This is a genomic window from Botrimarina mediterranea (genome assembly GCF_007753265.1).
GTDB classification, from domain to species: Bacteria; Planctomycetota; Planctomycetia; order Pirellulales; family Lacipirellulaceae; genus Botrimarina; species Botrimarina mediterranea.
The window spans coordinates 5,516,416-5,630,761 of the sequence record NZ_CP036349.1 but is presented as its reverse complement, the minus strand read 5'-3'; the positions used below and the strand labels follow the sequence as shown (position 1 = coordinate 5,630,761).

General features: G+C 65.5%; 100 protein-coding genes and 1 pseudogene (1 of these 101 cut by a window edge). 68 read left to right on the top strand and 33 right to left on the bottom strand.

Annotation, left to right across the window (positions count from 1 at the left end):
• The 16 genes from rpsE to Spa11_RS21595 form a co-directional block, all read left to right on the top strand.
• Positions 1-194 carry the end of a 30S ribosomal protein S5 gene (rpsE, locus tag Spa11_RS21670; RefSeq protein WP_145116684.1) on the top strand. It extends 310 nt beyond the left edge of the window, so 194 of the gene's 504 nt are visible here — the last part of the coding sequence; the start codon falls outside the window, past its left edge; its stop codon occupies positions 192-194.
• On the top strand, positions 191-712 hold the full coding sequence (rplO, locus tag Spa11_RS21665) for a 50S ribosomal protein L15 (RefSeq protein WP_145116683.1): 522 nt from the start codon (positions 191-193) through the stop codon (positions 710-712). The genes rpsE and rplO overlap by 4 nt, the downstream gene beginning before the upstream one ends.
• A gap of 370 nt (positions 713-1,082) precedes the next feature.
• Positions 1,083-2,444 (top strand): preprotein translocase subunit SecY, encoded by a 1,362-nt coding sequence (gene secY, locus Spa11_RS21660; RefSeq protein ID WP_145116682.1) that lies wholly within the window; start codon positions 1,083-1,085, stop codon positions 2,442-2,444.
• 123 nt (positions 2,445-2,567) lie between these two features.
• Entirely contained in the window at positions 2,568-3,143 is a 576-nt protein-coding gene (locus tag Spa11_RS21655) for an adenylate kinase (protein WP_145116681.1), read from the top strand.
• Between the two features lie 10 nt (positions 3,144-3,153).
• Positions 3,154-4,056 carry a type I methionyl aminopeptidase gene (map, locus tag Spa11_RS21650; RefSeq protein WP_231933073.1) on the top strand — a complete coding sequence of 301 codons (903 nt, stop codon included), beginning with the start codon at positions 3,154-3,156 and terminating at the stop codon, positions 4,054-4,056.
• 368 nt (positions 4,057-4,424) lie between these two features.
• Positions 4,425-4,538 carry a 50S ribosomal protein L36 gene (gene rpmJ, locus Spa11_RS21645; protein ID WP_145116680.1) on the top strand — a complete coding sequence of 38 codons (114 nt, stop codon included), beginning with the start codon at positions 4,425-4,427 and terminating at the stop codon, positions 4,536-4,538.
• Between the two features lie 143 nt (positions 4,539-4,681).
• On the top strand, positions 4,682-5,065 hold the full coding sequence (gene rpsM / locus Spa11_RS21640) for a 30S ribosomal protein S13 (protein ID WP_145116679.1): 384 nt from the start codon (positions 4,682-4,684) through the stop codon (positions 5,063-5,065).
• An 89-nt stretch (positions 5,066-5,154) separates the two neighbouring features.
• Positions 5,155-5,553 carry a 30S ribosomal protein S11 gene (rpsK, locus tag Spa11_RS21635; RefSeq protein WP_145116678.1) on the top strand — a complete coding sequence of 133 codons (399 nt, stop codon included), beginning with the start codon at positions 5,155-5,157 and terminating at the stop codon, positions 5,551-5,553.
• A 77-nt stretch (positions 5,554-5,630) separates the two neighbouring features.
• Positions 5,631-6,257, top strand: a complete 627-nt coding sequence (gene rpsD, locus Spa11_RS21630; RefSeq protein WP_145116677.1) for a 30S ribosomal protein S4 — start codon at positions 5,631-5,633, stop codon at positions 6,255-6,257.
• Between the two features lie 167 nt (positions 6,258-6,424).
• Positions 6,425-7,417 (top strand): DNA-directed RNA polymerase subunit alpha, encoded by a 993-nt coding sequence (locus Spa11_RS21625; RefSeq protein WP_145116676.1) that lies wholly within the window; start codon positions 6,425-6,427, stop codon positions 7,415-7,417.
• Between the two features lie 120 nt (positions 7,418-7,537).
• On the top strand, positions 7,538-8,149 hold the full coding sequence (locus tag Spa11_RS21620) for a bL17 family ribosomal protein (RefSeq protein WP_145116675.1): 612 nt from the start codon (positions 7,538-7,540) through the stop codon (positions 8,147-8,149).
• 298 nt (positions 8,150-8,447) lie between these two features.
• Entirely contained in the window at positions 8,448-9,038 is a 591-nt protein-coding gene (locus tag Spa11_RS21615) for a hypothetical protein (protein ID WP_145116674.1), read from the top strand.
• A gap of 454 nt (positions 9,039-9,492) precedes the next feature.
• Positions 9,493-10,386, top strand: a complete 894-nt coding sequence (locus Spa11_RS21610; protein ID WP_145116673.1) for a hypothetical protein — start codon at positions 9,493-9,495, stop codon at positions 10,384-10,386.
• 526 nt (positions 10,387-10,912) lie between these two features.
• Positions 10,913-11,950, top strand: a complete 1,038-nt coding sequence (gene fba / locus Spa11_RS21605) for a class II fructose-bisphosphate aldolase (RefSeq protein ID WP_145116672.1) — start codon at positions 10,913-10,915, stop codon at positions 11,948-11,950.
• Positions 11,951-12,051: 101 nt separating this feature from the next.
• Positions 12,052-12,633 (top strand): Uma2 family endonuclease, encoded by a 582-nt coding sequence (locus Spa11_RS21600; RefSeq protein WP_145116671.1) that lies wholly within the window; start codon positions 12,052-12,054, stop codon positions 12,631-12,633.
• Positions 12,630-13,454: a DUF3891 family protein gene (locus Spa11_RS21595; protein WP_145116670.1), complete on the top strand. Its 825-nt coding sequence runs from the start codon at positions 12,630-12,632 to the stop codon at positions 13,452-13,454. Before Spa11_RS21600 ends, Spa11_RS21595 begins: the two co-directional genes overlap by 4 nt.
• Here the strand turns inward: Spa11_RS21595 and Spa11_RS21590 are convergent.
• Positions 13,423-15,285, bottom strand: a complete 1,863-nt coding sequence (locus Spa11_RS21590; RefSeq protein ID WP_197529583.1) for a cation:proton antiporter — start codon at positions 15,283-15,285, stop codon at positions 13,423-13,425. The genes Spa11_RS21595 and Spa11_RS21590 overlap by 32 nt on opposite strands.
• Before the next feature lie 275 nt (positions 15,286-15,560).
• On the opposite strand from Spa11_RS21590, the gene Spa11_RS21585 reads away from it, so the two are divergent.
• From Spa11_RS21585 to Spa11_RS21565, 5 genes are all read left to right on the top strand, one after another.
• Entirely contained in the window at positions 15,561-16,535 is a 975-nt protein-coding gene (locus Spa11_RS21585) for a hypothetical protein (protein WP_145116668.1), read from the top strand.
• Between the two features lie 134 nt (positions 16,536-16,669).
• On the top strand, positions 16,670-16,972 hold the full coding sequence (gene rpmA, locus Spa11_RS21580; RefSeq protein WP_145116667.1) for a 50S ribosomal protein L27: 303 nt from the start codon (positions 16,670-16,672) through the stop codon (positions 16,970-16,972).
• A gap of 135 nt (positions 16,973-17,107) precedes the next feature.
• Entirely contained in the window at positions 17,108-17,476 is a 369-nt protein-coding gene (locus Spa11_RS21575) for a four helix bundle protein (RefSeq protein WP_145116666.1), read from the top strand.
• A gap of 33 nt (positions 17,477-17,509) precedes the next feature.
• Positions 17,510-18,514, top strand: coding sequence for a GTPase ObgE (gene obgE, locus Spa11_RS21570; protein WP_145116665.1), 1,005 nt, complete (start codon positions 17,510-17,512; stop codon positions 18,512-18,514).
• 227 nt (positions 18,515-18,741) lie between these two features.
• Positions 18,742-19,695, top strand: a complete 954-nt coding sequence (locus tag Spa11_RS21565) for a PEP-CTERM sorting domain-containing protein (RefSeq protein ID WP_145116664.1) — start codon at positions 18,742-18,744, stop codon at positions 19,693-19,695.
• 123 nt (positions 19,696-19,818) lie between these two features.
• Here the strand turns inward: Spa11_RS21565 and Spa11_RS21560 are convergent, their stop codons facing one another.
• Positions 19,819-21,102 (bottom strand): GAF domain-containing protein, encoded by a 1,284-nt coding sequence (locus Spa11_RS21560; RefSeq protein WP_145116663.1) that lies wholly within the window; start codon positions 21,100-21,102, stop codon positions 19,819-19,821.
• A 302-nt stretch (positions 21,103-21,404) separates the two neighbouring features.
• Between Spa11_RS21560 and Spa11_RS21555 the strand changes: the two genes are divergently transcribed.
• A complete protein-coding gene (locus Spa11_RS21555; protein ID WP_145116662.1) occupies positions 21,405-22,706 on the top strand; it encodes a dicarboxylate/amino acid:cation symporter in 1,302 nt (433 codons plus the stop codon).
• 12 nt (positions 22,707-22,718) lie between these two features.
• Here Spa11_RS21555 and Spa11_RS23140 read toward each other — a convergent pair whose 3' ends face one another.
• The 4 genes and pseudogenes from Spa11_RS23140 to Spa11_RS21540 form a co-directional block, all read right to left on the bottom strand.
• Positions 22,719-23,474 carry an FG-GAP repeat protein gene (locus tag Spa11_RS23140; RefSeq protein WP_231933071.1) on the bottom strand — a complete coding sequence of 252 codons (756 nt, stop codon included), beginning with the start codon at positions 23,472-23,474 and terminating at the stop codon, positions 22,719-22,721.
• 288 nt (positions 23,475-23,762) lie between these two features.
• Positions 23,763-23,921 (bottom strand): annotated as a pseudogene (locus Spa11_RS23685) (hypothetical protein); the annotation flags it as partial.
• Between the two features lie 154 nt (positions 23,922-24,075).
• Entirely contained in the window at positions 24,076-25,869 is a 1,794-nt protein-coding gene (gene ilvB, locus Spa11_RS21545) for a biosynthetic-type acetolactate synthase large subunit (RefSeq protein ID WP_145116660.1), read from the bottom strand.
• 305 nt (positions 25,870-26,174) lie between these two features.
• Positions 26,175-26,396 (bottom strand): hypothetical protein, encoded by a 222-nt coding sequence (locus Spa11_RS21540; RefSeq protein ID WP_145116659.1) that lies wholly within the window; start codon positions 26,394-26,396, stop codon positions 26,175-26,177.
• A gap of 312 nt (positions 26,397-26,708) precedes the next feature.
• On the opposite strand from Spa11_RS21540, the gene Spa11_RS21535 reads away from it, so the two are divergent.
• Positions 26,709-26,957, top strand: coding sequence for a hypothetical protein (locus Spa11_RS21535; RefSeq protein WP_145116658.1), 249 nt, complete (start codon positions 26,709-26,711; stop codon positions 26,955-26,957).
• Positions 26,958-27,173: 216 nt separating this feature from the next.
• Here the strand turns inward: Spa11_RS21535 and hemE are convergent, their stop codons facing one another.
• Positions 27,174-29,219 (bottom strand): uroporphyrinogen decarboxylase, encoded by a 2,046-nt coding sequence (gene hemE, locus Spa11_RS21530; protein WP_197529581.1) that lies wholly within the window; start codon positions 29,217-29,219, stop codon positions 27,174-27,176.
• 476 nt (positions 29,220-29,695) lie between these two features.
• On the opposite strand from hemE, the gene folK reads away from it, so the two are divergent.
• The 4 genes from folK to Spa11_RS21510 all read left to right on the top strand — a co-directional run bounded on the left by folK (position 29,696) and on the right by Spa11_RS21510 (position 34,121).
• The gene (gene folK, locus Spa11_RS21525; RefSeq protein WP_145116657.1) at positions 29,696-30,460 is read left to right on the top strand and encodes a 2-amino-4-hydroxy-6-hydroxymethyldihydropteridine diphosphokinase; all 765 of its coding nucleotides are present in this window, start codon (positions 29,696-29,698) and stop codon (positions 30,458-30,460) included.
• A gap of 122 nt (positions 30,461-30,582) precedes the next feature.
• On the top strand, positions 30,583-31,434 hold the full coding sequence (panC, locus tag Spa11_RS21520) for a pantoate--beta-alanine ligase (RefSeq protein ID WP_145116656.1): 852 nt from the start codon (positions 30,583-30,585) through the stop codon (positions 31,432-31,434).
• A gap of 93 nt (positions 31,435-31,527) precedes the next feature.
• On the top strand, positions 31,528-32,784 hold the full coding sequence (locus Spa11_RS21515) for a prolipoprotein diacylglyceryl transferase (protein WP_145116655.1): 1,257 nt from the start codon (positions 31,528-31,530) through the stop codon (positions 32,782-32,784).
• Positions 32,785-32,969: 185 nt separating this feature from the next.
• On the top strand, positions 32,970-34,121 hold the full coding sequence (locus Spa11_RS21510; RefSeq protein ID WP_145116654.1) for a PDZ domain-containing protein: 1,152 nt from the start codon (positions 32,970-32,972) through the stop codon (positions 34,119-34,121).
• A gap of 246 nt (positions 34,122-34,367) precedes the next feature.
• On the opposite strand, the gene rlmN is transcribed toward Spa11_RS21510, so the two are convergent.
• Together rlmN and sppA are read right to left on the bottom strand one after the other, a co-directional pair.
• The gene (gene rlmN, locus Spa11_RS21505; RefSeq protein WP_145116653.1) at positions 34,368-35,489 is read right to left on the bottom strand and encodes a 23S rRNA (adenine(2503)-C(2))-methyltransferase RlmN; all 1,122 of its coding nucleotides are present in this window, start codon (positions 35,487-35,489) and stop codon (positions 34,368-34,370) included.
• 203 nt (positions 35,490-35,692) lie between these two features.
• Positions 35,693-36,766, bottom strand: coding sequence for a signal peptide peptidase SppA (gene sppA, locus Spa11_RS21500; RefSeq protein WP_145116652.1), 1,074 nt, complete (start codon positions 36,764-36,766; stop codon positions 35,693-35,695).
• Positions 36,767-37,070: 304 nt separating this feature from the next.
• Between sppA and Spa11_RS21495 the strand changes: the two genes are divergently transcribed.
• The 3 genes from Spa11_RS21495 to Spa11_RS21485 all read left to right on the top strand — a co-directional run bounded on the left by Spa11_RS21495 (position 37,071) and on the right by Spa11_RS21485 (position 40,362).
• Positions 37,071-37,826, top strand: coding sequence for a sugar phosphate isomerase/epimerase family protein (locus tag Spa11_RS21495; RefSeq protein ID WP_145116651.1), 756 nt, complete (start codon positions 37,071-37,073; stop codon positions 37,824-37,826).
• A gap of 179 nt (positions 37,827-38,005) precedes the next feature.
• Positions 38,006-38,695, top strand: a complete 690-nt coding sequence (locus tag Spa11_RS21490; protein ID WP_197529580.1) for an RNA polymerase sigma factor — start codon at positions 38,006-38,008, stop codon at positions 38,693-38,695.
• Positions 38,692-40,362: a hypothetical protein gene (locus tag Spa11_RS21485; RefSeq protein WP_145116650.1), complete on the top strand. Its 1,671-nt coding sequence runs from the start codon at positions 38,692-38,694 to the stop codon at positions 40,360-40,362. The genes Spa11_RS21490 and Spa11_RS21485 overlap by 4 nt, the downstream gene beginning before the upstream one ends.
• A gap of 40 nt (positions 40,363-40,402) precedes the next feature.
• Here the strand turns inward: Spa11_RS21485 and Spa11_RS21480 are convergent, their stop codons facing one another.
• The 3 genes from Spa11_RS21480 to Spa11_RS21470 form a co-directional block, all read right to left on the bottom strand.
• Complete coding sequence (locus tag Spa11_RS21480; RefSeq protein WP_145116649.1) at positions 40,403-41,116, bottom strand: hypothetical protein; 714 nt, start codon at positions 41,114-41,116, stop codon at positions 40,403-40,405.
• A 180-nt stretch (positions 41,117-41,296) separates the two neighbouring features.
• Positions 41,297-41,914 carry a hypothetical protein gene (locus Spa11_RS21475; protein WP_145116648.1) on the bottom strand — a complete coding sequence of 206 codons (618 nt, stop codon included), beginning with the start codon at positions 41,912-41,914 and terminating at the stop codon, positions 41,297-41,299.
• A gap of 186 nt (positions 41,915-42,100) precedes the next feature.
• Positions 42,101-42,547 (bottom strand): flagellar basal body-associated FliL family protein, encoded by a 447-nt coding sequence (locus tag Spa11_RS21470; RefSeq protein WP_145116647.1) that lies wholly within the window; start codon positions 42,545-42,547, stop codon positions 42,101-42,103.
• A 143-nt stretch (positions 42,548-42,690) separates the two neighbouring features.
• Here Spa11_RS21470 and Spa11_RS21465 point away from each other — a divergent pair, with 143 nt between their 5' ends.
• The 7 genes from Spa11_RS21465 (at position 42,691) to Spa11_RS21435 (ending at position 50,685) form a co-directional block, all read left to right on the top strand.
• Positions 42,691-43,173, top strand: coding sequence for a hypothetical protein (locus Spa11_RS21465; protein ID WP_145116646.1), 483 nt, complete (start codon positions 42,691-42,693; stop codon positions 43,171-43,173).
• A gap of 8 nt (positions 43,174-43,181) precedes the next feature.
• Positions 43,182-43,607 carry a hypothetical protein gene (locus Spa11_RS21460; RefSeq protein ID WP_145116645.1) on the top strand — a complete coding sequence of 142 codons (426 nt, stop codon included), beginning with the start codon at positions 43,182-43,184 and terminating at the stop codon, positions 43,605-43,607.
• Positions 43,608-43,817: 210 nt separating this feature from the next.
• Entirely contained in the window at positions 43,818-45,767 is a 1,950-nt protein-coding gene (locus Spa11_RS21455) for an ABC transporter substrate-binding protein (RefSeq protein WP_231933069.1), read from the top strand.
• Between the two features lie 57 nt (positions 45,768-45,824).
• The gene (locus Spa11_RS21450) at positions 45,825-46,808 is read left to right on the top strand and encodes an ABC transporter permease (protein ID WP_145116644.1); all 984 of its coding nucleotides are present in this window, start codon (positions 45,825-45,827) and stop codon (positions 46,806-46,808) included.
• Between the two features lie 184 nt (positions 46,809-46,992).
• A complete protein-coding gene (locus tag Spa11_RS21445; protein ID WP_145116643.1) occupies positions 46,993-48,147 on the top strand; it encodes an ABC transporter permease in 1,155 nt (384 codons plus the stop codon).
• A gap of 244 nt (positions 48,148-48,391) precedes the next feature.
• On the top strand, positions 48,392-50,266 hold the full coding sequence (locus tag Spa11_RS21440; RefSeq protein ID WP_145116642.1) for an ABC transporter ATP-binding protein: 1,875 nt from the start codon (positions 48,392-48,394) through the stop codon (positions 50,264-50,266).
• Positions 50,267-50,484: 218 nt separating this feature from the next.
• Positions 50,485-50,685 (top strand): hypothetical protein, encoded by a 201-nt coding sequence (locus Spa11_RS21435; RefSeq protein ID WP_145116641.1) that lies wholly within the window; start codon positions 50,485-50,487, stop codon positions 50,683-50,685.
• Positions 50,686-50,716: 31 nt separating this feature from the next.
• Here Spa11_RS21435 and Spa11_RS21430 read toward each other — a convergent pair whose 3' ends face one another.
• The 4 genes from Spa11_RS21430 to Spa11_RS21415 all read right to left on the bottom strand — a co-directional run bounded on the left by Spa11_RS21430 (position 50,717) and on the right by Spa11_RS21415 (position 55,357).
• Positions 50,717-51,550, bottom strand: coding sequence for a hypothetical protein (locus Spa11_RS21430; RefSeq protein ID WP_145116640.1), 834 nt, complete (start codon positions 51,548-51,550; stop codon positions 50,717-50,719).
• 531 nt (positions 51,551-52,081) lie between these two features.
• Complete coding sequence (locus Spa11_RS21425; protein WP_145116639.1) at positions 52,082-53,083, bottom strand: acetate and sugar kinases/Hsc70/actin family protein; 1,002 nt, start codon at positions 53,081-53,083, stop codon at positions 52,082-52,084.
• A 193-nt stretch (positions 53,084-53,276) separates the two neighbouring features.
• Complete coding sequence (locus tag Spa11_RS21420) at positions 53,277-53,933, bottom strand: RNA polymerase sigma factor (RefSeq protein WP_145116638.1); 657 nt, start codon at positions 53,931-53,933, stop codon at positions 53,277-53,279.
• A 608-nt stretch (positions 53,934-54,541) separates the two neighbouring features.
• The gene (locus Spa11_RS21415; RefSeq protein WP_145116637.1) at positions 54,542-55,357 is read right to left on the bottom strand and encodes a ParA family protein; all 816 of its coding nucleotides are present in this window, start codon (positions 55,355-55,357) and stop codon (positions 54,542-54,544) included.
• Between the two features lie 527 nt (positions 55,358-55,884).
• Here Spa11_RS21415 and Spa11_RS21410 point away from each other — a divergent pair.
• The 5 genes from Spa11_RS21410 to Spa11_RS21390 all read left to right on the top strand — a co-directional run bounded on the left by Spa11_RS21410 (position 55,885) and on the right by Spa11_RS21390 (position 62,032).
• Entirely contained in the window at positions 55,885-56,139 is a 255-nt protein-coding gene (locus tag Spa11_RS21410) for a hypothetical protein (RefSeq protein ID WP_145116636.1), read from the top strand.
• Between the two features lie 13 nt (positions 56,140-56,152).
• Positions 56,153-57,250, top strand: coding sequence for a 3-dehydroquinate synthase (aroB, locus tag Spa11_RS21405; RefSeq protein WP_145116635.1), 1,098 nt, complete (start codon positions 56,153-56,155; stop codon positions 57,248-57,250).
• Positions 57,251-57,634: 384 nt separating this feature from the next.
• Positions 57,635-58,333 (top strand): LuxR C-terminal-related transcriptional regulator, encoded by a 699-nt coding sequence (locus Spa11_RS21400; protein WP_145116634.1) that lies wholly within the window; start codon positions 57,635-57,637, stop codon positions 58,331-58,333.
• 230 nt (positions 58,334-58,563) lie between these two features.
• The gene (gene dprA, locus Spa11_RS21395; protein ID WP_145116633.1) at positions 58,564-59,709 is read left to right on the top strand and encodes a DNA-processing protein DprA; all 1,146 of its coding nucleotides are present in this window, start codon (positions 58,564-58,566) and stop codon (positions 59,707-59,709) included.
• 292 nt (positions 59,710-60,001) lie between these two features.
• The gene (locus Spa11_RS21390; protein ID WP_145116632.1) at positions 60,002-62,032 is read left to right on the top strand and encodes a hypothetical protein; all 2,031 of its coding nucleotides are present in this window, start codon (positions 60,002-60,004) and stop codon (positions 62,030-62,032) included.
• 271 nt (positions 62,033-62,303) lie between these two features.
• Here Spa11_RS21390 and Spa11_RS21385 read toward each other — a convergent pair whose 3' ends face one another.
• Positions 62,304-62,834 (bottom strand): TPR end-of-group domain-containing protein, encoded by a 531-nt coding sequence (locus Spa11_RS21385; RefSeq protein WP_145116631.1) that lies wholly within the window; start codon positions 62,832-62,834, stop codon positions 62,304-62,306.
• Positions 62,835-63,188: 354 nt separating this feature from the next.
• On the opposite strand from Spa11_RS21385, the gene Spa11_RS21380 reads away from it, so the two are divergent.
• The 8 genes from Spa11_RS21380 (at position 63,189) to Spa11_RS21345 (ending at position 73,550) form a co-directional block, all read left to right on the top strand.
• Positions 63,189-65,522, top strand: a complete 2,334-nt coding sequence (locus Spa11_RS21380; protein WP_145116630.1) for a hypothetical protein — start codon at positions 63,189-63,191, stop codon at positions 65,520-65,522.
• A 212-nt stretch (positions 65,523-65,734) separates the two neighbouring features.
• Positions 65,735-66,100, top strand: coding sequence for a ribosome hibernation-promoting factor, HPF/YfiA family (gene hpf, locus Spa11_RS21375; protein WP_145116629.1), 366 nt, complete (start codon positions 65,735-65,737; stop codon positions 66,098-66,100).
• Between the two features lie 104 nt (positions 66,101-66,204).
• A complete protein-coding gene (locus Spa11_RS21370) occupies positions 66,205-66,681 on the top strand; it encodes a PTS sugar transporter subunit IIA (protein ID WP_145116628.1) in 477 nt (158 codons plus the stop codon).
• 63 nt (positions 66,682-66,744) lie between these two features.
• Positions 66,745-67,062: an HPr family phosphocarrier protein gene (locus Spa11_RS21365; protein WP_145116627.1), complete on the top strand. Its 318-nt coding sequence runs from the start codon at positions 66,745-66,747 to the stop codon at positions 67,060-67,062.
• 297 nt (positions 67,063-67,359) lie between these two features.
• On the top strand, positions 67,360-69,102 hold the full coding sequence (ptsP, locus tag Spa11_RS21360; protein WP_145116626.1) for a phosphoenolpyruvate--protein phosphotransferase: 1,743 nt from the start codon (positions 67,360-67,362) through the stop codon (positions 69,100-69,102).
• Positions 69,103-69,289: 187 nt separating this feature from the next.
• Entirely contained in the window at positions 69,290-70,990 is a 1,701-nt protein-coding gene (locus Spa11_RS21355; protein ID WP_145116625.1) for an Rne/Rng family ribonuclease, read from the top strand.
• Positions 70,991-71,166: 176 nt separating this feature from the next.
• Entirely contained in the window at positions 71,167-72,837 is a 1,671-nt protein-coding gene (locus tag Spa11_RS21350) for an alpha-L-fucosidase (RefSeq protein WP_145116624.1), read from the top strand.
• 8 nt (positions 72,838-72,845) lie between these two features.
• On the top strand, positions 72,846-73,550 hold the full coding sequence (locus Spa11_RS21345; RefSeq protein ID WP_145116623.1) for a class I SAM-dependent methyltransferase: 705 nt from the start codon (positions 72,846-72,848) through the stop codon (positions 73,548-73,550).
• Positions 73,551-73,902: 352 nt separating this feature from the next.
• Here the strand turns inward: Spa11_RS21345 and Spa11_RS21340 are convergent, their stop codons facing one another.
• Positions 73,903-75,051, bottom strand: a complete 1,149-nt coding sequence (locus Spa11_RS21340; protein WP_145116622.1) for an endonuclease/exonuclease/phosphatase family protein — start codon at positions 75,049-75,051, stop codon at positions 73,903-73,905.
• A 270-nt stretch (positions 75,052-75,321) separates the two neighbouring features.
• On the opposite strand from Spa11_RS21340, the gene Spa11_RS21335 reads away from it, so the two are divergent.
• Positions 75,322-75,834 carry an ArsR/SmtB family transcription factor gene (locus tag Spa11_RS21335; protein ID WP_145116621.1) on the top strand — a complete coding sequence of 171 codons (513 nt, stop codon included), beginning with the start codon at positions 75,322-75,324 and terminating at the stop codon, positions 75,832-75,834.
• On the top strand, positions 75,818-76,780 hold the full coding sequence (locus Spa11_RS21330) for an SRPBCC family protein (protein WP_145116620.1): 963 nt from the start codon (positions 75,818-75,820) through the stop codon (positions 76,778-76,780). Before Spa11_RS21335 ends, Spa11_RS21330 begins: the two co-directional genes overlap by 17 nt.
• A 202-nt stretch (positions 76,781-76,982) precedes the next feature.
• Here the strand turns inward: Spa11_RS21330 and Spa11_RS21325 are convergent, their stop codons facing one another.
• Positions 76,983-78,023, bottom strand: coding sequence for a DUF1559 family PulG-like putative transporter (locus tag Spa11_RS21325; RefSeq protein ID WP_145116619.1), 1,041 nt, complete (start codon positions 78,021-78,023; stop codon positions 76,983-76,985).
• A 389-nt stretch (positions 78,024-78,412) separates the two neighbouring features.
• Between Spa11_RS21325 and rplU the strand changes: the two genes are divergently transcribed.
• Positions 78,413-78,727, top strand: coding sequence for a 50S ribosomal protein L21 (rplU, locus tag Spa11_RS21320; protein WP_145116618.1), 315 nt, complete (start codon positions 78,413-78,415; stop codon positions 78,725-78,727).
• A 120-nt stretch (positions 78,728-78,847) separates the two neighbouring features.
• Here rplU and Spa11_RS21315 read toward each other — a convergent pair whose 3' ends face one another.
• The 4 genes from Spa11_RS21315 to Spa11_RS21300 all read right to left on the bottom strand — a co-directional run bounded on the left by Spa11_RS21315 (position 78,848) and on the right by Spa11_RS21300 (position 83,578).
• Positions 78,848-79,954 carry a GNAT family N-acetyltransferase gene (locus Spa11_RS21315; RefSeq protein WP_197529579.1) on the bottom strand — a complete coding sequence of 369 codons (1,107 nt, stop codon included), beginning with the start codon at positions 79,952-79,954 and terminating at the stop codon, positions 78,848-78,850.
• 463 nt (positions 79,955-80,417) lie between these two features.
• Positions 80,418-81,806, bottom strand: a complete 1,389-nt coding sequence (locus Spa11_RS21310; RefSeq protein ID WP_145116616.1) for a PQQ-binding-like beta-propeller repeat protein — start codon at positions 81,804-81,806, stop codon at positions 80,418-80,420.
• Between the two features lie 197 nt (positions 81,807-82,003).
• Positions 82,004-82,750 carry a class I SAM-dependent methyltransferase gene (locus tag Spa11_RS21305; protein ID WP_145116615.1) on the bottom strand — a complete coding sequence of 249 codons (747 nt, stop codon included), beginning with the start codon at positions 82,748-82,750 and terminating at the stop codon, positions 82,004-82,006.
• Positions 82,751-82,774: 24 nt separating this feature from the next.
• Positions 82,775-83,578 (bottom strand): hypothetical protein, encoded by an 804-nt coding sequence (locus Spa11_RS21300; RefSeq protein WP_145116614.1) that lies wholly within the window; start codon positions 83,576-83,578, stop codon positions 82,775-82,777.
• Between the two features lie 691 nt (positions 83,579-84,269).
• Here Spa11_RS21300 and Spa11_RS21295 point away from each other — a divergent pair.
• The 3 genes from Spa11_RS21295 (at position 84,270) to Spa11_RS21285 (ending at position 90,408) form a co-directional block, all read left to right on the top strand.
• Positions 84,270-87,350, top strand: coding sequence for a vitamin B12-dependent ribonucleotide reductase (locus Spa11_RS21295; RefSeq protein ID WP_231933067.1), 3,081 nt, complete (start codon positions 84,270-84,272; stop codon positions 87,348-87,350).
• A 402-nt stretch (positions 87,351-87,752) separates the two neighbouring features.
• Entirely contained in the window at positions 87,753-88,451 is a 699-nt protein-coding gene (locus Spa11_RS21290) for a lamin tail domain-containing protein (protein WP_231933065.1), read from the top strand.
• A 766-nt stretch (positions 88,452-89,217) separates the two neighbouring features.
• Positions 89,218-90,408, top strand: coding sequence for a DegT/DnrJ/EryC1/StrS family aminotransferase (locus Spa11_RS21285; protein WP_145116611.1), 1,191 nt, complete (start codon positions 89,218-89,220; stop codon positions 90,406-90,408).
• Positions 90,409-90,878: 470 nt separating this feature from the next.
• Here Spa11_RS21285 and Spa11_RS21280 read toward each other — a convergent pair whose 3' ends face one another.
• The 3 genes from Spa11_RS21280 to Spa11_RS21270 form a co-directional block, all read right to left on the bottom strand.
• Positions 90,879-91,448 (bottom strand): HYExAFE family protein, encoded by a 570-nt coding sequence (locus Spa11_RS21280; protein WP_145116610.1) that lies wholly within the window; start codon positions 91,446-91,448, stop codon positions 90,879-90,881.
• A gap of 224 nt (positions 91,449-91,672) precedes the next feature.
• Positions 91,673-92,998 carry a histidine--tRNA ligase gene (hisS, locus tag Spa11_RS21275; protein ID WP_261342277.1) on the bottom strand — a complete coding sequence of 442 codons (1,326 nt, stop codon included), beginning with the start codon at positions 92,996-92,998 and terminating at the stop codon, positions 91,673-91,675.
• A gap of 319 nt (positions 92,999-93,317) precedes the next feature.
• Positions 93,318-93,767 (bottom strand): YkgJ family cysteine cluster protein, encoded by a 450-nt coding sequence (locus Spa11_RS21270; protein ID WP_145116609.1) that lies wholly within the window; start codon positions 93,765-93,767, stop codon positions 93,318-93,320.
• Between the two features lie 218 nt (positions 93,768-93,985).
• Between Spa11_RS21270 and Spa11_RS21265 the strand changes: the two genes are divergently transcribed.
• Complete coding sequence (locus tag Spa11_RS21265; RefSeq protein WP_145116608.1) at positions 93,986-94,507, top strand: DNA-deoxyinosine glycosylase; 522 nt, start codon at positions 93,986-93,988, stop codon at positions 94,505-94,507.
• Complete coding sequence (locus tag Spa11_RS21260) at positions 94,504-95,307, top strand: SIR2 family NAD-dependent protein deacylase (RefSeq protein WP_145116607.1); 804 nt, start codon at positions 94,504-94,506, stop codon at positions 95,305-95,307. The genes Spa11_RS21265 and Spa11_RS21260 overlap by 4 nt, the downstream gene beginning before the upstream one ends.
• Before the next feature lie 31 nt (positions 95,308-95,338).
• Here Spa11_RS21260 and can read toward each other — a convergent pair whose 3' ends face one another.
• The 4 genes from can to Spa11_RS21240 all read right to left on the bottom strand — a co-directional run bounded on the left by can (position 95,339) and on the right by Spa11_RS21240 (position 99,154).
• A complete protein-coding gene (gene can / locus Spa11_RS21255) occupies positions 95,339-95,977 on the bottom strand; it encodes a carbonate dehydratase (RefSeq protein ID WP_145116606.1) in 639 nt (212 codons plus the stop codon).
• 128 nt (positions 95,978-96,105) lie between these two features.
• The gene (locus tag Spa11_RS21250; protein ID WP_145116605.1) at positions 96,106-97,689 is read right to left on the bottom strand and encodes a SulP family inorganic anion transporter; all 1,584 of its coding nucleotides are present in this window, start codon (positions 97,687-97,689) and stop codon (positions 96,106-96,108) included.
• Positions 97,690-97,731: 42 nt separating this feature from the next.
• Positions 97,732-98,310, bottom strand: coding sequence for an NUDIX hydrolase (locus Spa11_RS21245; protein WP_145116604.1), 579 nt, complete (start codon positions 98,308-98,310; stop codon positions 97,732-97,734).
• 118 nt (positions 98,311-98,428) lie between these two features.
• Positions 98,429-99,154: a lipoate--protein ligase family protein gene (locus tag Spa11_RS21240; protein WP_145116603.1), complete on the bottom strand. Its 726-nt coding sequence runs from the start codon at positions 99,152-99,154 to the stop codon at positions 98,429-98,431.
• A gap of 415 nt (positions 99,155-99,569) precedes the next feature.
• Between Spa11_RS21240 and Spa11_RS21235 the strand changes: the two genes are divergently transcribed.
• The 3 genes from Spa11_RS21235 (at position 99,570) to Spa11_RS21225 (ending at position 103,643) form a co-directional block, all read left to right on the top strand.
• Entirely contained in the window at positions 99,570-100,736 is a 1,167-nt protein-coding gene (locus Spa11_RS21235; RefSeq protein WP_197529577.1) for a hypothetical protein, read from the top strand.
• A gap of 276 nt (positions 100,737-101,012) precedes the next feature.
• Positions 101,013-102,185 carry a tetratricopeptide repeat protein gene (locus Spa11_RS21230; RefSeq protein WP_145116601.1) on the top strand — a complete coding sequence of 391 codons (1,173 nt, stop codon included), beginning with the start codon at positions 101,013-101,015 and terminating at the stop codon, positions 102,183-102,185.
• A gap of 105 nt (positions 102,186-102,290) precedes the next feature.
• Complete coding sequence (locus tag Spa11_RS21225; RefSeq protein ID WP_145116600.1) at positions 102,291-103,643, top strand: hypothetical protein; 1,353 nt, start codon at positions 102,291-102,293, stop codon at positions 103,641-103,643.
• 223 nt (positions 103,644-103,866) lie between these two features.
• Here the strand turns inward: Spa11_RS21225 and Spa11_RS21220 are convergent, their stop codons facing one another.
• The 3 genes from Spa11_RS21220 to Spa11_RS21210 all read right to left on the bottom strand — a co-directional run bounded on the left by Spa11_RS21220 (position 103,867) and on the right by Spa11_RS21210 (position 107,146).
• Positions 103,867-105,111 (bottom strand): ankyrin repeat domain-containing protein, encoded by a 1,245-nt coding sequence (locus Spa11_RS21220; RefSeq protein ID WP_145116599.1) that lies wholly within the window; start codon positions 105,109-105,111, stop codon positions 103,867-103,869.
• Between the two features lie 180 nt (positions 105,112-105,291).
• A complete protein-coding gene (locus Spa11_RS21215) occupies positions 105,292-105,672 on the bottom strand; it encodes a CoA-binding protein (protein WP_145116598.1) in 381 nt (126 codons plus the stop codon).
• A gap of 262 nt (positions 105,673-105,934) precedes the next feature.
• On the bottom strand, positions 105,935-107,146 hold the full coding sequence (locus Spa11_RS21210; protein WP_145116597.1) for a HEAT repeat domain-containing protein: 1,212 nt from the start codon (positions 107,144-107,146) through the stop codon (positions 105,935-105,937).
• Between the two features lie 381 nt (positions 107,147-107,527).
• Between Spa11_RS21210 and Spa11_RS21205 the strand changes: the two genes are divergently transcribed.
• From Spa11_RS21205 to Spa11_RS21175, 7 genes are all read left to right on the top strand, one after another.
• Positions 107,528-108,658, top strand: a complete 1,131-nt coding sequence (locus tag Spa11_RS21205) for an endonuclease/exonuclease/phosphatase family protein (protein ID WP_197529576.1) — start codon at positions 107,528-107,530, stop codon at positions 108,656-108,658.
• Positions 108,659-109,092: 434 nt separating this feature from the next.
• A complete protein-coding gene (locus Spa11_RS21200; protein ID WP_145116595.1) occupies positions 109,093-109,668 on the top strand; it encodes a hypothetical protein in 576 nt (191 codons plus the stop codon).
• A 5-nt stretch (positions 109,669-109,673) separates the two neighbouring features.
• Positions 109,674-110,882, top strand: coding sequence for a trypsin-like peptidase domain-containing protein (locus Spa11_RS21195; protein ID WP_145116594.1), 1,209 nt, complete (start codon positions 109,674-109,676; stop codon positions 110,880-110,882).
• 300 nt (positions 110,883-111,182) lie between these two features.
• Positions 111,183-112,028 carry a hypothetical protein gene (locus Spa11_RS21190; RefSeq protein ID WP_145116593.1) on the top strand — a complete coding sequence of 282 codons (846 nt, stop codon included), beginning with the start codon at positions 111,183-111,185 and terminating at the stop codon, positions 112,026-112,028.
• A gap of 166 nt (positions 112,029-112,194) precedes the next feature.
• Positions 112,195-112,437: a hypothetical protein gene (locus Spa11_RS21185; RefSeq protein ID WP_145116592.1), complete on the top strand. Its 243-nt coding sequence runs from the start codon at positions 112,195-112,197 to the stop codon at positions 112,435-112,437.
• Positions 112,434-112,985: a ParB N-terminal domain-containing protein gene (locus Spa11_RS21180; protein WP_145116590.1), complete on the top strand. Its 552-nt coding sequence runs from the start codon at positions 112,434-112,436 to the stop codon at positions 112,983-112,985. The genes Spa11_RS21185 and Spa11_RS21180 overlap by 4 nt, the downstream gene beginning before the upstream one ends.
• Before the next feature lie 170 nt (positions 112,986-113,155).
• Positions 113,156-114,304: a GNAT family N-acetyltransferase gene (locus Spa11_RS21175; protein WP_145116578.1), complete on the top strand. Its 1,149-nt coding sequence runs from the start codon at positions 113,156-113,158 to the stop codon at positions 114,302-114,304.
• Positions 114,305-114,346: the final 42 nt, after the last annotated feature.

Genomic DNA, 114,346 nt, shown 5'->3' with positions numbered 1-114,346 from the left:
CCTCCGAAGGTACGGGTGTGATCGCCGGCGCCGCGGTGAAGGCCGTCTGCGAGTCGGCCGGCATCCACGACATTCTTACCAAGAGCTTCGGCTCGAATAATCCGGTCCCGCTCGTTAAGGCGACGATCGAAGCCCTTAAGAAGCTCCGTACGAAGGCCGACATCGAGCGGCTCCGGGGAGTTACGTTGTCATGATTCTGAACGAAGTCCACCGCGGTATTACCAAGAATCGCGCCCGCAAGCGTATCGGTCGTGGCCCGGGTTCCGGCCACGGCAAGCTCGCCGGTCGCGGCCGCAATGGCGCCGGTCAGCGCGCGGGCTCGAAGCCGCACGCGATGTTCGCCGGCGGTCAGACCCGCATCTGGCAGCGCATCCCGAAGCGCGGCTTTAACAACAAGTGGGCCAAGACGGTCGTCGTGGTCAATTTGGGCGAGATCGACGCGGCGTTCGACGCTGGCGCCGAGGTGACGATCGAGGCCCTGGTGGCCAAGAACGTCGCCAAGGGGCGTTTCGACGAGCTGAAGGTCCTGGGCGACGGCGAGCTGACCAAGAAGGTCAAGATCAGCGCGCACCGCTTCAGCAAATCGGCCGTTGAGAAGATCGAGAAGGCGGGCGCCGAGATGGTAGTGGTCCCCGGCCCCAAGCCGGTGATCGAGAAGCAACGGGCGATCCGCGCTGAGAAGAAGGCGGCTGCCGCCGCGAAGAAGTCGTGAGTCCTGCGGTGCTCGCTTCGATGAAGTGGGCCGGAGGGGCTCTGTTGCAGTTAAGTTGGGCTGGAGTTGAGTTGGCTCTGCTGAAGTTGTAGCCGCCGGATTCGTGAGGGCGGCCTGCGCACCGGCGGGCTTGCATCGAAACGGCCCCGCGGCCTAATGTCTTAGGTTCGGTGGAGGCTCCCGGTTCGCCGCGAGTCTCTCTCAGCGGGGCGGGCCTCCTGAAAAGGGAGTCGGCTCTGCCGGGGGACACGGTCTTCGTGGCTGCCAACCGCCCCATAATTTCCAACGGCCCGACGCTTGTAGGCGGCTCCACGTTTCGAGGCCCAACGCGTCACGGTCCGCACAGGCACAACGGATTGCGTTCTTACCCATGTTCGAGAAGCTCCGCGTCGTCTGGCAGATCCCCGAGCTTCGTAAGAAGATTCTGCTGACGCTTTTTCTGCTCGGCGTCTATCGGGTGGGCTTTCAGATCAGCCTGCCGATTGTTGATACCGAGAAGATCCAGCAGTTCCAGCAGTCTCAGGGCGGCCTTAATGGCATGCTCCAACAAGTGGCGATCCTCAGCGCCAGCAAGCTGAACGACATCACGATCTTCGGCCTGGGCATCATGCCCTACATCTCCGCCTCGATCATCTTCCAGCTGCTCGGGAGCGTGATTCCGTCATTGGAAGCCCTCCAGAAGGAGGGCGAAGCGGGTCGTAAGAAGATCAATGAATACACGCGGTACGCGACGGTCTTTCTCTGTTTGATCCAGAGTTGGTTCTTCGTGACGTCGTTCGCGAACTCGCAGGGGCTGGTGTCGGCGGAGTTCGTGAACTCCGCGACCGGTAATATGTATTTAGGGTGGACGGTCGTCTCGGTCCTTACCATGACGGCGGGCACCATCTTTTTGATGTGGCTCGGCGAACAGATCGACGAGTACGGCATCGGCAACGGCATCAGCCTCCTGATCATGGCGGGCATCCTCGCCCAGATGCCTTACGCCGGCTTGGAGCTCTACCAGATTTCGTCGCTGACGCTGGGCGATGCGGCGAAGCTCGACCCCCCGCGACTGATGCTGCTGGCGGCGATGTTCATCGGCGTCGTGGTGGGCACGGTCTTCATCACGCTCGGCCAACGACGCATCACGATGCAGAGCGCCAAGCACCAGCGCGGGCGCCGCGTCGTCGGCGGCGGCAAGAGCTACCTGCCGCTCAAGGTCAACCAGGCGGGCGTCATGCCGATCATCTTCGCGAGCAGCCTGCTGATGTTCCCGGGCCTGTTCCTCCAGCAACTCGACCCGATGGTGCAGGGCTGGGACGACGGTTTCTGGAAGTCGCTCTTCTCGGGTCTCGCCGGGGCGTTCAACCAGCAGTCGTTCTTCTACAACCTGCTGTTCCTCGTGCTGATTTACTTCTTCTGTTACTTCTGGACCGCCATCACCTTCAACCCGAAGGACATGTCGGAGAACCTGAAGAATTTCGGTTCCTTCATCCCGGGCTACCGTCCGGGTAAGCGGACGGCGGACTACCTCGAGAAGGTGATGTTCCGGATCACCTACGTCGGCGCCGGCTTCCTGGCGTTGATCGCGATCATCCCGTCGCTGATCGTCACGGGGCTCAACGTGCCTTGGGGCATCGCGATGTTCTACGGCGGCACGAGCCTGCTGATCGCGGTGAGCGTCGCGTTCGACTTGGTGCAGAAGATCGATAGCCACTTGGTGATGCGGAACTACAAAGGCCTGCTGGAGTAGGCGGCTGCTGGGGAGCACGAGGACGCTCATCGCGCGCTCGCTGGGGAATCACCGGCGTGAAATGAAGGCGACTGTTATCAGGCGCCAGAGATCGCCGGCCCGCCGGCGGAGGGACGCGGAACTATGCGAGTTGTCTTCATCGGACCCCCAGGAGCAGGCAAGGGCACCCAAGCGGTCCGCGTCGCCGAGCACCTGGGCGTCAAGCAACTCTCGACCGGCGACGTGCTTCGCCAAGCCCGTGATCGCCACGAGCCGATCGGCTTGGAGGCCGGTAAGTATCTCGACAAGGGCCACCTTGTGCCCGACGCGATGGTTGTCGCCATCGTCAGCGACCGGCTCGCCAAGGACGACTGCGCCAAAGGCTACCTGTTCGACGGGTTCCCCCGGACGCTTGGCCAGGCCGAGGCGCTCGACGACCTGCTCGTCGATTGCGGGGCGCCCCTCGACGCGGCGATCGAGTTCGTCGTCCCGGAGGACGAGCTGTTCAACCGGCTCCACGACCGCGGCCGCTCGGACGACAGCGAGGCGACCATCCGTGAGCGACTGCGGCACTACGCGGTCCTGACGGCGCCGCTGGCGGAGTATTACGATAACCGAGGCGTGCTGCGGTGCGTCGATGCGGTCGGCACGCCCGACGAGGTCTTCAAGCGGGTCTGCGACGCGCTCGATGACATCCGGGCCAAAGCGGCGAAGCGTTAGGCTCGCCTTTTTGAACGCTTGCCGTGAGTCGCGTCGTGCCGACGCCGAGCAACGCCAACCAGTCAATCCACCTTCAAAGCAGCAAGCAGCGGCCAGCGCGGTGATCCAGCTCAAGTCCGAACGCGAAATCCGGTTGATGCGCCGGTCGGGCTTGGCCGTGTGGAAAGCCCACCAGATCGCCACGGAGATGGTCCGGCCCGGCGCCACGACGCGCGAGATCGACGCCGCCATCGCCGCGTATTTCAAGAGCCGGGGCGGCACGCCGCTGTTCCTCAACTACCCCAACCACGACGAAGGGAAGCCCGCCTTCCCGGCTGTCACCTGCATGTCGAAGAACGACGCGGTCGTCCACGGCATCCCGGACGACGTTCCGCTCAAAGAGGGGGACATCCTCAGCCTCGACACGGGCGTGCGGATCGGCGGCTGGTGCGGCGACGCGGCCTACACCTACAAGGTGGGCGAGGTCGCTCCCGACGTGCAGCGGTTGCTCGACTGCACGCAGGCGGTCCTCGACCTGGCGTTCGACCTGCTTTGCGTGAAGACGCGCTGGAGCCAGGTCGCCTCGACGATGGAGCGGTACGTCAAAGACCACGGCTTCTCGTCGGTCGAGAACTTCGTGGGTCACGGCATCGGCCGCAAGATGCACGAGGACCCGCAGGTGCCGAACTTCGTGAGCCGCTCGCTCCGCGGGCGGGGCGATTTCCGGATCGAGCCGGGGCTGGTGATCGCCGTGGAGCCGATGGTGAACATGGGGAGCAAGCAGGTGAAGATGCTCCGCGACCACTGGACCCAGGTCACGATCGACGGGAAGCCGAGCGCCCATTTCGAGCACACGATCGCGATCACCAGGGACGGGCCTAAGCGGCTCACCGAAGCGCCGGCGGACGACGAGTTGGAGTTGTTGGAGGATTGAGGCGGGGACCGTCCTGGTGGTTCGGCCGGGGGCTTCCGCCCGCGGCTGAGGCGTCTCGGTTGCGTGATCCAACTTTTGGGTCTTAGCCGGGTGGCGGCAGCCCCCGGTCCGCAGCGCAACCCCGCCCGTCGCCCCGCTTTACCCAACCGACCCGCTTGCCGAGACAGAAACCTTGACAAGAGGGGTTGAACAACCCTAGCGCCATCCCCTATTATCCTCGATTCTCTACGTTTCCCGGGCCCCGATAGGGCGCCGCGGGGGAACAACTCCAGAAAACAAGCGACGCGCCTACGGTCCCGGCTGCTTCAGCGGGGCCGCCACGTGTCGCCCACCGGCGGTCGCCCTACGCGGCCACAAGCGAGATACCGATGAAAGTCCGAGCCAGCGTTAAACGGATCTGCGCCAAGTGCAAGGTCGTGAAGCGTCGCGGCGTGATCCGTGTCGTTTGCGAAAACCCGCGTCACAAGCAGCGGCAAGGCTGACGTGTTTCTGCCCGGCGGTTGCGACCCGCCTGGGCGGGATGGCTGGCCGGGCGGTTGCAACCCACCCAGGCCGGCAAAGTCTGTCGAGCAGCAGTTCCCATTCAACGATTCCTCCAAGCAGTCTTCTTCGAAGAGCGTTCTCAATGCCACGTCTCCAAGGTGTCGACATCCCCGGCGACCGTCCGACGGTGATCTCGTTGCAGTACCTCTATGGCGTCGGCCCTCGGGTCGCCCGCGAGTTGTGCGAGAAGGCCGGCGTCAATCCGACGGCCCGCGCCCGTGAGATGACCGAGGACGAGGCGGCTCGCATCGCCGCTCTGTTGGACAAGGACTACACGGTCGAGGGTCAGCTCCGTCGGCAGGTGTCGCAAAACATCGCCCGCCTGCGGGACATCGCCTGCTATCGCGGCGTGCGTCACCGCCGCGGCCTGCCGGTCCGCGGCCAGCGCACCAAGACCAACGCCCGCACCCGCAAGGGTCCGAAGAAGACCGTCGCCGGCAAGAAGGGCGTCAAGGACCTCCGCTGATCGTCGGGCGTCACAGCCTGGGCTCCATCGAGGGTCCGGGCGCGTAACCAACACTCAATCAATCGCTTTCAACCAACCGAGACCCCGCCGTGGCGAAATCCACTGCCAAGCCGGCCGATAAGGCCCGCCGCACCAAGCGCAACATCGCGGTCGGCGTCGCCTATATCAACGCGACGTTCAACAACACGACCGTCACGATCACCGACCCTAAGGGCGACACGCTCTGCTGGGCGACCTCCGGCACCAGCGGGTTCAAGGGAAGCCGCAAGGCGACCCCGTTCGCCGGCCAATGCGCCGCGCAGCAGGCCGCCGAGAAGGCCAAGAAGTACGGCATGCGGGACATCGACGTGAAGGTGAAGGGGCCCGGCTCCGGCCGCGAGAGCGCCATCACCGCCCTGGAGGCCGCCGGCCTCAAGGTCAAGTCGATCGAGGACATCACACCGCTGCCGCACAACGGCTGCCGTCCGCGTAAGAAGCGCCGCGTTTAGTCCATTTCGTTTCGATCAATTATTTGCCGCGGTCGGGGACGACGCGGCTCACTGACTCCTGAAGCCTGATACCGTCAATGGCTCGCTACACCGGTCCTGTCTGTCGTCTCTGCCGCCGCGACGGCGCGAAGCTCTTCCTCAAGGGCACGCGCTGTGACACCACGAAGTGCGCCTTCGAGCGTCGCGAAGGGCCCCCGGGCCAGCAGCCCCCACGCCGCGGCAAGATGACCGCCTACGGCACGCAGCTGCGTGAGAAGCAGAAGGTCAAACACTATTACGGCGTGCTCGAGAAGCAGTTCCGTTTGTATTTCGAGAAGGCCGAACGCACCAAGGGCAACACCGGCGCCGCCTTGCTGGGTCTGCTCGAGCGTCGCCTCGACAACGTGGTGCACCGCCTCGGTTTCGGCCTCAGCCGCCCGCAGGCCCGCCAGTTGATCTCGCACGGGCACATCACGGTCAACGGCCGCAAGTGCACGATCCCCAGCGCCCTGGTCCGCGCCGGCGACGTGATCCGCGTCAAGAACCGCGCCGAGAGCCTCGACATCGTCCGCGCCGCCCAGGCCGACAACAACAAGCAGGTCCCCGACTACCTGTCGATCACCGAGAGCCAAGTCCCCGAAGGAATCGTCGGTCGCCTGCCGAGCATCGAGGACGTGTCGATCCCCGTCGATATGCAGCTCATCATCGAGTTGTGCTCGCGCTAACGCCGAGCGGCTGTCGGCTGTCAGTCACTTGCCCAGTGCGGCGGCTGTCGGCTTGATCAGCGAGATAGCGAGTTAAGACCCGAACAAAGAAAGACACCGAGCTGGCCCGACACAGGGCCGGCCGATAGCCGACGGCTGACAGCCGACAGCCTCCGAAGGAGACCCCGATGCACATTCGTTGGCGTGGACTCGAACTGCCGAGCATGGTGACGTGCGAGCAGGAGACGCTGTCCAGCACCTACGGCAAGTTTGTCGCCGAGCCGTTCCACCGCGGCTTTGGCGCTACGGTCGGCAACAGCCTGCGGCGCGTGCTGCTCTCGAGCCTCGAGGGGAGCGCCGTCACGCAGATCAAACTGCACAACGCGCAGCACGAGTTCACCACGATCCCGGGCGTTCTTCAGGACGTCACCGACATCGTGTTGAACGTCAAGTCGTTGGTGGTGAAGAACCACATCGACTCGACCAAGGTGCTCCGCGTCGAGCGAAACACGGCCGGCGACATCGTCGCGGGCGACATCGAGACCGACGAGTCGGTCGAGATCATCAACAGGCACCACGTCCTGGCGACGCTGACGGACAACGTGCCGTTCGTCATGGAGATGGTGATCGAGAACGGCCGCGGCTACGTCCCGGCCAGCGAGCACAGCGCCGGCGTGCAAGAGATCGGGATCATCCCGGTCGACGCGATCTTCAGCCCGGTGACGCGCGTCCGCTACGAGGTCGAAGAGACCCGCGTCGGTCAAAAGACCAACTACGACAAGCTCACGATGGAGATCTGGACCGACGGATCGGTCGGCCCCGAGATGGCGATGGTCGAGTCGGCGAAGATTCTTCGCAAGCACCTCAACCCGTTCGTGCAGTACTCGGAGCTGGGCCCGCAGGTGCGTTCGCCGGCCCGCGTCGTGTCGTCGGGCGGCGTCGATCCGACGACCGAGGCCAAGCTCAACATGCCGATCGCCGAGCTCAACCTCAGCGTCCGCGCTAGCAACTGCCTGGAGTCGGAGAACATCCTCACCGTCCGTGAGCTGGTCACCCGCACCGAGGACCAGTTGCTTGAGGTCCGCAATTTCGGTGAGACGACTCTCACGGAAGTGCAAGAGCGTCTCCGCGCCCTGGGGATGCACCTCGGCATGCGTGTCGGCTCGCCGGTAGGTATCTGAGCATTTAGCGGTTAGCTGTTAGCTGTTAGCTAGCCGTTGGCCGCCGTCGCTTAATGCCAACCGCAAACGACCAACAGCTACTAATAGCTAACCGCTCACGTCTAACAGCTTTAAGCTACCATGCGTCACCGCAAGCGAGGCCGTAAGCTCGGCCGTAACCCGAACCATCAGCGGGCGTTGCTCCGCAACCTCGCCAGCGCGCTGATCCTCACGGAGCGCGACCCGGACGACCTGCGCTTCCTCGACCTCGAGTCGGCGCCGAAGGTGAAGGGCCGCATCATCACGACGATCCACAAGGCGAAGGAAGTCCGCCCGCTCGTGGAGAAGTGCGTGACGATCGCCAAGAAGTCGCTGGCCGCCACCAGCGCCGCCGAGGAGTTTGGCCCGTCGGCCGAGCGTGGCACCGACGCCTGGAAGAAATGGCGTGAGAGCGACCAGTGGGTCAAGTGGAACGCGGCCATCTCGCCGGCCGTGGCCGCCCGTCGCCGTTGCCTGCAGCTGCTGGGCGACAAGAACGCCGTCAGCATCCTCTTCGAAGAGGTCGCGCCGCGTTACGTCGATCGCCCTGGCGGTTACACCCGCGTGCTGCGTCTGGCGACGCCGCGCTTGGGCGACGCCGGTGTGCGAGCGATGATCGAGTTCGTCGGCAAGAACGACCGCACAGTCGAGAAGGCCGCCAAGCCGTCGTTCGACTCATCGGAAGAGCCCGCCGAGGCCGCCGCCGCGGAGTGATCCCCGCGCGACCCAATCTTCGGCGACGAAGTAAACAACTCGAACGGGCGGCGCTTCGAAGCGCCGCCCGTTTTTGTTTACCACAGAGGCACGGAGAGCTCGGAGGACGCACAGAGTCAGAAAAGAGCCATTGACCAAGCCCCAATGACCAATGAAGTGATCCGTAGGCAGGTATCAGGTATCAGTAAGGGTCGGAGCGGTAGCTCGTCATTGGTCATTGGTCATTGGTCATTCCAATCGTCTCAGTGCGTCCTCAGTGCTCTCGGTGCCTCCGTGGTTAATCCGTTAGAAAGTGCGCATGGCTTTCGACTTTACCGCCGCGATGGAGGGGCTCTGCCGCGATTTGTGCGGGCGGGTCAATGAGTTGCGGCACATCGATATGGCGCGCGTTGCGGTTGGTTATCGGCAGACGCGCCGGCGCGTCACGCATGGGTTGCAGGCGTCGCTGACGCCGCTGCGGTTTGAGAACGGCGCCGAGGTCGGGCGGGTGCGCGGACGGCGTTACCAGTGTCCGCGGGTCGTCGATCGTCGCGGGCGTGAGTGCCTGTATCTGCTCAACTTCTACCTGCCGCGGTTCTTCGATCATCCGTTCGAGGAGCGGCTGACGACGGTCGTCCACGAGCTGTGGCATATCGGCCCGGCGATGGACGGCGACCTGCGGCGCCACGAGGGCCGCTGCTACGCCCACGGCCCGAGCCAGAAGGGCTTCGACGAGCACGCCGCGGGACTCGCGCGGAAGTGGCTGGGGGCCAACCCACCGGAGACGCTCCTGACGCTGCTCGAAGCGGGCTTCGACGAGCTGCTAGCAGAGCATGGCGCCGTGGTGGGGTCGAAATTCGCGACGCCAAAGATGACGCCCGTCAGCTGGGTGGGCGGCTTGCGCCGCTGAGGCTTGAGGCGTGAGGTTTGGTGCGCTAGAGCACGCTTCGCCATACCATAGCGCCTGAGCCGTGGGTGCGACACGATTATGAAACCGCTAGCAAATCAACGTTGAGCAGATAGAAGAAGCGTTAGCGCGTTGTATCTCCCTGCTTCTTCACTGAGAGGCCGCTTTCTCTGGTAAACGGGGGGAGGGTGCTGAAGCGGGTACCAGGGTTCCACCCCCTCCCCCCGTTTCCCGGAATAAGCGGCCTCCCCCGAAAGCGGTGGACGGGGACGAAGGGCGCTTACGCTTCTTCTATCAGCCCGAAATTGAACTGCTAGCTTTTGCATAATCCTGCTCGAGCTTCAAGCCTTACCGCCACCAGCCGATCTTGCCGCGGGCGATAGCGTTCGCTACGGTCCGCGCCTTAGGCGGTCGCTCAGTTGGCGCCCGCGGTTTGCTCTGCGCCGTGTGCTGAATCTTGTCGAACTACGGTCGCCGCCGCCTGCTCGCCTTCGTCGCCGGGGTGGCGATGTCGGCGGGCTGCACGACGCTGTTGTCGGTGAGCGACAAGCCCTTGCCGGTCGGGTCGCCCCTGCGGTCGGCGGACCGCTCGGCGGACGGCGTGCGCTTCGAGGTCTACTGGGCGACGCTGCCCCCGGACGCCGAAGAAGACCAGCAAGAGAGCCTGTGGCGGTTCGTCCAAGAAGAGCGGCTCGATGATGGTTTGCGAGCCCGGCTGCAACGCAACGGCCTCCGCGCCGGCGTGGTGGGTGGGGTGCCCCCGACAGAGATCATGCGGCTGCTCAACCCGCGGCCGAGCGAGGCGGACGACGACGCCGCCGACGGCACGGTGACGCGGCTCTCGGCCCCGACGGGCGTCAAGAAGCAGGAGATGACGGTCCGACCCGGCGAGCCTGCGCAAGTGAACGCCAGCGACGTGACGCCGTCGGCGACGCTGCTGCTCGCCGATGAACACGGCCCGTGGGGCGAGACCTTCACCCAGGTGCAGGGCGTCTACCGCGTCGGCGTCGAGCCGCAGCCCGGCGGCGGGCATCACGTCTCGATCGCCCCCGAGCTGCACCATGGCGAATCACGGATGCGCTGGATCGCCGACGGCGCCGGCGCGATCACCCGGCCGAAGGCGACGCGCGAAGAACGGGCGTTCCCCGACCTGCGGATCGAGGCGCCGCTGGTCGTCGGCGAGATGATGATCGTCACGAGCCTGCCCGGCTCGGACAGCCGCCTGGGCGGTTTCTTCCACAAGGCCGACGGCGAGGTCTCTGGCTCGCGCAAGGCGATCGTCGTGCGGCTGGTGCAAACGCCGCCCGAAGCGGACTTCGCCGGCAAGACAGCCGATCGGCCCGATTTCTAATCATCGGCGCCCTTCCTGCGAGCGGTACCCGTCTGAGCCGTGGGCGCGAGCCCTCGGGGGGGAAGCGGGCGCCAGGCGTCCCCCGAGGGCTCGCGCCCCCGGCTCAGACGGTGCGGGGTGGCGGGTCTGCTCAATGGCTTGAATTTGCGTCCGACGGCCGCGACGAAACATGGTCCCACTTGAGTCGAGAACGACCATCAGAACGCATCCTGGGCGATCTGGCGCGGGTCTGGCGCGGTCGGCGCAGGCGAGCCGTCAGCGTCAGCGCCCGGAGCGAAGCGGGTGCCCGCCTGCCACCGAGGGCTCGTCCCCCCGGCTCCGACGTGTCCCACGGCGACCGCGGGATTGCGCAGCGGATGCGACGTTCTGACCCTCCCGCGGGCGGGCCGGCGGCGGTACCTTGGGGGGCGGTTGACCGCTCGGGCGAAACGATCGCCGCGGTCCCCCACCACAAAACAGTGCAAGCGCAGTCAACGCACCCCTGTAATCAACGCCTGTAATCAACGTAAGAGTAGAGGAGTCCCCGATGCCCCTGGTCCCGATGCGTCTGTTGCTCGACCACGCCGCCGAGAACGATTACGGCCTGGCCGCGTTCAACGTGAACAACATGGAGCAAATCCAGGCGATCATGGAGGCCGCCGAGGAGACCGAGTCGCCCGTCATCATCCAGGCGTCGCGCGGCGCCCGGAAGTACTCGCAGGACGCCTACCTGCGGCACCTGATGCTGGCCGCTGCGGAGCTGTACCCGAAGATCCCGATCGTCATGCACCAGGACCACGGCAACGGTCCCGACACGTGCCAGAGCGCGATCGACAACGGCTTCACGAGCGTCATGATGGACGGCTCGCTGAAGGAAGACGGCGCCACGCCGGCCGACTACGACTACAACGTCAAGGTCACCAAGCAAGTCGTCGAGTCGGCGCACAAGCAGGGCGTCAGCGTCGAGGGTGAGCTCGGCTGCCTGGGGTCGCTCGAGACGGGCGGCGGCGAGCAAGAGGACGGCCACGGCGCCACCGAGGAGCTGTCGCACGACCAGTTGCTGACCGACCCGGACGAGGCCGAGCAGTTCGTCAAGGACACCGGCGTCGACGCCCTGGCGGTCGCCATCGGCACCAGCCACGGCGCCTACAAGTTCACGAAGAAGCCCACCGGCGACGTGTTGGCGATGGACCGCATCATCGAGATCAACAAGCGGCTCCCCAATTGCCACCTCGTGATGCACGGCTCGTCGAGCGTCCCGCAAGAGCTGCAGGACATCATCAACCAGTACGGCGGCGAGATGAAGCAAACCTTCGGCGTGCCGGTCGAGGAGATCCAGAAGGGGATCAAGTACGGCGTGCGGAAGATCAACGTCGATACCGACAACCGCATGGCGATGACCGGCGCGGTTCGCAAGCTGCTGTTCACCGCCCCAGAAAAGTTCGACGTCCGCGACTGGATGAAGCCGGCCCGCGAAGCGATGAAGCAGGTCTGCGTCGCGCGGATGACGGCGTTCGGCCAGGCGGGCAACGCCGGCAAGATCCAGTGCAAGTCGATTGCGGACTTTGTAGGCTACTACAAGTAAGCGGTTAGCGATTAGCCGTTAGCAGTTAGTGAGAAGGCCGGTGGGGCTTTGCCCCGCCGGCTTTTTTGCTTGTGCGGGGTGGGAGAGGGTAGACTTTGGGTATGAGCACGGCTGTATTTATCGCCGATCCATCGGAAGAGCTCGTCACCGCAGACGCTTTGGCGGGCATTCGAGACGAGTGCCGGCTTGAGCTGATCGAGGGGCGGTTGTTGCGGAAGCCCTACCGCGGCTTCCAGGATGGCGCTCTGTGCGCCACGTTGTGCTTCGTTGTTGGGACGTGGGTTAAGGAACGACAACTCGGAAAGGTCGTCGCATCGAGTGGCTTCGTCGTTGGTAGCGATCCCGATACGGTTCTATCGCCGGCAGTCGGCTTCGTTTCTTGTGAGTGGTTAAACCGCTCGGTGTGTGGTGAGGACTACTTCGACGGTCCACCCGATCTAGCGATAGAAGTCGTTTCCTACGGGGAGCGTGCCGCGGAATATGTCGGCAAGTCGCGACGTTGGTTGCGCGCGGGCGCGAAATTGGTTTGGGTCTTCGACATCGATGATCGTTCACTGACGGTTCATCACTCGCTCGACGACGCGCGGATTCTTACGGGCGACGCCGCGCTCGATGGCGGCGAGCTGCTGCCGGGGTTTCGCTATCCCCTCGCCGAGTTGTTTGCCGGGCTGGAGCCGAAGTGATCCGTCGCGCTTGGCCGTTGGGCGCCCCGTCTCCCGAGCGTTGGGTGCTCGTTTTGCAGCCCGATCATGCGCGGCTTAGCTACGAGCTGGCGAAGGCTTGGGGCGGAACGGCGGTGGCGCCATTGGTATGCGCGGATGAGGACATGGGTGACCCGCTCGCTGGCGTGCGCGCGGAAGTGCTGGAGGCGATCCGGCGGCACGACGATGGGTGGATCGGGTACCAGCCGTTGCTCGACGCCGAGACGGGTTTGCCGTTGAGCTTCACCGAAATGCCCGCGGACGCGTCGCAAGCGATTTGGAACGGGTCGATCGACGCTTGCCGCGCGGTAGGGCTGCTCGCCGGTTGGATGGCGGCGTCGCACTTTTATGCGTTACAGACCAAGCACGACGCGGACGACGCCGTGTGGGCGGCGTGGCGTCGCGACGTTGAGCGGCGTCGTGAGACATGGCTCGCCGAATGGCTGGCGTCATCGTCGCTGCACACTACGGCGCTCGCCGAGCGCTGTCTGGCGTGGTTGCAGTCGTTCGATTGGATGAGCCTGTGGCTGTGCTGTGTCTGCCCCGCCAAGCCAGACGACGCCCTGCCCGAACCGCTCGTCGTCGGCGACGAGGCGACGGCGTGGCCGCCGATTCAGTTCGCGCCCGGCGCATCGTCCGCCGACTTTGTCCGAGTCACGCCGTGGCCCTTTGCGCCAGAACAGCTCGACCTACGCGTTGAGGCGCGGGTGTTTGATCCGCAAGGCACAGGCGATGCCGTAACGTCACTCGCTTGGCGGTTGGCGCCGGGCGTCAGCCGAGCACGTTGCTCTCCGACGGGTTGAATCCGCCGGCAGGCGGGTCGACCAGCGCGAGGATCTTGCCCCCGGACTTGAAGTCGAGCGGCTGGTCTTCGGCGGCGAAGCGAACCTTCCCGCCTTCAAGCAGTTTGCACAGCACCAGCGCCGACGCGCCGTGCTGCTCGACGAATTTCTCGTAGGTAAAGTCGGCGCTGAGGGTGGTCTTCTTGAGCTGCGCGCCCGCTTCGATGCGGCGGCGGATCTCTTCGTAGGTCGCTCCCTGCCCGAAGAGCTGTCGGCCTCGGAGGTGCTGGGGGATGCGGCGGTGGCGTTCGCTCGACTTCTTCGGGAGCGGCAGTTGATAGACGTTCTCGCGGCCGAAATAGTCGCGGAACTCGACCGTGGCGATCGAGTTCACCTCGTCGTTGGGGGTCATGGCCAAGAGGCGCCCGATGCCGCCCAAGTCGAGCCCCTGGATGACGAACTCGCTGCCGATGCTCGCATAGTGGGCGCGGAGTCCAGCCATCCGCGCGGCTTGGACGCTCTGCGGGTTGGTGTCGACCATGAGCGAGTCGATGCCCTCTTTGTCGAGCGCCTCGGCCAGCATCCGCGCGAACGGCGACGCGCCGGCGATCAGCACGCCCTGCGGGTCCTCGCGCGAGAGGCCGAGCTTCCTGGCCAGCGGGCCGAGCGTTAGGCCGTAGGTCAGCACCGTGCCGACGATCACCATGAAGGTGGCGAGCACGAGGCGGTCGCCCTCGGGCTCGAGGGGCGTATCGGCGAGCCGCAGCGCGAACAGCGAGGCGACCGCCGCCGCGACGATCCCGCGGGGATGGATCCAGGCGAGCAGCAGGCGTTCGTTGCGGCTCAGGTCGCTGCCGACCGTGGCCAGCAGGGTCGCGATCGGGCGGATCACGAGGATCATCGTGGCGACAAACGCCAGCCCGCCCCAACCGACTTGCTTGATCTCCTCCCAGCCGATTTGGATACGGGAGGAAAGGATGATGAACAGCACCGCCAGCAAGAGCACACGCAGGTTCTCTTTGAACTCGACGACGTGCTTGACCGAGGTGCGATTTTGGTTGGCCATGATCAGGCCGAGCACCGTGACGGATACCAGCCCTGATTCGCTGGCGAACGCGTTCGACACGGCGTAAACCAGCACGACGACCGCCAGCACAACCGGGTTCTGGAGGTAGTCGGGGATCAGGTAGTGCTGGAGCAGGTAGGTCATGAGCCAGGCGGCGGACCCGCCCAGCAACAGACCGACGAAAGTAGTCTTGGCCAGGATCCAAGTCGACTCCGATGCGAGCCCCGCGCCCGCGCCGTGCGCCACGAGTTCGAACACCAGGGCGGCGAGCATCGCGCCGATCGGGTCGTTGACGATGCCTTCCCACTTGATGACCGCGCCGATCCGTCCGGTGGGGCGTACCTGACGCAACAGCGGCAGAATAACCGTCGGGCCGCTTACGGTGAGCAACGCTCCGAGGAGCGTCGCCATCGGCCAAGAGAAGTCCATGAAGTAGTGGGCGGCGACCGTCGTGGCGCCCCACGTCACCAACAGTCCGACCGTTACGAGGCGGACAATGACGGACCCGGTCTCCTGGATCTCGCGGAATTGGAGGCTCAGGCCCCCCTCGAAGAGGATGACGCCGACCGCCAGCGAGACCACGGGGAGCAGCACGTTGTCGTCGATGTACTCACCCGGCGGCCCAATCGCGATACCCAGGGCGAACCCCAGCGTCAGCAGGAGAACGATCGCTGGCAGCCGGGTACGCCACGCCAGCCACTGGGCGCCGACGCCCAGCGCCATGACCAGCGCCAGGTAGATCGCGGTGGGGATGGCGTGCGAATCGGACGCGAAACTCAGGAGCACAGGGGGACTCGCGGCTGGGGGGTGGGCGGCGCCGGGCGCCGTAAGCCTCCGTAGTGTATGTCGGAGCCCCCCCCAGAACGCCAGACACGGTCGGCGCATTCGGAATAACTGGCGCGACGGAGCCGCAGCGGGGTAGGTTAGGTCCCCGTAAGTTGCCCCAGTTGCCGGACGGAATTAGACTCGGAGTGTTGGAGCGGGCGATGGAGCGGCCCTCCGCGTTTCCCCATGCCGCCTTCCGCCCGCCTCAGAGCCGCCCCGATCGGGGGCGACCCGCGATGCCCCGCTTGTCGATCCTACTGCTCCTCTTCGGCTTGGCGCCGGCCCTCACGACGGGATCGGCCTACGGCCAGTTCGCGTCCGCCGAGCCGGCTGCGGCCGCCGCTCCGGCCACGGGCCCCTCGGGCGAGTTCGCCCCGGGCGTCGAGACGGTGATTCCGCCCTCGCTCGATCCGGCCGAGACGATTACGCGGCACGATATGGTCGAGATCGCCACGGATAAGTCCTTGGAGTGGGACCCTAAGCTCACCGCCGGCGCCAAACTGCTCGAACAGGCCACGGACGCCCGATTCCCCCGCGACCTTTGGGCCCTGGAGTTCGGGTTCAAGCCGCTGCGGATGATGCGATTCGAGGACCCCTCGACCGAGTCGGGGCAGCGGCTGGTCTGGTACCTCGTCTACCGAGTGAAGAACACGGGCGCCGCCCTGCGGCCGACGATGGACGAGGCCGACGGCGAATTCACGGCGACGAAGGTCGATTCGGGCCCGATCCGCTTCGTGCCGCACTTCGTGCTCCAGGGGCACGACGTGGGCCCCGACGGGGGCAAGATCTACCGGGCCTATCTCGACCAAGCCCTTCCCGAGGCGGTCGCCGCGATCGCCCAGCGTGAGGCGCCACAGGGCCAGGAGCTGTTCACCACCACGACGATGCCGCTGAAGCCACTGGCGGTGGGTGAGTCGCGGTGGGGCGTCGCGATGTGGAGCGACCTCGACCCGGAGATCGACTTTTTCAGCATTTACGTCCGCGGCCTGACGAACGCCTACGACTGGACCGACCCGGAAGGGGCGTATCAAGTGGGTGACCCCCCTGGAAAGGGGCGAGAATTCGTCCGCAAGTCGCTCCAGCTGAACTTCTGGCGTCCCGGCGACCGATTCCTGCAACACGAGAGCGAGGTCCGTTACGGCGTCGCCCCCGGGAAAGCCGGCCTCTATGGCGTCGAGGAAGGGGTTGATTATCGGTGGGTCTACCGGTAACCTGCGGGGCTCGGTGAACGGTCCCAGCGGCGCGATGGTGGCTTGGGACCGCTAAGCCGCCAGCGGGGCGCCGCTCGCGGCTTAGCGGCCTCGCTCAACGACGCCCCCCAACGACAAACCCCCTTCGATCAGCGATGGCACACAAGAAAGGCCAAGGCTCCAGCCGCAACGGCCGTGATTCGAACGCCCAGCGGCGTGGCGTGAAGAAGTTCGGCGGCGAGCACGTGATCGCCGGCAACATCCTGGTCCGCCAAGTGGGCAACAAGTTCCACCCCGGCAAGAACGTCGGCCAGGGCCGCGACTACACGCTGTTCGCCCTCACCGAGGGCCACGTGATGTTCGACCGCGAAGGACGCCGGATCAACGTCGTCTCCGCCGAGCAGCTGGCCGAGAACGTCAACGCCAAGCAACTCGCCGCGGCCGCCGCGTCGAACTGAGCCCCGCACAACGGGCCTCAGCGCACAACACACGAAGGGACGCGCGCTGTTAAGCGCCGTCCCTTTTTTGTTCGCTATCGCGAGGCGCTAGTTGCGAGGCGCTAGGCGCGGAGGAATTATCTGGAGAAAAGAGTCTTGGCCGGCTATCAAGATCTCCAAGTTTGGAAGATGTCGATGCGATTGGCCTTGGATATCTACAAAACAACAACGACGTTTCCTGAGACCGAACGCTATGGTTTAACGAGCCAATTGCGTCGGGCTGCGGTCTCCGTTCCGTCAAATATCGCCGAGGGGCATGCCAGAGATAGTGCGGGCGATTTGGCGCGATTCTGCAACATTTCACTGGGCTCCCTGGCTGAGGTAGAGACGCAGCTACTGCTGGCCCGTGAGCTCGGGTACGCCGAAAGGGCCGACGCCGAAAAGCTGCTCGATCAAGCCGATCAAGTTGGCAGAATGCTTCGAGGACTCATCCGGTCCACCAAACGCCCCCCCACCAATCCCTAGCGCCCAGCGCCTCCTAACTAGCGCCCCAAAAAAGTGTTCGTCGATCGCGTTACCGTTGATGTCGAGGCCGGGCGCGGGGGCGACGGGTGCATGTCGTTCCGGCGGGAGAAGTACGTCCCGCGCGGCGGGCCGGACGGCGGCGATGGCGGCGATGGCGGCAGCGTTATCGTCGTCGCCAAGCACGGCGTGGACTCGCTCCAGGAACTCGTCCACCGCAAGCACTGGCGCGCCAAGAGCGGCATCCCGGGCCGCGGCAAGGGCTGTCACGGGGCGAACGCCGACGACGAAGTGATCCACGTGCCGCCCGGCACGGTGGTGCGCGATGAGAAGTTCGACCTCGTGCTCCGCGACCTCAAAGAGGACGGCGACTCGGTCATCGCCGCCCGCGGCGGGAAGGGCGGCAAGGGGAATACGCGGTTCAAGTCGGCCACCAATCAAGCGCCACGCGAATGGACCCCCGGCGGTGAGGGCGAGAAGCGCCGGCTCGTCTTCGAGCTCAAGGTGATCGCCGACGTCGGCCTGCTCGGCATGCCCAACGCCGGCAAGAGCACGCTCTTGTCGCGCGTCAGCCGCGCGAAGCCCGAGATCGCGAACTACCCGTTCACCACCAAGAGCCCCAACCTGGGCATCGTCGAAATCGACTGGGACCGGCAGTTCGTTATGGCCGACATCCCGGGCCTGATCGAGGGCGCCAGCGAAGGCCACGGCCTCGGGCACGAGTTCCTCCGCCACGTCGAGCGGACAAGGGTCCTGGTGCACCTCGTGGAACCGCTGCCGGACGACCAGTCCGACCCGGTCGAGAATTACCTCACGATCCGCCGCGAGGTCGAGACTTACAGCGAGCGCCTGGGCATCGACTTGGCGTCGCGTCCAGAAATCGTGACCGTGAGCAAGAGCGAGCTCCCTGGCAGCGAGGAGATCGCCCAGCGGCTCACCGAGGCCGCCGGCGTCCCGGTGCTGAGGTTCAGCTCGGCGACGGGCGATGGCCTCAAGCAGGTCGTCCAGCGGGTCTGGGAAACGCTTCATCCCAACAGCTAGCAGCGGTCATCGACCGGGGGCCTGTATCACCGGGGGAATGCGTTCCCGGCAAAGAGGCCGGAAAGATCTCAGTGCGCAACGCCGCAAGAGCAGGATTTCTGTGCGCATAACGAAGGCGCCGCTTCGTTGACAGCGCAGGGGGGTGGCAATCAGGCTAAACGTAAGCCCCGAATCGATTCGGCGGCCGTCAGGCGCTCCCCCCTTAGTTTCGCACCCGAGGATGTCTAATGAAGGCTACCAGCTTTGCAGCGTTTGCCGCTGCGCTAGCGATTCCGCTCGTTTCGAGCGCCGCCGTTCTGTTCTCCGAGGATTTTGACGTCGACCCGACAGCGAACTGGACGGTCAATGACTCGGGCCTGTCGGACATCCTCGCCGACTTCAACTACGACTACTCGGCGATTGGCGTGCCGGCCGCCCCGGGTGGTTCGAGCACCACCGGCCTGAGGATGACCGCCAACAACTCGGGCGGCGTGTTCAGCGGCTTCAGTGTTTCGCCGACCGGCCAGAGCTTCGCTGGCAACTACAAGGTCGAGTTCGACATGTGGCAAAACTATGTCGGCCCTGTGGGTCCCGGCGGTAGCGGCACTACCCAGCTTTCGTCATTCGGCGTCGGCACCAATGGCGCCACCGCGATTTGGCCAGGATCGAGCCCCAAGGAGAGCGTTGGCTTTAGCGTGACGCTGGATGGCGGCAGCGCCGCAGACTTCCGGGTGTACACCTCGGCCGTTTCAACGGGTCACCTGGATGGGGACCCGGTCTACGCCTCCGCCAGTCGCAATGGCAACGACGCCTACTACACGACGCCCTTCCCGGGTGGTGTGTCGGCGCCGGCGGCACAGCTTGCTTTGTTCCCTGGACAGACCGGCGTAACCGATGCTGGTGAGATTGGCTTCGAGTGGCGCCGCAACGTCATCGAAGTGTTGAACGGAGTCGCCACCTGGACGGTTGACGGCACGGTGCTGGCGACGGTCGACACATCGACTCTCACTCTCGGCGGCGGCAACATCTTCTTCGGCCACGCCGACACCAACTCCAGCTCCTCGGCCGACCCCAACGACTCGCTGCTGAACGTCACGCTGATCGACAACGTGGTCGTGTCGGAGGTCATCCCCGAGCCCGCTTCGCTGGGCCTCGTGGCGCTGGGCCTCGGCCTCGCGGCGGCAGCGCGTCGTCGCGTTTGATCGCGGGACGCCAATCGGAAGAGACTTTCAACGACGCCGCCTCGCTCACGTAGCGAGGCGGCGTCGTTTTGCTTTTCGAGAGCCGGCAACCCGAGTTGTTGGATCGGCGGATCGGGAAACGTTTCAGACTCGCCGCAACGCTACCGCTGCCAACACGTCTTCACTACCGCTCACCGCGAGGCGGCGTAGGCAGCTTTCGGGCGTCATTGCGCGATGCGCATCGGCAGTCGCCGCGCGGTAGACGTCGCCCAGGCGACGCTCGGCGAGCGGGCTGGTGAGCCGCGGGTCGCCGGCGGTGAGGACGAGTCGCTCATTGACCGCCAGCTCGAAGGGGCGCGAGGCGTAGCCCGCCTCGTGTTCGCTCCATCCCAAGGGGATGAGGTCGCCGACGTGCGTCGATGTCGATGACGCACGGACCGCGATGCTCACCGTCGGGCCGGCGAAAGCCCACGTCCCGGCGCCGCCGATGCCCGCGTCGGCGTCTTCCGGCGCGTCGAGGATGGCGACGGTCACCGCGATCCCTTCTCCTGCGAGCGGCGACTCGAGCAGTCGCCGGTTGAGCAGCGTTAGCAAGAGTCCCGCGTCGGCGGCCTTGGGGGCGAGCTCTTTCGCTTCCGCCATCAGCCACTCGACCGCGGCGCCCTGGCTGGCTTGGGTGCTGTCGGGCGAGTCGATCGCCGCCGTCGCGATCGCGGCGAGGCGTCCGCCGGGGAGTTCCCAGCAAGCCGCCGCCGCCAGGTCACCGGCCTGCGGCGCCGTCCAAGCGGCAGCCTCCACCGGCGCAACAACGGCGGACTGCTCGGCCCGAGTGGCGTTACTGGTCTCTGCCACAACTTCTTCTGGAGCCGTGGCCTGCTCGGCAGCGGCTTTCGCCGGCGCCGAATCCGCAATCCGCGATCCGCCTTCCGCAACTCGCTCGACCTCCAGCGCTAGCCGTCCCGCCACGACCTCGGCCAACTCGACCGCCTCGTCGGGGATCGTTTTGGGCCCGTCGGCGAGCAGCCACAGCACGCCGTGGATCGTCGCATCGGACGACACGGGGAGGCAGATCGCGGCGCCGAGCGCGGGGCTATTGAGGTCCCAGGCGATCGCTTCGCGGGGCGATTCGAGGACAACGGCGCCGCCGGCGAGGGCGGCCACTTCCGCGGCGGCGTCGGCGAGTTGCCGGCGGGTCACCGCGGGCCGGCCGGCGAGCAGCGAGCCCTTGCTCGACCAGCGGGCGGTCAGCGTGACCGATCGGCTGGCGTCGTCCAACAGCCACAGCTCGGCGGCCTGGAAGCCGCCTTGGTCGTAGCAGAGGCCCTTCGCGGCGCCACGCAGCACGGCGTGAGCAATCGGTCCGACCCGTTCGGCCATCGATAGCGGCGCGGGGGCGGCGGCTCGCGGCGAGGTGAGGGGTTCGGTCATAGAGGAAGCGCTGGGGGTTGTAAGTTGCATCGCAATCGTGGTGAGCCCCGCCGTCCCGGCCGGGGCGTCGCTCAAGTTTTTCTCTAGCAGCCGTCGCTAATTCCGCAGCTTGCGCAGATTCGGGCCTTAGGCGTTGCATCGGCGCGCGAAACAGGCGACCCTGCGGCGCAGCAAAAACTTGCGGGTTGTAGCGGCGGCGCCGCTTGGCGAGCCGGCCCCGCGTCGGCAAAACGCGACTCGTTGCCAGCCCGTTTGCCGTCCAATCACTAGCGCCTTCTAACTAGCGCCCAGCGCCCCACCTCATGCCCCTGCACGTCCGCATCCTGATTGGCATGGTCCTCGGCGTCATCGCGGGGGCGATCGCGGTGAGCCTCGACGCGTCGTGGCTCATCGTCGATTGGGTGAAGCCCTTCGGGACGATCTTCATCAACCTGCTGAAGGTGATCGCGGTGCCGCTGATCATCGCCTCGCTGGTGAAGGGCGTTTCCGACATGCGCGACCTGAGCCGGCTGTCGTCGCTCGGCGGACGGACGGTGGCGCTCTACCTGTTCACGACCGTGGTCTCGGTGTCGCTCGGGCTCTTGGTGGTGAACCTAGTGAACCCGGGCTTGGCGATCGACGAAGCGACGCGCACGAAGCTCCTCGAGTCCTCCGCGGACGATGCCGCCGGCAAGATCGCAATCGCCGAGCAGACCAAGGAGCAGGGGCCGCTGCAGCCGATCATCGACCTCGTGCCCGACAACATCTTCGCGGCCGCGACCAACAACACGGCGATGCTGCAGGTCATCGTCTTCGTATTGCTGTTCGGCGTGGCGCTGGTGATGACGCCCGAGGAGAAGTCGGGGCCGGTGAAGGCGTTCTTCGACGGGCTCAACGAAGTGGTGATGCGCCTGATCGACCTGATCATGCTCGCCGCGCCGATCGGCGTCTTCGCACTCTTGGCGGCGTTGGTTGCCGAGACCCCTTCGTGGGATGTCTTCAAGGCGCTGCTTTACTACAGCCTGTGCGTGATGTTCGGGCTGATGATCTTGGTGTTCGGCTTCTACCCGACGCTGGCCCGCGTCTTCGCCGGCGTGAAGTACGGGCACTTCTTCCGCAGCCTGGCGCCGGCCCAGCTCTTGGCGTTCAGCACCAGCAGCTCGGCCGCGACGCTCCCGGTGACGATGGAGTGCACGCAGGAGCACCTCGGCGTGGATGAAGAGGTGGCGAGCTTCGTGCTGCCGATCGGCGCCACGGTGAACATGGACGGCACCAGTCTCTACCAAGCCGTCGCCGCGGTGTTCATCGCCCAGGCGTTCGGCATCGACCTGACGCTCGGCGATCAGCTATCGATCGTCCTCACCGCGACGCTCGCCTCGATCGGCACCGCCGCGGTCCCTAGCGCCGGCATCGTGATGCTGGTGATCGTGCTGGGAACGCTCGACGTGCCGGAGCAGGGGATCGCCCTGATCTTCGCCGTCGACCGCGTCCTCGACATGAGCCGCACCGTGGCGAACGTCACGAGCGACGCGACGGTGGCGACGCTGGTGGCGAAGAGCGTGGGGTTGTTGCACGAGCGGCCGGAGGAGCGACGGTTGGAATCGCCTTCGCAAGAGGAGCCATGAAGTCTTTGCCCATCAATGCCTTCTGCGAGTCGAGGCGGCACGGATCACTAAGGCGAATCCAATGATCGCAGCAGATGCAGGCTCGGGAATGATTCGGTAGACATACGCGCCGCCGCTACGAATCCCACGCGGATCGAAGGCACCGGAGGCGCCAACGACAAATGTGTTCCCTTCAGCGCTGATGGATTCTCCGAAGCCGAGCAATGGAGAGTTCCCGTTTGGCGTGATCTTGGCAAGTTGTTCGCCACTGATAGTGTCAAACACATAGACGCCCCCCTCGGGGCCTGAAGATGAGCCTTGCCCCGACGCTCCGATCAACGCGTACTGTCCTGCGAAAGCAACCGCGGAACCAAAGAAGGAACCGGGTAGCCCATCGTTAGCAATGAGCTTATGGACCTGTTCGCCGGTGGTTACGTCAAACAAATACGCAGACCCCGAGGCCTCGCCGTTGTCGTCGTCACCCGGAGCCCCGATCAAGGCGAGATTGCCGCCAAGGTCAACAGAATACCCAAAACGATATCTGTCAAAACCGGAACCGTCTGGCGTAAGTACGTCTAGCTGCTGACCGGTGACGGCATCGAAGAGATAGGCGGCGCCATTCAGGTACCCGCCGGTGGTGGAGCCCACGATTGCTATTCCATCATCGACGGCGGCCGATGCGCCGAAGCCCCCGTATTCGGGCGGCGTGCTGGGCGAGAGAGTCGTCAAGTAGTCGCCGTTGGATGAGTCGTAGACAAGCTGAATTGGAACTGGGGATCCAAGAGCCATATCCTCTGCACCGAATATTGCGAGGCCCGACCCCAGTGCGTGAGCCCCACGGTTCCTTAGTTCAACTGTCGGGGCTGGAGGCTGCAGTTCCGTGATTAATTGCAGGTTACCTGCCTCAAATAGAAACGCCTTACTAGAAGGGTCATTGCGATTTGGACCCCGGCCACCCGCTCCGATGAGTAGCGAGGCGCCATCAGTCGCGACTGAAGCAAAGTGCCCCTCTTCTTCAGGGGAGACGGGCAAGACGACTTGGCGGAACGCCAGAGGGTCGCTGTCGTAAACAAAAACCGCGCCCTCTCCTTGGAACTGATTGCTAGAGAAGCGGGAGCCAACGGAAATCGTCTGGCCTCCGATTGCTGTGGAGAATCCAAACCGATCGAGGGATGATCCTGCGCTCGGCCAGAGCGGCGAGATCAACTCTATATGAGGCGATGGTGCCGTAGCCATCGCGGGGTTCGCCGCCAAAACGGACAGACAAGCGAGTAACCCCAAAGCGCTTATCCTGTGGCGTGATTTGAGGGCATGGGGATTCGGCCCCCTGTTGGTTGTCATGAGCGGTCTGCGTAGGGTGAGTCACCTAGAAGAGTTGATCAGCCGACCCCTACTTCAAAATAATATCCTTCACCGTCATCCCGCCGGGGATCATCGGCAGGACGTGCTCCTGGTACGGCACCGCGACATCGAGGATGAAGGGGCCGTCGTAGTCGAGCATCTCGTTGATGGCGCCTTCGAGGTCTTCAGTGCGCTCGACGTAGGCGCCGCCGCAGCCGTAGCCCTTGGCGATCATCACGAAGTTGGCGTAGCGGTTGGCCTGGTCCATGTCGCCGATGCCGTCACCCTCGCCGTGCCATTCGGGCTTGTCGATCGGGCCGAGGTAGGTGTGGGCGCGATTGCCCTTCATGAAGCGGTCTTCCCACTGCACGACCATGCCGAGGTGCTGGTTGTTGAGCAGCAGCACCTTCACGGGGAGTTTTTCGCAGACCAGCGTGCTCAGCTCTTGGATGTTCATCTGGAACGAGCCGTCGCCGTCGATGTCGATGACCAGCCGGCCCGGGAAGGCGGCCTGCGCGCCCATCGCCGCGGGGAGGCCGAAGCCCATGGTGCCCAGGCCGCTCGAGCTGAGCCACGTCCGCGGCTTCTGGAACTTGTAGAACTGGGCGGCCCACATCTGGTGCTGACCGACGCCGACGGTGATGATCGGGTCGCGCTCGGCCGTCATCTGCCAGAGCTTCTCGATCGCCGACTGCTGGGTGATGCCGGGGTACGACTTGTCGTAGGAGAAGGGGTACTCCTTCTTCCACTTCTTGCACTGGGCGACCCAGTCGGAGATGTCCTCGGGCGCTTCGACGATCTTGTTCAGCTCGGCGAGCGCGTACTTCACGTCGCTCTGGATGGGGATGTGGGCGGCCTTGTTCTTGTTGATCTCGGCGGCGTCGATATCGACGTGGATGATCTTGCCGTGCTTGCAGAACTCCTCGAGCTTGCCGGTGACGCGGTCGTCGAACCGCACGCCCAGGCCGATGAGCAGGTCGGCTTGATCGACGGCGTAGTTGGCGTAAACCGAGCCGTGCATGCCGAGCATGTCGAGCGACAGCTCGTCCGTGCCGGGATAGGCGCCGAGGCCCATGACGGTGGTGGTGATCGGGATGCCGGTCTTCTTGACGAAGGCCCGCAGCTCTTCGGAAGCTTCTGACAGGATGACGCCGCCGCCGGCGTAGATGACGGGCTTCTTGGCGCGCTTGATCGCGGCGACCGCCTGACGCAGGGCCTCGGGCTTCGCCATCGGCTTGGCCGGGTTGTAGCCGGGCAGGTTCAGCGCGCAGTCCCAGTCGGGCACGCACGAGGCGAGCTGGATGTCCTTCGGAACATCGATCAGCACCGGGCCGGGGCGGCCGGTCGAGGCGATCAGGAACGCCTCCTTCACGATGCGGGCCACGTCGTTGACGTCGGTGATCAGGTAGTGGTGCTTGGTGATGCCGCGACAGACCTCGACCATCGGCGTCTCTTGAAACGCGTCGGAGCCGATGACGGAGGTCGGCACCTGGCCGGTGATGCAGACCAGCGGGATCGAGTCGAGTTTCGCGTCGGCGATCGCGGTGACGAGGTTCGTGGCGCCGGGGCCCGACGTGGCCATGGCGACGCCGACCTTGCCGGTCGAGCGTGCGAGGCCTTGGGCCGCGAAGGCGCCGCCCTGCTCGTGACGCGGCAGGATCGTGCGGAGCTGGTCCTTGACGCGCGTCAGCGCCTGGTGCAGCGGCATGCTGCAACCGCCCGGATACGCGAAGATCGTGTCCACGCCGTGACGCACCAGCGACTGTACGAGGATGTCGGCCCCGGAAAGGAGCTGCGTCCCCGTCTGCGACGGGCTCTTGGTGGCGGAGTTGGCGGTGGACATGTGGACGAAGTGGGAAGTTGGAAGTGGGAAGGCGGAAAGCCGACCAGTCAAACATCGTGCGAGCTGGGGAGGCGTCAGCCCCCGGAGGAATCCTCAAAGCAGGCCCTGTGGCGCAAGCCCCTCATCATACCCGGACCGCCGGGGCGATCACAACCGATTGGGGAGGGGCCAGGCGGTAGGGGCCAGGGGATGAGGGATTTGGGCTCCGACCCAGTAACAACAGTTGGCCTACCGAAAAGGTTCACACCGGAACCCCCTCGTCCCTAGCCCCCAGTCCCTAGCCCCCGGGGGCCGTCAGGCCCCCCTCAGCCGCTCTTTCGCATCAGGGTGAGGCTATACAGCACCACGATCGAGCCGCCCGCTAGGAGGCTCCAGGGGGCCCATTCCGGGGGCGTTACGTCGCGGGCCGGCGTCACCACCTGCCCGCCGCGCATCTGCGGCTTGAGCACGGCCTTGTGGATCGCCAGGGCCTCAAAACCCAGGAGGCAGACGTAGGCGCCGACGGCGAGGAAGAACGAACGCCACATGGCGGATTCTGGGCTCCTCGGGTGGGGGGGCGAAGGGGTGTCAGCCCCCACAGCCGACTGGACCGGGGGCGGGCATCGGGTATCTATCGGCGCCAGCAGCGACAGCCCTTAGTCCCGGCAAGCGGCGTCGGCTGACGCGGGTCGGGCAACCTACTCCGGCGCAACCGAGGGATTCCCGCAAATTCGCACCAACTTATTCAACCCCTACGGTCGGACCCGCCGATAGCAGCTTCACGGAGCCGTGCCGCGCCCCGGGGTGGGTCGTTGCGCTGCTATTTCGATGCACAGACGGCCGAGGGAACGGCAACGACTATGCGCGCACGATCGCTGAGGATCTATCGCGGCCCCGAGGACGATGTCCCCGAGGTCCCCGCGGTGCGGATGTCGGCCGACAACCAGTCGGTGACCGCGCCCGCGTCGCAACTCTTGCCGCTGTTGGCCGACGCGGTGCGTAGCCAGCGGACTTGGCTCGCCGACTTCGACAACGACGAAGTGACGATCTCGGCGGACTTGTACGAGGTGTTGATGGCGTATCAACATTTCAGAAGGCCCGTTGCGTAGGGTCCGCTGTGTGGACCGTGGTTGGCGGCTCGCCTTTGCAATCTGCCGACAAGATAGCGCGGGGCCTCTCTTCGGTGACGAAGTCACCCTGGGTGTCCCCCTCCTTCTTCAGAGGGAGGGGCTAGGGGAGGGTGTTGTAGCGGGTACCCGGTGTGCCCCTTCCCGTAGCCCATCCAACGCACGGGCGAGTCGAACGGGCGGTCCGCACAGCGGACCCTACGACGACCACTCGTGGACAAAGTCCACTAGCGCCCGCGCGTTCTCCGGTGGCGTCTGCGGCACGATGCCGTGGCCGAGGTTGAAGACGTGGCCGGGGCGGTTGGCGACGCTCTTGAGGAGGTCGCCGGCGCGTTGTTCGATGGTCGCCTGCGGCGCGAGCAGCGTCATTGGGTCGAGATTGCCTTGCACGGCGACGTTCGGGCCGAGCCGGTCCCACGCCGGCGCGAGGTCGGTGCGCCAATCGACGCCGATCACGTCGCCGCCCGCTTCCGAGGCTAGCGGCAATAGCTCGGGGTTCCCCGCGGCGAAGTGAATCACCACGGCCGAGGGGTCGAGCGCATTGATCAACTCTTGCGTGTAGGGCAGCACGTAGCGGCGGTAGTCGCCGGGGCCGAGGCAGCCGACCCAGCTGTCGAAGACCTGCACCGCCTGCGCGCCGGCGGCGATCTGGGCGTTGAGGTACAACGCGGCGGAGCGGGCGAAGCGCTGCATCAACTCGCGCCACGCGCCTTCGTCGCGTTGCATCAGCGTGCGTGTGTGCAGGTAGTTGCGGCTGCCGCCCCCTTCGATCACGTAGCTGGCGAGCGTGAACGGCGCGCCGGCGAAACCAATCAGCGGCAGATGGCTCGGCAAGTCCGCGCGGGTCTTGCGCACCGTCTCGACGACGAACCACAACGCGTCGACGCTCGTGAGGTCGATGACGCGCTCGACGTCCTCGGCCTCGCGCACCGGGTTGTGGATCACAGGGCCATCGCCGGGCGCAAACTCGAGCTCGAGCCCCATCGGTTCGAGGATCGGCAACAGATCACTGAAGATAATCGCCGCATCGACGCCGAGGTAATCGACCGCGGTGCACATCACCTCGCTGCACAGCGCGGGGTTCTTGCAGAGGTCGAGGAACGAGTGCTGCGCGCGCACGGCGCGGTACTCGGGCATGTAGCGCCCCGCCTGTCGCATCAGCCACACGGGCGTGCGTGAGACGGGTTCGCGGCGGCAAGCGCGGAGGAAGTCGGAGTCCGCCCAAGGTTGACCGGCGACGGCGTCACGAAGAACCTGCAAGCGCGTGTCGTCGGCGAGCCGGCCACGTGAGTGGTCGGTGCTATTCTCTTGAAAAAGGGGTGGCACACGCTTCCCACCGACGACTAACGTCGCCGGCTCGCCGCCAAGCAATTGGCGGAGTCCCTTCTTGCGTTCCAAGATCGCGTGCGATCCCGCCGCGGCGTCGGCGACCATCTTGCCCATCGCGCCGCTCGATTCGATATCGACGGGCAGCTCCATCGCGCGGAGGCGTTCGCTCGTGGTGGGGCCGATCGACACGACCACCGCGTTGCGAAAGCCTTCGCGCACGGCGTTCTCGATGCCCAATCGCTCGGCGACCACCATCAGGTTGTTGAGCTGATTGGCGGAGGTGAGCATCACGACGTCGGCTTCGCCCTCGGCGAGGCGGCGGGCGTTCGCTTCGAGCGGCGCCGTGTCGTCGGGGAGGGCCCAGCGGTAGACCTGCAAGCGATCGACCCGCGCGCCGCGGGCTTCGAGTCCGGCGATCAGGCTCGGGTTCGTCTCGCCGTATTCTTGCAGACCGATGGTTTGATTCGCGACGGGCAGTTGCGTGTCGATCGTCGCCAGGACCTCGCGCCACGTATTCGGCGCCGGCGCGCGGAGCGTCGGCTTGAGGCCCAGCTCGCGCATCACGGCGACGGGCTTCGGCCCGCGCGCGAGCGTCGGGATGTCCGAAAGCGAGTCCAACAGGCGTTGCCGACCGACGTGGCGTTCGACTTGATCGATGAACATCTTCACACCGACGCCGGTGAGCAGGATCACCGCGTCGATCTCGCCGCCCACCAATCGATGGGCGAATTCGATCGCGGGGCGGTCGTCATCGACAAGTTCTTCACGCATCGAAGGGCTGACGTGCGCCTCGCCGCCGTGCTTCTCGATGAGCCGCGCCATCTCAGCAGCGCGACGGCTCTCGAGCGAGAGCACGCGCAGTCCAGCGAACGCTTTGCCGGAAGAATCTTCGCTAGTCACAACGGCTTCGCTCATAGGGGCGCTCACGATTGGCGACGCGTCATTGCAATCCGTTGCCGTTTACGACGACGAGATTACCGCGCCGAGTGCGCACAAGCACGGGTCGGAACGCTATTCGTTGGGCGTGTTGCGCACTCATCCAATTCTGTTGCTTGACAATCGATGAAGACTTCGCAAAACTCGCCTCTCATCGCTGCGACGTGCACGGAACAGGACGTCGCAGCGGCCGACCTCGCTTTAGCGCTTAGCGCAGGCCAGATCGGTGGTGGGTGGATTCTTTGTGGCGGTTGGTCGCACCTAATTCCTTGTAGGTGGCGCGGCGACCGTTTTTAACTGCGGTGACAGCGCTCGCGCTCAAGGTGCGCGCTGACCGCCGACAAGTCACTTGGGAGGCGGGACCGAGGGAAACGATTCCATAAACGGCGCTCAAACGCCGGCGACACGGAAGTCCCTCCCAAGCTCTTGTTGGTTTCTCTCCGACCCGATGCGTCATGCCACGTACGCTCGTGTCGCTCGGATCGAACCTCGGCGACGCCGCTGCGTCGCTCGACGCGGCGATCGAAGGGCTCGAAAAGCTCGCCGTCACGGGCACGTTGCGTGCTAGCAGCCGTCATGCGACGCCGCCCATCGGCGGTCCCGCGGGTCAGAGCGATTTTCTGAACGCTGCCGCGACATTCGATAGCGAGCTTCCGCCATTGGAGTTGTTAGCGGCGTTGCAAGCGATCGAGCAGTCGCTCGATCGCACGCGCCACACCCGCTGGGCGGCGCGGACGCTCGATGTCGACCTCTTGCTCTATGGCGATGGAGTGATCGACGCGCCGACGCTGCGCGTCCCGCATCCGCGGATGTCGTTCCGGCCGTTCGTGCTCGAGCCCGCGGAAGAAGTTGCGGGCGATTGGTGGCATCCCGAATGCGGCGCGACGATCGCGCAATTACTCGAGCAGTTGCAAAGCGGCGCCGACGCGCTGCTGCTCGTCGGCGACGATGGCGGCGACGATAACGACGTCCGTGAGTGGATTGCCGCAGAACGCGGCATAACGATTCGCGTCGTTGAAGAGGCGACCGCCCTGACGGCGCCGCGGCTGACGATCGATGCGAATCGAACGCGGACGCCGGCGCCTGTTCCCGGGCCACGCCTCGCGCTGGTGGACTGCCCCGCGGGGCATTGGCGCGAGGAGGTGCTTGCGGCAGTGGAATGCGTTTGGCCGCGGGCGAACCGCAGTCAGCCCCCGGTCCAATTAGGCCCCGGTCAATGACCGGGGGCTAAATGAGCGCGAGGCCCCGGCGTGTCCCCCCTCCCTAACAGGGAGGGGGATAATCTGGTGACAATGCGGCGATTCAACGCCACCATCGTCATGTTGTCAGAACGATTCGTCCCATGCCCACGCCGCTGCTGATCCACGAAATCGACGCCACGCGCCAGTGGGTGCGTGAACGCCAGCGCGCGGGCGAGACCGTCGGCGTTGTGCCGACGATGGGCGCGTTGCATGCCGGGCACCTGTCGCTTGCCGAGGCGGCGACCAAGGGCTGCGACCGGGTGATCGCGACGGTGTTCGTGAACCCGACCCAGTTCGCGCCGAGCGAGGACTTCGAGCGTTACCCGCGCGACCTCGAGGCGGACGCGAAGAAGCTCGGCGATGTCGGCGTCGATGCGGTCTTCGCGCCGAGCGTCGAGGCGATGTACCCGCCCGGCGCGACGACGAGCATCGATGTTGGTTCGGTGGCGCGTCCCTTCGAGGGAGCGATCCGCCCGACGCACTTCGCCGGCGTGGCGACCGTGGTCGCGAAGCTGCTGCTGATCGCCCCCGCGGACCGCGCGTACTTCGGGCAGAAGGATTACCAGCAGACCGTCGTTGTGCGGCGGATGGTCGCCGACCTCAACCTGCCGATCGAGGTCGTCGTCTGCCCCACGGTGCGCGAAGCGGACGGCATCGCGATGAGCAGCCGCAACGCGTACCTCTCCGCGGACGAACGCCAGCGCGCGCTGTGCTTGTCGCAAGGCCTGCGTGAGGCGGAGCGGCTCCATGCGGCGGGGGAACGCGATGCTAGCAAGCTGCGTGAAGCGGCCCGTCGGGCTATCGCTTCCACCGAGGGGGTCGAGTTGCAGTACGTCGCGGTGCTGCGCGACGGGACGATGGACGAGGTCGAGACCGTTGACGCGCCCGCCGTGATCGCCGTCGCCGCGCGGGTGGGGCAAACGCGGTTGATTGATAACGTGAGGCTGGCGTAAGTTCGGGGCGCTAGGCGACAGGCGCTAGGCGCTCAGGACAGATGTTTTCACCAATGAACCAGCGCCCAGCGCCAAGCAACTAGCGCCTCGATCATGCTGAGCGAGCTCTTCCGCATCCCCGTCGAAGCCGGCGGCGTCCCGATCCTTGGGGCGGGCGTGCTGCTCGCGCTGTGGGTGCTTGGCTTCGGCGCGCTGATGGGGTGGCATGCGATCCAGCGCGGCGTGGACGGCGAGTTCTGGGCTTATACGCAACCGCTAGTGGTTGGCGCGCTGGTGCTGTTCTTCGCGCCGCGCTTCGCGCCGCAGGGCGTGCCGATCCGTGGCTACGGCGTGATGCTGCTCGTGGCGATCAGCGTCGGTCTGGCTATGGCGGTGCATCGGGCGCGGAGGCACGGCGTCGCGCCGGACACCATCTTTGCGCTGGCGTTCTGGCTGTTCGTCGCGGGGATCGCCGGCGCGCGGGCGTTCTTTGTCATCGAGTATTGGGAAGAGAAGTACGCCGGCCAGCCGCTCGGCGAGACGATCATCGACGTGCTGCAGTTCACCGAAGGAGGACTGGTGGTCTACGGCTCGGTGATCGGGGGTCTTATCGCGTTCATCTGGTTCATGCGCCGCCATCAGCTGCCGCTCTTCGGCATGGCCGACATCATCGCGCCGTGCTTCATGGCGGGATTGGCGATCGGTCGGATCGGCTGCTTGCTCAACGGCTGTTGTTACGGCGGCGCGTGCGACCTGCCGTGGGCGGTGACATTCCCGACGGAGAGCCCGCCGTTCATGGACCAGCTCGTACACGGCGAACTGCACGGCGTGCGGCTCGTCGAGAGCGATGGCGTTCAACTCATCGAAGATGGCGCCGCTAAGAGGATCGCGTCGATCAACGGCGAGCCGGTCGCCACACTTGAAGACACAGCGCAGATTTTGAGCGAAGCCTATGCCTACGCGAAGCCCGTCGAGTTGAAACTCGCCGATGGCGACGTGGTCGAGCGGCCTGCCGCGACGAGGGCGCGGAGCCTGCCGATCCACCCGACGCAGCTCTACAGCACGATCGACGCGGGGCTCACGGCGTGGCTCCTGTGGGCGTGGTTCCCCCACCGCCGCCGCGACGGCGAGGTGGCGCTCCTCATGTTCACGATCTATCCCGTGACGCGGTTCCTGACCGAGGCGATCCGCACCGACGAGCCGGCCATTTTCGGGACCGGGCTGAGCATCTCGCAGAACGTGAGTCTCGTGGTGCTCGTGCTGGCGGTGCTTGGCTGGGCGTGGCTGTTGCGGACCCCCCCGGGGCGGCGCCTGCGGGAAGCGCCCGTGCCTCCCCTCGGCGGCCGAACCCCCGCCGGAGCGGCCGCGTAGAGGTTAGGAACCGCCGGGGCGCTAGGAGCGCCAAGGATCGCCAGGAGACGGTTTTACGCGGGAGAAAAGGCTCAGAATTGGCCACCCCTTCCCGTATAATGGACGTCTGTGCGAGAGGCGATTAGCGGTTATTGCGCTGATACGTTTTCCCCTCATGACCCCCGCTCGAGACGAGCCAAACCATCATGCGTGTTTTCGGACTTCTTGCTGTCGCCGCCGCGGCTTTAGCGGCGGTCCAAATGGTCTCTCCGTCGGTTCTCGCCCAAGTCAACGTCGACGTGGAGGACGCTCCCGCGGAGGACGAAGGGACGCTGATTCAGATCGGCCCCGACGGCGGCGTGAACGTCGATGTCGATGTGGACGGCGACCGCGCCCGTCGGCTCCGCGAGCGGATGCTCGAGCGCCGCGCTGCACGGCAGGGGGGCGTCGATTTCGCTCCGCGGGCGGTTTCTCGTTACTGGATCGGCGTCGGCGGTGAGAGTGTGTCGGATGCGATCCGTGCGCAAGTGGACCTGGCCGACAACGAGGGCCTGCTCCTCGGTGCGGTCGATCCCGAAGGCCCAGCCGGCAAGGCGGGCGTGCGGCGGTTCGACATCCTCGTCAGGGCCAATGGCGAGCCGATCGCTTCGATCGAGCCGCTGGCGGAAATCGTCGGCCAGCAGGGCGAAGCCAAGGCGCCGATCACGCTCGAGCTGCTGCGTCGCGGCAAGCCGGTCGTGGTCGAGGTGACGCCCGAAGAGCGTCCGGCCGAGGCGGCGGTTGCGGTTCCCGAGAACTTCGGTCGTCGCGGCCTGTTCGGTCCAGGCGGCCTCTTCGGCGCCGATGGCGTGTTTGCGAATGGCGAAGGCCTTGGTGAAGGCGAGTTGGGCGCGATGCTCGAGGGCATGCCGATGGCGGCGGGCGTCTCGGTGAGCGTCAGGCGTGAAGGCGAAGGCCCCGCGCAGGTGACCGTCACCCAGGGCGACAAGACCTGGACGTTCGATGAGGGCGATGACGAAGCGATCGCCAAACTCCCCGGTGACGTGCGACCGATGGTCGAGCAGATGCTCAACAATCAGGGCGGCGTGTTCCAGCCGGGCTTTGAGGGCTTCGGCCTGGATGTGCCCGGCTTCCAGATGCAACTGCAAGGCGACGCCGCTATGCGGATGCGGGCGATGGAAGAGCGGATGCGGGCGCTGCAAAGCCGGATGGGCGCCGAGCCGCCACGATCGGGCGTCCCCGAAATAGCGCCGCAAGAGAACCTCGACGAGGCCCCGGCGTTCGTCCCCGAAGAGCCCACTCCCCCCGAAGCGGAATGGCCGACGGAGCTGGTGGTGCCTGCCAATCCGGAGGAGTAGCGAGTTGCTTGGCGCTACTTCTTGAACCGCGAATCAACGCGAATTTGCGCGAATGAAAATGTAAATGTGGGAGGGGTCTCCAGACCCCGATGACGGTATCCATTCCGAAACGGCATGGTGCGCGTCATCGGGGTCTGGAGACCCCTCCCACAGTCGTTTCACTTCGTAAAGGAGGCGTCCCCGACGCCGATTAAGCGCTCCGTACCTTTGCGGCGTGGTGCGCGCAATCGGCGTCGGAGACGCCTCCTACAGATTCGATGTTATGGGCACGACGCTTGGCGGTGTGCTGCGGCGGAGTTGGCCGCAGGCGGCGTTGATCTTGTCGCCTTTGCGGTGGCGGAAGCGCACCTCGACGCCGCCCGTTTCGAGGATCGTGCGGAACCGCTGCTGCGCCTCCATCGTCGGCGTGCGGTAGGGCAGTCCCTCGACCGGGTTGTAAGGGATCACGTTCAGCAGCGCGTTGCGCGACTTGAGCAGGCCGACGAGTTGGTGGGCGTGCTCGGGCTGGTCGTTGAGTTCGGCGAGCAGCACGTACTCGAACGTCAACCGCCGGCCGCTGACTTCGTAGTAATCGTCTGCCGCGGCCATAACGGCTTCGACGCCGATGTTCTTGTTGACCGGGACGATGCGGTTGCGCAGCTCGTCGTTCGGCGCGTGCAGCGAGATAGCGAGACGGTAGCGGCTGCCGTCCTCGGAGCGCGCGAGCTTGCGGATCGCGGGCGGCAGGCCGACCGTTGAGATCGTGATCCGTCGCGGGCTAATGCCCAAGCCGTCGGGCCGGCTTACTTCGTTCAGCGCGGGGAGGAGGTTGTCGAGATTCGCCAGCGGTTCGCCCATGCCCATGACGACGAGGTGGCTGAGCCGCTCTTCGGGACCGAGGCGGTGCTGGAGGCGGAGGACTTGCTCGACGATCTCGCCGGTAGTGAGGTTGCGATCGACGCCGTCGAGGCCGCTGGCGCAGAAGACGCAGCCCATCGCGCAGCCGACCTGCGTGCTGATGCACATGGTGCGACGTCGTCCTTCGGGCGCCAGGGACGCGGGGCTTTCGACTTCTTTGGCGCGCTTGCCGATATTCTCGCGCAGCAGCACGCACTCGATGCGGCCGCCCCCGGCAAGTTGCAGCAAGAGTTTTTCGGTGCCGTCGTCGGCGGCGGTGTGCTTGGCGACCTCGGCGGTCCAGAGCTGAAACTCCCCCTCGAGCTGCGTGCGCAGCGCTTTGGGGAGGTCGGTCATCGTGTCCCAGCCCTGGGCGCGCTTTTCGAGCAGCCACTTCCGCACCTGCTTCGCGCGATACGCCGGCAGCGCAAGCCGCTGGCAAGCGGCCGCGAGGGCGGCGTCGATGTCGTCGAGCAGGTGGGGGGCGGGCATCTCGTGAGCCCCGGAGGGGCGGCAGCGTGTAGTCAGGGGCGCAAGCCCCTGGAAGTAGTGAGAACCCATCATAGCAAGCCCCGGAGGGGCGGCAGCGACTCATTCTAATTGAGTTGCTGCCGCCCCTCCGGGGCTTTCGTTCTTGACGCCGCACTACCAGGGGCTTGCGCCCCTGGCTACGCGCTGCCGTCCCTCCGGGACTTTCAATTCGATCGCAGCAGGACGGGGGCCATCGTGCTGAGGAAATAGGCCCGGGGGGACGACAGTTCGACTAATGTTTGGAGATCAAGCGCCCGCAGGTCGACGCCGTTGGTGGCGGGTTGTTCTGGGGCGCTGGCGTTGAGGAACTGTTCGATCGGCGTGCGGCGGGCTTCGTACTCGACGGCGCGGGCCGTCGTGGGCGAGAGGTTCGCCAGCTGCATCGCGCGGTCGATGGCGGCTTCGAGGAAGCCGATAGAATCGACGAGGCCGTTGTCGATCGCTTGCTTGGCGGTGAAGACTTGTCCGGTGGCGACGGCGTCGAGCGCTTCGTCGTCGGCGGCGAACTTGGGCCGGCCTTCACGGACCACGTCCTTAAAGCCCTCGAACGTGATGTCCACGAGTTCCTGCAGGACCTCGGTCTCCTCTTCGGTGCGGGGCTTGGTGGGGCTCCCCATCAGCTTGAGCTCGCCGCTGACGACCGACAGGTCTTGTGCCCCGTACATATTCATCGTGCGCGAGAAGTTGTAGTTAGGGATCACCACGCCGATCGACCCGGTCCAGGTGGTGGGCTCGGCGTAGATGGCGTTCTCTTGGTCGCCGACGGCCATCGCCAGGTAATAGCCGCCCGACGCGCACAGGCTCCCCATGCTGACGACCATCGGCAGGTCCCGCTCTTCGCGTAGCTTCTTCGCTTGGTGGAAGAGCCGGTCGCTGTAGGTGACGGTGCCGCCGGGGGAGTCGATCCGCAGGACGACGGCCTTCACCGAGTCGTCCTTCTCGATGGCTTCGAATTGCTTCTCGACGAAGTCGTCCCCTTCCATGATGGCGCCGCTGACGTGGACAACCGCAATCTTGTTGGTCGCGGTCCGGCTCAGCGAGTGGAAGCGCTCGCGTGGGCCGCGGCCGTCGCCGAAGTACTCCTGCATCTGCGAGGCCATCCCCATCATCGAGATGATACAGAAGACGAGCACGACCAGCAGCAGCTTGCCGAAGCGCCCGAAGAGGCTTTCTCGGGGTTGGAGGATGTACTGGGGCGCGGGAGTGGGAGCGTTTGGCGAGGCGGGGGCGTCGTTCATCTGGCGTCTTCCGAGAGCGTAGGAGTGGGGCCTTTAGTCTACGGGCGGTGGACGCTGTCACCAACGGACAGACTCACCTCCCACGAGTTGCGGCGAGCCGGCGACGTTAGTCGTCGGTGGAACGCTGGTACAAGGCGCCCACCGACGACCAACGTTGCCGGCTCGCCAGGAGTTGCTCGCCCCGCTCCCGACCTTGCCCCTTCGGGGCGAAGCCCGGTAGGCTTTCCGGGCTAAGGGGTCCGGGCGAGGTTTGTGGCCGCGGGTTCTCTGCTAGCGTGTCAGCATCGAAGAAGGAGCGTACAGCGTGTTTGTCACCGCCTCGACGGAGTGTTTCCCCGATCGCAGCAATGAAGCCGTCCTCGAGCTACTGATCGACCTGGGGTTCACCTCGGTCGAACTGGCTCTCAACGAGTCGGCGCCCGGCGGCTGGATGAAGCCCTCGGAGGTGCTCGCCGACACCGATAACGCGATCAAGCGCTGCGGCTCGACCGCCCGGATGGACATCGCCGCGCTAAGCATCCAGAGCGACGCCGAGGGCCCCGCGGTGCTCGACGAGTTCGAGGCGATCTGCAAACTCGCCAAGGCGCTGAAGGTGGTGACGATTGTCGTGCCCAGCTCGCCGCTGGGGACGCCGTTCAACGAAGAGATCGAGAAGCTGAAGAAGATGGTCGCGCTGGCGGCGCTGGAAGGCGCCGTGGTGGCCCTGAAGACGCAGGTCGATTGCATGACGCAGGACCTCGAGACGGCCGCCGTGTTCTGCAACCACGTGAAGGGCCTCGGCCTGGCGCTCGACCCGAGCTGCTACACCACGGGGCCGCACAAGGGCAAAGCGATCGACAAGCTGCTCCCGTTCGTCCGCCACACGCACCTGCGCGACAGCACCAAGGACGAGTACCAGGTCCGCGTCGGCCAGGGCGAGATCGACTACGGCAAGCTGATCACGCAGCTGCAGCGCGTCAAATACCGCCGAGCCCTGTCGATCCACATGACGCCGATGGAAGGGCTGGAGCACCCGCCAGAGGTGCGGAAGCTGCGGCTGTTGCTCGACTCGTTGCTGTAGCCGAGTGGGCAGTGGCGGTCGGCAGTGGGCAGTAGAAAAGTCCCGCACAGCGCAACTGTAGCGGATCCCTCCGGCAGATTCGTCATTCGTCATTCGGATTTCGTCATTGGCGAACGCCCTTTTTCTCGGCGCCGTTCCCCACCCCGCGGGGTTAAGCTGACAGACCAGGGAGAACGCTCTTGGCTGTCAGCGACACCACGATCCGCCGCTACACCGAATCCGACCCGGACGTGCGGCTGATGCTGCGCGTGCGGGACGACGACGCCGCGGCGTTCGCCGAGCTGGTGAACCGGCACCAGGACCGGCTCGTCTCGGTGCTGACGTATCAGGTCGGACGCCGTGAGCTGGCCGAGGAGCTGGCCCAAGAGACCTTCCTCCGCGTCTACAAGGCCCGCCACCGCTACGAGCCGGGCGCTAAGTTTTCGACGTGGCTATTCACGATCGCGGGCAACCTGGCGCTGAACTCGCTGCGGGGCCTGTCGCGGAAGAAGGAAGTGCGACTCGCCGCGCAGTCGCCCGACGAGACCGGCGCCGCGGCGCCGCATCCCACGGCGGCGAGCTCGGCGATGCCCACCCGCCAGGCCGACCGCACCGAGCTGTGCGACGCGGTCCAGGCGGCGATCGCCACGCTCAGCGAGCGGCAACGCACCGCGGTCTTGCTGGCGAAGTTCGAGAACATGGACTACGTGGAGATCGGCGAGGTGCTTGGCATGACCGACAAAGGGGTCAAGTCGCTGCTCGCCCGCGCGCGGGAGAAGCTGCGTCAGACGCTGGGCCCCTACATCGAACGCGGTGAAGCGGTCGGCGGACTCACGGGCGCCGACGCGATGACGCAAGAACTCGGCAGCGTCGAGGGGGGCTCGCGATGAGACCCGATGACAACCACACCGACGACGAGATCAACGGCGCGGCTAACGGCCCCGACGAGGTGCTTGTGGCCTATCTCGACGGGCAACTCTCGGCCGAGGAGTGCGAGCGCGTCGAATCGATGCTGGCCAGCGACGCCGCGACGCGGCAACGGTTGCAGTCGCTCGACCGTGTGTGGAACGCGCTGGACGTGTTGCCACGCTCGACCGCGTCGCCCACGTTCACCCGCTCGACGATCGAGATGGCCGCGGTGACGGCGGCCTCGTTGGCCAAAGAACCGCGCGGCGTTGACGAGCCGCGCCGCCTCCTCAAGACGCCGCGCGTCCGCATCCCGGTGTGGGTGGTGGCTTCGCTAATCGGCGTCGCCGGGGGCGCGATGCTGACGCTCGCCGCGGTGACGGCGCCCGAACGCCGCGCGATGGCGGACCTCCCGGTGGCTCTGCACGCGGCGGCGCTGGAGCAAGTGGGGTCGCTCGAGTTTCTCACGAAGCTCGACGCCGGCGACAACAAGGGTCTCGAGGAGTTCCGCGACGAGAGCGTCGAATCCGCCGCCGCGAGTTGGGCGACGGTCACCGCGGCTTCGACGCCCGAGCGTCGCCAGTGGGTCGAGACGTTGTCGCCCGCCGAGTTGACGAGCGTCAACGCCCGCGTCGCGGAGTACCAGAGCCGGCCCGCGGGTAAGCAAGCGTCGCTGCGGCAGTTCAACGACGCCCTCGCCGCCGCGCCCGACGCCGTCGAGCTGCGCGAGACGGCGCTGGCGTACGAGGCGATGGTCGGGCGGTTGCCTGCGTCGGAGCAGGCCCGGCTGCGGCAGTTGACGACCGACGAGCGGCTGCGCGTGGTCGATCGTGAGGCGCGCCGCTGGGCGCACGACGCGAAGCTCGACCTGACGGGCGCCGAGGTCGCCGCGTTCCGGGACGCCATCGACCGACTCACGGAGAGTGAGAGCTACCGCAAGGTCGGCGACCAGTTCGTCGCCGCTCTGCGCGAGGGTTTCGCCGCCAGGCGGGGCGAAGGCCGCGACGACGACCGTAATGATGGGCGCGATGACGGGCGTGGCGATGACCGTCGAGGTGGCCGTGGCGAAGGGCGCGGCGACGAGCGGTTCGAGCGCGGGATGCGTGAGATCGAGCAGGGCATGACGGAGTTCTTCAAGCGCCAACCCAAGGTGCTATTGTTCGGCGCTACCGATAGGATCGCCGGCCGGGGCATGCGACGCGGCCGCTTCGACCGGCTGCCGGGGGGCGAGAAGTTGCAGGACCTCGTCCGCGATAGCTGGCGTGGTTGGGTGACGGAACTCGAGAAGTCCTTGCCCGCCGACGCGGCCGCCTCGCTGCAATCGGCGGAAGACGACAAAGAGCTCGCGCGGCGCTTGAATCACTTGATCGGTCAGACCTTCGTCAAAGACGATCTGCCGACGGCGTTCGCGCGGCTCGACTCGACGACGATGGATCGGATGCTGCTGGCGCCGACGGACGAGTTCCGCGACGCGCTGAGCACGCCGGAGATGGGGGGCGGCCCATTCCCCCGGGAGTTCGACTTACGCGGCGGGCCGCCGTTCGACGGCCCGCGCGACGGCGAGGGCCCACGCCGCGGGCGAGACTTCGGTCCCGACTTCGGTCGGGGGGGACCGCCCCGGGGATTCGGACCGCTACCGTCAGCGCCGTAGTTCGCCAGGGTGTTCGTCACCAAGCGACAGCGAACGAGATTCAACGCCGCCGTTTGCAGCCGAGCACCGCCGCCGTGCACGCCAAGGCCAGCGCTACTGCGCTTGGCTCGGGAACATTCACCTCGAAGGGGCGATCGCTGGGGCTGGCGACCAGCGGCGAGACGACGGGCCCCGCCAAGCCCGAGTTGACTTGCAGGAAGTCGTACTCGGGCATGAAAGGGCTGCTGAACATCAAGAGCCCGCTGACGTCGCCCGCCTGCAGCTCGGCGTTTTGGAAGAACCAATCCATCGAGGTGGTGTTGTCGCCGCCGCCGGTGGGAGCCATTTCATTGGCGAGGCCCAACGGCAGGTAGCTCGGCGCCGAGACAGCGCCGCGGCCATCGGCGGGATCGACGCCGACGGTGAGCGTGTCGACGCCCGGGTTGGCGTTCGTCACCGAGACGATCTGATAGACGTAGAGCACCTCGTTCGCGCCGGAGGGGTCGGCGCCCGGGTAGCTGTTGTCGTCCAAGAACTGCTGGAACTGTCCGGGCCCGAAGGCGGCCCAATCGACCTCGGCCTCGAGCGTGTCGCCGAAGGCGGCGCCGGCGATGGAGACCGATCCCCGCCAACGACCGGCGTCGGGGCCGAACCCATCATTGAGGGCGCGGCTGGTCGTGGCGAGCGGTCCCGCGCCCGCGGCGTGACTGATCAATAGCACGCCGAGAGTCGCGAGGCTCAGAACGAGCGGGCGATGCATGCGAGAGAGTGACATGGTAGATGATTCCGCTTGGTTGTTGAGAATTGGGTGGAAGCAGCAACCTCGATCGAGTCGACCGCGCTCGGCGCGCAGCCCGACCGGCACGGGTCCATCGTCTAGCAACTGACGTGGGACTCGCTTGGAATTAGGAGCGAACAGGAAGGGAGGTTGGGGCGGGCCGGTCCCCCAACCGCTTTACGCCCGAGCGCGGCGTGAGAGGGGGGCCGCCAGGGCGCCGCTCGTCAGCAGGAGCAGCGCGCTGGGCTCGGGGATCGAGATCGGTCCCGGTGTTGGGACGCCGGCGATCAGGGCTTGCGTGCCGCCGCCGATGGTGAGTGACGCGCCGACAATCGGCAGATTGGGAGACGAAAACGCCAAGCCCCAACTGGTCAGGCCCGTGGCGATCTCCGGCGCGAACAACCAACGGGCGTTGGGCGTGAACGAGGCCGACGCCGCGTCTTGGTCGCCGATGTCGAATGTGCCGATCGTGTTCGCGGGGTTGTTGACGCCGATGATCTCGGCAGACAGCCCCTCGGGCCCGGTCGCCTCGACCTGGTAGGCATAGACAAACGCGTCGCCGGGCACGTAACCCAGGCCGGCGAAGTTGGCGTTGAAATCGGCGGCTGTGAAGACCGCGAAATCAATGACGCCGCTGACACCGACCCCGTTGTTGAACGGGACCGAACCGGTAACGCCGCCGTAGGCCGCCGCATGGCCATGAAGGATTCCCGCCACGGAGGACGCGGAAGACGCGGCGATCAACGAGAGTGCGGCAACGAATTGGAGAAGTCCTGTCGTTGTAAACGGAGTCATTGGATTCACCCTTGATGCGATGTGTCACGGCGCCAAGCTCACTTGGGGTTCGCCAGCCCGGCCGTCACGGCTCGCGACGCACTGGTCACGGGGAGCGGCCTACAACGGATGGCCTATCAAGAAAACAGGACCGACCCCGACACGGGGGGGCGCAGAATCTTGGGGAAGACGGAGACGCCCCCCGCCTCAGTGGCGCACGAAACGCACCTGATAGAAACCAATCGACTTCAGCGGCGCGCCGGTCAGAACCTCGTTCATCGACGTCAAGAGCCGTTCACGCAGGGTGACGAGATTTGGGTCGGCGAGTTCTTCGCGGCTGGTCTCTCGGAGGACCTGCAGCGTGCGGTCCTCGATCTCCGGCGCCCGAGACTTTAGTTCGTCTTCGATCTCGTTGATCTTGTAGCGCAGCGTCTCGCCGTAGACTTTGACGTCGACCTCGGCCATCTCGCCCGTCTGCGGGTTCCGCGGCAGGGTGACGCGGTACTGGCCAAGCTTCACTTCGTCGATGCGGGTGCGGATGGCGTTGTTACGGACGCGCTCGACGAGCTTCTCGCTGTTGAAGCAGCCGACCGAGGGAACCCCGAGAGTGAGGGCGACGATCGCAAGGCGGACGGACGAGCGAAGACGGGTCATCGAGGGTTGCCAGCGGAGGTTGTTAGCCAGGGCGATACAACCGTCACAACCGGCCCGGTGCGGGCGCAGCGCGACACACGGCAAGCTTAGGTCGCTCTTGATCCGCACGCCGGCCAGTGGTGACGTAAACTTTCGGCGCCGCCATGCCTGACAACGTCGCTCGCCGCCGCTACCGCTTCGCCGCCGCCGCCCTCGGCGCCGCGACGGTGGCGCTATCTGGGTGCTTTGCCGACCCGCCGAAGCGGGCCTTCGAGGACATCGCCGCGCTCCCCAGTCGGGAAGAGTTCGTCGAGATTGAATTGGGCGACTTCGTCGTGCCGATCCCGATCATCCTCCAACCAACCGACAACGCCTTTCGACCCGACAACCTGATGCAGGTCGAGTTCGGGCTGTTCATCGTCGTCGAGCCGAGAGACGAGAAGCTCGTGAAGCGGTTGAAGGATCGCAACGAGGGCCGTATCCACGACAGCGTGATCCGCGTTTGCCGCAACACGGCACGCGACGATCTGCTCGAAGCGCAGAAGTCGACGCTCAAGGCTCACTTGCTCGATGCGGTTCAGCCCTATCTCGGCGGTGAGGCGGTGCGGCGCGTCGGATTGAACCGCGTTATCCTGGATGAGCTCTGAGACGCAACATGCTTGCCGATTCGAAGTCCTACTTGCTGTCCGGCCTGATGCTGATTGCGCTGGCTTCACCGACCAGCGGTGCGCCGAGCGAAGGCGGCGGCAGAGAAGCTCCCACGGTGCGGGCCGTATCGATTGGGGAGTACTCGATCAGCGACCTCCGTGCCGTCGAGGGCGCGAAGCTGCGGATCGGCTTCGAGCTCTACGTTGACGCCGACGACGAACACGCGCCGGGGTTGCATGAACTGGTGGGCGCATACAAGCACCGCATCCGCAGCGAAGTGATCGTGGCGATCCGCACTTGCGAACAGACCGACTTCGAAGAGCCCGACCTCGACCGCATGCGGCGGCGGGTCTTGGCGAGGCTCCGGCGCGCCCTGCCGGAGCTGCCGATCGAAAAGCTTTACGTCGGCGCGTTCCAGTACTTCACCGAGTGAAGCGGCCAAAGGCGCTGCGCATCGCGTTGACCCTCGGCGAACAGCCGTGCTAGGTTACCTAGCTTACGGGTCGCCCCTGCGCACTGGTCGCGATGGCGCCCCCGGCATGCCGCCGGCGTCGGGCGAGCGGCTCGCTGTCCGTGCTTCCCCCGGCGATTCGAGGTCGCATCAGGGATGGGATTCCGCAGCCGGTTGGTCTTGGCGCACTGGATGCTAGCAGCGCTCGTGACGCTGACGCTTGGATGCGGCGCGAGCGAGCAGGCGCCCTCCCCGAGCGGCGACGCGCCCGCCTCCGAAACGTCGGCCGGCGGCGATAGCGAGTCTGCGTCCACGGGGCCCACAGGCCCCGTGGTGCTCGGCGACATGCTTGAGCCCTTCGACCCGCCGCCGCTCGAGAAACTCGTCAGCGGCAACGAGTGGATCGACCGCACGGTCGCCGGCGGTGACGAGCGGCTGCGCGAGATTCTGGCCGAACGTCCCGAGCCCGAGCTGTCGGTCGAGGAGGCGCTGGCGATCAAGAACGATTCGTCCGAGGCGAACGAGAAGATTAGCGCCGCGCTGGGCCAACTCGCGCCGGAGGACCGGTCGGGCGTCGACGACACGGCGACGTTCGTGCGGCACGTCGGCGGCGACCTGAAGACGATCAACCCGCTCCTGATGTCGAGCATCACGGACTTCGAGTACCAGGACCTGACGGGGATCGGTCTGCTTACCAACGACATCGAGGGCCGCACCTTCGCGCCGAGCGAGGTGGTCGAGAGTTGGCAGTCGAGCGAGGACCACCTCTACGACAAGTTCGTCCTCCGCGACGACCTCACCTGGTCGGACGGCGAGCCGGTGACCGCGCACGACTTCGCGTTCACCTTCAAGGCGATCATGACCAAGGACGTGATCGTCCCCGCGGTGCGCACCGGTCCCGATGAGTTACGCGCGGTGATCGCCTACGACGACCAGACCCTGGTGGTGTTCCACAAGGCGAGCCTGGCGACGAACGACGGCAACATGCAGTTCTACGCGCTGCCCAAGCACATCTACGAGAAGACGATCCCCGATGACCCGATGTTGTCCCGCAGCAAGGAGCACTCGCGGCTGGAGGACCACCCGGTCGTCGCCGGCCCGTACGAGCTGGTGAAGCGGGTCCGCGGCGACGAGTTCGTGGTGCGCCGCCGCGAGGCTTACTACCTGCACGACGGCAAGCAGGTCCGTGACAAGCCGTTCCTGAAGGAGGTCCGCATCAAGTTCATCGAGGACTTCAACACGGCGCTGCTGGCCCTCGTGCAGGGCGACATCGAAGAGATGATGCTGCGCGCCGAACAGTGGGAAACCCAGACCTCCGACGCCGAGTTCTACAAGCGGAACACGAAGGTGACGCAGCCGGAGTGGACCGAGTTCCACTTCACCTGGAACGTGAAGTCGCCCTTCTTCAGCGACCCGAAGGTCCGCTGGGCGATGACCTACGCGGTCGATTACACCGAGCTCATCGAAACGCTCTGTTACGACCTCTACGAACAGTCGCAAGGGAACTTCCACCCCGACTCGTGGATGTTCCCCAAGGACGCTCCGGAGCCGGTGAAGCAGGACCTCGACCGCGCGCAGCAGCTGCTCGCCGAGGCCGGCTGGGAGGACACCGATGGCGACGGCGTTCTCGACAAAGAGATCGGCGGCCGGCGCGTGCCGTTCGAGTTCACGATGCTCACCTACCAGTCGGAGAACGGCATCGCGACCGCGACGCTGATGAAGGAGTCGCTCGACCTGCTGGGGATCGTCTGCAACGTCAAACCGACGGAGTTCACCGTCTTGCAACAGAAGCTGCTGGACCACGAGTTCGAGGCGTCGATGGGCGGCTGGGGCAGCGGCAAGGACCCCGCGACCAACGTCAACATCTTTGGAACCGGCGAGGGCCGCAACTACGGCAATTACTCCAACCCGGAAGTCGACGAGCTCTTCGAGCAGGGGAAGCACGAGTTCGACCCCGAAAAGCGCGCGGAGATCTACGGCAAGATCCACATGAAGTTGTGGGAGGACCAGCCCTACACGTGGCTGTTCTACCGGGCGGGCTTTTACGCCTACAGCAAGAAGCTGCGCGGCTACAACCTGAGCCCGTGGGGGCCGTACTATTACACGCCCGGCGTGCACAGCATCTTCGCCCCGGCCCAGTGACCTGTCGCAACGCTCCCGCCTGATCCGCCCGCCCCCAGCTCGCTTCCGATCGACGACATGGTGAACTACCTGCTCCGCCGGCTGGGCATCGGCTTGTTGACGCTGTGGATGGTGACGTTCGTCGTCTACGCGTTGGTGCGGCACATGCCCGGAACGCCTCTGACGGTGGACCAGGGCAACATGCACGTCGGCAGGCAGATGAGCCCCGAGGCGATCGAGCAGCTCAAGAAGGTCTACGGCATCGACCAGCCGTGGTACCTCGGTTACTGGCGTTGGCTGGGGAACGTGCTGCAAGGGGACTTCGGCCGCAGCATCCCGAAAAACAACAAGCCGGTGCTGAAGCTGATCACCGAGCGGGCGCCGGCGACGCTGCTATTGTCGGTGACCTCGCTTGTGCTCGCCTACGCGCTGTCGATTCCGCTGGGCGTGTGGTCCGCCTCGGCCGACGGCACCGTGGCGGAGCGGTCCGTAAGCACGCTGCTTTATGCGCTGTACTCGCTGCCGTCGTTTGTGGCGGCGTTGTACCTGCAGCTGTTGTTCTACGTGCGGCTGGGCTGGCTGCCGCTCTACGGGATGACGTCAGACGGCTTTGTTTCGATGACGACGGCGGAGAAGGCCTGGGACATCTTGCTGCACTCGGTGATGCCGATCGCCTGCTTCACCTACGGTTCGCTGGCGTACTACTCGCGGTTCGTCCGGGCCAACCTCCAGGAGGTCGTCCGGCAGGATTACATCCGCACCGCTCGGGCCAAGGGCGCGGGCCCGAAGCGGGTGCTCTGGCGGCACGCCTTCCCGAACACGCTAATCCCGCTGGTGACGCTGCTGGGCCTGACGCTGCCGTCGCTGTTGTCGGGCGCGGTGATCCTCGAGCAGATCTTCGTCTGGCCCGGCATGGGGCGGCTGTTCTTCGAGTCGATCAGCCAACGCGACTACGACACGCTGATGGGGCTGACGCTGATGTTCAGCGTGCTGGTTCTGGTGGGCCAACTGCTCGCCGACATCCTTTACGCGGTGGTCGATCCTCGGGTGACCTATTCGTGACGCTCCAAAGACAGCCGCAGATGTCGCAGAAAACGCGGATGATGAAAGTTGTAGGAGGCGTCTCCGACGCCGATGACGCGCACCATTACGAAACGGTGTGGTGCGCGTAATCGGCGTCGGAGACGCCTCCTACAGAAAGAGTTTGATATTGAGTCAATCGTTATCCGTGCCCGCCGTGTAATCCGTGGTTAAATCCCCCGAAGCCTCGAAAAAGACGGCCCCCCAGTCGCCCGGCTACTGGCGTCAGACTTGGCGCCGTTTCCGCCGCAATCGGCTTGCGCTGGTGGCGCTGGCTTATGTGTTGGTGCTGTTGGTCATCGCGGTCTTGGCGCCGGTGATTGTTGGCACCAAGCCGATCGTCACTCGCTATAAAGGCGACATCCACTTCCCCTTCCTCGGTTACTACAACCGGGGCTGGGAATCGACGATCTTCCGCGACGATCGGGTGCTGAACCGCTACCCGATCAAGCTCCAGGACAACGACCCCGAGAGCTGGGCCGTCTGGCCGCTGGTCTATCAGGACCCTTACCGGCGTGTGCGGACACAGGACTTCGCCGAGCGCGAACGCGACGAGTCGGGCGAACGTGTCTGGCGCTACGCGGAGGGCTGGGAGGACTACGAGGAGAACCCGTCCGGCGCCGACGGCAAGCCGAGTCGGCAGAACTGGTTCGGCGTCAATCAGCAAGGCTTTGACGTCTTTGCCCAGATGGTCCACGGGACACAGACCGCGCTGAGCGTCGGCTTCATCGCGATGGGGATCGCCGCGGCGATCGGCATCACCGTCGGCAGCCTGGCGGGCTACTTCGGCGGTTGGGTCGACATCGCGCTCAGCCGCGTCATCGAGTTGGTGATGTGTATCCCGGCGCTGGTGCTGATCCTGGCGCTGGTGGCGTTGCTCAACAAAGTGAGCAACTTCCACTTGATGGTCGTCATCGGGATCACCAGTTGGACGGGCATCGCGCGGCTGGCGCGGGGCGAGGTGATGAAGATCAAGCAACTCGAGTACGTCACCGCCGCGCGGGCGCTGGGCGTCCCCTGGCCGCGGATCGTGCTGCGGCACGTGCTGCGCAACGCCCTGGCGCCGGTGCTGGTGCCGATCACCTTCGGCATCGCGTCGGCGATCCTGATCGAAGCGGGACTAAGCTACCTCGGCTTCGGCGCGTCGCCCCCCAACCCGAGCTGGGGCACGCTCCTGCAATCGGGCCGCAAGGCGATCCAGGAGATGTGGTGGCTGATCGTCTTCCCCGGCGTCGCGATCTTCCTCACCGTGCTAGCCTACAACCTAATCGGCGAAGGCCTCCAAGAAGCGACCGACCCGCGCTTGTCCGAAGCCGATTAGTTAGGAAAGGAGATAGGGGGATGTTGGTGATAGGGGGGATCACAAGCGGATAGACGATGCAATGGAGGCGCCGTCCTTCTCCCTTACTTGAAATCCCTTCGATAGTAGTTGTTTTAAAGCCGTGCGACGATCTGATATGGGCTTCGATAGGATTCAGCCCCGGGTCTGACTCACCGCTCGCCTGCGATCCCCCCTATCACCAACATCCCCAATACCTCCTTTCTCGTAATCGACTGAACTAGCTATGTCATCAGCCGTCATCGACGTTCAGAACCTTCGCACTTACTTCCACACCGAAGAGGGCGTCGTTCGGGCGGTGGACGACATTTCGTTCCGGGTGGATGAGGGACGCACGCTCGGCATTGTGGGCGAGAGCGGGTCGGGGAAGAGCGTGACGTCGCTGTCGATCATGCGGCTGTTGTCCTCGTCGGCGAAGATCGAGTCCGGCTCGATCGCGCTGCTGGGGAAGGACCTCGTGCAGCTCCCTGAGCCGCAGATGCGCACTCTCCGCGGCGCGACGGTGAGCATGATCTTTCAAGAGCCGATGACGTCGCTGAACCCGGTGTTCACGGTCGGCGCCCAGGTGATGGAAGCCCTGCGGCTGCACCAGGGGATGTCGAACGCCGAGGCCCGGCAGCGCACTATCGAGCTGTTCGAAGAGGTCGGCATCCCCAAGCCCCAGCAGTCGGTCGACAAGTACCCGCACCAGATGTCAGGCGGGCAGAAGCAGCGTGTGATGATCGCGATGGCCCTGTCGTGCGACCCCGAGCTGTTGATCGCCGACGAGCCCACCACGGCGCTCGACGTGACGATCCAGTCGCAGATCCTCGACATCCTGCGGCGCCTGCGCGACTCGCGCGGCATGTCGATCCTGTTCATCACGCACGACTTGGGCGTCATCGCCGAGATCGCCGACGACGTGCTGGTGATGTACCGCGGCAAGATGGTCGAGTACGGCTCGGTGCTCGACATTTTTCGTGATCCCAAGCATCCCTACACGAAGGGACTGCTCGCTTGCCGCCCGCGACTCGACTCGAAGTACCGCCTGTTGCCGACCGTGAGCGAATTCATGGCGACCGAGGAGGTGACTCTCGCCGATGGCACGAAGGACGTGCGTGTCGTCGAGAAGCAGCTCACCGACGCCGACATCGAGCGGATGACCACGCACGGCCGCGGCCGGCTGCTGCACCCCAAGAGCGAACTCGCCGCGATGGGTCACCCGTGGGAGGAGGGGCATCACGCCCCGGACACCAAGGCCGTCGAAGAGGGCGCTACGCCGCTGCTCGAAGTGAGCGACCTTCAGGTCCACTTCCCGGTGCGCCGTGGCTTGCTTGCGAGGGTCGTCGATCACACGAAGGCCGTGGATGGCGTGTCGTTCAAGGTCTACCGCGGCCAGACGCTCGGCCTCGTCGGCGAGTCGGGTTGCGGCAAGACGACGGCGGGCCGGGCAATCCTGCGTCTCATCGAGCCCACCGCCGGCACGGTTAAGTTCGAAGGCGTCGATGTCGGCTCGCTCGGTTCGGGCGAACTCCGCAAGCTCCGCCGCAAGATGCAGATCATCTTCCAAGACCCGTACGGCTCGCTGAATCCGCGGATGACAGTCGAGTCGACGATTGTCGAGCCGATGAACGTCCACGGCCTCGGCGGCAACCGGTCGCAGCGTCGCGAACGCGCCGCCGCGCTGCTGGAGGAAGTGGACCTCAAGCCCGAGCACCTGCGGCGCTACCCCCACGAGTTCTCCGGCGGCCAGCGGCAACGCATCTGCATCGCGCGGGCGCTGGCGGTGGAGCCCGAGTTCCTCGTCTGCGACGAATCGGTTTCGGCGCTCGACGTGTCGGTGCAGGCCCAGGTGCTGAACCTGCTGAAGCGACTGCAAGAGAGCCGCGGCCTCACCTACATCTTCATCAGCCACGACCTGTCGGTCGTGAAGTTCATGGCCGACATGATGGCGGTGATGAACGGCGGCAAGATCGTCGAGTTCGGCCCGTCCGAGAACATCTACGCCAATCCGCGCGAGGAGTACACCCGCAAGCTGATCAGCGCGACGCCCGACGACGACATCGAGCAAATCTGCCAGCGCAGCGAAGAGCGCGAGAAGAGGCGGGCGGCGCGGGCTTAACTCAATCGCCCTGCACTTGTCTTGACGAGATACGCATGGCCCGAAAACTATTGATCCTTGGCCTAGCTCTTCTGGCTATTTTTGCCGTTGTGACAGTCGTTTTCGTTCCGAGGTTGGCCGTTCAGGCACATCAACGAGCGGTGATTCAAGAGCTTTCGCTGTGGGAAGCAGAGTACGGTCGTGCTTCGACTGCGAGTGAAGCCATTCGCACTGCGGAGATGATTAAGTACGTTCAAACGTACTACCAACCCCGCGAGGGTTACCGCGGTAGCGAAGCGAGTGAGAACGTACTCCAATCGCAGCGGCAGGAAACGATCGACGCGATGGTCGCTGCGCTGAGGTCATTCACTGGCGAAGACTTTGGCGAGAACGCCGATGAATGGTTTGTATACTTGGGGTCAAACCAAACGTCCGACTAGCAACGCATGCAGGGACCATTCGTTAGCACGTTCAAATCCGCCAGCGTTGGGGCAATCGCATCCCCTTGGGGATCGCGTTGTCTTCGAACAGGCGGCTGACGAGCGTTGCGGCGTCGTCGGCAGTGCGCTCGGCGCGGAGCATCCAGGCCGAGCGGGGGAGGCCGTGGCCGTCGTAGCCGGCGGCGCCGAAGAGGGCCATCGCCGCGCCGCCGATGCGGCGGTTGAGGTCTTCGTTGAGCGGCGGCTGGCGGGCGGTCGTGAAACTCTCTCGGAGGCCGAGCGAGAGGAGTTGGCTGGCGGCTTGGCTCGATTCGCCGCCGTGCGTCTGGATGTCGTAAAGGGACTCGCGCAGGCGTGTCGCGTCGTGGGCGAAACGCTCGACGTCGGCCGACGCGGCGACGTACGCCAGTAGCACGTCGGTCCAGCGCTCGGCTTGTTTGCTGAGCGAGCGGGCGTGCCGGGAGCGCGGCGAGTCGGCGGGCCACCAAGCGAACACCAGCGCCCGCAAGCGGCTGGCCGCTTCGCGTTGCCCGTCGAGCGTGTTTTGCCCGATCGGCCCGGCCTCCTCGCCGCGGCGGTGCTGATCGTCGGCGGCGCAGATCGCGGCGACGATGCGGGTGAGTGTTTCGGAGAGCGTGACCTCTTCGACGAGCCGCACCAGCAGGTCGCCCGCTTCGTCGGCGGGGGGCGCCGTGCGGCTGTGGCCGAGGGCGCGGAGCGTGCGGCCCCAGCAATCGAGGCGGCAGCGCGAAGCGATCCAGTACTCCGAGAGCGTGTCCGAGCAGAGCGGCGCCCCCGACCGCAACAGCGGACCGCTGCGGAGGCTGAGCAGGCCGGCGATTTCGACAAGTTGACGAGCGTGCATCGCCAAAGGGGTGCGAGCAAGGGACGGATCAGTCGGTCCCCACCCAATGGCAAACGCCGGGCCTCATGCATGGCCTGAACGCAACGCGGCGTGAAATGCCCGGTGTTTCTAGGGTTTGTGCGTCGGCGCCACGGGAAACGTGGCGGCGGCCCGTGTTGCGAAATGACAACACGCCGGGACTTTAGGCGACGCTGCGAAACGCATCGCTTACAGCGTCGTTCACTTTGCCGCAGCGTCTCGCGCAGAGACGCGGAGACGCAGAGGGTCGGCAGCGAAGACTCACGCAAAGCCGCCAAGGCGCAAAGACAAAGTCCTTGAGAATGACGCAGCCGCAAACGATCACACAGCAACGCGTTCATTGCGGCTTACGCCATTGCGTGAGTCTTGAAGGTATCCAACTCTGCGTCTCTGCGCGAGACTTCCCAAGTTGCTCCGTGGATCAGAGCGAGGCTAGAAGCGCTACGACCAAGTGAAGCACGCTCTAGGGCTCTCAGAACCTTGACGGCGGCGGCGACATTGCGTCGGCGCGACTTACTCGCCGAGCTCGAAGAGCTGCACGCCCAGGGGCGTTACGTCGCCGGGGAGCAGCACGATGTCGTATTCGTCGTGGCCGGCGGCGAGCTGGTTGTCGTCGTTGAGGTAGAGGTGGTCGACGTCGTCGGGCGCCCAACAACTCGAGACAAAAGCGACGTGCCCGTCGCCGAAGAGGACGTTCTGGCCGCACTTGCCGTGATGGCGGCTGACAACCTCGGTCCCACTCGCCAGGGTAGGCGTGTCCGCTAGGATCGCCGAACGGCAGCCGCCTTTGCCGCCGAAGGGAATGAAACTGCGTCCCTGGAAGTAACCGATGCGGTAGGCGTAACTCCCCGCCATGAGCCGTTGCAGTTCGAGGAGTTGCTCGGCGTTGGCCGCTTCAAGATGTTCGCGCGTCGGGATGATAACCTTCAACTCACCGTCAGCGATCATCTGACTGAGATTCGAAGAGGGGCAGACGAGCGACCTTTGAAGCTCTTCTCGGTCGAAGTACCGCCCCTCGGCGAGCATCAACGTAAAGAGGCCGGCGTTTTGGGTAAGACCGATCTGCGGGATGTGGCCGTGGTCTTGCGAATAGCTCTGCAGGCCTTGACCCAGAGTCGCAAGGTTGAACGCGCATTGGTCGCGACGAGACGACTCGCGGCTCGCTTCGATCGCCGGCAGGATCAGTCCGCCCAGGAACGTCGCCGCGACGCCAATCGCGACGACCTCGACGAGGTTGTACCGCTTGCGGCCGACGCACTCGCCGGCGCGCTCTAAGTGGCCGGCCAGGATGGCGTGGGCCGTGCGGTCAGCGAGGCGTCGAGGGACGGGGACTTTCTCCGGCTCCGATTCTTCGCAGCATTCGGCGCCCTGATGGGCGTCGACACACCGGCTGAAAGTCTCGAGCCGCTCGGCAAGGTCCGGCTCATCAACAAGGCGCTGCTCAAACGCGGCCTTCTCGGCGTCCGAAAGTTCGCCGAAGTAGTATCGGACTAGTTGTTCGTCTTCGTCGCACATCGAAAACCGCCGCCCGCGACGCAGGAATGCCGGTGGGCCGAATCGCCCCGCCGGTCCGTGAACCGATCCCCAAGCTTACTTCACCCGCGCCGCCACGGGCCAGCAGCCTCGGGACCGGACGGCCCCTAAAAACGCGAAGCGAGCCGCCCGTCGCCGAGCGGCCCGCTCCGGTGGGTGGGAGAGGGACGGTGTCTCAGGTCGCCGGGTGGGCTTCACGCCACTGCTGGCCGAGGCTGCCGACCGCCGAGTGCAACCGACTCTTCACGGTGCCAACCGGCACCTGGAGTTCGTCGGCCGCCTCGCGGTACTTCATGCCGCGGAAGTAGACGAGCGACACCACCTGCTGGAGAGGCTCCGGCAGGCTGGCGACGGCTCGCCTCACCCACTCTGTACGCTCGGCCGACTCGAAGCGTTCGCCGGGACCCGTTTCGCCCGAGGGCAACAGGTCGATCAGCGAGCCGCTGTCGGAGTTTTCGGCGCGGGCCGAGCGGTTCAGGCTGACCGCTTGGTGACGCTTGTTCCGGCGTTGCAGGTCGATCGCCCGGTTCGTAGCGACCGTGTACAGCCAGGGACGGAACTTCCGGCCCGAGTCGAACAGGTGCCCCTTGCGGTGGACCTGGAGGAACGTGGCCTGGAAGGCGTCTTCGGCCAGGGCGGCGTCGCCCAGATAACGGCGGAGGAAGCTATAGAGCTCCCGCTCGTAACGCTGGATCAGCGTGGCGAGGTAGGGACGGTCTTCGTCACCCTCTTGGTGGAGGGCCAGGAGTTGCTCGTCGGTGAGCTGCTCCAGGGCCGTCTCCCGCAGGGCGGCGAGGTTGATGGTCCGATCTTCCGTGGCTTGCTTGGTCATCCTACGAACTCCTCTTCTCAGAGTTCGACGGCTAGAGGGAACGAGTCCTTGCTTCCCCGGCGTCTCTTATAGTGATCCCGCGGCCCCTAACGAGCGTACTCGTAATGTTCCTTGGGGCGTTGGACGCGTGGCGCCGGGCGTTTGCCCCACCTCCTTGCGGGGGGCGTGGCTCGGCACAGCTCCTAGTAATTGCAACGCTCGTGCCAGATCGGTCTGGCGTCGTTGCCTGCTAGGGGTTCGTTTTTCCTAAGGCATTCTTGGAAAGCGTTTTACGTCGGGTAGGCGCTGTTTTGTTCACCGATCGGGGTGGCGCCAGCATTTTTGACGGACTGTCAAAATTGCAATTTCTGAAGTCGCGACTGCCACATCAGCGTTCTCAAAATGAGACGATTGCGCGATTCTGCGACAGCGAAAGTAAGACGACCGGGCGCCTCGAAAGGTTCCCGCTGGCGCTCTAAATCCCGGAGAGAAAAGGGTTTGTGAATTGCGTCACAAACTGGACGGGAAACGCAATGAGATAGCCGGCGGCCCCGCCGGCGCTTCGCCCCCTCAATTAGCCCCCGGTCATTGACCGGTGGCTAATTGCGGATTGAGTCATCGCCAAGTACTCACGCCGCTGCGAGCAACTCCCGCCCCGCGTAGTACGCCAGAACCTCGCCCGCCAGGGCGCTGTAGTCCTCGGCGCCGCGGCTCTTGGCGTCATACTGGAAGATCGACTGACCGTGGCTGGGGGCCTCGGCGAGGCGGATATTGCGGCGGACGCGGCTGTCGTACAGCCGGACGTGCCGCCAGGGGCCGCCGCGCTGGCGGAGCTGCCCGAAGTAGGCCTCGACGTCGGCGGCGACCTCGGCCGAGAGCCGGACGCCCGACTCATACATACAGAGCACGACGCCCGCCATCTTCAGCCGCGGGTTGAGCCGGTCCGCCACGAGGCCGACGGTGGTCATCAGCTTGCTGAGGCCGTGCAGGGCCAGGAAGTGCGGCTGGAGCGGCAGGAAGACGTCCTCGACCGCCGACAACGCGTTGAGCGTTAGCACGCCCAGCGACGGTGGGCAGTCCACCAGGACGTAGTCGAACTGGGCCTCGGCGCCGACGAGCTTGTCGCGGAGGATCATCTCCCGGCCGACGACGCTCGCCAGCTCCATCTCCGCCGCGGCGAGGTCGATATGGGCCGGCGCCACCCGCACGCCCTCGGCCGTGTCGAACCAGACCTCGTCGAGCGTGGCGTCGCCGGTCAGCAGGTCGTAGGTGGTCGCCGACGGCCGCTTGGGGTCGGCGCCGAGGTGCAGCGAGGCGTGGGCCTGGGGATCGAGGTCGATCAGCCCGACGCGTTGCCCGGCCCGGGCGAGCGACGCCGCCAGGTTGACGGCCGTGGTCGTCTTGCCAACGCCTCCCTTCTGATTGATGACGGCGAGCGTGTGCATGGCGGTATGCGAGGGGAGCGGGGAGCGGGGGGTCGTGGGGAGCGGGCGGCGAGCGTAGCGGACACGGTCCCCTCGACCCCAGACCAATCCGGCCCCGATCGGGCCGTTTTCGCCGAGCTTTCCCACATCGCCCGCCACCCGGGTCATGCACACCCGTTCAGATGCGATTAAAGGGGGCGTACAACCGCTTTCGCTCCCTTGGTCGACTAGAACGTCCACCCCGCGCCGCAACGCCGTAAAGTGGCCCCCAGGGCCTCCCAGGCCCCTCCACAGAAACCCGCGTTTGCGCCCCTTATCAACTCACATCTGAGCCGGGGGCGCGAGCCCTCGGTGGAACCCGGGAACCCGCCACCCACCGAGGGCTCGCGCCCCGGCTCAGACGCGAACCGCCGGTCTAGCTCGGGCATTCTCCAGAGCGGGTCCGGTGCGGTATAGTCGGCCTGTATTCCGAGCTTCCGTCTCTAGCGACTCCGCGGCCCGCGAAGCTAGCGGCGCCGCCAGACCCGTCCGCTGTCCCGCCCGCTGAGATGTCCGAGCCCTTCGACCCCTACCGCGAGGCGTTAGTGGTCGAGCAGGAGACACTCTGGTCGCCCGAAGTTCGGGCCGCCGTGGTCGATTGGGAACCAGCCCTGCGCCAGCGCTTCGAGAGGCTGCTTCACGCCGAGGCGTCCGAAGCGGCAGAATTGCATTACGTCCGAGTCCACACCGGCTTCTGCCGCCAGATAACCGTCCAAACCGCCGATCTCGATCGCTTGCAAGCGCGCATTTCGAGCGGCGTTTGATAGATTCCTAGCTATGAGCAACGAAGCCGCTACCGTCCGCGTCTCCCTCGCCGAACGGAGTTACGACATCCAGATCGGTGAGGGTCTGTTGGACCAGGCGGTCGAGTTCGTCACCTCGCGCGGCGGCGCGCGGCACGTGGTGGTCATCACCGACGCCAACGTCGACGAGCTCTACGGCGACGCCCTGGCGGACCGCTTCGTCGACGCCGGCGTCGAGTCGCACGTGCTCGTCGTCGAGGCCGGCGAGCCGAGCAAGTCGACCGACGTCGTGGCCGACCTCTGGCAGACGATGCTCGACGAAGGCTGCGACCGGCAGACCGTCGTCATCGCCGTCGGCGGCGGTGTCGTGGGCGACATCGCCGGCTTCGTCGCGGCGACCTTCGCCCGCGGGTTGCGGTTCTTCCAAGTACCGACGACGCTGCTCGCGCAGGTCGATAGCTCGGTGGGCGGCAAGACGGGCGTCAACCTCGAGGGCGCCAAGAACATGGTCGGCGCCTTCTGGCAACCCGACGGCGTGCTGATCGACACGGCCGTCCTTAAAACCCTCCCCGAAGAAGAGTTCTGCGCGGGCCTCGCCGAGGTGGTGAAGTACGGCGTGATCCTCGACGCCGAGTTCTTCGCGTACCTCGAAGCCAATGCCGACGCGATCATGGATCGCGACCCGGCCGCCCTGCGCACGATCATCCAGCGGAGCTGCCGCCTCAAGGCCGACGTGGTCGAGGCCGACGAGCGCGAAGAGACCGGCCTGCGGGCCAAGCTCAACTACGGCCACACGTTCGGCCACGCCCTCGAAGCGGCGACAGGCTACAGCGAACTTCTGCACGGCGAAGCCGTGGCGATCGGCATGGCATGCGCCTCGCGGCTCGCGCAGAGCATGGGCCGGATCGACGCCGAGGCGACCGATCGCCAAGTGAAACTCTTGGAGCGATTCGAGTTGCCGACGGCGATCCCCGAAGGCATCGATCTCGGTGAACTTTCCGCCCTGATGTGGCGTGACAAAAAGGTAAAGGACGGCGAAGTCCGTTTCGTGTTGCCGACGCGCATCGGCGAGGTTGAAACCGTCGCCAGCCCCGGCGACGACTTGGTGCTGGCGTCGATGCGAACGTCCTAAAGTTCGTTCGCCGGACCGTCGAGGGCGTCCGGGAGACTCGCCTGTTCGCTGCCGGCGAATCCATCGAAATCGGCATTGCGGCCTTAAAAACCGCACATTCAAGGCCTTGATGTCTTCTTAAGCCTGCCGTGCTAGCGGCTTGTGGCAATCCGCAGAAAATGCCGCGTGCGGGTGGTCGTTTTGAGACGTTTCACCCTACAGACATTGTTCAATACCTGCGGTTTTAGGCAGGGTTGGCCGGATTCCCCAGCATTTCACTCGCGAAGTTTGGAGCCAGAGTTCATTCTTCGTGACCTTTCGCATTTTGCGGGTTTCCCGAAGTGAATGTCACAACCGAAAGGCTCTCTCCGGAGCTGAACGAGCTGTTAATTGCAACCACAAAGTATGGCCCCAACGTCCCCAGCCGGCTTCGACGAGGACGCGGACAATTCGCACTCCGAGCGCGTCACGAAGCCCCTCCTCGATGTCATCAGTTGTAGCGGCGCCGACACGACGCTTGTCGTGACCGCGGCGCGTTTAATCCAAGCGGATGTCCGGACGTTCGGTTCGCCCGAGTTGTGGCTTGATCAGCTGTCGCGCCGTGAGAGCGACGCCTCGATCGAGCCCGCCGACGTGGTGATGTTTGTCGGCTCGGCGGAGCGGCTGCTGTCGCAACGGTGCCTCCAACGCGGGTTGGTTGCGGCGCCCGACTCGATCATCACGGCGGCGATCACCGACGCGTCGTTCGATCTGACCATGTCGATCGTCAACCACGGCGCCCGCGGTCTGTTGGTCCTTCCCGGACCGACCGAACGGTTGTCGCAGCACCTCAAGGAGATCGTTGATCCGGCGATCCGCTGCCGCGACCATCGCCGCGCCGTCGTCCGTCACCGCCGCGCCGCCGCGACGCTGACCGCCGCCGAGAACGACGTGCTCGAAGCGATGCTCACCGGCATGCCCAACAAACAGATCGCGCTACGGTTGTCGATCGGCCTACGGACGGTCGAGCTGCGGCGCTCGAAGATTATGAAAAAGATGAAAGCCAAAAGCCTCGCCCAACTCATCAGCTTCATCTGCCTAGCGCAGCAACAAGACGGCTGCTAATAGGTTCCGCTGTGCGGACCGTGGTTGACGGTAGGCAGGGCGTTTAACTCCGCTTCCCGACGGGCGCGGCTCAAACGGGTTGATTTTCTTGAGCCACGTCCGTCAGAAAGCGGAGTGACAATCAGGGCAAATTCAACTCCACGGTCCGCGCAGCGGACCCTACAACTGGCATCCGCTTCGCCGGGTGTTTACTGTCGAGCGGTCTTTCACCGCTGACCGAACACCCCGCCATGCCGCGCCCGACGATCGACGAAGTCCTTGCCGAGGTGCGGCTGACGTGTGTCCGGGGCGTGGGGCCGATGCTTCGCAGCCGGCTCATCGAAGCGCTCGGCTCGGCGGACGGCGTGCTCGCCGCGCCGTCGTCCGACCTCCAAGCGGTGCGCGGCGTGGGGGCCAAGCTCGCCGAGGCGATCCTCAAAGCGCCGTCGGTCGATGACGCCGCGCGGATGCTCGACGAGGCCGCCGCGCACGGCATCCGTGTCCTCACGCTCGGCGACGAAGAGTACCCGCCCGGGCTGCGCGAGATCCCCGACCCGCCGCCGGTGCTCTACTGCCGCGGTTCGATCGAACCGCGGGATCAGCGCGCCGTGGCGATCGTCGGCACACGGCTGGCGACACGCTACGGGCTGCGCCAGACGGAGCGGTTCGCGCGCGACCTCGCCGCGGCGGGCGTGACGGTCGTGAGCGGTCTGGCGCGCGGCGTCGATGGCGTCGCCCACCGCGCGGCGCTCGACGCGGGTGGTCGGACGATCGCGGCGCTGGCCGGCGGGCTGATGAAGATCTATCCGCCCGAGCACGGCCGGCTCGCCGACGCGGTGGCGGGCTGCGGCGCGCTGGTGGCCGAGGCCGCGCCGCCGATGCCGCCGCTGAGTGGATCGTTCCCCCAACGCAACCGGATCATCAGCGGCTTGTCGCTGGGCGTGCTGGTCGTCGAAGCGGCCGAGCGCTCCGGCGCCCTGATCACCGCGCGCCACGCCGCCGAGCAAGGACGCGACGCCTTTGCGCTGCCGGGGCAGGTCGATAGCCCGCAATCAATGGGTTGCCACCGTTTGATTCAAGAAGGCGCAAAACTCGTCACTGCGGTCGAGGACGTGCTCGAAGAGCTCGAAGCGATGGCGCAGCTATCGATGCCGCCAGCGGCGCCATCACCATCCCGCGTCGCGAGCGCGCCGCCGAAGCAGAAGACGCTTCCCGCCATCGAATGGGACGAGCCTACCAAGACGCTGCTCGACAGAGTGGGCCGCGACGCGACGACTATCGATCAGCTTATCGATGAGACGGGGCTACCAATCGATCAGGTGCTAGCAGGGCTGTCGCGACTGGAAGCGGGCGGAGCGATCCGAAGGTTGAGTGGCTTCGCGGTGCAGTTGAAGTAAGAAGCGTTGAACTAGAGAGCGTCTGAGCCGTGGGCGCGAGCCCTCGGTGGGAACCCGTGTACCCACTTCCCACCGAGGGCTCGCGCCCACGGCTCAGACGGTTCGGTGATGTTGGGGTGGAATGCTTGGCAAGCTTTGCCGCGCAGGCAACCTCTCCCCATTGCGGCCACCTCGCCGCCTGTAGCGGTGCGGGCGGTCGGTCCTCTCGCGCGGCGCCTTCGACTGGTGGGATTCGCACGATCCTGCGTGTGCGGACGCCCGATCATTCCAGCGGAACGGAAGGTTCCGGGCGATGGACTCGCTCGCGATCGGCGGAGCCGACGCATCGAACCCCCTCGGCGGCTGGTCGCTAGTGGCCCACGCAGCCGAGCTCCCGGCGGACGGAGCGACAGGAGTGTCACGGATGAAACGACTCGTTAAAGCGACGTGCGGCTTCACTGCTGGGTTGGCGCTTGCCGCTGGCTCGGCGACGCCCGCCATGGCGCAGTTTGTGTCCGTCAACAACTATCAGCCGCCCGTAGCGCAACAGGCACAGGCGCCTCTGCAGGCGCAGGTCTATCCGCAGCACCAATTCCAGTACCAGCCGCAGCAGGCGGCGGCGCCGGGTTACTCGCAGGCCTACGCCCCGCAGGCCTACGCCCCGCAGGCCTACGCCCCGCAGGTCGCGAGTTCACAGGTGTATGCGCCGCCGACCCACGGGTATCCCCGCGTCGCCCAGCAGCCTACCGAGCTGCCCGCACCCGCCGAGACAGTGACGCCCCCGGCGCAGCCGACGCCGGCAGCCGCTGAAGCGTCCGCGCCGACGATGTACAACGAGGGCTACGCCCAACCCACGCAAGGCTACGCGCCGCATGACGGATCGATTCCGTCGGCGTCTTACCCAACGTCTTCTTACGCCGCGCCGGCCGCGGGCGATGTCGCAACGGGCGACTGCGCCACGGGCAACTGCGGCGTCGGCTACACGGATGGCTACAACTACGGCGCTCAATCGTGCGACGTTGGCGCCCCGGCTTGTGACGTCGGCGGTTGTGCGTATCCCTCGGCGCCGCGTCGCCAGTGGTTCGCGGGCATCTATGGCCTGTACCTCGACCGTGCGGGTGACAGCTCGAAGCGGGCCGTCGCCTATCTTGAGGACGACCAGAACGCTTACATGCCTGGCACGGACTATTACCCGATGCCCGGCATGCCGACGCTGTTCACGGCCGACGCAGGCGACTCGGGCATGTGGGGCGCCGAAGTTCGCTTCGGCAGCACGTTCGGTTGCGACCCGTGTAACTGCATGCAGCCCTACGCTTGGGAAGTCGGTTACTGGGGGATCGATAACGACGCCAGCGACGCTTACCTCACCATCCCCGGCGTCGTAGCGAACGGGTACGCCCAACGTCTCTACACGATGCTCCCGTACGACGACCTCAACGTCGATCGCGACGGTGCGGGCATGAACTACACGAACCGCCAGATCTATGAAGACGAAGGGGCGCCTGCCGACGGAGATATTTACTCTCACGATACGCGGGTCCTCGGCATCCGGGTGCGTCAGCGGTTCACTGCTCAGAACCTGGAGCTGAACTTCTGGCGGTTCGGCACGCCCACCGCGGTCGGCGGCTGTGGCATGGGCGCCTGTGCCCCGTCGGCTTGCGACACGGGCTGCGACCCGTGCGGCATGAGCGGGTACGCCGGCTACGGCGGATGTGCCCCGTGCCGCCCGCCGCGTCGGTTCTTCATCAATGGCGTCTGCGGCGTTCGCTACATGCGGATCGACGACGACTTCGGCCTCGACTGGCAGTTCACGACCGTCGATGGCACCGGTATGCCCAACACGATGCCGATGCCCGAGCCGGATCGCTACATGCCGATGCTTGAGAGCGACAACAACATGTTGTTCTCGACCTACCAAGCCGATAACGAACTGGTCGGCTTCCAGCTCGGCGGCAGCATGAACTGGCTGTGCGGGTGCCGCTGGAACTTCTTCGCCGACACCAACTTCGGCATCTACGGCAACAACGCGTCGGTTTACAAGCGGGTCTACGGCGGTGGCGGGTCGATGGTGACCTTCGCCGAAGACGGCATGCTCGCCGAAGTGAACGGCAGCGAGACCTCGCTGGCCTACGTCGGCGAACTGCGTGCCGGCGTCGGTTACCAAGTGACCTGCAACTGCCGCGTGACGGCCGCGTACCGGTTCATCGGCATCGGCGGAGTGGCCCTGGGCGTCGAGGAGTTCCAGAACACCAACTGGGCCAACTCGGAGTACGCCAGCCACATCGACACGAACAACTCGCTCATCCTTCACGGCCTGCAGACCGGCGTGGAGTACAAGTTCTGAGCCTGACCAAGTTTCGAGCCTGCTGAGCCGCCTAAGTCGAGTTAGGCAAAGGGTTCGCAGGCTCCGCTGATCGCCGCCCCCGTGCCCACGGGGCGGACTTTCAGCCAACCGTCCCCCCTTTGTAGGCGAGGCCCGCTGATGCGAAAGCATCGGCGGGCCTCGTCGCTTTTTTGGGCTTTGTAGGAGGCGTCTCCAGACGCCGATTACGGTCTCCTAGCCGAACACGGCATGGTGCGCGTAATCGGGGTCTTGAGACCCCTCCCACAATTGCTTACGCCGTGGCGGCGAGTAGCATGCGGAACCCGGGGTCGCTTTGCATCGGCGCGAAATCGGGTTCACTGGCGACCATCGAGCGGAACGCGCGGTCGAGGTCGAAGGCGCGCTTGAGCCGTTGCAGCGCTTCGAGCTTGCGCCCGGCGAGGCTGTAGTAGCAGGCCAGGTTGTAATTGAGCAGGGCGTCGCCGGGCGTGCGGCCGAGGGCTTGCTCGAGGGACCAGACGGCTTGGTCGAGTTGGCCCGACCGCTTGTAGCACCAGCCCAGCGCGAGCCACGACTCGGTCGGCGTCGGGTCGAGCTCGACACTCCGCCGCAGCGGATAGATCGCCTCGCGGTGCCGCTCGAGTTCGCGCAGCGACTCGCCCAGTAGGTAGCAGGCGTGGGCGTCGGAATGCACCAGCTTGCCGCGGCGCTGCAGCGACCCAAGGGCCTGCGACGCCATACCGAGCTCGAGGTACCCCTCCGCCTCGCGCGAGGCGCCGTCGAGCTGCATCCGGTGGCGGGTGAGGGGGGTGAGCACGAACATCGGCCGTCGGCGGGGCTACGAGACCAAAACTTGTTAAGTGATCGCGCTACGCAGCGCGTCGGTCCATGACCGCGATTCTATCGCTCCGCTCCGAAGCGCCAAAGAATTCCGCACACGATTCGGCGAACCACGTCGCGACGCGCCGGCGCGAACGGCAAGGGCGGCAAGGTCGCGGGCCGGTTGCGCCGCTCGGGAAAACCTCGCCGACAGCCGCCAGGAAGTGATTCGCAAGAATCTTCCAAGATTCTCGCACGGATCGGCGCGGGGATTGTCACTAACACTAGTAGACAGTTCCGCAAAGCGAGCTTTGGCGAGCCGCGGCTCGCCAGTCCAATCTACTATTGAGCGTTTCCCATGCGACTTACCCTCCGCACGCTGCTTTCCTATCTCGATAACGTGCTCGACCCCCCCGCGCGGGCCGAGTTGCAGCGGCAGATCGAGGCCAGCGAGCACGCCAGCGAGTGGGTCCACCGCACCCGCGACGTCACGCGACGGCTGAAACTCGGCGCCCCCGAGCCGGGCGGCAGCGGCTCGATCGACGACCCAAACACCGTGGCCGAGTACCTCGACCGGACGCTCCCCGAGGAGGGCGTCGCGGAGTTCGAGCGGGTGTGCCTGGAGTCAGACGCGATGCTCGCCGAGGTGGCGTCTTGCCACCACGTGCTGGCGATGTTCTTGTCCGAGCCGGCCGAGATCGACCCCGACACCCGCGGTCGGTTGCACCGGCTCGAAACGGACCTGGCGGCGGCCTTAAAGGCGCGGGCCGAGAATACGCCGCGATCGGTGAGCGCGGAACCCGCCGCCCCGGCGGCGGAGACGGTCGAGCCGCAACCGGCCCGCCGTGTCAGGACGCGTCGGCGACGGTCCGCCGAAGCCGAGGAGTCGGGCGGCTTCTGGTCAGACTTTGTCCCGTGGATCCCGGCGGTCGCCGCGCTCGTGTTGTTGTCGCTGACGGCGTTCCTGGTGCTCAACAACGAACCAACACCCGTCGCGAAAACCCAAACCGAGAACCCGACCGCCGACACCGAGGACAGCAACACCGAAGACACCGGCGCCACAACCACCGGCGATAGTGCTGATGAAGAAACCGGTGACGACCAAGCGGGTGATGACGAAACCGCGGGGCAAGCCACCCGCAACGGCGACGACCTTGAAGAGCTGGAAGCGAGCGGCGGCGTGGCAAGCACCCCCGAGCCAAGCGACAGTGCAACCGTTGAACCGTCGGGCGAGGACGCGCCGGCCGGGCCTGATCCAGTAACCGAACCAGCGGTGAACAAAGGCGCGGAGACGACTGCCGCGCCGGGCGGCTCAACGGAAGTCCCGGCCGAGCCAACGTCCAACACACCGCCGCCCACGCCAACGGACCCGTCGGCAGCGAACGCCTCGGCGGAATCCGACGCGATGGACGCCGCCCCCGCCCCCGCCGATCCCGATGCGGCTGAGTCAGACACGGCTGGATCGGACAAGGCTGGCGAAGACGCCGAGCCACCAGCCGTGCTGACGTTCTACGGCGACCCCCCGCCGCCCGACGCCCCGCAGACCGGGCCTCTCAGCCGACTCGACCCGGACGGCTTCGTTGTCGTCGAGGCCGAAGGCGGCGCGTGGCGCCGGTTGTTAAACGGCATGTTTATGGAGGCCCCGCAGAAGGGGCACGTGATCAGTATGCCGGCCTACCGCGGCGCCTTCGAGCTCAGCCAGGGTGTCCTCGTCGAGTTGGTTGATCAAACCGAAGCGGTCATCGATCCCGAGCAGCCCGGCATTGAGCTGCGCTATGGCCGTGTCGTTATGAGTGGCTCCCCGAACGCCGAGGAGCCTGTCGAGATCGCGGTGCGGATCGACTCGATCGACTACACGCTGGAGCTTAGCCCCGGCGCGAGCGTCGCGATTGCGGCGGATCGTTTCTACGAGCCGGGCCGGCCGATGCTGGAGGACGCGGCGCCGATGGTGGCGATCGCTCACACCCTCAGTGGCGACGCGACGTGGAAGACGCCGACCAGCGAACGGACCAGCGCGCGGCCGGCGCCGTTGTTTTATGTCAGCGGCAGTTTGTCGGGCGCGCCGGAGGGCTTCCGAGACCCCGAATGGGTGACGTCCGTCGCGGTGTCCGACGCCGACCTCGAGTCCTCGCCCTATGTCGCGGGGCAGGTGGAGGGGGTCGTGCTGCCCCAGCTCCTGGCGATGGCGGACCCGACGACCTCGCGCGAGACCCGCGACGTCGTGTCACTCGCCGGCCGGTGCGCGGCGGCGCTGATGCAACCCGACGCGCTCGTCGCGTCGTTCGAGGACAAGGCCCAAGCGGACGAGTGGCAGCGGCACCTCGACGCGCTGCGGCAGGTGGCTTCACGCAGCACCCGGGGGGCCGAAGTGGTCCGGCAGGCGTTCGTCGAGAAGTACGGCGCAACCGGCGGCGGGGCCCTGTTCGAGGTGGTCCAGGGCTTCACCCCCGACCAGGTCGGCGACGACGCCGCGTCGGTCCAAGCGGGCGTCGTCCCCGGCAAGCTGCTGCCTATGCTCGACTCAGAGGACCTGGCGACCCGGGTCCTGGGATCGCTAGCGCTTTTCGAGTTGATCGACCACCGGCAGGCCGCCAAGGACATCGCCGTGGCCGATCGTCGGGACCGGCGGACTTTCCTCCGCCGGCTTGAACGGGACATCCGGGACGGCGAATTGGCCCTGTTACCCCGATAGAATCCCTCGGGGTGTGGGAAACCGTCGGGTCCCGCCGTCTGCCTAGGTTCCGCAGCCCGGGCCCGGGCGTTACACTTCGGTGCTACAGCCTGCCGACGGCGGGCCGTGAACGACCACAGACGAACGGGTCCGAGTCCCGCTAGCGGCCGCTCCGCTGCGAAAGGGGGCGCGAGACCGGCTAGGCGGCCACGTCGCCCGAGGAGCATGCAACGGTGCAGATTCAAGTTACGGCCCGCCACGGGCACCTCAGCGACGAGTCTCACGATCGCGTTAAGGCGAAAGCTGAGAAGCTCTTGCGGCATTTCGATCGGTTGATGTCGATCGAGGTGGTCATCGACTTGCAGGATTCGAACAAGCCACGGGTGGATGTGCTGGTCTCGGCCGAGCACAAGCACGACTTCGTGGCGCACGACCAGTCGATGAACCTGATGACCTCGGTCGAGGCGGCGATTCACAAGGTCGATCAGCAGGTCCGCAAGTACAAAGAGCGCATCATCGAGAACCACCGCGACCCCGAGGTCAAGCGACTGGCCCCCGAGGCCGCAGGCGCCGATACCGACGACGACGTGGAAAACTGATAACGACGAGTTCGTAGAACCACAGGGCGCCCACGGCAACTCCGACGCCGTGACCCATAGCCGCTACTCCCTGCGGCCGGCGCTGAACCAGCAGGCTTTGAACGATGGACTTTGCCGACTTCATCAGCAAGAAAGCGATCCGCCCTCAGCTCGAGGCGACGGACAAAGAGGGCGCCATCCGTGAGATGGTCAAAGCGCTCCTCGACGCGGGCGAGATCGCCGCGGACCAGTTCGACGGGATCGTGCAAAAAGTGCTCGACCGCGAAGAACTGGGCAGCACCGGCATCGGCCGCGGCGTCGCCGTGCCCCACACCAAGCACCCCAGCGTCGAAAAGCTCTGCGGCGCCGTGGCGGTGAGCGAGGCGGGCGTCGAGTTCGCCAGCCTCGACGGGGACCCGGTCCACCTGCTGTTTCTGCTTGTGTCTCCCCCCGACCGCCCCGGCGACCACCTGCGGGCGCTGGAGAACGTGTCGCGGCGGCTGCGTGACGATCAGTTCTGCCGCTTCCTGCGTCAGAGCAAGACAGCGGACGACATCTGGCAGCTGCTGGAAGAAGCCGACAACAACCAGTTTGGAGCCTAGGGCGGTTCGGCGCGTGAGGCCGCGCTGCCCTCCCGGCGTCACCGGCGCCGACTGTGAGAGACCATGCCACAAGAGGAGCAACCCGTTGCCACGCGGCGCGTCGTCGTCCGCGAACCCAACGGTTTGCACATGCGACCGGCGGAGACCGTCGCCCGTACCGCGATGCGGTTCGACGCGACGATCACGCTGATGCAAGGAGACCATCGGGTCGACGCCAAAAGCATCTTCGACCTGATCACTTTGGCTGCCGAGGAAGGATCGGAGCTCGACCTCCGGGCGGAGGGCCCCGACGCCGAGGCAGCCGCAGAGACGCTAGCGACGCTTTTCAAGAACAAGTTTGAGACCCCGCCCAGCCCGGGCGGCGAGCCGCCGGCGAAGTGACGCCGCTGAGGGCTCGCCGCGAAAGGCCGGGTTGCAACACCACCAAGACACCGGCGCCGACGAGCGTCGCGAGCCAAGGCCAAACGCCCACTCGGCTCTGTTTTCTAGACGGTTTAGGCTCCCTAAACCGCGTAGTGAACAGACCGTCTCGGCGGCCTACCGGTCGCGACGCGAGCCGCCGACCCGCAGCCTATGCGCCCCCGATTGCGGCGCGGACGACGCCTCCGAGCGTTTGTCCCCGCAGTCACCGGCGGAGCGGCCGCGGGGCCGCCCGATCGGCGCCGACCGGGAGCAGCGATGATTCGGCTGCAAGGCATCGCCGTATCGCCAGGCGTCGCCATCGGCGAAGCGCTGGTTGTCGACAACGAGGGATTCCGCATCCCCCGGCGGTTCTTGCCGCGCGACGCCATCGAGCGTGAGATCCTGCGGCTCGCCAAGGCGATCGACGAGACCACCGCCGAGATCAACGAGAGCCGCCGACGCATCTCCGAGCGGCTCGGCGACGACTACGGGTCGATCTTCTCCGCCCACGCCCAGATGGTGAACGACCGCAAGCTCCGCGGCGAGCTTGAGGAGCTAATCCGCGACCGCCACTACTCGGCCGAATATTCAGTCAGCCGCGTGCTGCGGCGTTACGCGAAGGTCTTCCAGTCGCTCGAAGGCGCCTACATGGCGGAGCGGGCGAACGACATCTTCGACATCGAGAAGCGGCTCCTCCGCCGCCTGCTCGGCGAGAAACGTGAAGAGCTGGCGCAGGTGTCCTCCGAGGTTCTCGTCCTCGCGCGCAACCTGACTCCTAGCGAAACGGCGGCGATGAAGCCGGAGTTCATCCGCGGCTTCGCCACCGAAACCGGCGGCCCGGGGAGCCATACCGCGATCGTCGCCGAGGGGCTCGGCATCCCGGCGGTGGTCGGCACCGGCGCGTTCTTGTCGGACGTGTCGGGCGGTGAGACCGTCATTATCGACGGCGACGAGGGCCTCGTCATTCTTCGTCCCGACGAGGAGACGGTCGCCCGCTACCGTCACGAGGTCGCCGAGCAGAAGACCCTCGCCGCGAAGCTCGACGAGCTCTCGGACAAGCCGTGCGAGACGCTCGACGGCGAGCGCATCCAGCTGTTGGGGAACATCGAGTTCCCCGCCGAAACGAAACTCTGCATGCAGCGCGGCGTCGATGGCATCGGCCTGTATCGGACGGAGTTCCTGTTCCTCACCGGCGATTCGATCCCGACCGAGGAGCAGCACTACGCCGCCTACCGCGAAGTCGCCGAGGCGATGGAGGGGCGGCCGGTCGTGATGCGCACGCTCGACCTCGGCGCCGACAAGCTGCCGCTCTTCCCCGCGCCGGACGACGAGCGCAACCCGTTCCTCGGGCTGCGGAGCATCCGCCTGGCGCTGAAGCACGTGGACATCTTCCGCATGCAACTGCGGGCCATCCTCCGCGCGAGCGCCGTTGGCGACGTGCGGGTGATGTTCCCGCTGGTGAGCAACGTCATCGAGCTACGCCGCGCGCGGATGGTGCTCGCCGACGCGATGGAGGACCTTGAGGAAGAGGGCGTCGAGTTCGACCGCCACATCAAGGTCGGCATGATGGTCGAGGTCCCCGCCGCGGTGGTGATGATGGACCACTTCGTTCACGAGGTGGACTTCTTCAGCATCGGCACCAACGACCTAGTGCAATACACGCTGGCCGTCGACCGCAGCAACAAGGACGTCGCCTCGTTGTACACCAGCGCCGACCCGTCCGTGATCCGCCTCGTGAAGATGGCCGTCGACGCCGCGGGCGCCGGCGGCAAACCGATCAGCCTCTGCGGCCAGATGAGCGGCGCGCCGCTCTACACCATGCTGCTGCTGGGGCTTGGCCTGCGTTCCCTCAGCGTGACGCCCTCGGCGGCGCCGGAAGTAAAACGAGTCGTCCGCAGCACCACGATCGATCATTGCAAGAATGTCGCCGCGCGCGTCCTCTCCTTGGAGAGCGCCCGCGACATCAAGACTTACCTCCGGGAAGAGCTGTCGAAGCTCTTGCCAGACCAACCTGTTTGATTGCCAACCGAATGAGCCGTCGGCGCTAGCCGCGCGCTAGCGCCACCAAACAACACACCACATCCCATTCAATCCCCCACGAGTTAACCGGCGGCGCCGCCACCCGCGGCTAGCGCCGACGGCTCAACGGGACATCACACACGCCGCGATCATCGCGGCCACACACCACACAACCCCAAGACAACCTATGAAGACAGAGATGCTGATCAACGTCTCGCAACCGGAAGAGTGCCGGATTGCGGTCGTTGAGCATGGCGTGCTCGAAGAGCTCTACACCGAGCGCGCCAGCCAAGACAATTACGTCGGCAACATCTACAAGGGCCGGATCGTCAACCTTGAGCCGAGCATCCAGGCGGCGTTCGTCGATTTCGGCGTCGGCCGCAACGGCTTCCTGCACATCAGCGACGTCGAGGCCCAGTACTTCCGCCAGGGCGGCTACGACCCGGACATGCCGATCGAGCGTGACGGCTCGCAGCCCGGCGCGCGCGGCGACGCTTACGGCGCGGAGTTCGAGTCGGACGAAGACGCCGACGGTGACGACGAGGCCAACGACGAGGAATCGGCCGAGGACGAAGGCGAAGGGGGCGCCACCACGAAGACGAAGGCCCGCTCGCAGCGCCGCCGCCCCACCGGCGCGCGGCCGCGCGTGAAGCCGCCGATCGAAGAGATTTTCCGCCGCGGCGATGAGGTGATCGTCCAGGTCATCAAGGAAGGCATTGGCACCAAGGGCCCGACGCTCTCGACCTACATCAGCATCCCCGGTCGTTACCTCGTGTTGATGCCGGCGCTGGGACGCATCGGCGTGTCGCGCAAGATCGAGGACGAGGACGCCCGCAAGCGGCTCCGCGCGATCCTCCGCGAGCTGAACCCGCCCAAGGGCCTGGGCTTTATTGTCCGCACGGCCGGCACCGACCGCACGAAGCGCGACCTGTCGCGCGACCTCGCGTACTTGCTCCGCCTGTGGAAGATGATCGTCAAGCGGATCAATACGCAGGAAGGCCCCGGCGACATCTACAAAGAGTCCGACATCGTGATCCGCACGATCCGCGACATTTTCTCCGGCGACATCGACGCGATTCACATCGACGAACCCGAGGCGTTCGAGCGCGCGCGAGACTTCCTCAAGGTCGTGATGCCACGCTACGTCGACCGTTTGCAGTACTACATGGGCAATGAGCCGCTCTTCTCCAAGCACAAGATCGACGAGGAGATCTCGCGGATCAACGATCGGCATGTCCCGCTCAAGGGCGGCGGCTCGCTCGTGATCGATCAGACCGAGGCCCTCGTCGCCATCGACGTCAACAGTGGCAGCTTCCGCTCCGGCGGCGGCGCCGAGGAGTCGGCCTTCGCGCTCAACCAGATCGCCGCCAAGGAGATCGCCCGGCAACTACGACTGCGCGACTTGGGTGGCGTGATCGTCAACGACTTCATCGACATGCGCCGCGAGCGCTACCGCCGCACCGTCGAGCGGACGCTCAAGGACGCGATGAAGCGTGACCGCGCCCGCACCAAGGTGCTACGCACGAGCCCCTTCGGCCTCATCGAGATGACGCGGCAGCGCATCCGGCCAAGCCTCAAGCGCAGCGTCTACCGCGAGTGCCCGGCTTGTGCGGGGACGGGCCTCGTGAAGTCGGCCGAGTCGATGGCGATCGATGTGCTGCGGCGGATGATGCGGATCGCCCATAACGAACGCGTCGCCCGGGTGACGGTGACCGTCGAAGAGGCGGTCGCTACGTACCTCAACAACCGCAAGCGTCGTGAGCTGGCGAAGCTCGAGGACGATGGCGCTTGCCAAGTCGTGATCCTCGGCAAGGAGGGCGTCTCGCCCGAGCACGTCCACTTCGCTTGCGAAGACGACACGGGCCGCGAGGTGCGTATCGACGGCTGATTGCTTGAAAAGCTCTGACTTCCAACTCGGAAAGCGAAGCGCCCTCTCTGTGGGAGGCGTCTCCAGACGTCGATAACGCGCACCATGCCGTAGACGGTCAGGAGACCGTTATCGGCGTCTGGAGACGCCTCCCACAAGAGACAAGTAAAGAAGCAGCCTCCTATAGAGGTAAGGTGATGAAACGCAATCTCTTCGCTGTCGTTGTGCTGGCGTTCTTCTCGCTGAGCGCCGGCGCAGCCGACTCGATCCCCAGCACACTCGAGCCGACGGTCATCGTTTCGACCGAGGCGGAGCCGATGGCGCGCGGGCCGTTCGCGCCGTCTTGGCAATCGCTCGAGGCGTACGAGGTTCCCGAGTGGTTTAGGGACGCCAAGTTTGGCATCTGGGCCCACTGGGGCCCGCAGTGCGAGCCCGAGCGCGGGGACTGGTATGCGCGGCACATGTATATCCCGGGCCACTGGCAATACGACGACCACCTGCGTCAGTACGGCCATCCGAGCGAGCACGGCTTCAAAGACGTGATCCACGCCTGGCAAGCCGAGCGGTGGGACCCGAGCGACCTGGTGCGTCTCTACAAGCGGGCCGGCGCGGAGTACTTCTTCGCGATGGCCAACCATCACGACAACCTCGACCTCTGGGACAGTAAGCATCACGAGTGGAACAGCGTCCGCGTCGGACCGAAGAAGGATTTGGTCGGCGGGTGGGCCGAGGCCGCGCGGGCCGAGGGGCTGCGGTTCGGCGTGAGCGTTCACGCGGCGCATGCCTGGTCGTGGTACGAGCCTGCGCAGGGGGCGGACCGTGAAGGCGACCGCGCGGGCGTGCCGTACGACGGCCGACTGACGAAGGCCGACGGCAAGGGGAAGTGGTGGGAAGGACTCGACCCGCAGCTGCTCTACGCCCAGCGTCACGAGCCCGCCAAGGACTTCATGAACTCTGGTTCGATTCACGCGCGTTGGAACTGGAGCAACGGGATCACACCACCGGACCAGGCGTATTGCCAAGCGTTCTACGACCGCACGATCGACCTCATCAACCAAGCCGACCCCGACCTCGTCTACTTCGACGACACGGCGCTGCCGCTATGGCCGGTGAGTGACGCGGGCCTCAAAATCGCCGCCCATCATTACAACCGTCGGGCGACCGGAGACGGCGCCAAGACCGACGCGGTGCTGTTCGGCAAGATCCTCGACGCGCAGCAGCGGCGCTGCATGGTTTGGGACATCGAGCGCGGGCAGAGCAGCCGCATCGAGCCCGAGCCGTGGCAAACGGACACCTGCATCGGCGGCTGGCACTACGACCGCGGCGTCTACGATCGCAAAGGCTACAAGTCGGCGGCGACGGTGGTGCGGACGCTCATCGACGTGGTGAGCAAGAACGGCTCACTGCTGCTCAATGTGCCCGTGCGCGGCGACGGCACGATCGATGAACGCGAACGCGCGATCGTCGAAGAGATCGCCGGCTGGATGGCGACCAATCGTGAGGCGATCATCGCCACGCGCCCGTGGAAGGTCTGCGGCGAGGGCCCGCAGCTCGAGGACGCCCCGCCGCTCACCGCACAGGGATTCAATGAAGGGAAGGGCAAGCCCTTCACCGCCGACGACATCCGCTACACGCAACGCGACGGCGTCGTCTACGCGTTCGTGATGGCGCGGCCGGAGGGCAGGGTGACGTTCCAGTCGCTGACCAAGAACGCCGGGCACTTCGAAGGGGAGATCGCCAAGGTCGAGCAGCTCGGCCACGGCGAGGTGGCGTGGGCGACGACCGACAGCGGCGTCGAGATCACGCCCGCCATTGCGGGCCTCGCCGCGGACCACCCCGTCGTCTTCCGCCTAACCCCCATGGAGTGAGTTCACGAATGCCCTCGGACCGCGACAAGACGCTCGCCGCGTTTGGTGAGAAGCAGGCGGCGTCTTACGACGACCGCTTCGCGAAGGCCTCGGCGATGCGCGATGCGATGCACCTCGTGACCCGGCTCGCGCTGGGCGAGCTGTCTGATGACGCGCGGGTGCTCTGCGTCGGCGCGGGGACGGGCCTGGAGATCGCTTACCTGGCGGCGGCCTTCCCACGCCGGCGATTCACGGCCGTCGAACCGGCGCCGGCGATGCTCACGCTGTGCCGTCAGCGCGCCGACCGCGAAGGCTTCGCCGATCGCTGCGAGTTCCACGAGGGTTTTCTCGAATCGCTACCCGAGGGCGAGCCCTACGACGCGGCGACGTGTTTGCTAGTATCGCACTTCCTCGAGCGGCCCGAGCGAAGCGAGTTCTTCGCGGAGGTCGCGCGACGGCTCCAACCGGGCGCGACGCTCGTGAACGCCGACCTGGCGTCGGGCGTCGGGACGCCCAGGCACGCGCGGCTGATGGCGGTCTGGCGCCGCATGTGGCTGCTGTGCGACACGCCGGTCGAACAGGTCGACCAGATGCTCACCGAATTTGAGAAGAAGGTGCCGCTGCTGCCGCCGGCGGAAGTCGTGGAGCTCGTTTGCTCCGCAGGCTTTGAATCGCCGACGCCGATCTTACAGACGCTACTGATCCACGGCTGGAGCTTTACGCGCTCAAGCTAGAATGGGCTTCGCTTAGTCGTTGCGTTTCTAGCGTCGCGCTGACTTATGGAGCAAAGTGGAGAAGTCTCGCGCAGAGACGCGGAGGCGCAGAGTTGGATGTTCTTAAGTCTCACGCAAAGGCGCTAAGCCGCAAAGGACGCGCTCTTTCACGATTGCTTGGGCTTGCGCTCTTTTATTCTGAGATACTTGTCTTTGCGCCTTGGCGGCTTTGCGTGAGTCTTCGCTACCCACGCTCTGCGTCTCCGCGTCTCTGCGCGAGAGGCTATGGCAAAGTGAAGATCGCTGTATGCAATCAGGCCGTCGTGACCGTCGTGGTGAAATCTTTGATGACCATTCTCATCAAGACTTGCCCTTATTCGGGCGCCACCGACTCGCGCTCCGCGGCGTCCTCCTTCCCCTCGTCGACGAGTTCCTCGGCCTCTTCGTGGTCCTCGGCCGACGCGTCGGGCGCGGTGTGGTCCCGCTCCGCCAGCGCGAACGTCGCCTGGATCGCGAAGTGATCGGAGCCCGGCGTCATCACCCGGTTCATTGACGCCAGGTGTAGGCCGTCCGACACGAAGACGTGGTCGATCGGAAATCGGCACGGGGGCCACTTGATGGGGTACGTGTTCATCAGGGCCCGCCCACGCCGCGGGTCCTTGAGGGCGCTGAGGTCTTGGAAGAGCCGCGTCGTGTGCGACCAGGCGACGTCGTTGAAGTCGCCGGTGACGATCCAACGCGGCTCGTGATCCCGCCGGGCCTCACGGGCGACGAGCACCAGCTCGGCGTCGCGGACGCGGCTGTCGTGCCGGTCATCGTCGTCATCGCCATCTTCCTCGGCGTGCTTCCGCTCGGCGTGGCTTTCGCGGAGGCCGGGGGGGGTGGGGTGGATGCCGACGAAGCGGAGCGGCGCGCCGTCGGAGAGTTCAACGGTCGCGAAGATCGACGCGCGTTCGTCGCTCACCAAATGGCGGACTTCTGGGTCGTTCAGCGGGAGACGCGACCAGAGCACGATCCCCAACCCCTTGTCGCGAACCACGCCGGCGCGGTGCGGGTAACGCTCGTCGAGCGGCGTCAGCGCTGTGGCCCACTTCTTATCGACTTCGACGACCAGCAGCAGGTCGGGGTCTTCCTCGAGGAACATCGCCAAGACGTCGTCGTACCGGCGGTTCTTGTAATCGATGTTGGCGGTCAGCAGCTTGAACGTCGTGGCGGCGTCATCGGTGGCGTCGGGGACCTCGTGGCGCCACAGCGGCGTGAAGGGCGCGACGTGGGTCAACTGCCAAGCGGCGACCGCGGCGATCACGACCAGCATCGCGGCGTGCTGCGAGTGGAAAGGATTCCGCAGCGCGTGCCCTACCGTGAGCCCCAACGGCAAGAGCAGCAGGAACACGATCTGCAGACGGGGGAAGTCCCAGACCCGCACCCACCAGGCGCCGGCAGGAACGAGCGGCAGGAGGGTCACCAGCACGAGCAACCCCAGCGTCGCCGGCGCCGACCAGAGGAGCAACTTATCGATCATGAGCGTCCGCGGAAGCAAGTAAGTCGTCGCTAAGCACGCCCCAACTGTAGGCGCCTTTGGCGGCAGTGGAAGCGGGACGCGCCGATTTCGGGCTCAGCCGGGGGCGGAAGCCCGCGGTGCGGTGGGCGCCTGCTTCCTCCGCTGGCTTCCGCCCGCGGCTAAGGCTGTAGGGATGGTTGGGTCGAAGGTCATGCTCAGAATCTTGGTTGACGGCGCTAGCGCGTTCGTGTTATTAACCATTGAGTTAATTAACCGTCTGGTGTCTTTCGGATGGCCGACCAGCTCAGCCTCGCCTTCGCCGCCCTCGCCGACCCGACGCGCCGCGCCATGCTCGCCCGGCTCGCCGAGGGACGCGTCGGCGTGTCGGAGCTGGCGGAGCCGTTCCTCGACTCGATGAGCCTGCCGGCCGTCACCAAGCACGTGCAGGTGCTCGAGCGCGCGGGATTGGTAACGAAAACGCGTGAGGCGCAGCGGCGGCCTTGCGAGTTGAATGTCGAGGGCTTGCGCGACATCGCCGACTGGGTCGAACCCTACCGCGCGATGTGGGAGGAGACCTTCGATCGGCTCGATGAGTACTTGAAGACGGTTGCCGCGAAGCAAACGGCCGTGAAGAGAAGTCCGAAGAAAGAACCGCCTCTCAAGAAGCAAGCGGCGTCGAAGAAGCGAGCGAAGCGGGTGGCGGCCAAGGTGAAAACCACGGCTAAGCCGCAAACAACGCCAAAACCCAAAGCCACAACCCCGAAGGCCGCGAAGCGAGGCAAGAAAGATGGTCGCCAGAAGTAAGCCGAATGAGCTCTATCTCACGCGAGTCTTCGACGCGCCGGTCGCCGTCGTTTGGGACGCGTGGACCGACGTCGAGCAGGTCGCGCAGTGGTGGGGGCCGCGCGGCTTCACGCTGACGACGCACAGTAAGGACCTGCGTGTCGGAGGGACGTGGGTCTACACGATGCACGGGCCCGACGGCACGGACTGGGAGAACATCACGCACTACCACGAGGTCGTCGAGCCGAGCAAGGAGAAGCCTGGGAAGCTTGTCTACGACCACGGCGCCTCGGCCGACCGGCCGCCGCTGTTCCGCGTCACGGTCTCGTTCAGCGAGACCGACGGTAAGACGACGATGGACATGACGATGGCGTTCGCCACGGCCGAGATGGCGGCGGAGAGTCGCAAGTTCATCAAGAAGGCCGGCGGCGACTCGACGTGGGACCGCTTCGCCGAGTACCTCGATAAACAGTCCACCGGCAAAGAACGCTTCGTCATCAACCGCAGCTTCGACGCGCCGATCGAAACGGTGTTCGACATGTGGACCCAGCCCGAGCACGTCGCGCGGTGGCTCCCGCCGACGGGCTTCCAGATGGATTTCTTGCGGTCCGACATCCGCGTCGGCGGCAGCGCATTCTACCGGATGTATAACGGCGCCGGCGAAGAGCTGCACGGCCGCATTGAGTACCGCGAGATCGAGAAGCCGAGCCTGCTGGTCTACACGCAATCGTTCACCGACGCCGACGAGAACCTGACACGGCACCAGATGGCGCCCGTCTGGCCCGAGACGATGCTGACGATGGTGACGTTCACGAGCGAAGGCCCCGACGCGACGCGCGTCAAAGTCGTCTGGGAGCCCTGCGGCGTCTACTCGCCCGAAGAGGCAGCGGCGTTCGTCGCCGAACGCGGCGGCATGACGCAAGGCTGGACAGGTTCGTTCGACAAGCTCGAAGAGCTGCTGGCTTGATTCCTGTGGGAGGCGTCTCCAGACGCCATTACGCGCACCATGCGCTATTCGGCTATGAGACCGTAATCGGGGTCTGGAGACCCTTCCCACAGCTTTATAGAAACCACGGAGCCACGGAGGGCACGGAGGAACGCACTGTGCTTTTCCTCTGTGTTTGCCTCCGTGCTCTCCGTGGCTCCGTGGTTAATTTATTGAGTTACGACTACGGCAGGGTCACGACCTCTTCGCCGTCGCGGGTGGACATGGCGCGCCAGACGGCGAGCTCGACACCGTCGGTCACGGCTTGCACCGAGCCATCGACCATCGCCACCTGCACTTGGCCGGCGTGGTGGCTGCGCGAGGTGATGATGGCGTAGGTCGGCTCGCCGCCGGCGCCGTTCTTGCCTTCTTGCCAGGAGTTGTAGTCGGCGTCGACTTCCAGGCCGTTCGGGTTCGTGTAGGGGACGAACGTGTTGGGCGTCATCGCAGTAGTGAAACCCGTGTGGTGGACGCGGCCATCGGGCCACTCGGTGTGGCCGGTCTCTTTGTAGTCCGGGCCCGAGGCGACAATGGTCGCCGCGTCGTCAACGGTCGCCGGGGGCGTCTCGCTCGGCGAACCGCCGTTGCGGGTGTACGGGTTCCAAGCCTTCACCTCGGCGGCGAGCAGCGTCTTCGACGTGCCGTCGATGACCTTCGCCAACGGCAGGTGGCTGTTTGGATAGAACATGCCGCGGCCGCCCTTGTTGGTGGTGGGGTCGTAGACGAACCACTCGCCCATGTTGAAGCCGTAGTTGGTGGCGTAAAGCAGCGGCCGATTGCTGCCGGGGTCACGGACCTCCGCGGCGCGGGCGTCGCTGGGGCACTGAAAGACCGAGATCTGCAGGTTGCTGAACGCCTGTCCGTTGTTGGGCTGAAGGTCCCACCCCAACTCGAGATCGACTAGTTGGCTGAGGCTCCCTTCTTCGATGTAGTCCAGCAGCCGGCCATGGACGCCCCACGAACCGTTGTTGACGGTGGTCGCGCTGGTGCTGACATCGACGTTGGCGCTGGGGGGGAGCTTGCGTTGGGCGCTCTCGTAGTTGAGCGTCGCCAGGGCGAGCTGCTTGAGGTTGTTCTTGCACTGGTTGCGGCGGGCGGCTTCGCGCGCGGCTTGGACCGCCGGCAGCAGCAGGGCCACCAGGATGCCGATGATGGCGATGACGACCAGCAGTTCGACCAGCGTGAACGCCGGTCGGCTTGTTGGGGCGGGGCAGCGGTTCTTCATGCCCGTCTCCTCTCTCTGTCGGGAAAAACTTGTCGTGTTCCGCGCCGCCTTCCCTCCGACGCCCCTTCTTCGGGGACTGCCGGCGCCTCGGGCGGCGAGCCCCTGACTTAGCGGGCGCCCCCAGGGCTGGCAAGCGATCGGGGCGGAAAACCCGAAAAGACACGTGCCCGCTAAAATCACGGACTTTTTGAGGTCGCAGGACGCGACAGACGCGTCGCAAGAACCGACAGTTCGGCGATGCCGGCGCGTCCAAGGACCGCCGCCGGACCGGGTGGAGAGGGTCTCGACAGCCCCGGGGGCTGCCGGTATCCTGTGGGGCTCGCTACACACTATCCGCCGACGCCGGGGCGGCCCTCACTTATCGGCGACCCGAGATTTAGAGCAAAGCCATGTACGCGATCATTGTTGACGGCGGCCGCCAGTACAAAGTCCAAGAGGGTCAGGAGCTGGCCCTGGACTACCGCGAAGACGTCAAGCCCGGCGACGTGCTGACGCTCGACAAGGTCGTCGCCGTCGGCGCCGGCGAGGGCCTCAAGGTCGGCACGCCGACCGTCGCGGGCGCGAGCGTCACGGCCTCGGTCCTCGGCACGGGTCAGGGCGTCAAGATCGACGTCGTGAAGATCCGCCGCCGCAAGAACAGCCGCCGCCACACCGGCCACCGCAAGATGTTCACGAAGGTGAAGATCGACGCGATCGCGGGCTGAAACGCGCCGCGACGGTTGAATCGAGACAACAGCGTTTAGGGAACACGAGCCTCGACTGGGAATCCAGTCGGGGCTTTTTTTGTTACGCACATACGGTTGGAAGCGGTGCTAGTCATTGGTTCACTGAACAAGCCGGCGTTTCTCAAACGCTTCGCGGCCACGGAACGCTGGTTCGATCGACCGCCAGGCTCTCATCAACTGCGAGCGGACGGCGTAGCGAGAGTGATGGGCGACGCTGTAGGTCTTTCGCATGGCGTTGGCGGCGCGGAGTTTGTACTCGTATGTCCCGGGGCCGAGATCGATAAGCCGGTCGCCGCTTGCTTCGCAGTGCAGCAGCCACTCGTGGAGGGCGAGGGCCCCGACGCCGGTCTTGGCGTGCTGAGGGTCGTACCCGTTGCGGAAAGCGATCGTGCGGCCTTGATGATGGAAGCCGTAGACGAACGCAATTGGTAGGCCATCGAGCCGTACCGTAGTCAGAGTCAGTTGGCCGAGCGCGGCCGCCGCCAGGTGGATGCCATGCATCTGCGCTCTCACGGGGTCGCTCGTGAAGCCCGCCTTCTCCTGGTGTTGCCAGGACTCTTTGCCGACCCGGCTGCAAGCCTCGAAGAAGTCCATCCGCGGGTCGTCCCCTGCCGCGGGTCGGAAGTGTTCGACCGTGAATCTCCCCATCGCTTCGAGCTGCTTCCGGGAACGCCGCAGGTTTTGTCGCAGCTTCTTACTCAATTGGTCTTCGTAGGGTTCATCGGGCGTGAAGGCGACCACCGGACGCTCCATCCGCACCTCGACTTGCGGACGGACGCCGACCGCCCTGAAGGCCTCGACGGCGGCGGGCAGAAAGTCTTCGTCGGTCCATCGCAGGTCGATCAGGTCCCAGTCACGCGGAGTAGCGAACGCATGTTCGAGCCCGCGTCTCAGCGCCGTTGCTGGGTCGCTGCCGAGCGGGGCGAACTCTCCTGCCCAGTCGTTCAGTGGGAACGTCAACAAACGCAGCGGGCCGACCTTGAAGCGCTCTTCGCGGACGCAGAAGGGGACGACCCACGGATCACCCGAGGAACTGACCAGCGCTCGCAGTCGTTGCCAACGAGGGAAGCACGGCCATGAGAGCCGGAGCCAATCGAGCGACTGGAAGAAGTTGGCGGCGGGCGTCACCGCGAGGGCTTGCTCCCACACCCGCCCATAGTGGTCGAGGTCCGCAACATCGTTGACTTCGTTAATATCGACAGTCATGTACTGGACGTTGGCTGAGGCTTTGGAGGACGGAGCCAACGGGCTGGGCAACTCGTGCGCCAGATTGGGCGCGGGGAACCGTAAAGCATGCGGGGGCGCTTGGTTTGGCGGCGCCAAAGTACCGGCGGGCCCTCCGGTATGATGATTTGTTGCAACCGGACCGAGTCGCATGTTGCTTTTCAGCGCCTTCGGTGAAGGTTCCAGCACCAACCCTTGGCGCCGGCTAGCTCGAATGCTTCGAACTTCGGCGACACGTGATCTTTGATGAGGCGCCGCCGCGAATTGCGCGCCGTCCGTCAGATTTCGTTAGTGCATCGCTGTGGTCGACCACACGACCCTCAGCGTTCGATGTCTGCCGATCGGCAAACAGGCATGCAATCAACGGCAGTGATTTGTACTCGCGCCGCAGGTGCGTCTAGTTCGCGATTGGTTCGGCTAATTGCGGACTCAACCTCTCTCTCGCTCACCGCGCCGCGACACTCTCGCCCGCCGCGCGGATGCAGTAGAGGTGCTTGTTCGAACGCAGGTACATCGTGCCATCGACGATCGCGGGCGTCGCGCTGAAGTCGCCGCCGTCGGTGAGCACGTTGGTGGCGACCTCGTTGAACTCGTCGCCGAGCTTCACCACGTGGCCGTCGCCGCCGCGGCCGATCTGGTAGAGGTAGTCGCCGGCGATGACGGGCGACGCATAGGACATGTTGCGGAAGCCCGCGCCGCCACGACCACCTCGGCCGCCGCGCCGACGTTCGCCATCGTTGTTGGCTTCTCCAGCGGGCGGATCCGCGGGGGCGCCGGGCATGTTGAGGCGGGCTTGGTAAACGCGATCGCCATTGGCGGCGTCGAAGCAGAGCATGCCGCCGCGGCCGACGCCGTAGAGCCGGCCCTCGTGGTAGATCGGCGACGGGATGCTCCCTTGCAGGTTCTCGCGCCAGACGATGTGCGTGTCCGTGACGTCGCCCTCGCCGCCCGCCTTCACGGCGAGCGATGCGCCGCGGTTGCCGATGAAGTACACGATGCCGTCGTTCGCGACGACGCTCGCCGTGATGCTGTTCGATTCAGAACCCACACAGTGCCACAGCAGCTTGCCGGTGGCCGGGTCGAGCGCGATCAGCTTCTCGGGCGCCGAGTAAACCAGCTCCTTGCGGCCATCGACTTCGACAACGATCGGCGTCCCCCAGCAGCCGTTCCAGCCGTCCTCACCGTAACGCCAAAGTTCTTCGCCGGTCTTCTTGTCGAGGCCAATCAGCGCGCTGCTCTCGGCCGTCGCGGCGCAGACAAGCACGTCATCGACCACCACGGGGCTCGCGGCCGAGCCCCAATCGCTCATGCCAAATCCGTCGCCGCAGTCGGTCTGCCACAGCTTCTCGCCGTCGAGGTTGTAAGCGAGCGCGCCGGTGCGGCCGAAGTAGACATAAACGTTCTCGCCATCGCTGGTGGGGGTGTGCGAAGCGTAACCGTGCTGGGCGAACATCCCCTCGTACTTGTCCTCGGGGAGCTTGGCGTCGGCCTCAGCGGTCCATAGTTCTTCGCCGGTTTCGCGGTCGTAGCAGAGGACCATCCGCTTGAGGTTGGCTTGGTCGCCGGGGTCCTCGGTGCTGAGGCCGTAGCCTGTCCAGCAGGTGAGGATCACCTTGCCGCCGACCACGATCGGGCACGATGAGCCGGGGCCGGGGAGGTCGATCTTCCAAGCGACGTTCTTATCGTTGCTCCACTCGATCGGCGGCGCCGCGTCGGCCGAGACGCCCGAACCGTTGGGGCCGCGGAAGCGGAGCCAGTCGCTCGCCATCAGCGGCGAGCAGCAAGCGGCGATGAGAACCAGCGAGACCAAAACAGGCGAGACAAGTCGCGGCATAGCGGGGCCGGGTGCTTGAGGCGGGGGCAATGCGAACCCTTGAGGGGAGCGGACCCGGGGTCTCAAGTCAAGCATTGATAGGGGCAACGCCCCTGCTGTAGGAGGGGTCTCTAGACCCCGATGACACGCACCATGCCGTATTCGGCCAGGAGACCGTAATCGGGGTCTGGAGACCCCTCCCACATAAAAGCCTTCACCTACGCTTTCGTCGCCACGAGGACTCCCCAGAGGCGTTCGCGCCAGCGGGTCTCGACCCGCTTGAAGCCGGCGCCGTAGAGCCGGGCGGTTTGCTCCTCGACGGTCTCGTGGCAGTCGTCGCCGCTCTGGCGCTCGCCACCGAAGTCGTCGAGGTTGCGCTCGGCCCAGCGATCGACGACCTCGGCGAACGACGGCGGCGTCAGGCCCGCCGCGACGGCCGACCGCATGTGGTCACCCCACTCCTGGAGGTAAGCCAAGTAAGTGGCGTCGGATGGCGGGCGGTACTCGTCGCCGTTGACGAACAGGCCGCCGGGCTCGAGAGAATCGCAGCAGGCGGCGAACACGGCGTTCTTCTCCTCCGCGTCGAGGTGGTGCAGCGCGGAGGTGCTCACAATGGCGTCCACAGGGCCCACCAGACGCCTCCAGACGCTCTCTTGCGCCCGAGACGATACAAACCCCGCCCGGTCGCCAAAACGCGCCAAACGCTCTCTGGCGAGCTCTAGGAAGGGTCCCGAGGGATCGACCACCGTGACCGTCGCCGCGGGGAAGGCCGTCAGCAGCCGCTCGGCGAGCCGGCCGGAGCCGCCGCCCAGGTCGATGATCTTTACCGCGCCAGAGGCCCCAAAGGGTACCGCTGCGACGACGGCCGCTTGGACCTCGTCGTAGTAGGGGTGGATGACGGGCCCGGCGGCGTCGTAGCTGGCGGCAAACTGCCGGGCGTTCCAGCGGTAGGTGGTCGTGCTCATGCGGGGAGGGACCGCCCGAAAGAGCTAGGGGTTCGCGTTGCCGGGCGCCAGCAGCTCGGCGTAGGGGTTTGTCCGGGGAGGGTTGTTGTCGAAGGAAGACGTCAGGGGTGATTGGGGGAGCGGTGGCGCCTCGACGCTGACATCGATCACCGTGTCGGCACACGGGGCCGCATGCGGCCGAGAAGTTCGATTGGCGCCGAGGGAGGTGACGTGGGCGAGCGAGACCCCCACGGCCGTGTAGTTGGCGCTTCCCGGCCCCTCGAAGTCAGCGAGCGTGTGCGACACCGAGCCCGTCAAACGCCAGTCGGCATTCAGCCAATAGTGCACGCCCACCTCGGGGGCAATTCCGGCGGCGAATCCCGTTTCGATGATCACCGGATCGCTGTTCGGGTCGTTCCACTGGTACTCGTCCTGCAACGCCCCTTCATCGACGGCCACAAACCCGCTGACGCCAGCGAACGGCGCCAGGCGTGTCGGCGTTTGCACACGGGCTCCCAGTTCGAAACCGCCACCGACACCGCCTCCTTCGGCTAGGACACCGATGAGGCCGCCGCGGGTCTCGACGGTCCCGCCGTAGCCTTCGGGATAGCGGAAGACCCCCAATCGGCCCTCGCCGGCTGCCGGGTCATCGGACCCATGCGCCGAGGCGTACCAGCCGCCGCTTCCCTCAACGTGGCGGGCGTCGACGGCCTGCTTGACAACGCGGACCGGGTTATCGGTATGGACGGGGTACTTCTCAGCGTAGTGAGGATCGCTTCTTGCCCAACGCGACCCCGAGCACCCGAGCGATGCGGCGGTCGCGGAGAGTAAGAGGGCTAGCGAACGCACGACCGAGGGCTCCGTGGACGAGCCGCGATCCTCGCTGGAGGGGGGTCGCCCGTCGATGGCGGTTTCGTACTAGATTCAGTCAGCTACCTGGCTCAATTAAGCCCCGGTCTTGGAACGGGGGCTATGTGCGAAGGTCGATCTCCGCCCGGCGCGCCTGCGCCGCCCCCCCCGTTTATCGAGTCGGTCCCTCGGGGCCTCAAAAATGCGCCGAGCCGCCGATTATTAAGAAGACGGAGTGTCTATCGTACGCAAGTCTTTTTTGGGTAAGGCTTTGCGCTACGTTTCGTGGCTTCATTCCGCCTTCATGCGATCTTCGCCATCGGCCACAACCTGTTGTGTGCTAGCAACTTACGGAATACAAGGATTTGGATTGACGGCGGGCAGCGGGCGCGTAGGATTTGGCCCCTGTCGCCCCAAATGTTGTGGCCTTTCGGGCATCGGACACAATATATTGGGGTAAGCGAGCGGCTTTTGCTCTCGAATACCGGGAGTTGGCTCCGATAGGGGCCATATATGGTGGCGTCGGCTCCGCGGAGCGACCACCAAGACGCGAAGCAACACGACTGACTGAATTCAGGTTCAGCCCCTCGGCATGGCACGCCGACCCAAGGGGTTAAAGAAGCAGTGGACATATGTACATTGTTTCTGCTAGGAATGGATGCCCCCCTCTCCAGCCTACACAGGAGGTAGCATGGCGACCGTCGACGCCGGCTTTTCGCAACAGACCCAATCCGGTTCCCAATTGGCCAACCAGCCGTGGGACGGCCAGCAGCCCCAGAAGACTTTCCACGGGCGGCTGAAGATCGACGCGGCCTTCTGTCCGACCGACGTGGCCGACCCGTTCGACACCGTCAACTGGGAGATCCGTTCGTCCAGCATCAAGGACGAGAACGGCAAGGTCCTCTTCGAGCAGACCAACTGCGAGGTGCCGTCGTTCTGGAGCCAGCTGGCCACCAACGTCATCTGCAGCAAGTACTTCTACGGCGAGGTCGGCACGCCTCAGCGTGAGTACAGCGTCCGCCAGCTCATCCACCGGGTGAGCCGCACGATCACCGACTGGGGTCTGGCGGACGGCTACTTCGCCAGCAATGAAGACGGCGAGCGCTTCTACCGCGACCTCACGTGGTTGTGCCTCCACCAGCACGGGGCGTTCAACTCGCCCGTCTGGTTCAACGTCGGCCTGTACCACCAGTACGGCGTCACCGGCGCGCAGTGCAACTGGCGCTGGGACCCGCAGACGCAGAACGTCGTGCAGCCGGAGAACCCGTACGAGTACCCGCAGGGCTCGGCGTGCTTCATCCAATCGGTTGGCGACAACATGGAAGACATCATGCGTCTCGCCACGAGCGAGGCCATGCTGTTCAAGTTCGGCTCGGGCACCGGCACCGACCTTTCGACGCTCCGCAGCAAGCGCGAGAAGCTGTCGGGCGGCGGCATCCCGTCGGGCCCGCTGTCGTTCATGCGGGTCTACGACCAGATCGCCGCGGTGGTGAAGTCGGGCGGCAAGACCCGTCGCGCCGCCAAGATGCAGTCGATCAAGGTCTGGCACCCGGACGTGATGGAGTTCATCGAGTGCAAGTGGCGTGAGGAGCAGAAGGCCCAGACGCTGATCGCCAGCGGCAAGTACGAGTCGAACTTCAATGGCGAAGCGTACAGCTCCGTCATGTTCCAGAACGCCAACCTGTCGGTCCGCCTGACGGACGACTTCATGGCGGCCTACGAGAAGGACGGCGAGTGGAAGACCCGCTGGGTCACCGACAACACCGTCGAAGGGCCGACCTTCAAGGCCCGCGAAGTGATGGACCGCATGAGCGAGTGCGCCTGGCACTGCGGCGACCCGGGCGTGCAGTACGACACGACGATCAACCGCTGGCACACGTGCCCCAACAGCGGCCGCATCAACGCGTCGAACCCGTGCAGCGAGTACATGTTCCTCGACGACACGGCGTGCAACCTGGCGAGCGTCAACCTGATGAAGTTCGTCCGCAAGCAGGACGACGAGAACGATGTCGCCGGGACGTTCGACCACGAGCGTTACGCCGCCGCCAGCCGCATCTACTTCATCGCCCAAGAGATCCTGGTCGACCACGCCAGCTACCCGACCGACAAGATCGCGGCCAATAGCCACAAGTACCGCCCGCTGGGTCTGGGCTACGCGAACCTCGGCAGCCTCCTCATGTCGAGCGGCCTGCCGTACGACTCCGAAGAGGGCCGCGGCGTGTGCGGCGCGATCACGGCGATCATGCACGGCACCGCCAACCTCACCAGCGCCGAGCTGGCCGAGGCGGTCGGCACGTTCGACGGCTACGCTGAGAACCGCGAGCCGATGAACCGCGTGATGCAGATGCACCGCGACGCGGTTCTGCAGATCGGCGAGGAGTGCCCCGCGGCGTTGCGTCGGGCTGCCCAGCAGGTCTGGGACCGCGTCGTCGTCGCGGGAGAGGCCCACGGCTTCCGCAACGCCCAGGCGACCGTCCTGGCGCCGACCGGCACCATCAGCTTCATGATGGACTGCGACACCACCGGCATCGAGCCGGACATCGCCCTGGTGAAGTACAAGCAGCTCGCCGGTGGCGGCATGCTGAAGATCGTCAACAACACGGTGCCGCGGGCGCTGGAGAAGCTCGGTTACAGCCGGCCGGAGATTGAATCGATCCTCGCGCACATCGACCGCGAAGACACGATCGAGGGCGCCGCGGACCTCAAGCCAGAGCACCTGCCGGTGTTCGACTGTGCGTTCACGCCGGCCGGCGGCACACGCAGCATCGCGTGGCGGGCGCACATCACGATGATGGCGGCCGCGCAGCCCTTCTTGTCGGGGGCCATTTCGAAGACGGTCAACATGCCGCGGGACACCACGCCCGAGGAGATCGCTCAGGCGTACTACGACGGCTGGAAGCTCGGCCTGAAGGCCCTGGCTATCTATCGCGACGGCTCGAAGGACAGCCAGCCGCTTAACACCAAGAAGCAGGGCGGCGACAAGAAGGCCGAAGAGGCTCTCGTGGCGAAGCCGCGGCGTGAGCGTCTGCCCGACACCCGCAAGTCGTTGACACACAAGTTCAGCGTCGCGGGTCACGAGGGTTACATCACCGTCGGCATGTTCGAGGACGGCCGCCCCGGCGAGCTGTTCATCACGATGGCCAAGGAAGGGAGCACCATCGGCGGCTTGATGGACGCCTTCGGCACCAGCGTGTCGATGAGCCTCCAGTACGGCGTGCCGCTGGAGGACTACGTCCGCAAGTTCAGCCACATGCGGTTCGAGCCGCAGGGTCACACCAAGAACCCGGACATCCGCATCGCCAAGAGCCTGATCGATTACATCTTCCGCTGGCTGGGGATCACGTTCCTGCCCGGCTACAAGGAGGCGTCGCTGGGCCAGCCGATCGACGCGGGCGCCGCGGCGCCCGCGGGAGGGTCGGGGTCTCCACCATCGGATGAACCCGGCGAGACAGGACCGTCTTTTAGCGAGCCCGTCGCCAAGAAGGCTGACGGGGTGACGGAGGGGCAAGGAGCCACCGCCGTGGCGGCGAACAGCCTCAACTCCAACGGTCACACGGCCAACGGCCATGCGACGAAGGTTCAGCCGAAGCCGGCCTACACCCCTTCGCTGCTAGAGCGGGCCGGCGTCGTCATCGCCGAAGGCTCGCGCAACGAGCAGTTCGCGGGTTTCCAAGTGGACGCCCCGGCGTGCGACAACTGCGGTTCGATCACGGTCCGCAATGGCAATTGCTACTTGTGCCACAACTGTGGCGCATCGATGGGATGTAGTTAAGCCGTTAGCTGTTAGCAGTTAGGTATTAGCGAAAGGGCATCGGCTTAGCCGACGCTTTGGAGCTAACCGCTAAAGGCTAACCGCCAACCGCTGCCGGTCGCAGGACGCTTAGGGCATTGACGCCCGCCGGCAGCGTTTGAACCTTTGCCGCCCCACGGCGCCCGCGAATCGGGCGCCGTGGGGCGTTTTTGTTGGCAAGTAGGCCGTTTTCACAGGGGTTAGGCCCCCTCAATTATGAAGATTTCCCCCCCGCTGCGCAAAAAACCTTGCTCTTGCCCGTGGGTTGTGTACCGTCAGAAGAACTCGGGGTCTCCGGCTTGGGCCGGGGACGCTGTGTCCCACCTGGATTTTCCCCACCCCGCGGCGGCCGTGTCCGTCGTCCCACCCCGTCCGAGAAGGCTAATGACGATGCGCATCTTGAATTTCCTCTGCGCCGGTCTGGCGCTATCCATGGCTAGCGCCGCAAACGCTGGCTTGATCATTTCGGAGGTCGTCGACGGCGACCTGTCCGGCGGCAACCCGAAGTTTGTTGAGCTCACCAACACCGGGACCACCGATTTCACGTTCACCGGCGGCGGCATCATCCTGCAGTCGAATGCCGCGACCGACCTCGACATCGACGTGAGCCTGACCGGCGTCACGATCCCTGCCGGCGACTCGTTCGTCATCCAGTCGTCGGCCAACGGCGGCGAGGCGGTTTTTGAGAGCACCTACGGCTTTGCCGCTGACCTGTACACCGGGGCGTTCTTCAGCAACGGCGACGACCGCTACATCCTGACCACGGCCGACGACAGCTCGGTGATTGTCGATATCCATGGCGAAATCGACGTCGATGGTTCGGGCACGGCGTGGGAGTACCTCGACAGCTATGCTTACCGGAATGCCGATGTCCTGGAAGGCAACGGCGGCGTGTTCGACATCACCGAGTGGTTCCATGCGGGCGTTGGGGCTCTGGACACGCTCGACGCTGCTGGTCACGTGGCGCTGACCACTCCCGGCACGCATGACTTCAATGCGATCCCCGAGCCGGGCACGGCCATCCTCGCCCTGCTGAGCCTCGCCTCGGCCGGTGCCGTGACGATGCGTTCGCGCTTGGGCTGAGCCTTGCCCCCTGAGAACTGACTTTCACGAGCCGTCGCCGGCATTTGCCGGCGACGGCTTTGTTTTTATAGCGGCGGTTTGTTGGTACTCGTGCTAAGGAAAATTCACCACGACGGACACGACGAGCACGACGGACTGCTATTAGAGCGTGCTTCACTTGGCCGTAACGTTTCTAGCCTCGCTCTGATCCACGGAGCAACGTGGGGAAGTCTCGCGCAGAGACGCAGAGCTGGATGCCTTCAAGACTCACGCAAAGGCGCTAAGCCGCAAAGAACGCGTCGCTCTGCGATCGTTTGCGGCTACGCTCATTGCTCAACGACTTTGTCTTTGCGCCTTGGCGGCTTGGCGTGAGTCTTCGCTGCCTACCCTCGGCGTCTCCGCGTCTCTGCGCGCGACGCTACGGCAAAATAAAGTCCGCTATAGCTATAAGGGTAACGACGCCCCGGCAAGCATGCCGTTGTGTCCTTCATGTCCGTCGTGGTGAGTTTTCTCTTGAAATCGTGGAGAAGGAGGCGATAGCGGCGCCAGCATGGGTGGGGCGAATCGCCGCGTCTTTCGGGCTGGGCTGGGCGCTGCCGCCGGCGATGGCCGATGCATGGCAAAAGGCGGCGCCGGCTATGTCTTACCGACGGGGCGGGTCGCCGTTGACGCCAGCGGCCCTGGGCTCCTACGCTCCGCCGTTTGATACGCTGCCTACCCCCTCGGCAGGACGCCGCGGGTCCCCCACAAGCGAACATCACGTTCCGATCAGGGAAGATCGCAAGACATGACCACGCCTACCGTCCCGCTGAAGCCCCAGGCCACCCCGCAGCCCGCCCCGGTGCCGCTGCTGGACATCAACCGTCAGAACCAGCCGCTGCGAGACGAGATCCTCGCGGCGATCACCGAGGTGGTCGACTCGGGCGCGTTCCTCAAAGGCCCGGCCGTGCGGCAGCTCGAGGCCGAAGTGGCCCAGATGTGCGGCGTGGACCACGCCGTGGGCTGTGCGTCGGGGAGCGACGCGCTGCTGGTGGCGTTGATGGCGCTGGAAATCGGCCCCGGCGACGAGGTGATCCTGCCGAGCTTCACGTTCTTCGCCACGGCCGGCGCCGTGTCGCGGCTCGGGGCGACGCCGGTCTTCGCCGACATCCTCCCGGACACGTTCAACCTCGACCCGGCCGACGTGGCCCGCCGAGTGACGCGGGCTACCAAGGCGATCATCCCGGTGCACCTGTTCGGCCAGTCGGCCGACATGGACGCGATCAATGCGATCGCCGCCGACAACGGCCTCACCGTCATCGAGGACGCCGCCCAGGCGATCGGCGCCACGTACCAGGGGCACCCGATCGGCTCGCTGGGCCGCATGGGCTGCATCAGTTTCTATCCCACCAAGAACCTCGGCGGGATGGGCGACGGCGGCATGATCACGACGAACGATCCCGAGCTTGCCGACCGCCTGCGCGTGTTCTGTGACCACGGGCAAGAGCCGCGCTACTACCACCACTTCGTCGGCCTCAACAGCCGGCTCGACACGATCCAAGCCGCCGCGTTGCGGGTGAAGGTCGCGAAGCTCGCCGGCTACGCCGAGGCCCGCACCCGGCACGCCGCGCGTTACGACGCGGCGTTCGACAATAGCGCGATCGGCGCGGTGCTAACGACCCCGATCGAGGCGCAGGGCTGCCCGAGCGTCTGGAACCAGTACACGGTCCGCGTCGCCGAGGGCCGGCGCGACTCGCTGCAGCACTGGCTCACCGAGCGCAAGATCGGCTCGGCGATCTACTACCCGGTCCCGCTGCACCTGCAGAAGTGCTTCGCGAATCTGGGCTACCGGCGCGGCGACCTGCCGAACACCGAGCGGGCCGCCGACGAGGTCCTGTCACTGCCGATCTTCCCGGAGCTGACTCACGAAGAGCAGGGCCGGGTGATCGACGCGGTGAGCGCCTACGCGGCGTTCGCGACGGTGCGCCGGGCGGCGTAGTGCTTGCGGTTTGTGGCGCGCCCACGATGTTAATCGTGGGTGGGAAGTGGGCGCCAACTTCACACCGACGACTAACGTCGCCGGCTCGCCTCGAGCTTGTCTGGCGCTACCCGCGGGGCTTCTGGACCCGTTCTTCACGCTTCGCGGGGCGCAACGCCACCACCATGCCGAGCACGACGCTCAGCAGGATGACGGCCCAAGAGACAGATTCAACGAGAGCGAGCATAGCGGCGGCATTTTGAGGAAGGGGGAGTCGCTCTAGGATAATCGCCGGGGACGGTGGGGGGAACTCGTTAGTTGAAGCCTCAATGACCAGGCCTCAATGACCGATGAGTGGGGCCAGGAGTTAGGGGCCAGGGGCTGAGGGGCTGAGGGGAAAATTGGTGCGGCGGCGCCCCCTTGGTCATTGGGGGGTTGGACATTGGTCGTTCAAAACCTGCCCTCTGCGTCTCCGCGTCTCTGCGCGAGACTTAGGCCGTGACCGGTAGTTCCGCGCCCAGCGCCATCGCCACGGGGCGGGCCAAGCGGCGGAACTCGGCGGCGGGGGCGGCCACGGTGCCCCACTTGGGCGACAGCGGGCGGCAGATGCGGCGGTAGTCGTCCGCGGGGATCGCCACAAAGGCGTACGGCCGGTCGCGCCAGTAGTGGACCTCGTGGGCCGGGACGGGCGAACGGTCGCCGACCAGCTCGAAGGCGAACACCAGCACGCCCAGGAAGCCCGCCCCAAAACGGTCGCCCCAGCGGGCGAGCGACGCCAGCTCTTCTTCGGTTGTCCAGTTCCGCCAGTACTGGCTCCCCGAGGGGAAGCGGCGCCCCTTCACATCGACCAGCCACCGCGCCGGCGGCAACAGGCCCTCGTCGTCCGACAACGATCCAGCGCCCCTTATGTCGGAACCGGGGGAGACGATGAAGTCGACGCTCTTCAGCGAGCCGATCGCCTCGACGGCCCGCCGCCGCTCATCGACCGCCACGTAAGCGATCTGCCGCGAGCGTAGGTAGTCCTCGAAGGCGGCTTCGTAGTGGTTGTGCCTTTTCGCCATCTTGTTCACCACAGAGGCACGGAGGATTCACTGAGTTTAATAAAGAAGTTTCGCGCGGGGACGCAGAGACGCGGAGAAAAATCGGAAGAAAAGTGCTTGGCGGCTTCGCGCCTTTGCGTGAGACAGAACGGGATGACTCACGCAAAGGCGCGAAGGCGCAAAGGAACGTGATTCCGCCTTTAATCTTCTCTGTGCGTCCTCCGTGTTCTCCGTGCCTCGGTGGTTTACAGAAGCTTAAGCGCCGTCGCGGGGGCTTCGTTGAGGGGGACGGTGGTGCTTTCGCCCGTGGCGAGGGACTTGATTTGGCATTCGCCGCGGGCGAGTTCGTCGGGGCCGGCGATGACGGCGAGGCGGAAGCCCTTCTTGTCGGCGTACTTGAGTTGGACGCCGAGCTTCTTCGCATCGGGGTAGAGCTCGGCGCCGACGCCCGCCGTGCGGAGGCTGGCGGCGAGTTTGAGGTAGTCGCCGAGGCGGTCTTCAGCGAAGAAGACCACCAGCGCGTCGGCGGGCGTGCGGGCGTCGCCCACCAAGCCGAGCTCTTCCATCGCGGCGAGCAAGCGATCGACGCCCAGCGACGCGCCGATGCCGGGGAGCGTCTGGTTGGTGTAGAGGCCGGCGAGGTCGTCGTAGCGACCGCCGCTGGCGACGCTGCCGATATCGGGCAGGTCGTCGAGCGTGGTTTCGAGCACAAGGCCCGTGTAGTAGTCGAGGCCGCGGGCGATCGACGGGTCGATGCGGAGGCGGTCGGCCTCGGCGCCGGCGGCGGTGAAGCCGGCGAGCACTTGGTAAAGCCGCGTCACGCTCGCTTCGCCGCGCTCGCTGCCGGCCACGAGCGGGCCGACGATCGCCAGAACCTCTTCGGCCGAGCCGGTGACGCCGGCGAACGCCAGCAGCTTGTCGGACTGCTCGTCGCTCGCGCCGGCGGTCGCGGCGAGTTCGGCGCGGACCTTGTCGGCGCCCATCTTCGTGAGCTTGTCGAGCGCGCGGAGCACCTCGGTCGAACACTCGGCGAGGCCCAGCGTCTCTAACAAACCGTTGAGCACGCCGCGGTGATTGACGCGGATCGTGAACCGCTCGAAGCCGATTGCGCGCATCAGATCGTGGATCACCAGCACGGTCTCGATGTCCGACGCGAGCGCCGTTGTGCCGACCGTGTCGAAGTCGCACTGCACGAACTCGCGGTAGCGGCCGCGCTGCGTGTTCTCGCCGCGCCACACCGGCGCGATGTGGTAGCGCTTGAACGGCAGGCCGAGCTGCTGCGCGTGCTGCGCGGCGAAGCGCGCCAGCGGCACCGTGAGGTCAAACCGCAGGCCGACATCGCGGCCGCCGTGGTCCTTGAAGCGATAGAGCTGCTTGTCGGTCTCGTCCGAGCCCTTGCCGGTGAGGATCTCGAGGTACTCCAAAGCCGGCGTATCGATCGGCGCGTAGCCGTACGAGCGGTAGACCTTCCGGGCGGTTTCCATGAGCCGCTCGCGCGGGATCATCACCTCGGGGGGATAGTCCCGAAAGCCCTTGAGGGTACGCGGCTCGATACGTTGGGGCTTCGTCACTTTGGTGGCGTCGTAAGTAGGAAAGGAGATAAGGGGGATGTTGGTGATAGGGGGGATCGCAAGCGTGCGGGCTGTTGTGCTTTGTGGAGCGGAGGGATGCGACGTGAGGAGTTGATCGTGGGGCTTGTTAGGGATGAACGGGCAGCCGCTACGCGGCTGGCGAGTTTACCTCCCAATGAATAACGCAAGACTCACTGCGACTCTCTCGCATAGAAGCAAGAGGGATCGCCACCGCGCGCCTGCGATCCCCCCTATCACCAACATCCCCCTATCTCCTTCTCCTAAACTCCGCTCCCTAACGAGCGCGGCTCAGAAGAGACTAGGCGAGGACAGCCAGCGGGTTCGGGCGGCGGGAGCGGATGTTCTTGCCTTTCTCTTGGAAGTTGGCTTCGGTGAACTCCCAGACCTGCTCGTGCGTTTCGAGGTAGAAGTCGTAGGTCCAGTCCTCGTCGTACTCGCAGTTGTCGAACGTGTAGTCGCGGCAGATCTGCGGGCGCGTCTCGTAGACGCCGCACCGATAGTCGTCGCCAAGCTTCTCGCAGACCGTGTGGACCAGCAGGTACCAGTCCTCGTCTTCCCGGAAGAAGGTCGAGTTGTGGTGGAGCACGATCCAGCGGATGAACTCCATGTCGGCTGCCTCGGTGGGCGTCTCGTACGGCACGGCGATGTAGTGGCAGCACTTGGCCGTGCAGTACTCGCAGAGGTTGCCTCCCTTGGGGAGGTCCTCGCGGCGGATCTTGGTCGTGCCGAAGGCGGGAAGCGTGCTCATAGGGGCGTCTCCGTACCGAGTGGGTAAGGGACGTAGTTTATCGGGTTTTTGGCGTGGGGGGAAACGGGTGCGGCAATGACGAAATCCGAATGACGAATGACGAACCTGTCGGAGAGTTCCTGCCGCTACCGGCAGGTTCGTCATTCGTGCTTCGTCATTTAACCGCCGTGCTTCGTCGTTCCCTTGGCGCTCTTCGCGTCTTGGCGGTTAATCACCCCATGCTTGCCCGCAGTTTCCCGCCGATTGCCGACGCCCGCGCGCGGGTGTTGGTGCTGGGGTCGATGCCGGGGGCGGCTTCTTTGGCGGCGGGGGAGTACTACGCCCACCCGCGGAACGCGTTCTGGCCGATCATGGGGGAGCTGTTCGGCGCCGGGCCCGAGCTGCCGTACGAAGAGCGGCGCGAGCGGCTGATGGCGGCGGGGGTGGCGGTGTGGGACGTGCTCAAGTCGTGCCGGCGCGTGGGGAGTCTCGACACGGCGATCGAACGCGACTCGGAAGAGGCCAATGACTTCGCACAGTTCTTCCAAGACAATTCAGCGGTGCGGCTGGTCGCCTTCAATGGGCAGAAAGCCGAGACGGCGTTCAAGCGGCACGCGCTGCGGACGCTCGACGACGCGACGCGCGAGCGGCTAACGTTCGTCCGGTTGCCATCAACGAGCCCCGCCCATGCGGGCAGGTCCTTGGCGGCGAAGCTCGAGGCGTGGCGTGCGGGACTTGGCTCCGGGGAACGAGCGACATGAATGAGGAGTTCGAGAGAGCGATCGAGGCGCTTCGGCGTGCGGAGCACGTCGTCGTGTTCACCGGCGCAGGAGTATCCGCGGAAAGCGGCATTCCTACTTTCCGTGATGACGAGGGATTCTGGCGCCGGTTTCCGATGGATCAATTCGGGACTTGGCGAGGACTAGTTCGTACGGCCCGAGAAGAGCCAAAGCGGTTGGCAGAGTTCGTCCGGTGCGTGATCGAACCAATCGCTGAGGCGCAGCCGAACGCCGCCCACCTAGCCATCGCCGCCGCCGAGGCGTCGGGAGTTCGATTGACCGTGGTGACGCAGAACATCGATCGGCTGCATCAGCGCGCCGGGTCATCGACGGTCTTTGAGCTGCACGGGTCTCTCTACGAAAGGTGTGGCGGCAAGCGCCAGCCTCGGGGCGTAGTCACCACGCCGCAGCTACAGAGAATCTGCGCTCGACTGCGAAAGGCCGAGCGCGGGTGGCTGCCGCTGCTGCGGACGGTGCTTGCGTTGCGTCCGATTTTGGGGATCGGGCTTCGCGGCGTCTACAAGCCGGCGCTGGTGCTGTTCGGCGACGCGATGGCGCAGCCCGCTTGGTCGCTCTCTCGGCGTGCGGCCGAGGGTTGCGATTGCCTCTTGCAGATCGGGACATCGGGCGTGGTTTATCCGGCGGCAATGCTGCCCGAAGATGCAAGTCTCGCCGGGGCCAAGATCATCTCCATCGACCCCGAGCAGCAACTCGCCGACATTTGGCTCAAGGGGACCGCGTGCGAAGTCGTACCGCGGCTCTTCGAGGCAGCCTTTGGCTGAGCGGGCGACGCCCGGGTGTGAATCGCTGCGATCACGCCACGGGCGTGTCTTCGAACTTGTACGCTAGGTCGAGGTCGTTCGGGCCGTCGACGCTGACGTCGAGGTTGCGGATCAGGCCGTCGGCGATGCCGTAGATCCAGCCGTGGACCGTGAGCGGCTGGCCTTCGCGCCAGGCCTGCTGCACGATCGACGTGTAGCAGACGTTCTTGACCTGCTCCATGACGTTCAGCTCGCAGAGGCGGTTGACGCGGTCCTTCTGCGTCGGCAGCGCGAGCAGCTCGTCGACGTACTTTTGTCGGACGTCACGGATGTGGCGGAGCCAGTTGTCGATCAGTCCGACGGGCTTGTCGCCCAGCGCCGCCGCGACGCCGCCGCAGCCGTAGTGGCCGACCACCAGGATGTGCTTGACCCGCAGGACGCGGACCGCAAACTCGATGACCGACAAGCAATTGACGTCGGTGTGGACGACGACGTTGGCGATGTTGCGGTGGACGAACACCGCGCCGGGGTCGAGGCCGACGATCTGGTTGGCGGGGACGCGGCTGTCGGAGCAGCCGATCCAGAGGTAGTCGGGCTTCTGTTGCTCGGCGAGGTCGGCGAAGAAGGAGGGGTCGTCGGCGACCACCCGCTGGGCCCAATCGCGGTTGTTATTCAGCAGATCATCAATCATCGGCGATGACACGTTTTGGTTGAGTCGGCCCCCCAGCCAGACGACGGGACGAGACTTGGGCTTATGCGGCTCGGGGTAACGTTTGGTTGCAGGGAGTTCTAATCACGGGACCGGGACTCTCGTGAGCCTTACTGTTCGTGAGTCTTATTGTTCGAGTCGCGGAAAGTCGCGGCAAGGCTCTCCCAGTCAATGACGAGCACGCCACCTTGAGCCGAGTGCATCTTCTCCCAGTTGACGAGCAGCTCGAGGCATGAGTGGTCGATGTACCGCAAACGGTCTAGCGGGACGTGCAGTTCGGTGTCGGGCGTAATCTTGTCGAGGGCGTCGGCGATCTTTGGCACCCCCAGAAACGTCGCGGCGCCCTCAAGGCGGAGGACAGTTCGGCTTTCTGAGGGGATCTCTTCGACATCGACGTCGAGCTTAGCAAACGTCCACAGGAGCCAGGCCGCCGTGCAAGCGATGCCCACCAGGACGCCCGTTAATAGATCGACGCCCACCACCAGCAGCAGGGTTATGATGGCGATAATCCCTTCGGGCCGGCTGACACGCCAGAGTTTGAGGACCGCCTTGGGGTTGATGAGTTTCCAGCCCGTGTAGACTAGCACCGCGGCAAGGCTCGACATCGGGATCATGTCGAGCACCCACGGCAGCAGGGCGACGAATATCAAGAGCCAAAGCCCGTGGAGCCACGCCGAGAGCCGGGTACGGCCACCGGCGTCGACGTTGGCCGAGCTGCGGACGATGACACCCGTCATGGGCAGTGAGCCGACAACGCCGCAGGCAAAGTTGCCGACTCCCTGGGCGAGCAGCTCGCGGTTGTAGTCGGTGCGGGTGTGAGACTGCATCTGATCGACCGCGGCGCAGCAGAGCATCGTCTCGGCGCTGGCGATGAGGGCGACCGTGACCGCGGCGAGCGCAACGGCGCGCCATTCAAGATCGCCGAGGACTTCTCTCGTTGGGAACAAGATTCCGTCGAGCAGGCTCGCTGGCACATCGACGTGTTCGATGTTCCAGCCCATGGTCTTAGTGATAGCGGCCGCCAAGATCACCGCGACGACGGCGCCGGGGATAATGCGCAGCGACTTAATCGGGACGTACTTCCAGAACATCAAGACGAGTATGGAGGAGACGCCGACCGCAGCCGCGAGGTGGTGGGGCGAATTGTCCAGCGGCACGAGTCCCTTCCAGAGCGACTCGGGGATTGTGAGGATGTTGGCGATCCCCTTCTCCCAGCCGATATTGAGCCAGGGCCGAGCGGCGTCGTGGTCGTCGACCATGACGTGGAATTGGCTGGCGAAGATCAGAACGCCGATGCCGCTGAGCATGCCTTGGATGACGGCAGGCGAGACGGCGCGGAAGTAGCTGCCGAGTTTCGCGACTCCCGCCACTATCTGGATGGCGCCGGCGCAGACCACAACGATCCCCAGCGCCGCGAACCCGAGCTCGGCGATGATCTCGGACGTGACGACGAACAGGCCGGCGGCGGGGCCGCTCACCTGGAGCGGCGAGCCGGAAATGGCGCCCACCAACAGCCCACCAATAATGCCGGTGATCAATCCCGACACGGGCGGCGCGCCCGACGCGGTGGCGATGCCCATGCAGAGGGGGAGCGCCACCAGAAAGACGATGATCGAGGCCGGGAAGTCGGTCCTCAGCGCGCCCAGCAGATTGCCCCAGGGCGACAGTGCGGGGGTTTGAGCGGAATTCGTCATGGCGCTAGTGTCGCTGCACGGGGGGGTAAAGGCAACGCGTCTCTACCGATCTAGTCGCCGGCGGGCCTTCTCCAGCAGGCGGAGCACGCTCCATTCCTGGGTCAGCGCGGCGACTTCGTCGGGCGTGCACCAGCGGAGGTCGTGCGACTCGTCGCTGACGCAAAGGCTTTCATCGGCATTGGCTTGGAGCAGGAAGCGAACGTCGTGGTGCTCGTGGCCGTCTTCGACCAGCGAGCCGTCGGGCGCGTAGCGGGCGGGGATGTCGTGAACGTCGAGGTCGAGCACGGCGACGCCGCGGTGATTTGCAACGACCTTAAGCGATTGCAAACCGGTCTCTTCGATCGCTTCGCGCAGGGCGACCTCGGCGAGGTCGGTCTGGCCGTCGGCGTGGCCGCCGGGCTGGAGCCACTTGTCGAGCTTGCGGTGGTGGAGCAGCAGATGCCGCTCGCCGTCGGGCGAAACGACCCACGCCGAGCCGGTGAGGTGCCCGGGGCGGCAAGTGCGGTCGAAGCAATCGGGGCGCGAGTTGACGAGGGCAAGGATACGGTCGGCGACCTGCGCTTCAGCGGGGTTGGTTTCGCGGTAGGCGGTGAGGAGTTGGATGACGGGGTCGCGGTGCATAGGTCTCTTGCTTTGTAGGAGGCGTCTCCGACGCCGATTACGCGCACCATGCCGTTTTCGGCTAAGAGACCTTAATCGGCGTCGGAGACGCCTCCTACAGAATCGATTAGGACTTGGCTCAAAGTTTTCCGTGAGTGTTCCAACGGGAGTGAGCGTACTTCTCAGCCACGAGTTCATCAGCCCGCTTGTGTATCGATGGCGCGATGTCCGATGGCGTCGCACGCCACGCTGCGGCGATAGCTTCGATGAGTTGGGCTCGCGTCGCCTCGAGGTTCGCGACGAAGGCGTCGTGGTCGCGGCTGGTGCGGTACTCGGGCTGGCGCGGCGCTGTTTGGAGGAGCCTGCTGATCAGCGGCAGGTCGAAGTTGTAGAGCAGCGTGCCGTGATAGAGCAGGCGACCGCGGACACGGCGGACGCTGTTGCCAGAGAACTTTCGTAGGGCGTCTTGCGAAGTGAATGCGAGGTCACTGGTGCCGGCGATTGTGGCGGTGGGTTCGAGCGGTTTGATCGCTTCAACCATCTTGCCGAGGACGTAGCGGTGGGCCGCCGTGAGGTCCATCAGCGCGGGCCGCTCGCGCAGGTCGAGCACGACGGCGTACATCAAACACCCGGGTCCCGTGACGATCGTCGCGCCGCCGCTCACGCGCCTCAAGATCGGGACGCGGAGTTCGCCGCAAGTCTCGACAGCGACTTCGTCGTCGTAACTCGACGAACGACCGAGGACGACGAAGGGATGCCCGGGCTCCCAGAAGCGGAGGTGGTCGCTGTCGTCGCCAAGCAAGAGCGACTCGTCGAGCGCGAGGTTGAGCTCGGGCGTCGCGGCGGTGTGGTGGTGGAGTTGCACGGGAACTTACGAAGGGCGGCGAGCCGGCGACGCCCTTTACCTAAAGATGCGTCGCCGGTGTGCGGCTGGTACCCACTTCCCACCGACGACGCATCTTTAGGTGTAAGGGCATCGCCGGCTCGCCACGGGGTTGAATGGCTGAGCTTGACGGTTATTCCGATTGCGGCGAGTTTACGCCGGCGCGCCGTAGGTGTCTTGTGCTGTCGGCTGCGTCCCCCAGCTTGCCCGAGCGATTCAATCCCGCGGGGGCGTGAGAAAATCCGCCCCGCTAGCGGTTCTAACGGGGGTTTTTGATTTGCCGCGCAGCGAGTTGCGGCACAGACTCTCGTAGAGCTTAAGGGCCGGTGGTCCGCGCACAGGGCGCGGCCGGCTTCTTGGCGTAACGCTGCTTGCCTCAACGATGGTCGATAAGGCGATGAACCTTCTCCGCATCACTTTGGCCGTGATCTTCGCGACGACGCCCGGCGTGTCGAGCGCTCAAGAGGTTTCCCCGTGCGCAACATGCACGCAGGCTTACCGCCTGGAGTGCCAGACCATTTACGAAGAGCGGCAGGCGACCTGTTACCGCCCCGTCACGGAGACCGTCTACGAGACGCGTAAGGTGACGCGGCAGGTGCCAGTCACCGAGACCAAGCAGATGGAGCGTCACTTCACGGTGATGCGCCCGGTGACCGAGACCTCGATGCGCGAAGAACGCTACTGCGTTCAGCGGCAGGTCTTTGAGACACAGTACCGCGACGAGAGCTACGACCAAGTCCGCAACGTTGTCGAGACCTCGTACCGTGATGAGTGCTTCACCGTCCAGCGGCCCGTTGTGGAAACGAGCGAGCGTACCGAGTTCTTCACCGTCCAGCGCCCCGTGTGCGAGACGGTGATGCGGCCCGTCACACGCACGGTGATGAGCCCCGTGACGACGATGCAGCAGCAGGTCGTCGATCAGGGAGCGCTCGTTAACCAGGTGACCGTCACCCCGGGCTCGCGCTCGTGGCCGCGGCTGACGTGGATGTCGCGGCAGACGACGGTCGATCCGGTCACGGGCATGGCGCAGACGGTGCGTCCGGGCCTCGCCTGGGTCCAGAACGAGACGCCGCCCCAGCAACAAGTGCAGCAGGTCTGGAAGCCGAACCCGGTGGTGGTGCAGACGCCCGTTACGAGCTTCATGCCGCAACAGGTCGTCGAGCAAGTGCCGACGCAAGTGACGCGGATGGTGGCCGAACAGCATTCGCGCAAGGTGCCAGTGCAGACGGTGCGGATGGTCAGCGAACAACAGACGCGCCGCGTGCCGGTGCAGACGACCCGTCAGGTGGTCGAGCGCATCGAACGAAAAGTCCCCGTGCAGGTTTGCCGGATGGTGACCGAACAAAAGGTCCGCCAAGTGCCCGTGACGACGTGCCGGATGGTGGCCGAGAAGCGGATCGAACCGGTTGAGATCAAGGTCTGCCGCCTGGTGGATCAGACCGAAGAGATTCAGGTGCCGAGGACCGTGACGCGGATGGAGCCGGTGACGTACACGTACCGCGTGCCGCGGACGGTGATGGTGCGCAAGCCGGTGGAAGAGGTGGGCTGCCCGACCTGCGGTTGAGGTTGGGAACCGCGAATTCACGCGAATCAGCGCGAATGAACTGAAGGCAGTTGGTTGTGGGAGGGGTCTCCAGACCCCGATCACGCGCTGCTAGCGGATGCGGCGTGGTGAGCGTAATCGGCGTCTGGAGACGCCTCCCACAGATGTGTGTTATTCGCGGGAATTCGCGTCGATTCGCGGTTCCCCTCTTTGGACCGAGCGTTGACGAACGGGCCGCCAGCGGGAAGACTCGCGGGTTGTTCTCCCCGTCGCCTGTAGTCGCCCGCCGAGTTTCCGTTGCCTGCCGAGACGCCCGCTCCGCCGCTGGATGTCCTGTCGGGACGCCGCCTGCGTTTGGTGGGGCGGTTCGTGGGCGTCTCCAAGCGAGAAGCATCCGCCGCCGTCGAGCGGCGTGGCGGCGCCATCGATGACGCGGCGCCCGACCTCGTGGTGATTGGCGAAGCCGCCACAACGGCAGACCGCGAGCGCGCCGTGCAGGAAGCGGCCGCCAGCGGCGCCGAGTGTTGGAGCGAGTCCGAGCTGTGGCGCCAGCTGGGGCTCGTCGAGGCGGACCCCTTGCTGTGTGAGGGGGCCGTACGGCGGTTGTATTCACCGGCGATGCTCGCCGACCTCGTCGGCGCCCCGCTCGCGGCGGTGCAGCGTTGGGCGCGGCGCGGCGTGATCCGGCCCGCCTGCTGGGTGCAGCGGCTGGCGTACTTCGATTTCGAAGAGGCCCGCGTCGCGCAGCTGCTCTCGGACCTCCTGCGTGAAGGGCGTTCGCTGGCGGCGATCGACTCGGTGGTCGATCGGCTCGCGGCGGCGCACCCCGCGTACGACCGTGCGATCGCCGAGCTGCCGCTGGTGATCGAGGGTGGTGAACTCTTGGTGCGCGGCGAGGCGGCGCTACGCGACGTCTCGGGGCAGCGGCGGTTCGACTTCGACGAGGTGTCGGACGAAGACGCGACAATCGTCTTGCGGATGGACTCGCTCGCCGACGCCGAACCCACCACCCAGCGCGAGCGCGCCTGGCGGCTGCACGACGAGGGGACGCTTGACGAGGCGATCGACGCCTGGCGCCTGGCGATGCTCGAGTCGCCGCCGACGGCCGAGGATCACTTTGTCCTCGCCGATTGGTTGTACGCCGCGGGGCAGTCGGTCGCTGCGCGGGAGCGCTATTACGCGGCGCTAGAGTTGGACCCCGAGCACCTCGAGGCCCGGGTCAATCTGGGCTGTGTGCTCAGCGATCTAGGCGAGCACCAGCTCGCCGTCGCCGCGGTGCGGGGGGCGCTCGACCAGCACGAGGCCTACGCCGACGCCCATTTTCACTTGGCGCGGATCTGCGAAAAGCACGGCGATCACGAGGCCGCGGCGCCGCACTGGCGGCGGTTTTTGGAGATCGCCCCGGAAAGCCCCTGGGCCGAGGAGGCCCGCGACGGGTTAAGATGGGTAGGGTCTGATTCGCAAAGCTAATTGTGGAAACGGCTTGCAACGCGGGCCGGGTTGCTTAGCCTGTTTGGGCGGCCCCACGATGGCGCCGCGATGCGGAATGATCCGGCGCCCTGTTCCAGGCGGAAAATGAGCGAACTGCTCTTCCATTACGAGCGAGTGAACCCCACGTCGTGGGCGTATCTCTCTTCGCTGCTGACGATCGCGTTGTTCTTCAAGTTCAACCGCGTCTTCTGCATGCGCAACCTCGACCTCTTGTTGGTCATCCTGTTGGCGCCGGGCCTGCTCTGCATCGAGCACGCGCTGCGCGGGCAAGCCGACGATCCTGCTACCGGACTGGGCGTCGAACGCATCGGCTACGTGTGGCTGCTCGTGGTGAACGGCTTCTTGCTGGTGCGGATGCTCTACGACGCGTCGATGGTGCGGCGGCCGCTGTTGGAGCCGAACATGACCGGCGGGGGCCTCAGCTTCTTGGCCGTGTCGTTGATGGCGTTCTTGGCGGCGAACGTGCTCACCGGCAAGCCCGACCCGTCGGACCTGATGGCCGTGCAGCGCGCCGAGCACCTCAGCCAGCGCGAGGCGTCGCAGGTCGAGCAGAACACGCTCAGCACCCACGGGCCGGGCTTCACGCTGCTGCTCATGTTGCCGCGCATCTCGACGCGGGCGCTGGTCGATGAAGCGGCGCCGGACGCCGACCCCGCGAAGGTCGAAGAGGCCGACGCCGCGCGTAACGTGCTCGCCGCTCAGCTGATGGCGATCTTCTGCCAAGTGATGGTCGTGCTCGGCGTGTTGATGATGGCCAAGGACCACTTCGGCAATCTGCAGCTGGGCCTCGCCGCGGCGACGATGTACCTGATGCTCCCCTACACGGCCTTGTGGACGGGGAACGTGACGCACGCGCTGCCGGCGGCGCTCTTGGTGTGGACGGCCTACTTCTATCGGCGGCCCGCCGTGGCCGGGATGCTGCTGGGGCTCGCTTGCGGCGCGATCTACTACCCCTTCGCGCTATTGCCTTTATGGACGTCGTTCTACTGGCGGCGCGGCGTGGGGCGGTTCACGACCGGCGTGTTGCTGACGCTCGGCGTGCTCGTGGCGACGCTTGTGTTCACCTCAACCGACGCCGCCATGTTCTTCGCGCGGCTGCAACAGATGTTCGGCATCCGTCTGCCGGCGATGGAAGAGCTGAGCGGCGTGTGGGCGTTCTGGAACGGCTGGTACCGCGTGCCGATCCTGCTGGGCTTCATCGGCCTCAGCGTGAGCTTCGCGATCTGGCCGGTGCAGAAGAACCTGGCGACGCTGCTGAGCGGCTCGGCGGCGCTGATGCTCGGCGTGCAGTTCTGGCACGCGCACAGCGGCGGCTTGGCGCTGGCGTGGTACCTGCCGCTGCTGCTGCTAACGGTGTTCCGGCCGAACCTGGAGGATCGGGTCGCCGGCGCGGTGGTGGCGCCGAGCCGGTGGGAACCCGCGGCCGCCGCTGCGTAGGGTCCGCTGTGCGGACCGTGGAGAGCGGCGGGAAGCCGGTTTGACACGTCGGCTTATCGAAGTTGGCGAGCCGGGAGCGTCAGCGACCGGAGGGATCCCTGGTACCCGCGTCACTCCGGTCGCTGACGCTTGCGGCTCGCCCTTGATTGAGATGTTGAGCGTTCTGTGGCGTCACCCGCGGCTAGCGCCGACGGCTCATTTCCATGCGAACGGTGAAGCGAGTTTAGTCGAGTTTTCGCCAGGTGAATGTCTGTAGGTCCAACTCGTGCCTATCCTTGTTGACCTCGATATCTGTCTCGCCCGGTTCTCCCTCGACGAGGATGCTTCCCCCTTCGACGCGAATCACTTTTCGATTTGCGTCGTAAGTTGCCCGATGATCGTGGAGCCAACTGGGGCTGTCACCTGAAGTCGTTACGGGTTCGATCTTCCAACTATCAACGGCGAGGCGGAAGACCGGCGTGGTTCCAGCCTTACGCTGGTCGGTGTAGCCGAGGCATCCGATGATGTAGATCGCATCTTCGACCAACGTGGCGGTGTGGAAGTCGGTCGGCGGGAAGACGTCCCGCGGGTAGCCGAGAATCTGGAAGCCGCCTTGTCCGTTGTGGATGACGACATCGTTGTAGATGCAGAAATCCGGGTCGTAGAAATCCTCATGCTCTCCACCGACTTGAACAAAACGCCCATCGGGCAAGGGCGTCACCGACGTACCAAATCGCTCGTAACACCAAACGGCGCTGTCCAGTGCGTCGGTGTCGTCGAAGTGCTTACGCGCCGAGTAAGCGCTTCCTCCCAACCTGATCATGTCGTCCCAGAACGGATTGTCCATCGGATCGGGGTTGGCGCTTCCGAAACGCGGCGAGCGGTTTTCTTCGTAGTCCTTCGCAGACGCTTGAAAGTCGCCGCCATTCTCAAGCCCGACGTAAGAACGCATCACCTCCCTTGGCGCCAGTCGAATGTTATCACCGGCGGCAAGGAACAACTGCAGGACGGCGACACTCTGAACATCGGAGATCGCCGGAGTCACCGTTGGATTCTTGCCCATCTCGAGCATGAGGTCTCTCCCTGACTTCTGCGTAGCCTTCCAGTCTTCTTCGGAAATCAAACCCTTGAGTTCGTCCGGCAGGGGGGTAGCGGGAATCTTCTCGACGACGGATTCGAAATTGATCGGCTTTAGGGGATGCTTTGGCGAGTAACCGCGATCGACGTCCAGCTCCAGAAGAAATCGCACACCGTCCACAAAGTCTTCATCGACGGCGTGTCTCAATGCGGCGCCGTTGAAGTCGTCGGTGAGCTCAGGGTCGGCGCCGCGCTCTAAGAGCAAGCGCATCTTGTCGAGGTCCTTGGCGGCAATCGCCGCCATCAGCGGGGTGACGCCGTTTCGCCCACTTGCGTTGACATCGGCGCCGTTGTTCAGCGCAGCGTGCAACTCTTCGAGCGTGCCAGTCGTGATGCAATCGTGGAGGTCCATGGTTTTTGCGGTGACTTCGACTGGGACTTTGTTGGTAAGGGTGAGTTTTGCCCAGCGCTACCCGCGGCTAGCGCCGACGGTTCATGTTGCGGAGCACCCGATGTGAGCCGTCGGCGCTAGCCGCGGGTGAAGCACCAATAAGCGGTCCAGTCGTTGAGAGCGGTCCGCTACAAGCGGACCCTACGCGCCGCGCTTTCGGCAATCGACCAAACTGCAGGCGACGACGGGGACGAGGCCTAGCTCTTGCGCCTTCGCGATCAGCTCGGGGGAGTCCGTGCCGGGGTTGAGCCAGAGTTCGCCGCAGCCTTTCTTGGCGATCGCTTCGAGCAGCGTGACGCCAACTTCGGGGCGGACGTACATCGTGACGCGGTCGAGCGGGCCGACGGGGACCTCGTCGATCGACTTGTAGACCGTGCGGCCTTCGATCTCGCCCCCCTTCGGGTTGACGGGGTAGACCTCGTAGCCGATCGCGGCGTGGGCGCGTTGCGACTTGTTGCTGAACTTCTCCGGGTCGTCGCTCGCGCCGATGACGGCGACGGTGGGTTGGTTGTTGTCGTCCATGAACTTGACCTTGATGTTTTGAAGTTAACCACAGAGGCGCGGAGGACACGGCGAAGAATGGGACATGGACCTTCGTGGATTGAAAGGATTGCCACGGATCAAACAGCCGCTGATCAAAACAGCAATTTCATCCGCGATAATCCCCTTCATCCACGTTCCATTCTTCTCCGTGCTTTCCGTGGCTCTGTAATGATTTGGATTGGAGGAGGCGTCATCGGCGTCTGGAGACGCCTCCTACAGGGCGTGAAGGTACGCCGCGGTTTTACAGGTCGCGGCGGAGGTCGATGTCTTGGGCGACTTGCTGGTCGGCGAGCCACGCACGCCACTTCTCTTTGCTGTACTGGAAGTTCTCGCCGGTGAGGTGCACGAGCGTGTCGAGCACTTGGGGATTGCGGGAGTTCTTCGCGACGATCTTGGGGCCGCCGCCGCCGAAGCCGAAGGTGCCGCCGCCGCCGGTCGCGGGGTTGAAGCCCACCGAGTACGAGTCGCCGCCGGAGTCGTTGCCGACCTGCCGCTTGTGCGTCGTGACGAGGGCGTCGATCAGCGGGTCGATCGCCGAAGCCGCTTGCAGGCGGCCCAGCGCCCACGCGGCGTTGTTGATATAGAACGGGTTGTCCGCGCGGAGCGCCTTCACGAAGGGGATGGCGAGGCCGGGCCGGCCCGACGCGATCAGTTGATCGACGGCTTCGGCGCGGACGTCCGGATCGACGTCGGCGATGCCGTGGTTGGCGAGGGTCGCGAGCGCGTCGGGCGTGCCGAGGCTGCCGAGCGACTTCATGAGGAGGCGGCGCACTTGGGGCGTCTTTTCATCGGCGAGCAGCTTGAGCAGCTCGGCCGTGGCGGCGGGGTCTGAGAGCGTGAGCAGCGACTCCTCGGCGCGGCGCGCGGCGTCGCGGTCGGCGCCGTCGAGACTCTCGCGCCACTGGGCGAGTTGGTTACGCCAGGCGAGCGCCGCGGCTTCGGCCTGCTCGGCTTGTTCGAGCAGCGCGACCTCTTGTGGAGTGCGGTACTCGCCTTTCCAACGCACGAGGCCGCGGGCGGCGAGGACGTCGTCGCGCGTCATCCATTGGCCGTCGATCTGTTGGTAGCCGAGCAGCATGCGGGCCTCGGCGTGCTCGGGGTCGAGCTCGAGGACGCGCGCGAGGTGGCGACGCATGCCCTCGGCGACGCCGTTGTCGCGGCACCAATTGGCCAGCGCGAACTGGGCTTCGGCCGTGTCCGAGACGCTCGGCGACCGGCGGCGGTACTCGGCCTCGGCGGGGGTCTCGTTGACGGCGCGGGCGACGCGGTCGCGGTCCAGCACAAGGCGGCCGTACTCCGACTCAAGCGCGACGTGCGAGCGGGACTCGGCCGGCTCGGAGGCGACGCGGGCGTCGAGGCGGCTGCCGGTGGCGAGTTCCACCTGGTCCGCTGGCGCCGGTTGTGCGGCCGCGATCGCGGCGACGCAGGCGGCGGTGAGCGAGAGACGGACCATTGTAGAGGAGTCAGGGGCTGAGGGGCTGAGGGTTTAGGGAAATGACGAATGACTAAGTCCGAATGACGAACCTGTCGGAGGATTATGCCGCTACCGGCAGGTTCGTCATTCGTGCTTCGTCATTTCCCGTCAGGGCGCGGGCGCCAGCATCGCTAGTATAGTTCGTAGGGTGGGTTGAAACCCACCGCAGCCGGGTACCCGCTTCGTGGTGGGTCTCGACCCACCCTACGTGGTGGGCAGCCTCATTTCGCCATAGGTGAAAGAGGCGACGATAGCTAATCTTACGCCGCGGCCCCCACGGAGGGGCGCCGTTACGCGCGCCCGTTGTCTGCAGCGGCTGGCGTCGCGTCCGTGAAGCGCTCGATGCCCAGGAGGGGCGCCGTGCAGCGCATCGTCTCATTAGGTCTGCTCGCCGCGCTCGTGGGAGGCGGCTGGACGGCGCTCCAGAACGTCGGCCCGCAGCAGCTCCAACAAGCGGTGCAATCTGTCCGGACCACTGTCGGTCCGATGCTGGCTCAGCAGCCGGGGCAGCAACAGTCGGCGCCGCAGCCCGCGCCGACGACGCCTCAGCAAAACCCCTACGCGGGTGGCTACAACTACACGCCGGTGGGCGGCGCCGCGCAGTTCGCGCCGCCACCGGTGGTGCAAGAGCCGCCGTCGATCCGCATCGCGTCGTTCAACATCCAGGTGTTCGGCGACGCCAAGGCCGAGAAGCCTTACGTGATGCGGGCGCTGGCGCACATCGTCAAGAGTTTCGACGTGATCGCGATCCAAGAGATCCGCACGCAAGACACCAACTTCATCCCGCGGTTCTTGCGCGACTACGTGAACGTCGGCGTCACGTCGGGCGGGTACGATTCGCGGGTGAGCCCGCGGCTGGGTCGGACCAGCAGCAAGGAGCAGTACGCGTTCATCTTCAACACGGCGACGATCGAGGTTCATCCACGGTTCTGCGCCGTCGTTCCCGATCCGGAAGACCGGTTGCATCGCGAGCCGTTCGCGGCGCTGTTCAAGACACGGATCGTGCCGCCTTACACGCCGTTCACGTTCACGCTGATCAACATCCACACCGACCCGGACGAGGTCCCCGAAGAACTCGACGCGTTGTACTACGTTTACGATCAGGTGCGGCGTTCGCAGATCGATGGCGGGGTCGAGGACGACGTGATCTTGCTGGGCGATTTGAACACGCCGGTGCCGGCCGCGTCGCGTTGGACGCCCGACGCCGAGCAGCGTTCGATCACGCCGCGCGACTTAGGGCTGCTGGGGACGATCCCCAACATCGCGCCGCTGATCCGGAGAGAAGCGACCAACACCCGCGGCACGCGGCTGTATGACAACATCTTGATCCCGCGGCAGAACACGGTCGAGTACCTCGACCACGGCGTGATGGACCTGCGCTCGACGTATCAGTTGTCGGAAGAGCAGGTGCTCGAGATCTCGGACCACTTGCCGGTGTGGGGCAAGTTCAGCGCGATCGAGGGCGGGCCGTATCAGAGCGCGTCGCGGTAGCGGGAGGGGCTGAGGGGCTGAGGATTTGAGGGGCTAAGGGAATGGACTGGGGGTCGCTTGCGCGTCCCCTCAGCCCCTTAACTCCTCAGCCCCTTTTCTTCCCAGCTTTGCTGTAGGAGGGGTCTCCAGACCCCGATTGCGGTGTCCCTACCGTAACGGCATGGTGCGCGTCATCGGCGTCTGGAGACGCCTCCTATAAGTTTGTCGATTGTCGATTTCTCTTTTGGAAATAGCCACCCGGCGCCTTAAAATACACGCATCACAAGACGAGGCGTCCTAACGAGCCTTGCTGAGACACTTGGTGTCTCGGCGACGGCGTCACGAAGAGCCCGTCGCGAGACCTTTCTGCTTTGCCGCAGGAGGGTTTCGCGACGGGCTTTTTTCGTTTTTGGGCCGCGCTCTTTGGTCGCGTTCACTCACGGGGAAGGTCCATCGTGCTACCGCTACGCAAACAGGTTCGATTGGCGGACGTGAAGGGGGAGCTTCGCGATGGCGATCTCTTGCTCTTCCGGCGGCGCGGATTGATCTCGATCGCGGGGCGCGGCGTTCACTCGCACGCGGCGAAGGTCGCGTGGTGGGGCGACGAGCCGTTCTGCGTCGAGGTCCGCGAGTGGTTCGGCGGCCGGGCGGTGACGCTCGCCAGCCAGGTCGAGCGCTGCCCGGGACGGATCGACCTGTTCCGCGCCAATCCGGGCAACCGCTGGCCCGAGTACGACGCGGCCGCCGCGACGCGGTACATGCGGCTGCTCGCGGGCTGCGATTACGGCTACGCGGCCGTGATCGAGGCGGCGCTGCTGCACCTGCCGATCACGCGGATGTGCGTGACGGCGGACGTCGAGGACCGGTCCGTGAGTCGGCGTCCCCCGTTTTGTAGCCAGGCGTGCGCGATGGCGGACCGGCTCGCGGGGGGCGTCGACCCGGCGCCCTACTTGGCGGATCGCGTGACCGAGCCGGCGGACCTCGCGCGGAGCCCGTTCTATCAGTACCAGTTCACGTTTGCCGGGGAGTGAGGGCGATGAACCACGCGTTGCTACTCGGTTGGTGGTTGGCGCTTGTTGGCGCCGCGGCGGCGCAGTGCGGGCCGAACGGCTGCTACGTCGCGAGGCCACCGGCAATGGTCGGCCCTGTGCAAGCGGCTGGGCCTCGGACACACGAGTCGATTGCGCGGATTGTTCACCACGAAGGGGGGGGCGCCTCGATTGGGTCGGGGACGCTTGTCGCTTCGCGGAACGGCAATGGTTATGTGCTGACTTGCGCTCACTTGTTTACGAGTGAAGGGAAGACCGAGGTGCAGCTCGCCGGGCGGTCGCTCGCGGCGCGGATCGTCGCGATGGATCGGGTGCACGACTTGGTGTTGTTGGAGACACAAGGCGTCGCCGGTCGTGCGGTTGAGACGGCGGAGTGGACAGCGACGGGATGGCTGTCGGCGTGCGGCTTCGGATCGACGGGCCAGTTGCGTTGCGTCCGCGGGCCGGTGCTCGGGTTCTCGACCGCCGCCGGCGCGTCGGCGCCGAGCGTGCGGGTCCGCGGCGCGGTCCGTCAGGGCGACAGCGGCGGGCCGGTGCTCGACGCGGGCGGGCGGCTCGTGGCGGTCGTCTGGGGCGCCAGCAACGGCGAGACGTTCGCGATGGGGGGCGAGCCCCTACGGCGGATTCTAGAGCGGTTGCCAAAGCGCGAACTCGCGCCGGTGAGACGAGAGCCCGAGTCGGAACCCGAGGTCGCTACGGATTCGCTGCGGAAGGAGTTGCGAGCTTATGCGGCGCAGTTGGAGGAGCGGTTGAAGCGGTTGGAGAGTTTGCCGGCGCGCCCTCCGGTCGCTGACGCTCCCGGCTCGCCTGCGCCTCGTTTGGCGCCGCCGGTTGGTGGGGTCGGAGAGCGTGTCGCCGGCGGACTGAGGACCGCGGCCCGGGTCGAGTCGCTGTTCGCGGCGGTCGCGGTCGGTGGGCCGTTGGGGTTGGCGGCGTGGGCGGGGCTTCGTTGGTTGCGGCAACCAAAGCGCGACGCCCGGGCCGATCGCTGCGAACCGCAAAAGGTGGCGATCGATTCGCCGCCCCCGCCGCAACGGGTCGTCCCCGAGACGCACTACGTCTCCTACGAACGCGACGACTACGCCCGGGCGCACCAGTGGGCGAGCGAGCAGCTCGCGCGGAAGTTCCCGGGCTCGGTGGAGCTGTTGACGAGTTTGGATTCGCTCATTCGGCAGCAGCTGAATGGGAAGAGTTAGTGGTGGGCAGGAAGTTCACCACGAAGGAACGAAGGAACGAAGGAACGAAGGAAAAAGTTTGATTGCGAAGTTTTGGCGAGCCGGGAGCGTCAGCGACCGGAGTGACCCAGGTACACGGAATGAAAGCGAGATCACAGATGGTAAGCGAGGACGCGCTGCGACTCCGGTCCCTTACGGTTCCGGCTCCCTGTCACTCGCAAGAGCGAGTTGATTCGCGGGTTCCCTCCGGGCGCTGACGCTTACGGCTCGCCGTTCTCCCTCAGCCCCTAACCCCTTAACCCCTAACCCCTTTCTTACATCATGCCACTTACAAACACCGATGCGGTTCTCTGGTACAAGGTTGGCGTCTTTGGCGACGCCGGCTATGCGGTCCCCAATTGGTCGAATGACGTGGGGAGTTTAAACCCGCAGATTCTCGACTGGGTCGAGCTGGTGGGGCGGAACTTGTTCCACGTGATGCACCACGAGGACGTCGACCTGCGGATCCCGCCTTCGATCAACACGTGCAAGCGCGTCCATAAGCTGTACGTGCGGGCGGCGAGCATCTTGGCGGGGCGGGCCGTGTCGCCGGGCGAGGACAACATGGAGGCGTTCCACTCGCGCCCGGCGGGCGAGGTGTTCCGCGTTTACCCGGTGCCGTTCTTCAAGGTGCGGAACCCGTTCATGCGGCGCTGGGCCGGCATGGTGCTGGTGTCGCTCGCCGAGGCGATGCAGCACACCGAGAACCGCAAGGAGATGGAGATCAGTACGGCGTTCGCGGGGCAGGTCGGTCAGTACCTGCGGCGCGTCTACACGAACATGGCGATCGAGCTGTTCGGCAAGACGCGCGAAGCGGCCCAGGCGCCGGGCTTCTTGCTCAGCGACGCCGACCTGGCGGCGTACGACCCGTCGAAGTTCTTCACCTCGACCGAGATGGTGGACACCGTGCCGCGCTTGGACCGGGTGTTCACCGAAGACCGCTTGGAGCTGCTCGCCGAGGGCATCCCGGTGACCGAGCTGCCGGCGGACATCGGCCCGTGGCCGACGAACCTGGCGAGCTTCTACGGGGCGACGCGCAGCGACGCGACGATGGGGGCGACCGTCGGCGCGGGCGCGACGAACAGCGCGGCCGTGGGGCCGATCATCCCGCCGGCGCCGGGGCCGTAGTTCAACGAAGTGAGCCACGAAGGTAACGAGAACTGTAGGAGGCGTCTCCGACGCCGATTTCGGTCTCCACCCCGTAACCGCATGGTGCGTGAAATCGGCGTCGGAGACGCCTCCTACAGACGTGGTTCTTCCTGATTGCTGACCTCTGACCCCTGACGACTACGCCATGGTTCGCGTTGCCGAAACAACCGATCGCGTGCGACTCGCTCCCGCCGATTGGGGCGGGCTTTGTTCGCTGGCGCTGGCGATTCTGTCGCTCGGTGGGGCGACGCTTTACAAGCTTTACGACATCTCGCAGACGCATCGCGAGCGGTTGGCGGCGGTGGATGCGGAGTTGGCGGGGCTCAAGCACAACGTCGAGCTGTTGCAGCAAGACGTGCGTCATCTGGCAAGAAGGAGCATGCGATGAAGATTCGTGACCGGGTGAAAGAGTTGCGACGGGTGCGCGCGGGCGATCTTGCGCCGCACCCGAAGAACTGGCGGACACACTCGCGCTTTCAACGCGACGTGCTGCGAGGGCTGCTCAACGAGGTCGGCATGGCCGGCGCGTTGCTCGCTAGGGAGTTGCCGGACGGGTCGCTGCAATTGGTGGACGGGCATCTGCGGGCGGAAACAACGCCTTCGATGATGGTGCCGGTGCTGGTGCTCGACCTCGACGACGCCGAGGCGGAGAAGGTTCTGTTGACGCACGACCCGCTGGCGTCGCTCGCCGGCGTCGATGACACGCGGCTCGGCGCGCTGTTGGGCGCCGTCGAGACCGAGAGCAAGGCGGTCGGCGAGATGCTGGCGAAGTTGGCGCGCGAGATCGAGAGCGAAGAAGCGCTGCCGGCGCCGGCGGATGTCGAGATCACGCCGAGCTACCAAGTGGTGGTCGAAGTCGATGGCGAAGCGCAGCAGCGCGAGGTTTATGAGCGGATGCGGGCGGCGGGGTTTCGCTGCCGTGTTCTGACGCTTTGAAGATTTGTTAACCACAAAGGAACGAAGGAACAAAGGTGGTGAAGAAAGAGAAGCCCGCGAATAACGCGAATAAGCACGAATGAAAGAAATCCGCGGTCATTTGCGTCATTCGCAGGCTCTTTCCCTACTTCGTTCCTTTGTTCCTTAGTGGTGCAAAAAAGGAAGCCAACGTGGATCTAACTGTCGAGGTTGACTGCCCCGTGGCGGAGTCGTTTCGGGTGCAGCAGGCAGCGGGGATGTTTGACTTGCCGCTGGCGGAACGCGTCTCGCAGCGGTTTGAGGTGGAGCTGCCTGCTCGTGACGAGGCGTGGTCGATCGGTTTGATCGTGGGGCCCTCGGGGAGTGGTAAGAGCACCGTGGCCCGGGCCGCGTTTGGGGATTCGTTGGACGAGGCGGCGGCTTGGGACGACGGGCTGGCGGTGATCGATGGGTTCGGCGAGACGCCGGTGCGGAAGGTCGTCGAGTTGTTCACGGCGGTGGGCTTTGGTTCGCCGCCTTCTTGGGTGAAGCCTTACCGGGTGCTGAGTGGCGGCGAGCGGTTCCGCTGCGACCTGGCGCGGGCGCTGGCGAGGAGTTGTGAGGAACCCGGCGCCCCTGCAGATGTCATCGCCTTTGACGAATTCACGAGTGTGGTCGATCGCAACGTGGCGCGGGTTTGTTCGGCGGCGATTGCGAAGCAGGTCCGCAGTGGCGTGATCCCGGCTCGCTTCGTCGCGGTGACTTGCCACTACGACGTGGCGGAGTGGTTGGAGCCCGATTGGGTGCTGGATATGGCCACGAGTCAGCTAACCCGGAGGCGTCTTCGGCGACCGCGGATCGAGCTGGAGGTCCATCGCTGCCGACTGGAGGCTTGGCGACTGTTTGCGCGGCATCACTATCTGAGCGGCTCGCTGGCCAAGCAGGCGCGGTGCTACCTGGCGACCTGGAACGGCGAGCCGGTGGCCTTCGCGGCGACGCTGCCGATCATCGCGCAGAAGGGACGCCGGCGGTTCACACGGATCGTGACACTGCCCGACTACCAAGGGATCGGCATCGGGATGCGCTTCGTCGAAGCGGTCGCCGAGCTGCACGTCGAAGAGGGCTTGCGGATCAATGTGACCAGCAGCCACCCCGCGTTGATCCGGCACTGCCAGCGCTCGCCCAACTGGCGGACCGTCGCGGTGAAGAAGACAGGGCAATCGGTGGCGAACCAACGCGCAGCGTTCGCGGCGTATCGGAACTCGGCGGGGCGGGCGGTGGTTTCGTTTGAGTACGTGGGCAGTCGTCAGGGATCAGTCGTCAGTAGTCAGGAGGAGAGAGATGGCGAGCCCGGAGCGTGAGCGACCGGAGTTGACGCGGGTACTCGCTTTCAATCCGTGTTC

Coding starts and splice junctions, on each gene's coding strand:
- rplO (WP_145116683.1), top strand. CDS start 191: ATGATTCTGAACGAAGTCCACCGCGGTATTACCAAGAATCGCGCCCGC.
- secY (WP_145116682.1), top strand. CDS start 1,083: ATGTTCGAGAAGCTCCGCGTCGTCTGGCAGATCCCCGAGCTTCGTAAG.
- Spa11_RS21655 (WP_145116681.1), top strand. CDS start 2,568: ATGCGAGTTGTCTTCATCGGACCCCCAGGAGCAGGCAAGGGCACCCAA.
- rpmJ (WP_145116680.1), top strand. CDS start 4,425: ATGAAAGTCCGAGCCAGCGTTAAACGGATCTGCGCCAAGTGCAAGGTC.
- rpsM (WP_145116679.1), top strand. CDS start 4,682: ATGCCACGTCTCCAAGGTGTCGACATCCCCGGCGACCGTCCGACGGTG.
- rpsD (WP_145116677.1), top strand. CDS start 5,631: ATGGCTCGCTACACCGGTCCTGTCTGTCGTCTCTGCCGCCGCGACGGC.
- Spa11_RS21625 (WP_145116676.1), top strand. CDS start 6,425: ATGCACATTCGTTGGCGTGGACTCGAACTGCCGAGCATGGTGACGTGC.
- Spa11_RS21620 (WP_145116675.1), top strand. CDS start 7,538: ATGCGTCACCGCAAGCGAGGCCGTAAGCTCGGCCGTAACCCGAACCAT.
- Spa11_RS21615 (WP_145116674.1), top strand. CDS start 8,448: ATGGCTTTCGACTTTACCGCCGCGATGGAGGGGCTCTGCCGCGATTTG.
- fba (WP_145116672.1), top strand. CDS start 10,913: ATGCCCCTGGTCCCGATGCGTCTGTTGCTCGACCACGCCGCCGAGAAC.
- Spa11_RS21600 (WP_145116671.1), top strand. CDS start 12,052: ATGAGCACGGCTGTATTTATCGCCGATCCATCGGAAGAGCTCGTCACC.
- Spa11_RS21585 (WP_145116668.1), top strand. CDS start 15,561: ATGCCCCGCTTGTCGATCCTACTGCTCCTCTTCGGCTTGGCGCCGGCC.
- rpmA (WP_145116667.1), top strand. CDS start 16,670: ATGGCACACAAGAAAGGCCAAGGCTCCAGCCGCAACGGCCGTGATTCG.
- Spa11_RS21565 (WP_145116664.1), top strand. CDS start 18,742: ATGAAGGCTACCAGCTTTGCAGCGTTTGCCGCTGCGCTAGCGATTCCG.
- Spa11_RS21560 (WP_145116663.1), bottom strand. CDS start 21,102: ATGACCGAACCCCTCACCTCGCCGCGAGCCGCCGCCCCCGCGCCGCTA.
- Spa11_RS21555 (WP_145116662.1), top strand. CDS start 21,405: ATGCCCCTGCACGTCCGCATCCTGATTGGCATGGTCCTCGGCGTCATC.
- Spa11_RS23140 (WP_231933071.1), bottom strand. CDS start 23,474: ATGGCTCTTGGATCCCCAGTTCCAATTCAGCTTGTCTACGACTCATCC.
- ilvB (WP_145116660.1), bottom strand. CDS start 25,869: ATGTCCACCGCCAACTCCGCCACCAAGAGCCCGTCGCAGACGGGGACG.
- Spa11_RS21540 (WP_145116659.1), bottom strand. CDS start 26,396: ATGTGGCGTTCGTTCTTCCTCGCCGTCGGCGCCTACGTCTGCCTCCTG.
- Spa11_RS21535 (WP_145116658.1), top strand. CDS start 26,709: ATGCGCGCACGATCGCTGAGGATCTATCGCGGCCCCGAGGACGATGTC.
- hemE (WP_197529581.1), bottom strand. CDS start 29,219: ATGAGCGAAGCCGTTGTGACTAGCGAAGATTCTTCCGGCAAAGCGTTC.
- folK (WP_145116657.1), top strand. CDS start 29,696: ATGCCACGTACGCTCGTGTCGCTCGGATCGAACCTCGGCGACGCCGCT.
- panC (WP_145116656.1), top strand. CDS start 30,583: ATGCCCACGCCGCTGCTGATCCACGAAATCGACGCCACGCGCCAGTGG.
- Spa11_RS21515 (WP_145116655.1), top strand. CDS start 31,528: ATGCTGAGCGAGCTCTTCCGCATCCCCGTCGAAGCCGGCGGCGTCCCG.
- Spa11_RS21510 (WP_145116654.1), top strand. CDS start 32,970: ATGCGTGTTTTCGGACTTCTTGCTGTCGCCGCCGCGGCTTTAGCGGCG.
- rlmN (WP_145116653.1), bottom strand. CDS start 35,489: ATGCCCGCCCCCCACCTGCTCGACGACATCGACGCCGCCCTCGCGGCC.
- sppA (WP_145116652.1), bottom strand. CDS start 36,766: ATGAACGACGCCCCCGCCTCGCCAAACGCTCCCACTCCCGCGCCCCAG.
- Spa11_RS21485 (WP_145116650.1), top strand. CDS start 38,692: ATGAGACCCGATGACAACCACACCGACGACGAGATCAACGGCGCGGCT.
- Spa11_RS21480 (WP_145116649.1), bottom strand. CDS start 41,116: ATGTCACTCTCTCGCATGCATCGCCCGCTCGTTCTGAGCCTCGCGACT.
- Spa11_RS21475 (WP_145116648.1), bottom strand. CDS start 41,914: ATGACTCCGTTTACAACGACAGGACTTCTCCAATTCGTTGCCGCACTC.
- Spa11_RS21470 (WP_145116647.1), bottom strand. CDS start 42,547: ATGACCCGTCTTCGCTCGTCCGTCCGCCTTGCGATCGTCGCCCTCACT.
- Spa11_RS21465 (WP_145116646.1), top strand. CDS start 42,691: ATGCCTGACAACGTCGCTCGCCGCCGCTACCGCTTCGCCGCCGCCGCC.
- Spa11_RS21460 (WP_145116645.1), top strand. CDS start 43,182: ATGCTTGCCGATTCGAAGTCCTACTTGCTGTCCGGCCTGATGCTGATT.
- Spa11_RS21455 (WP_231933069.1), top strand. CDS start 43,818: ATGCTAGCAGCGCTCGTGACGCTGACGCTTGGATGCGGCGCGAGCGAG.
- Spa11_RS21450 (WP_145116644.1), top strand. CDS start 45,825: ATGGTGAACTACCTGCTCCGCCGGCTGGGCATCGGCTTGTTGACGCTG.
- Spa11_RS21440 (WP_145116642.1), top strand. CDS start 48,392: ATGTCATCAGCCGTCATCGACGTTCAGAACCTTCGCACTTACTTCCAC.
- Spa11_RS21435 (WP_145116641.1), top strand. CDS start 50,485: ATGATTAAGTACGTTCAAACGTACTACCAACCCCGCGAGGGTTACCGC.
- Spa11_RS21430 (WP_145116640.1), bottom strand. CDS start 51,550: ATGCACGCTCGTCAACTTGTCGAAATCGCCGGCCTGCTCAGCCTCCGC.
- Spa11_RS21425 (WP_145116639.1), bottom strand. CDS start 53,083: ATGTGCGACGAAGACGAACAACTAGTCCGATACTACTTCGGCGAACTT.
- Spa11_RS21420 (WP_145116638.1), bottom strand. CDS start 53,933: ATGACCAAGCAAGCCACGGAAGATCGGACCATCAACCTCGCCGCCCTG.
- Spa11_RS21415 (WP_145116637.1), bottom strand. CDS start 55,357: ATGCACACGCTCGCCGTCATCAATCAGAAGGGAGGCGTTGGCAAGACG.
- Spa11_RS21410 (WP_145116636.1), top strand. CDS start 55,885: ATGTCCGAGCCCTTCGACCCCTACCGCGAGGCGTTAGTGGTCGAGCAG.
- aroB (WP_145116635.1), top strand. CDS start 56,153: ATGAGCAACGAAGCCGCTACCGTCCGCGTCTCCCTCGCCGAACGGAGT.
- Spa11_RS21400 (WP_145116634.1), top strand. CDS start 57,635: ATGGCCCCAACGTCCCCAGCCGGCTTCGACGAGGACGCGGACAATTCG.
- dprA (WP_145116633.1), top strand. CDS start 58,564: ATGCCGCGCCCGACGATCGACGAAGTCCTTGCCGAGGTGCGGCTGACG.
- Spa11_RS21390 (WP_145116632.1), top strand. CDS start 60,002: ATGGACTCGCTCGCGATCGGCGGAGCCGACGCATCGAACCCCCTCGGC.
- Spa11_RS21385 (WP_145116631.1), bottom strand. CDS start 62,834: ATGTTCGTGCTCACCCCCCTCACCCGCCACCGGATGCAGCTCGACGGC.
- Spa11_RS21380 (WP_145116630.1), top strand. CDS start 63,189: ATGCGACTTACCCTCCGCACGCTGCTTTCCTATCTCGATAACGTGCTC.
- Spa11_RS21370 (WP_145116628.1), top strand. CDS start 66,205: ATGGACTTTGCCGACTTCATCAGCAAGAAAGCGATCCGCCCTCAGCTC.
- Spa11_RS21365 (WP_145116627.1), top strand. CDS start 66,745: ATGCCACAAGAGGAGCAACCCGTTGCCACGCGGCGCGTCGTCGTCCGC.
- ptsP (WP_145116626.1), top strand. CDS start 67,360: ATGATTCGGCTGCAAGGCATCGCCGTATCGCCAGGCGTCGCCATCGGC.
- Spa11_RS21355 (WP_145116625.1), top strand. CDS start 69,290: ATGAAGACAGAGATGCTGATCAACGTCTCGCAACCGGAAGAGTGCCGG.
- Spa11_RS21350 (WP_145116624.1), top strand. CDS start 71,167: ATGAAACGCAATCTCTTCGCTGTCGTTGTGCTGGCGTTCTTCTCGCTG.
- Spa11_RS21345 (WP_145116623.1), top strand. CDS start 72,846: ATGCCCTCGGACCGCGACAAGACGCTCGCCGCGTTTGGTGAGAAGCAG.
- Spa11_RS21340 (WP_145116622.1), bottom strand. CDS start 75,051: ATGATCGATAAGTTGCTCCTCTGGTCGGCGCCGGCGACGCTGGGGTTG.
- Spa11_RS21335 (WP_145116621.1), top strand. CDS start 75,322: ATGGCCGACCAGCTCAGCCTCGCCTTCGCCGCCCTCGCCGACCCGACG.
- Spa11_RS21330 (WP_145116620.1), top strand. CDS start 75,818: ATGGTCGCCAGAAGTAAGCCGAATGAGCTCTATCTCACGCGAGTCTTC.
- Spa11_RS21325 (WP_145116619.1), bottom strand. CDS start 78,023: ATGAAGAACCGCTGCCCCGCCCCAACAAGCCGACCGGCGTTCACGCTG.
- rplU (WP_145116618.1), top strand. CDS start 78,413: ATGTACGCGATCATTGTTGACGGCGGCCGCCAGTACAAAGTCCAAGAG.
- Spa11_RS21315 (WP_197529579.1), bottom strand. CDS start 79,954: ATGACTGTCGATATTAACGAAGTCAACGATGTTGCGGACCTCGACCAC.
- Spa11_RS21310 (WP_145116616.1), bottom strand. CDS start 81,806: ATGCCGCGACTTGTCTCGCCTGTTTTGGTCTCGCTGGTTCTCATCGCC.
- Spa11_RS21305 (WP_145116615.1), bottom strand. CDS start 82,750: ATGAGCACGACCACCTACCGCTGGAACGCCCGGCAGTTTGCCGCCAGC.
- Spa11_RS21295 (WP_231933067.1), top strand. CDS start 84,270: ATGGCGACCGTCGACGCCGGCTTTTCGCAACAGACCCAATCCGGTTCC.
- Spa11_RS21290 (WP_231933065.1), top strand. CDS start 87,753: ATGACGATGCGCATCTTGAATTTCCTCTGCGCCGGTCTGGCGCTATCC.
- Spa11_RS21285 (WP_145116611.1), top strand. CDS start 89,218: ATGACCACGCCTACCGTCCCGCTGAAGCCCCAGGCCACCCCGCAGCCC.
- Spa11_RS21280 (WP_145116610.1), bottom strand. CDS start 91,448: ATGGCGAAAAGGCACAACCACTACGAAGCCGCCTTCGAGGACTACCTA.
- Spa11_RS21270 (WP_145116609.1), bottom strand. CDS start 93,767: ATGAGCACGCTTCCCGCCTTCGGCACGACCAAGATCCGCCGCGAGGAC.
- Spa11_RS21265 (WP_145116608.1), top strand. CDS start 93,986: ATGCTTGCCCGCAGTTTCCCGCCGATTGCCGACGCCCGCGCGCGGGTG.
- Spa11_RS21260 (WP_145116607.1), top strand. CDS start 94,504: ATGAATGAGGAGTTCGAGAGAGCGATCGAGGCGCTTCGGCGTGCGGAG.
- can (WP_145116606.1), bottom strand. CDS start 95,977: ATGATTGATGATCTGCTGAATAACAACCGCGATTGGGCCCAGCGGGTG.
- Spa11_RS21250 (WP_145116605.1), bottom strand. CDS start 97,689: ATGACGAATTCCGCTCAAACCCCCGCACTGTCGCCCTGGGGCAATCTG.
- Spa11_RS21245 (WP_145116604.1), bottom strand. CDS start 98,310: ATGCACCGCGACCCCGTCATCCAACTCCTCACCGCCTACCGCGAAACC.
- Spa11_RS21235 (WP_197529577.1), top strand. CDS start 99,570: ATGAACCTTCTCCGCATCACTTTGGCCGTGATCTTCGCGACGACGCCC.
- Spa11_RS21225 (WP_145116600.1), top strand. CDS start 102,291: ATGAGCGAACTGCTCTTCCATTACGAGCGAGTGAACCCCACGTCGTGG.
- Spa11_RS21220 (WP_145116599.1), bottom strand. CDS start 105,111: ATGGACCTCCACGATTGCATCACGACTGGCACGCTCGAAGAGTTGCAC.
- Spa11_RS21215 (WP_145116598.1), bottom strand. CDS start 105,672: ATGGACGACAACAACCAACCCACCGTCGCCGTCATCGGCGCGAGCGAC.
- Spa11_RS21210 (WP_145116597.1), bottom strand. CDS start 107,146: ATGGTCCGTCTCTCGCTCACCGCCGCCTGCGTCGCCGCGATCGCGGCC.
- Spa11_RS21195 (WP_145116594.1), top strand. CDS start 109,674: ATGAACCACGCGTTGCTACTCGGTTGGTGGTTGGCGCTTGTTGGCGCC.
- Spa11_RS21190 (WP_145116593.1), top strand. CDS start 111,183: ATGCCACTTACAAACACCGATGCGGTTCTCTGGTACAAGGTTGGCGTC.
- Spa11_RS21185 (WP_145116592.1), top strand. CDS start 112,195: ATGGTTCGCGTTGCCGAAACAACCGATCGCGTGCGACTCGCTCCCGCC.
- Spa11_RS21180 (WP_145116590.1), top strand. CDS start 112,434: ATGAAGATTCGTGACCGGGTGAAAGAGTTGCGACGGGTGCGCGCGGGC.